Source organism: uncultured Bradyrhizobium sp. (assembly GCF_936928535.1).
Classification (GTDB): Bacteria; Pseudomonadota; Alphaproteobacteria; order Rhizobiales; family Xanthobacteraceae; genus Bradyrhizobium.
In genome coordinates this window covers 1-113,191 of record NZ_CAKZHY010000168.1, presented here as the reverse complement: position 1 = coordinate 113,191, position 113,191 = coordinate 1, and the positions used below count along the sequence as shown (strand labels likewise).

95 protein-coding genes are annotated in these 113,191 nt (G+C 58.6%); 37 read left to right on the top strand and 58 right to left on the bottom strand.

Features of this window, described 5'->3' with window-relative positions; genetic code table 11:
• Positions 1 to 49: 49 nt before the first annotated feature.
• Both Q0687_RS32285 and Q0687_RS32280 read right to left on the bottom strand, forming a co-directional pair.
• Positions 50 to 1,024, bottom strand: coding sequence for a CHAD domain-containing protein (locus Q0687_RS32285; RefSeq protein WP_298885856.1), 975 nt, complete (start codon positions 1,022 to 1,024; stop codon positions 50 to 52).
• Between the two features lie 25 nt (positions 1,025 to 1,049).
• Positions 1,050 to 2,573: a bifunctional aminoglycoside phosphotransferase/ATP-binding protein gene (locus Q0687_RS32280; protein ID WP_298885854.1), complete on the bottom strand. Its 1,524-nt coding sequence runs from the start codon at positions 2,571 to 2,573 to the stop codon at positions 1,050 to 1,052.
• Positions 2,574 to 2,769: 196 nt separating this feature from the next.
• Between Q0687_RS32280 and Q0687_RS32275 the strand changes: the two genes are divergently transcribed.
• Both Q0687_RS32275 and Q0687_RS32270 read left to right on the top strand, forming a co-directional pair.
• Entirely contained in the window at positions 2,770 to 3,609 is an 840-nt protein-coding gene (locus Q0687_RS32275) for a universal stress protein (RefSeq protein ID WP_298885851.1), read from the top strand.
• A 72-nt stretch (positions 3,610 to 3,681) separates the two neighbouring features.
• Positions 3,682 to 6,372: a bifunctional acetate--CoA ligase family protein/GNAT family N-acetyltransferase gene (locus Q0687_RS32270; RefSeq protein ID WP_298885849.1), complete on the top strand. Its 2,691-nt coding sequence runs from the start codon at positions 3,682 to 3,684 to the stop codon at positions 6,370 to 6,372.
• 9 nt (positions 6,373 to 6,381) lie between these two features.
• On the opposite strand, the gene Q0687_RS32265 is transcribed toward Q0687_RS32270, so the two are convergent.
• Both Q0687_RS32265 and Q0687_RS32260 read right to left on the bottom strand, forming a co-directional pair.
• Positions 6,382 to 6,870 (bottom strand): phage holin family protein, encoded by a 489-nt coding sequence (locus tag Q0687_RS32265; protein ID WP_298885847.1) that lies wholly within the window; start codon positions 6,868 to 6,870, stop codon positions 6,382 to 6,384.
• A complete protein-coding gene (locus tag Q0687_RS32260) occupies positions 6,871 to 7,146 on the bottom strand; it encodes a hypothetical protein (RefSeq protein ID WP_298885845.1) in 276 nt (91 codons plus the stop codon).
• Positions 7,147 to 7,321: 175 nt separating this feature from the next.
• Here Q0687_RS32260 and Q0687_RS32255 point away from each other — a divergent pair, with 175 nt between their 5' ends.
• Genes Q0687_RS32255 through Q0687_RS32245 form a run of 3 tightly spaced genes read left to right on the top strand, consistent with a single transcriptional unit; the run spans position 7,322 to position 10,338 of the window.
• The gene (locus Q0687_RS32255) at positions 7,322 to 8,458 is read left to right on the top strand and encodes an ABC transporter permease (protein ID WP_298885843.1); all 1,137 of its coding nucleotides are present in this window, start codon (positions 7,322 to 7,324) and stop codon (positions 8,456 to 8,458) included.
• 2 nt (positions 8,459 to 8,460) lie between these two features.
• Complete coding sequence (locus tag Q0687_RS32250; protein ID WP_298885841.1) at positions 8,461 to 9,231, top strand: ABC transporter ATP-binding protein; 771 nt, start codon at positions 8,461 to 8,463, stop codon at positions 9,229 to 9,231.
• 3 nt (positions 9,232 to 9,234) lie between these two features.
• Complete coding sequence (locus Q0687_RS32245) at positions 9,235 to 10,338, top strand: MlaD family protein (protein WP_298885839.1); 1,104 nt, start codon at positions 9,235 to 9,237, stop codon at positions 10,336 to 10,338.
• 12 nt (positions 10,339 to 10,350) lie between these two features.
• Here Q0687_RS32245 and Q0687_RS32240 read toward each other — a convergent pair whose 3' ends face one another.
• Positions 10,351 to 10,668 carry a c-type cytochrome gene (locus Q0687_RS32240; protein WP_298885837.1) on the bottom strand — a complete coding sequence of 106 codons (318 nt, stop codon included), beginning with the start codon at positions 10,666 to 10,668 and terminating at the stop codon, positions 10,351 to 10,353.
• Between the two features lie 156 nt (positions 10,669 to 10,824).
• Here Q0687_RS32240 and Q0687_RS32235 point away from each other — a divergent pair, with 156 nt between their 5' ends.
• Together Q0687_RS32235 and Q0687_RS32230 are read left to right on the top strand one after the other, a co-directional pair.
• Positions 10,825 to 11,538 (top strand): helix-turn-helix domain-containing protein, encoded by a 714-nt coding sequence (locus Q0687_RS32235; RefSeq protein ID WP_363324032.1) that lies wholly within the window; start codon positions 10,825 to 10,827, stop codon positions 11,536 to 11,538.
• A 484-nt stretch (positions 11,539 to 12,022) separates the two neighbouring features.
• Positions 12,023 to 12,751: a Crp/Fnr family transcriptional regulator gene (locus Q0687_RS32230; protein WP_128950661.1), complete on the top strand. Its 729-nt coding sequence runs from the start codon at positions 12,023 to 12,025 to the stop codon at positions 12,749 to 12,751.
• Between the two features lie 37 nt (positions 12,752 to 12,788).
• On the opposite strand, the gene Q0687_RS32225 is transcribed toward Q0687_RS32230, so the two are convergent.
• The 4 genes from Q0687_RS32225 to Q0687_RS32210 form a co-directional block, all read right to left on the bottom strand.
• Positions 12,789 to 14,078 carry a TRAP transporter large permease gene (locus tag Q0687_RS32225; RefSeq protein ID WP_298885835.1) on the bottom strand — a complete coding sequence of 430 codons (1,290 nt, stop codon included), beginning with the start codon at positions 14,076 to 14,078 and terminating at the stop codon, positions 12,789 to 12,791.
• Between the two features lie 16 nt (positions 14,079 to 14,094).
• A complete protein-coding gene (locus tag Q0687_RS32220; RefSeq protein WP_298885834.1) occupies positions 14,095 to 14,610 on the bottom strand; it encodes a TRAP transporter small permease in 516 nt (171 codons plus the stop codon).
• 88 nt (positions 14,611 to 14,698) lie between these two features.
• Positions 14,699 to 15,703 carry a TRAP transporter substrate-binding protein gene (locus Q0687_RS32215; RefSeq protein ID WP_298885832.1) on the bottom strand — a complete coding sequence of 335 codons (1,005 nt, stop codon included), beginning with the start codon at positions 15,701 to 15,703 and terminating at the stop codon, positions 14,699 to 14,701.
• A gap of 55 nt (positions 15,704 to 15,758) precedes the next feature.
• Positions 15,759 to 16,499: a GntR family transcriptional regulator gene (locus Q0687_RS32210; protein WP_298885830.1), complete on the bottom strand. Its 741-nt coding sequence runs from the start codon at positions 16,497 to 16,499 to the stop codon at positions 15,759 to 15,761.
• A 373-nt stretch (positions 16,500 to 16,872) separates the two neighbouring features.
• Here Q0687_RS32210 and Q0687_RS32205 point away from each other — a divergent pair, with 373 nt between their 5' ends.
• Complete coding sequence (locus tag Q0687_RS32205) at positions 16,873 to 17,679, top strand: SDR family oxidoreductase (RefSeq protein ID WP_298885828.1); 807 nt, start codon at positions 16,873 to 16,875, stop codon at positions 17,677 to 17,679.
• A gap of 6 nt (positions 17,680 to 17,685) precedes the next feature.
• Here the strand turns inward: Q0687_RS32205 and Q0687_RS32200 are convergent, their stop codons facing one another.
• From Q0687_RS32200 to Q0687_RS32185, 4 genes are read right to left on the bottom strand one after another with little or no spacing between them, the layout of a single operon-like run.
• Entirely contained in the window at positions 17,686 to 18,384 is a 699-nt protein-coding gene (locus Q0687_RS32200) for a substrate-binding domain-containing protein (protein WP_298885827.1), read from the bottom strand.
• Positions 18,381 to 20,510, bottom strand: a complete 2,130-nt coding sequence (locus Q0687_RS32195; protein ID WP_298885825.1) for a molybdopterin cofactor-binding domain-containing protein — start codon at positions 20,508 to 20,510, stop codon at positions 18,381 to 18,383. The genes Q0687_RS32200 and Q0687_RS32195 overlap by 4 nt, the downstream gene beginning before the upstream one ends.
• Positions 20,507 to 20,977 carry a (2Fe-2S)-binding protein gene (locus tag Q0687_RS32190; RefSeq protein ID WP_298885824.1) on the bottom strand — a complete coding sequence of 157 codons (471 nt, stop codon included), beginning with the start codon at positions 20,975 to 20,977 and terminating at the stop codon, positions 20,507 to 20,509. The genes Q0687_RS32195 and Q0687_RS32190 overlap by 4 nt, the downstream gene beginning before the upstream one ends.
• Before the next feature lie 13 nt (positions 20,978 to 20,990).
• Positions 20,991 to 21,965: a tripartite tricarboxylate transporter substrate binding protein gene (locus Q0687_RS32185; RefSeq protein ID WP_298885822.1), complete on the bottom strand. Its 975-nt coding sequence runs from the start codon at positions 21,963 to 21,965 to the stop codon at positions 20,991 to 20,993.
• Positions 21,966 to 22,197: 232 nt separating this feature from the next.
• Between Q0687_RS32185 and Q0687_RS32180 the strand changes: the two genes are divergently transcribed.
• From Q0687_RS32180 to Q0687_RS32165, 4 genes are all read left to right on the top strand, one after another.
• Positions 22,198 to 24,288, top strand: coding sequence for a molybdopterin oxidoreductase family protein (locus tag Q0687_RS32180; RefSeq protein ID WP_298885820.1), 2,091 nt, complete (start codon positions 22,198 to 22,200; stop codon positions 24,286 to 24,288).
• 118 nt (positions 24,289 to 24,406) lie between these two features.
• Positions 24,407 to 25,189, top strand: coding sequence for an enoyl-CoA hydratase/isomerase family protein (locus tag Q0687_RS32175; RefSeq protein ID WP_298885818.1), 783 nt, complete (start codon positions 24,407 to 24,409; stop codon positions 25,187 to 25,189).
• A gap of 860 nt (positions 25,190 to 26,049) precedes the next feature.
• Complete coding sequence (locus tag Q0687_RS32170) at positions 26,050 to 26,574, top strand: hypothetical protein (protein ID WP_298885816.1); 525 nt, start codon at positions 26,050 to 26,052, stop codon at positions 26,572 to 26,574.
• Positions 26,575 to 26,669: 95 nt separating this feature from the next.
• Positions 26,670 to 26,927, top strand: coding sequence for a hypothetical protein (locus Q0687_RS32165; RefSeq protein ID WP_298885813.1), 258 nt, complete (start codon positions 26,670 to 26,672; stop codon positions 26,925 to 26,927).
• A gap of 715 nt (positions 26,928 to 27,642) precedes the next feature.
• Here Q0687_RS32165 and Q0687_RS32160 read toward each other — a convergent pair.
• The 5 genes from Q0687_RS32160 to Q0687_RS32140 all read right to left on the bottom strand — a co-directional run bounded on the left by Q0687_RS32160 (position 27,643) and on the right by Q0687_RS32140 (position 35,455).
• Positions 27,643 to 29,319, bottom strand: coding sequence for an AAA family ATPase (locus tag Q0687_RS32160; protein ID WP_298885812.1), 1,677 nt, complete (start codon positions 29,317 to 29,319; stop codon positions 27,643 to 27,645).
• Positions 29,316 to 29,849 (bottom strand): hypothetical protein, encoded by a 534-nt coding sequence (locus Q0687_RS32155; protein ID WP_298885811.1) that lies wholly within the window; start codon positions 29,847 to 29,849, stop codon positions 29,316 to 29,318. Before Q0687_RS32155 ends, Q0687_RS32160 begins: the two co-directional genes overlap by 4 nt.
• A gap of 11 nt (positions 29,850 to 29,860) precedes the next feature.
• Positions 29,861 to 30,793: a hypothetical protein gene (locus Q0687_RS32150; protein WP_298885809.1), complete on the bottom strand. Its 933-nt coding sequence runs from the start codon at positions 30,791 to 30,793 to the stop codon at positions 29,861 to 29,863.
• Between the two features lie 234 nt (positions 30,794 to 31,027).
• Positions 31,028 to 31,288 carry a hypothetical protein gene (locus tag Q0687_RS32145; protein ID WP_298885807.1) on the bottom strand — a complete coding sequence of 87 codons (261 nt, stop codon included), beginning with the start codon at positions 31,286 to 31,288 and terminating at the stop codon, positions 31,028 to 31,030.
• Between the two features lie 1,590 nt (positions 31,289 to 32,878).
• Positions 32,879 to 35,455 (bottom strand): hypothetical protein, encoded by a 2,577-nt coding sequence (locus Q0687_RS32140; RefSeq protein ID WP_298885805.1) that lies wholly within the window; start codon positions 35,453 to 35,455, stop codon positions 32,879 to 32,881.
• A gap of 136 nt (positions 35,456 to 35,591) precedes the next feature.
• Between Q0687_RS32140 and Q0687_RS32135 the strand changes: the two genes are divergently transcribed.
• Both Q0687_RS32135 and Q0687_RS32130 read left to right on the top strand, forming a co-directional pair.
• On the top strand, positions 35,592 to 36,215 hold the full coding sequence (locus Q0687_RS32135; protein WP_298885803.1) for a hypothetical protein: 624 nt from the start codon (positions 35,592 to 35,594) through the stop codon (positions 36,213 to 36,215).
• Between the two features lie 781 nt (positions 36,216 to 36,996).
• The gene (locus Q0687_RS32130; protein WP_298885801.1) at positions 36,997 to 37,212 is read left to right on the top strand and encodes a hypothetical protein; all 216 of its coding nucleotides are present in this window, start codon (positions 36,997 to 36,999) and stop codon (positions 37,210 to 37,212) included.
• Between the two features lie 90 nt (positions 37,213 to 37,302).
• On the opposite strand, the gene Q0687_RS32125 is transcribed toward Q0687_RS32130, so the two are convergent.
• Together Q0687_RS32125 and Q0687_RS32120 are read right to left on the bottom strand one after the other, a co-directional pair.
• Positions 37,303 to 37,731: a heme-binding protein gene (locus Q0687_RS32125; RefSeq protein ID WP_298885799.1), complete on the bottom strand. Its 429-nt coding sequence runs from the start codon at positions 37,729 to 37,731 to the stop codon at positions 37,303 to 37,305.
• Positions 37,724 to 40,720 carry an FAD-binding and (Fe-S)-binding domain-containing protein gene (locus Q0687_RS32120; protein ID WP_298885798.1) on the bottom strand — a complete coding sequence of 999 codons (2,997 nt, stop codon included), beginning with the start codon at positions 40,718 to 40,720 and terminating at the stop codon, positions 37,724 to 37,726. Before Q0687_RS32120 ends, Q0687_RS32125 begins: the two co-directional genes overlap by 8 nt.
• A 211-nt stretch (positions 40,721 to 40,931) precedes the next feature.
• Here Q0687_RS32120 and Q0687_RS32115 point away from each other — a divergent pair, with 211 nt between their 5' ends.
• The 5 genes from Q0687_RS32115 (at position 40,932) to Q0687_RS32095 (ending at position 46,413) form a co-directional block, all read left to right on the top strand.
• Complete coding sequence (locus Q0687_RS32115) at positions 40,932 to 42,131, top strand: aminotransferase class V-fold PLP-dependent enzyme (RefSeq protein ID WP_298885796.1); 1,200 nt, start codon at positions 40,932 to 40,934, stop codon at positions 42,129 to 42,131.
• A gap of 86 nt (positions 42,132 to 42,217) precedes the next feature.
• A complete protein-coding gene (locus tag Q0687_RS32110; protein ID WP_298885794.1) occupies positions 42,218 to 43,012 on the top strand; it encodes an enoyl-CoA hydratase/isomerase family protein in 795 nt (264 codons plus the stop codon).
• Between the two features lie 233 nt (positions 43,013 to 43,245).
• Complete coding sequence (locus Q0687_RS32105) at positions 43,246 to 44,220, top strand: tripartite tricarboxylate transporter substrate-binding protein (RefSeq protein WP_298885792.1); 975 nt, start codon at positions 43,246 to 43,248, stop codon at positions 44,218 to 44,220.
• Between the two features lie 128 nt (positions 44,221 to 44,348).
• A complete protein-coding gene (locus tag Q0687_RS32100; protein ID WP_298885790.1) occupies positions 44,349 to 44,891 on the top strand; it encodes a tripartite tricarboxylate transporter TctB family protein in 543 nt (180 codons plus the stop codon).
• 13 nt (positions 44,892 to 44,904) lie between these two features.
• Positions 44,905 to 46,413, top strand: coding sequence for a tripartite tricarboxylate transporter permease (locus tag Q0687_RS32095; RefSeq protein ID WP_298885788.1), 1,509 nt, complete (start codon positions 44,905 to 44,907; stop codon positions 46,411 to 46,413).
• Between the two features lie 120 nt (positions 46,414 to 46,533).
• On the opposite strand, the gene Q0687_RS32090 is transcribed toward Q0687_RS32095, so the two are convergent.
• On the bottom strand, positions 46,534 to 47,727 hold the full coding sequence (locus Q0687_RS32090) for a CoA transferase (RefSeq protein ID WP_298885786.1): 1,194 nt from the start codon (positions 47,725 to 47,727) through the stop codon (positions 46,534 to 46,536).
• A 748-nt stretch (positions 47,728 to 48,475) separates the two neighbouring features.
• On the opposite strand from Q0687_RS32090, the gene Q0687_RS32085 reads away from it, so the two are divergent.
• A complete protein-coding gene (locus Q0687_RS32085; protein WP_298885783.1) occupies positions 48,476 to 48,676 on the top strand; it encodes a hypothetical protein in 201 nt (66 codons plus the stop codon).
• Between the two features lie 88 nt (positions 48,677 to 48,764).
• Here Q0687_RS32085 and Q0687_RS32080 read toward each other — a convergent pair whose 3' ends face one another.
• Both Q0687_RS32080 and Q0687_RS32075 read right to left on the bottom strand, forming a co-directional pair.
• A complete protein-coding gene (locus Q0687_RS32080) occupies positions 48,765 to 49,958 on the bottom strand; it encodes a class I SAM-dependent methyltransferase (protein ID WP_298885781.1) in 1,194 nt (397 codons plus the stop codon).
• Positions 49,959 to 50,153: 195 nt separating this feature from the next.
• Positions 50,154 to 50,999, bottom strand: coding sequence for an epimerase (locus Q0687_RS32075; RefSeq protein ID WP_298885779.1), 846 nt, complete (start codon positions 50,997 to 50,999; stop codon positions 50,154 to 50,156).
• Positions 51,000 to 51,202: 203 nt separating this feature from the next.
• On the opposite strand from Q0687_RS32075, the gene Q0687_RS32070 reads away from it, so the two are divergent.
• The 4 genes from Q0687_RS32070 (at position 51,203) to Q0687_RS32055 (ending at position 56,301) form a co-directional block, all read left to right on the top strand.
• Positions 51,203 to 51,514: a helix-turn-helix transcriptional regulator gene (locus tag Q0687_RS32070; protein ID WP_298885777.1), complete on the top strand. Its 312-nt coding sequence runs from the start codon at positions 51,203 to 51,205 to the stop codon at positions 51,512 to 51,514.
• A gap of 69 nt (positions 51,515 to 51,583) precedes the next feature.
• Positions 51,584 to 53,140, top strand: a complete 1,557-nt coding sequence (locus Q0687_RS32065) for a hypothetical protein (RefSeq protein ID WP_298885776.1) — start codon at positions 51,584 to 51,586, stop codon at positions 53,138 to 53,140.
• A gap of 141 nt (positions 53,141 to 53,281) precedes the next feature.
• Positions 53,282 to 55,003 (top strand): type I secretion system permease/ATPase, encoded by a 1,722-nt coding sequence (locus Q0687_RS32060; protein ID WP_298885774.1) that lies wholly within the window; start codon positions 53,282 to 53,284, stop codon positions 55,001 to 55,003.
• A gap of 5 nt (positions 55,004 to 55,008) precedes the next feature.
• The gene (locus Q0687_RS32055) at positions 55,009 to 56,301 is read left to right on the top strand and encodes an HlyD family type I secretion periplasmic adaptor subunit (RefSeq protein ID WP_298885772.1); all 1,293 of its coding nucleotides are present in this window, start codon (positions 55,009 to 55,011) and stop codon (positions 56,299 to 56,301) included.
• 466 nt (positions 56,302 to 56,767) lie between these two features.
• Here the strand turns inward: Q0687_RS32055 and Q0687_RS32050 are convergent, their stop codons facing one another.
• Both Q0687_RS32050 and Q0687_RS32045 read right to left on the bottom strand, forming a co-directional pair.
• A complete protein-coding gene (locus Q0687_RS32050; protein WP_298885770.1) occupies positions 56,768 to 57,391 on the bottom strand; it encodes a DUF4214 domain-containing protein in 624 nt (207 codons plus the stop codon).
• 281 nt (positions 57,392 to 57,672) lie between these two features.
• Positions 57,673 to 57,918: a hypothetical protein gene (locus Q0687_RS32045; protein ID WP_298885768.1), complete on the bottom strand. Its 246-nt coding sequence runs from the start codon at positions 57,916 to 57,918 to the stop codon at positions 57,673 to 57,675.
• Positions 57,919 to 59,096: 1,178 nt separating this feature from the next.
• On the opposite strand from Q0687_RS32045, the gene Q0687_RS32040 reads away from it, so the two are divergent.
• The gene (locus Q0687_RS32040; protein ID WP_298885766.1) at positions 59,097 to 59,831 is read left to right on the top strand and encodes an NUDIX domain-containing protein; all 735 of its coding nucleotides are present in this window, start codon (positions 59,097 to 59,099) and stop codon (positions 59,829 to 59,831) included.
• Between the two features lie 705 nt (positions 59,832 to 60,536).
• On the opposite strand, the gene Q0687_RS32035 is transcribed toward Q0687_RS32040, so the two are convergent.
• The 7 genes from Q0687_RS32035 to Q0687_RS32005 all read right to left on the bottom strand — a co-directional run bounded on the left by Q0687_RS32035 (position 60,537) and on the right by Q0687_RS32005 (position 67,088).
• Positions 60,537 to 61,064, bottom strand: coding sequence for an NUDIX domain-containing protein (locus Q0687_RS32035; protein WP_298885764.1), 528 nt, complete (start codon positions 61,062 to 61,064; stop codon positions 60,537 to 60,539).
• A 123-nt stretch (positions 61,065 to 61,187) separates the two neighbouring features.
• Positions 61,188 to 61,595, bottom strand: a complete 408-nt coding sequence (locus Q0687_RS32030) for a hypothetical protein (protein ID WP_298885762.1) — start codon at positions 61,593 to 61,595, stop codon at positions 61,188 to 61,190.
• 218 nt (positions 61,596 to 61,813) lie between these two features.
• A complete protein-coding gene (locus Q0687_RS32025) occupies positions 61,814 to 62,083 on the bottom strand; it encodes a hypothetical protein (protein ID WP_298885760.1) in 270 nt (89 codons plus the stop codon).
• Between the two features lie 364 nt (positions 62,084 to 62,447).
• Positions 62,448 to 62,723 (bottom strand): hypothetical protein, encoded by a 276-nt coding sequence (locus Q0687_RS32020; protein WP_298885758.1) that lies wholly within the window; start codon positions 62,721 to 62,723, stop codon positions 62,448 to 62,450.
• Between the two features lie 649 nt (positions 62,724 to 63,372).
• Positions 63,373 to 65,316, bottom strand: coding sequence for a DUF4214 domain-containing protein (locus Q0687_RS32015; protein ID WP_298885756.1), 1,944 nt, complete (start codon positions 65,314 to 65,316; stop codon positions 63,373 to 63,375).
• Positions 65,317 to 65,633: 317 nt separating this feature from the next.
• Positions 65,634 to 66,293: a hypothetical protein gene (locus tag Q0687_RS32010; protein WP_298885755.1), complete on the bottom strand. Its 660-nt coding sequence runs from the start codon at positions 66,291 to 66,293 to the stop codon at positions 65,634 to 65,636.
• Between the two features lie 54 nt (positions 66,294 to 66,347).
• On the bottom strand, positions 66,348 to 67,088 hold the full coding sequence (locus tag Q0687_RS32005) for a metallophosphoesterase family protein (protein ID WP_298885752.1): 741 nt from the start codon (positions 67,086 to 67,088) through the stop codon (positions 66,348 to 66,350).
• Between the two features lie 191 nt (positions 67,089 to 67,279).
• Here Q0687_RS32005 and Q0687_RS32000 point away from each other — a divergent pair, with 191 nt between their 5' ends.
• Positions 67,280 to 67,900, top strand: coding sequence for a transglutaminase-like cysteine peptidase (locus tag Q0687_RS32000; RefSeq protein ID WP_298885751.1), 621 nt, complete (start codon positions 67,280 to 67,282; stop codon positions 67,898 to 67,900).
• A gap of 30 nt (positions 67,901 to 67,930) precedes the next feature.
• On the opposite strand, the gene Q0687_RS31995 is transcribed toward Q0687_RS32000, so the two are convergent.
• From Q0687_RS31995 to Q0687_RS31985, 3 genes are all read right to left on the bottom strand, one after another.
• A complete protein-coding gene (locus Q0687_RS31995; protein WP_298885749.1) occupies positions 67,931 to 69,223 on the bottom strand; it encodes a hypothetical protein in 1,293 nt (430 codons plus the stop codon).
• A 99-nt stretch (positions 69,224 to 69,322) separates the two neighbouring features.
• Positions 69,323 to 69,598 (bottom strand): hypothetical protein, encoded by a 276-nt coding sequence (locus Q0687_RS31990; protein WP_298885747.1) that lies wholly within the window; start codon positions 69,596 to 69,598, stop codon positions 69,323 to 69,325.
• Between the two features lie 61 nt (positions 69,599 to 69,659).
• The gene (locus Q0687_RS31985) at positions 69,660 to 70,361 is read right to left on the bottom strand and encodes a hypothetical protein (protein ID WP_298885745.1); all 702 of its coding nucleotides are present in this window, start codon (positions 70,359 to 70,361) and stop codon (positions 69,660 to 69,662) included.
• A gap of 201 nt (positions 70,362 to 70,562) precedes the next feature.
• Here Q0687_RS31985 and Q0687_RS31980 point away from each other — a divergent pair, with 201 nt between their 5' ends.
• The 5 genes from Q0687_RS31980 (at position 70,563) to Q0687_RS31960 (ending at position 77,432) form a co-directional block, all read left to right on the top strand.
• Positions 70,563 to 71,774 carry a polysaccharide biosynthesis/export family protein gene (locus tag Q0687_RS31980; RefSeq protein ID WP_298885859.1) on the top strand — a complete coding sequence of 404 codons (1,212 nt, stop codon included), beginning with the start codon at positions 70,563 to 70,565 and terminating at the stop codon, positions 71,772 to 71,774.
• Between the two features lie 247 nt (positions 71,775 to 72,021).
• On the top strand, positions 72,022 to 73,452 hold the full coding sequence (locus tag Q0687_RS31975; protein WP_298885743.1) for an O-antigen ligase family protein: 1,431 nt from the start codon (positions 72,022 to 72,024) through the stop codon (positions 73,450 to 73,452).
• Between the two features lie 194 nt (positions 73,453 to 73,646).
• Positions 73,647 to 74,261, top strand: a complete 615-nt coding sequence (locus Q0687_RS31970) for a hypothetical protein (RefSeq protein ID WP_298885741.1) — start codon at positions 73,647 to 73,649, stop codon at positions 74,259 to 74,261.
• A gap of 88 nt (positions 74,262 to 74,349) precedes the next feature.
• Positions 74,350 to 76,665 carry an AAA family ATPase gene (locus tag Q0687_RS31965; protein ID WP_298885738.1) on the top strand — a complete coding sequence of 772 codons (2,316 nt, stop codon included), beginning with the start codon at positions 74,350 to 74,352 and terminating at the stop codon, positions 76,663 to 76,665.
• Positions 76,666 to 76,808: 143 nt separating this feature from the next.
• Positions 76,809 to 77,432 (top strand): hypothetical protein, encoded by a 624-nt coding sequence (locus tag Q0687_RS31960; protein WP_298885736.1) that lies wholly within the window; start codon positions 76,809 to 76,811, stop codon positions 77,430 to 77,432.
• Between the two features lie 27 nt (positions 77,433 to 77,459).
• Here Q0687_RS31960 and Q0687_RS31955 read toward each other — a convergent pair whose 3' ends face one another.
• The gene (locus Q0687_RS31955) at positions 77,460 to 79,574 is read right to left on the bottom strand and encodes a right-handed parallel beta-helix repeat-containing protein (protein WP_298885734.1); all 2,115 of its coding nucleotides are present in this window, start codon (positions 79,572 to 79,574) and stop codon (positions 77,460 to 77,462) included.
• A 131-nt stretch (positions 79,575 to 79,705) separates the two neighbouring features.
• Between Q0687_RS31955 and Q0687_RS31950 the strand changes: the two genes are divergently transcribed.
• Positions 79,706 to 81,184 (top strand): hypothetical protein, encoded by a 1,479-nt coding sequence (locus tag Q0687_RS31950; protein ID WP_298885732.1) that lies wholly within the window; start codon positions 79,706 to 79,708, stop codon positions 81,182 to 81,184.
• Here the strand turns inward: Q0687_RS31950 and Q0687_RS31945 are convergent.
• A complete protein-coding gene (locus Q0687_RS31945) occupies positions 81,181 to 82,023 on the bottom strand; it encodes a glycosyltransferase (protein ID WP_298885730.1) in 843 nt (280 codons plus the stop codon). The two genes, Q0687_RS31950 and Q0687_RS31945, sit on opposite strands and share 4 nt — an antisense overlap.
• Positions 82,024 to 82,129: 106 nt before the next feature.
• Here Q0687_RS31945 and Q0687_RS31940 point away from each other — a divergent pair, with 106 nt between their 5' ends.
• Entirely contained in the window at positions 82,130 to 82,942 is an 813-nt protein-coding gene (locus Q0687_RS31940) for a methyltransferase, TIGR04325 family (protein WP_298885728.1), read from the top strand.
• Between the two features lie 10 nt (positions 82,943 to 82,952).
• Here Q0687_RS31940 and Q0687_RS31935 read toward each other — a convergent pair whose 3' ends face one another.
• From Q0687_RS31935 to Q0687_RS31910, 7 genes are all read right to left on the bottom strand, one after another.
• On the bottom strand, positions 82,953 to 84,422 hold the full coding sequence (locus Q0687_RS31935) for a hypothetical protein (RefSeq protein WP_298885727.1): 1,470 nt from the start codon (positions 84,420 to 84,422) through the stop codon (positions 82,953 to 82,955).
• Positions 84,413 to 84,775 carry an acyltransferase gene (locus Q0687_RS31930; RefSeq protein WP_298885726.1) on the bottom strand — a complete coding sequence of 121 codons (363 nt, stop codon included), beginning with the start codon at positions 84,773 to 84,775 and terminating at the stop codon, positions 84,413 to 84,415. The genes Q0687_RS31935 and Q0687_RS31930 overlap by 10 nt, the downstream gene beginning before the upstream one ends.
• Before the next feature lie 294 nt (positions 84,776 to 85,069).
• Positions 85,070 to 85,954, bottom strand: coding sequence for a glucose-1-phosphate thymidylyltransferase RfbA (gene rfbA / locus Q0687_RS31925; protein ID WP_298885724.1), 885 nt, complete (start codon positions 85,952 to 85,954; stop codon positions 85,070 to 85,072).
• 62 nt (positions 85,955 to 86,016) lie between these two features.
• On the bottom strand, positions 86,017 to 86,427 hold the full coding sequence (locus Q0687_RS35935; RefSeq protein WP_363324029.1) for an FdtA/QdtA family cupin domain-containing protein: 411 nt from the start codon (positions 86,425 to 86,427) through the stop codon (positions 86,017 to 86,019).
• A gap of 22 nt (positions 86,428 to 86,449) precedes the next feature.
• Complete coding sequence (locus tag Q0687_RS31920) at positions 86,450 to 87,412, bottom strand: hypothetical protein (RefSeq protein ID WP_298885722.1); 963 nt, start codon at positions 87,410 to 87,412, stop codon at positions 86,450 to 86,452.
• A 99-nt stretch (positions 87,413 to 87,511) separates the two neighbouring features.
• A complete protein-coding gene (locus Q0687_RS31915; protein WP_298885720.1) occupies positions 87,512 to 88,648 on the bottom strand; it encodes a glycosyltransferase family 4 protein in 1,137 nt (378 codons plus the stop codon).
• Between the two features lie 41 nt (positions 88,649 to 88,689).
• A complete protein-coding gene (locus Q0687_RS31910; RefSeq protein WP_298885718.1) occupies positions 88,690 to 89,808 on the bottom strand; it encodes a DegT/DnrJ/EryC1/StrS family aminotransferase in 1,119 nt (372 codons plus the stop codon).
• A 408-nt stretch (positions 89,809 to 90,216) separates the two neighbouring features.
• On the opposite strand from Q0687_RS31910, the gene rfbB reads away from it, so the two are divergent.
• Positions 90,217 to 91,290: a dTDP-glucose 4,6-dehydratase gene (gene rfbB, locus Q0687_RS31905; protein WP_298885716.1), complete on the top strand. Its 1,074-nt coding sequence runs from the start codon at positions 90,217 to 90,219 to the stop codon at positions 91,288 to 91,290.
• A 76-nt stretch (positions 91,291 to 91,366) separates the two neighbouring features.
• Here rfbB and Q0687_RS31900 read toward each other — a convergent pair whose 3' ends face one another.
• The 4 genes from Q0687_RS31900 to Q0687_RS31885 all read right to left on the bottom strand — a co-directional run bounded on the left by Q0687_RS31900 (position 91,367) and on the right by Q0687_RS31885 (position 96,377).
• Positions 91,367 to 92,383 carry an NAD-dependent epimerase/dehydratase family protein gene (locus tag Q0687_RS31900; protein ID WP_298885714.1) on the bottom strand — a complete coding sequence of 339 codons (1,017 nt, stop codon included), beginning with the start codon at positions 92,381 to 92,383 and terminating at the stop codon, positions 91,367 to 91,369.
• Positions 92,380 to 93,597, bottom strand: a complete 1,218-nt coding sequence (locus Q0687_RS31895; protein ID WP_298885712.1) for a glycosyltransferase family 4 protein — start codon at positions 93,595 to 93,597, stop codon at positions 92,380 to 92,382. Before Q0687_RS31895 ends, Q0687_RS31900 begins: the two co-directional genes overlap by 4 nt.
• Positions 93,598 to 93,729: 132 nt before the next feature.
• The gene (locus tag Q0687_RS31890) at positions 93,730 to 94,704 is read right to left on the bottom strand and encodes an NAD(P)-dependent oxidoreductase (protein ID WP_298885710.1); all 975 of its coding nucleotides are present in this window, start codon (positions 94,702 to 94,704) and stop codon (positions 93,730 to 93,732) included.
• Between the two features lie 173 nt (positions 94,705 to 94,877).
• Positions 94,878 to 96,377 (bottom strand): undecaprenyl-phosphate glucose phosphotransferase, encoded by a 1,500-nt coding sequence (locus Q0687_RS31885; RefSeq protein WP_298885708.1) that lies wholly within the window; start codon positions 96,375 to 96,377, stop codon positions 94,878 to 94,880.
• 2,819 nt (positions 96,378 to 99,196) lie between these two features.
• On the opposite strand from Q0687_RS31885, the gene Q0687_RS31880 reads away from it, so the two are divergent.
• Entirely contained in the window at positions 99,197 to 100,177 is a 981-nt protein-coding gene (locus Q0687_RS31880; RefSeq protein ID WP_298885706.1) for a GDP-L-fucose synthase, read from the top strand.
• Between the two features lie 431 nt (positions 100,178 to 100,608).
• On the opposite strand, the gene Q0687_RS31875 is transcribed toward Q0687_RS31880, so the two are convergent.
• From Q0687_RS31875 to Q0687_RS31830, 10 genes are all read right to left on the bottom strand, one after another.
• On the bottom strand, positions 100,609 to 100,797 hold the full coding sequence (locus Q0687_RS31875; RefSeq protein WP_298885704.1) for a hypothetical protein: 189 nt from the start codon (positions 100,795 to 100,797) through the stop codon (positions 100,609 to 100,611).
• A gap of 222 nt (positions 100,798 to 101,019) precedes the next feature.
• Positions 101,020 to 101,388 carry a VanZ family protein gene (locus tag Q0687_RS31870; protein WP_298885702.1) on the bottom strand — a complete coding sequence of 123 codons (369 nt, stop codon included), beginning with the start codon at positions 101,386 to 101,388 and terminating at the stop codon, positions 101,020 to 101,022.
• Between the two features lie 214 nt (positions 101,389 to 101,602).
• Positions 101,603 to 101,866 (bottom strand): hypothetical protein, encoded by a 264-nt coding sequence (locus Q0687_RS31865; RefSeq protein ID WP_298885700.1) that lies wholly within the window; start codon positions 101,864 to 101,866, stop codon positions 101,603 to 101,605.
• Complete coding sequence (locus tag Q0687_RS31860) at positions 101,863 to 103,059, bottom strand: ERF family protein (protein WP_298885697.1); 1,197 nt, start codon at positions 103,057 to 103,059, stop codon at positions 101,863 to 101,865. Before Q0687_RS31860 ends, Q0687_RS31865 begins: the two co-directional genes overlap by 4 nt.
• Positions 103,043 to 103,879: a YqaJ viral recombinase family protein gene (locus Q0687_RS31855; RefSeq protein WP_298885858.1), complete on the bottom strand. Its 837-nt coding sequence runs from the start codon at positions 103,877 to 103,879 to the stop codon at positions 103,043 to 103,045. The genes Q0687_RS31860 and Q0687_RS31855 overlap by 17 nt, the downstream gene beginning before the upstream one ends.
• Before the next feature lie 217 nt (positions 103,880 to 104,096).
• Positions 104,097 to 104,684 (bottom strand): DUF5681 domain-containing protein, encoded by a 588-nt coding sequence (locus tag Q0687_RS31850; protein WP_298885695.1) that lies wholly within the window; start codon positions 104,682 to 104,684, stop codon positions 104,097 to 104,099.
• 14 nt (positions 104,685 to 104,698) lie between these two features.
• The gene (locus Q0687_RS31845) at positions 104,699 to 105,256 is read right to left on the bottom strand and encodes a DUF5681 domain-containing protein (protein ID WP_298885693.1); all 558 of its coding nucleotides are present in this window, start codon (positions 105,254 to 105,256) and stop codon (positions 104,699 to 104,701) included.
• A complete protein-coding gene (locus Q0687_RS31840) occupies positions 105,256 to 106,539 on the bottom strand; it encodes a DNA methyltransferase (RefSeq protein WP_298885691.1) in 1,284 nt (427 codons plus the stop codon). Before Q0687_RS31840 ends, Q0687_RS31845 begins: the two co-directional genes overlap by 1 nt.
• 264 nt (positions 106,540 to 106,803) lie before the next feature.
• On the bottom strand, positions 106,804 to 107,019 hold the full coding sequence (locus tag Q0687_RS31835; RefSeq protein WP_298885689.1) for a hypothetical protein: 216 nt from the start codon (positions 107,017 to 107,019) through the stop codon (positions 106,804 to 106,806).
• Positions 107,020 to 107,813: 794 nt separating this feature from the next.
• On the bottom strand, positions 107,814 to 108,416 hold the full coding sequence (locus tag Q0687_RS31830; RefSeq protein ID WP_298885687.1) for a PAS domain-containing protein: 603 nt from the start codon (positions 108,414 to 108,416) through the stop codon (positions 107,814 to 107,816).
• A 589-nt stretch (positions 108,417 to 109,005) separates the two neighbouring features.
• Here Q0687_RS31830 and Q0687_RS31825 point away from each other — a divergent pair.
• The gene (locus Q0687_RS31825) at positions 109,006 to 111,156 is read left to right on the top strand and encodes a methyl-accepting chemotaxis protein (RefSeq protein ID WP_298885685.1); all 2,151 of its coding nucleotides are present in this window, start codon (positions 109,006 to 109,008) and stop codon (positions 111,154 to 111,156) included.
• Positions 111,157 to 112,173: 1,017 nt separating this feature from the next.
• On the top strand, positions 112,174 to 113,191 hold a 1,018-nt coding region (locus Q0687_RS31820; RefSeq protein WP_298885683.1), incomplete at its 3' end, for a CHASE2 domain-containing protein.

The window sequence follows — 113,191 nt, the reverse complement described above, 5'->3', positions numbered from 1 at the left end:
CAAGCTCGCCGAGGCTGCCTGATATGATTCGAACTAAGGAAACGCCCGACTAGTCCTCCGGCTCCCGATCCGGCGCCAGATCGGAGGAGCGGAGGGGCTTGGCCTTGTTGAGCTTGCGATACGCGGTCGAAGCGACCTGTAGCAGTTTCTTCTCCCGCTTGCGGTCGAGAAAGCGAATGCCGGCTTCGGGAACCGCCTCGTTCAACGACACCGCGAGGGTCTGGCCGCGTGCATCGTCGTTCAGCTGTCCGAGGGACTTCTGCGCCTTGCGCAATTGCTTGAGGATCGACTTCTGCTTCGTCAGCGCCTTGTCGGCGAACAGATCTTCCAGCGACTCTATCGAGTAGGTCAGCCGCTTGTTGAGAATTCGCAGCTTGTGCCGCCTCTCGACGTCGAGCTTGCGCAGCTTTTTGGACTTCCTCAGCAGCGTCTTTTCCCATCCCGCCAGCTGTGCCGTAGCGTGCTCGGCGAGCGGACAGCGGCGTAACCTGATGGCTACTTTGCTACGGCGGGTCGACCAGGGGCCGCTCTCGATCCAGTTCGAGGTCTGTTCGACCAGCCGACGATATCGTGCCGATTGGAGCGCACGGGCCAGCAGGCGATGGCTTTCGGCGCGCTTCTCGTCCCAGTGCTGGAGTTCGGCGATGACAGCGAGCTCGCCGCCGGTTTCGGCCACGATGCGTTCAATGGCGACGTCGAGGTCGCGTACCATGCCAAGCTGGCTATTCAGCCACTTCAACTCGGCCCAGACTTTGGGGCGCAGCGCATCATCGACCATGGGCGAAAAGAAGCGAATCGCGGTCCGCAAATGGGTCAACGCGATTCGAATCTCGTGCAGCGCGTCGGGATCGCCGCGGCAGGTGCCGTCATGCCGGGCAAGGACGGCCGCGAGGTGACGGCGTGCGATGATTCGGAAGGCCGTGTCGCAGGCCATGCCGGGGCTCAGGCGGCCGGGCAGCGTGTTGCGGCTCGCTGCCGGTTTCGCACCGGCGATCGCCTTCGAACTCCTGGTGGGTCGCGCCATCCTAGCCCGCGCCAATTAGGTTGCCTTACCTGCTCTTAGTGATCGCGTCCTGGCAGCGCTGCAGCGTTTGCGCTTGTGTTCCGGATGCATCGATGGCCGCCCAACCAATTTGGCCAATATTATAGTGCTCCTGCAACGCGGCAACCTCTTGCGTGGCATCCGATGCATCGTCCCGGCGGTCGCCGATTCGGGCCTGCCGGGTCGCAAGATCCGCGACCAGGAAGAGGCCGGTGAGAGGCACGCGGCATTCGCGGGCGAGCTTGTCGCATGCGTCTCGTTCGAAATCGCGGGCGAACACTCCGTCAAGGATCACCGAATGCCCTTGAGCCAATACCTGGCGGGCACGCTCCGCCAAGGTCGCGTAGACCCGCTCGGCAAGCTCGGGCGTGTAGGCGGATGGCGGTAGCCGGTCAGTGTCTGCAACCCCGAAAAGTTGCTTGCGCATGACATCGCTGCGGAACACGACGGCGCCCGGCTGTGGCGCCACGGTCGGCGCAAGCGCGCGCGCCAGAACCGTCTTGCCGGTGCCCGACAGTCCGCCCACGGCGACCAGACGAGGAGCGGGTGGCTGGATCAGCGCCCAGGCCAGGTCAAAATAGCGGCCTGCTTGGTGAAGAATGTCGGCATCGTCGGGATGTGACGATTTCAGCCGCGCCAGCGCCACTTGCGCGCGAATTGCCGCGCGAATGGACATGAAAAGTGGCAGCGCGCCGAGCGCACCGAGGTTTTCGGGCGAAGTGGCGGCAAGATATCGGTTCAGGAGAACATTGGCCGCCAGTGGCTGACCGTGCTCCAACAGATCCATGAGCGTGAAGGCGAGGTCGTAGAACACGTCGACCGTCGCCATATTCGCGTCGAACTCGATGGCGTCGAACAGCACAGGCTGTTGTTCGATCAACACGATATTCGCAAGATGCAGGTCGCCGTGGCAACGGCGCACGAAACCCCTGCGGGCGCGTTCTTCGAGTAGCGGACGAATGCGCTGGAACGTCGCGTGCGAGGCTTGTGCAAGCTGCATGATTTCCGCAGCTGGGACATGATCGCCGCTGCGCAGGCCATTGCTGTTGCCGTCGATCAGGTCGGGGATCGAGGAAACCCATGCCTCGCCGTCCGCGGAAGTCGCTGCTGCATGCGACGCCGCGATCGCATCGGCCATGGACGACGCAACCTTCGCATCGAGGTGTCCGGCCTTCGCAAAATGGTCCAGCGTGCGGTTCTCGTCGAAACGCGACATGAGGACGGCATACTCGATCGGCTGGCCGCGGCCCTCGACCTGCACCGAACCGTCCGGCTCTTCCGTGATGGCCACGACGCGATGATAAATCTGTGGCGCATGCGGCCGGTTGATCCGGAGCTCCTCTTCGCAGGCCGCCTTGCGTTTTTCGAGTGTCGAGTAATCCAGGAACGGAAACTTGACCGCTCGCTTGATCTTCAGCGCGCGTGCCCCGTCGAGGAAGACCGAAGCAGCATGCGTGTCGATCCGCTTCACGCCGGCATGCGCGGCCAGTGCCGAGAAAATCCGTTGCTGGGTCGCAGAATTGTCTGTCATTCCTGCCGGCATCATGCGGATAGGCGCCCCGAGCGGTCCGGCCACAAACCAAGGTAACCCTTACTCTGGGGCCGCGACCAGTCCTTGACTTCCGTCAAGGCTGGGCGTCGGCTGGCGGAGCCCGAGTTTTCCCGGATTGAGGAGGATCAAGCGGCCAGAGCAAGGGCGGTCTATTTTGGCTGGCAAGGAGAATCCGATGCCCATCAAGGACGTCTTTCTGCCACTCTTTGGCGAGCCGCGTGCCCCCACATTGGCTGCCATCGAGAAGTGCGCCGCCGTTGCCGCCGATCTCGGCGCCAGGATGACCGGGCTCGCGCTCGAGGACGATGCGTTCGTGCGGCCCAAAGTGGTGCACCCCGATGATCCCGAGCCCGCCGAACTCGGCCATGTGCGCGAGGCGGCCGAGATGCAGCAGCTCTTGAATGCATTCACCGACGCGGCTTCGCGTGTCGGCATTCGCGCCCAAAGCCGATCGGGTAGGGTGCCGGCGGACCAGATCGCATCGACCCTGGCCGAGCATGCGCGGTTCAGCGATCTCGCTTTGATCCCCGTGAAGCCGCACGACAGTCGAACTGAAAACATCGTTGAAACGTTCCTGTTCCAATCTGGCCGACCGCTGCTGCTGTGTCCGGAGCAGCACGTGGCGACACTGCGGCCGGAATTCGAGAATGTCATGATTGCCTGGGATCATTCGGCGCGCGCCGCTCGCGCGGTCGGCGACGCATTGCCGATCCTTCAAGCCGCCGCGGTGGTACGCATCATCACCGTGGCAGATGATCAGGACGAGGCGATTACGCGATCCGGCGACAGTCTCGTACATCATCTCAGGGAACACGGGATCTATGCCTCCTTCGAAACGGTGAAGGCCAGCGGGAGCTCGATCGGCAAGGTGCTTGGGAGCTGGGCACAAGCTCACGCCGTCGACGCCATCGTGATGGGCGCCTATCACCATTCGCGCCTGAACGAGACGGTCTGGGGCGGCGTGACCAAGACCGTCATCGGCCAGCCACCATGCTGGGTGATGATGTCGTACTAGGTGCAATTCAACCCATATCCGGGTTAGCGTCATAGCTGTCGGACCCGTTGCCCGATCGGACGATTGTGAATCATGTCGACCTACCGCCTGAAAAACCTGTTGTCGCCCCGGTCGGTCGCGCTGGTCGGCGCAAGCCCCCGTCCGGTCTCCGTCGGGCGTGCGGTCCTGGAGAACATTCGCAAGGCGGAGTTCAAGGGGGCGTTCGGCTTGGTCAACCCGCGCCATGCGGAGATCGACGGCATGGCTGCAGTGAGCAGCCTGGCGCAACTGTCCTTCGTACCTGAGCTCATCGTCGTCACCGCGCCGGCAGGTGAGATCCCCGACATCATCGATCAAGCCGGCCGTCGTGGCTCGGCCGGCGCCCTGATCGTTTCAGCAGGGCTCGGCCACGGACCGGGATCGCTTGAGGAGGCCTCAACCGCCGCCGCCCGCAAATACGGCATGCGGCTGATCGGCCCCAACTGTCTCGGCATCATGATGCCTGGCACAAGCCTCAATGCGAGTTTCGCGGCGCACATGGCAGCTGCAGGCAGCCTCGCGCTGATCTCGCAATCGGGCGCGATCGCAGCCGGCATGGTGGACTGGGCCACGCAACGTGGCGTCGGCTTCTCGGGCGTCGTGACGATCGGCGATCAGATCGACGTCGACATCGCGGATCTGCTCGACTATTTCGCGATGGACCACAACACGCGGGCGATCCTGCTTTACATTGAGGCCATCAAGGACGCGCGGAAATTCATGTCGGCGGCGCGCGCCGCGGCGCGCGTGAAGCCGGTTGTCGTCGTGAAATCCGGCCGCATGGCGCAGGGAGCGAAGGCGGCTGCCACGCACACAGGTGCGCTCGCCGGCGCCGACGAAGTCTATGATGCGGCCTTCCGCCGCGCTGGCGTCGTTCGGGTATCCGATCTGCGCGAGCTGTTCGATTGTGCCGAAACCCTGGGCCGGGTCGGCTCGCCGGCGGGAAAGCGCCTTGCGATTCTGACCAATGGTGGTGGCATTGGTGTCCTCGCAGTCGATCGGCTTGCGGACCTCGGCGGAACTCCCGCGCCGATGACACCGCAGACGCGCCAGAGGCTCGACGCGGTGCTGCCGCGGTGCTGGTCAGGCGCCAATCCCGTCGACATCGTCGGGGACGCCGATGCGCCGCGTTACGCTGCAGCACTGGAGGTGCTGCTCGACGATCCCGGCAATGACGCGGTCCTGGTGCTCAACGTGCAGACCGCGATCGCATCGGCCGCCCAGATCGCGACGACCGTGACCGAGCTTGTTGGAAAATATCGCGAGAAGCACCGCAGTTGGGCCAAGCCCGTGCTTGCGGCCTGGGTCGGGGCTGATCAGGAGATCATCACGACGCTGTCCGCCGCCGGCATTCCGAACTATCCGACTGAAGACGATGCGGTGCGTGGCTTCATGCATATGGTCCGACATCGCGAGGTGGTCGATGAGCTGAGCCAGGTTCCGCCGGCGATGCCCGACACTTTCGTACCCGACGTCGCGGCTGCGAAGCAGATTGTCATGACGGCCATCTCCGACGGCCGCAAATGGCTGGAGCCTGTCGAGATCAAGCATCTGCTTGGCTGCTATGACATCGCCATGGTGCCGACCTATGCGGCAGAAAATGTCGAGCAGGCGGTCGGCTACGCGGATGAGATATTCGCGCGAGGCGCCACCGTCGTGCTCAAGATCATGTCGCGCGACATCCTGCACAAGTCCGACGTCGGCGGTGTCGTGCTCAACCTGACGACGCCAGCCGCGGTGCGCGCGGCCGCCGCCGATATCCTCGCGCGGGCGAAGACATTGCGACCAGAGGCCCGCATTGATGGCATCATTGTGCAGGCAATGGTCGTCAAGGCCAAGGCGCGCGAGTTGATCCTGGGTCTCGCCGATGATCCAACTTTCGGCACCGTCGTCGTGTTCGGCCGCGGTGGGACGGCGGTGGAGATCATCAATGACAAGGCTTTGGCGCTGCCGCCGCTTGATTTGCAGCTTGCCCGTGATCTGATTGAGCGCACGCGCGTGTCGCGATTGCTGCGCGCCTACCGGGACGTGCCGGCCGTCAAGCAGGACGCCGTCGCTCTGGTCCTGGTCAAGCTGGCGCAGATGGTGGCAGACGTTCCCGAAATCCGTGAGCTCGATATCAACCCGCTGCTTGCCGACGAAACCGGCGTGACGGCCGTCGACGCTCGCGTGGCCGTGGGGCCGCCGCAGCGGAAATTCGCGGGCTCCGCGCCTGCAAATTTTGCCGTCCGTGCCTATCCGTCGCAATGGGAGCGCCGCCTTACGCTTAGGGATGACTGGCACATCTCGGTGCGTCCGCTGCGCCCCGAGGACGAGCCGACCATCCACGAATTCCTGCGTCACGTCACGCCTCACGATCTTCGCCTGCGATTCTTCGCGCCGATGAAGGAGTTTACCCACGAGTTCATCGCGCGCCTGACCCAGCTCGACTATGCGCGGGCCATGGCGTTTATCGCGTTCGACGACAGCAACGAGATGGTTGGAGTGGTGCGATTGCACTCGGACTCGATCTACGAGACAGGCGAATACGCGATCCTGCTGCGGTCCGACCTCAAGGGCAGGGGGCTCGGCTGGGCTTTGATGCAGCTGATCATCGACTATGCCAAATCGGAAGGCCTCAAGACCATCTCGGGCGACGTGCTCAAGGAGAACACCGTCATGCTCGAAATGTGCCGACAACTCGGCTTCGAGATCAAGCCGGACCCTGCCGAGCCGGACATCTGCGACGTCCGGCTGAAGCTCTGAGGCGCGTAGCTACGGACGCGCCTCGGGCGTTACGTCCGCCGCGCTTTCTCTGGGGGTCTTCCGCATGTTCTTTACGATGATCGCGATGAGCGGCACCAGAACCGGCACGATCGTGCTGAGCGGATGATTGACCGCGCCCGTCAATTGGGTCTGAAACGCTCGGGCTTCGACTTGAAGCCCCTCGATTGAACTGCCGTGGATTTCATTGGCGAGCTCGATGTCGCGGCCCGACGGCGGGCGCCCGGCGACGATGAACAGCACCGCAGCGATGGCAAAGTTGATTGCTCCGAGGACGGCCGCTGCGGCGATCGCACTCCAGATCTGGACAAGGGCGAAGTAGGCCGACAGCTCCAGCATCAGCAGACCGAATGCGGCGATCAGTGCTGCGAAGGCCCGCAGTCCAAGTCCGACCAGCAGGTGGCGCAGCCGGATATCTGCGATGATCCTGTCGGTGCGCCACAGGACGCGCAGATGCTTGACCACATTCTCGGTATTCACCTAATGCCTCCTCAGCATGAAGCCAACGACCACACCGAGCGCAAAGGCGGAAGCGAGCGAGGCTACAGGGCGCTCCGTGATGAGGCCATGGAGTTGCTCTTGTTCCTCGCCGACGGTTTCGCCGAGTTCGGCCAGCGCCACCTTGATCTGATCGGCGAGCATCTCGGCACGGTCCTTCGAACTCTCGAACATCTCCTCGCCGGCCGTGCTCAGCAGTCGGGCGACGTCCACCTTCAACGTTCGCAGTTCTTCGCTCATCCTGTCGCTGTCGAACATGGATTTGATGTCTCCATTGAATGAAACAGCGTAAGTCGCGCCGGTATGTCGGCGCTTGATTTGCGTCAAGCGGCGCGTGTGGTCGCGATCTTGAGACAGGTCAAATCCTCCGCCACATGTCGGCCTAGAAATAACAGCTGAATTGGGGACCAAATCGTCCCGATGAGGTGGAAGCGTGAATCCAGAACCGCTATTGCTAGCGACGCCGTCTGGCGGTGTGCTGAAATTGCGCCCGGAAGGGCCCTGGACCGCGGCGAATGTGACGACTCTCGAGACATTGTCCCGCTCGGTCGGCGCAGACGTCGATCGATCCAAAGCCGTGACGCTGGACATGTCGGGCATCAGCGCGCTCGACACGCTCGGCGCCTGGATCCTGGAGAAGCTGTCGCGCAAGGCTGCATCATCCGGCAGACCAGCCGAGATCGTGGGCGTGGCCGATCATTTCAGCGGCTTGCTGGAGGAAGTGCGGCAGGTCAACCGTCAGGCGCCGCCGCCAGCGGCCGCCCTCAACCCGGTCCTTCTCAGGCTGAACGACCTCGGCAAGGCCACGATCGGTGCCCGTGAGGATATCACGATCTTTCTACAGATGCTGGGCGCGCTGTTCATGGCGGTGGCCGGCGTCTTGCGGCGGCCCCGCACGCTGCGGTTGACGTCCCTGGTCTACCAGCTCAACCGGATCGGGTTGCAGGCGATTCCTATCGTCGTACTGATCACCTTCCTGATCGGCGCCATTATCGCCCAACAGGGATTCTTTCATTTCCGCAGGTTCGGCGCGGAGTCCTACACAGTCGACATGGTCGGCATCCTCGTCTTGCGCGAACTCGGCGTGCTGATCGTCGCCATCATGGTCGCGGGGCGTTCGGGAAGCGCTTATACCGCCGAGCTTGGCTCGATGAAGATGCGTGAAGAGATCGACGCGCTGTCGACGATGGGGCTCGATCCCGTCGACGTCCTGATCTTGCCGCGGGTGGCTGCCCTCGTCATCGCGCTGCCCATTCTCGCCTTCATCGGATCGATGGCCGCGCTCTATGGCGGCGGTCTGGTGGCACAATTCTACGGCGGCATGGGTCCTGCGATCTACATCGCGCGGCTGCATGAGGCCATTTCCGTCACCCATTTCGAGGTCGGGATCCTGAAGGCGCCGTTCATGGCTCTGGTCATCGGGATCGTTGCCTGTAGCGAGGGATTGCGCGTCAAGGGTAGCGCGGAATCCCTTGGTCGGCAGACGACCACATCGGTGGTCAAGTCGATCTTCCTGGTCATCGTGCTCGACGGCCTGTTCGCGATCTTCTTCGCGTCGATCGGAATGTGACGATGCCCGAGCCACAAGCAGAGTTCGCGATCCGGGTGCGTGACCTTGTCGTCGGTTTCGGCCGTCAGACGGTACTCGACCATCTATCACTCGATGTCCGCCGCGGCGAGATTCTTGGCCTGGTGGGCGCATCTGGAGGCGGCAAGTCGGTGCTGATGCGTACTATCATCGGTCTTATCCCGCGTCGTAGCGGCACCATCGAAGTCATGGGACAGGTGATTGGCGGCGCGCATGATCGCAGTCGCGCAGCGACATGGGGCATCCTGTTCCAGCAGGGTGCGCTGTTCTCTTCGCTGACCGTCAGGCAGAACGTCCAATTTCCGCTTCGCGAAAATCTCGTGTTGTCGCAGGAGTTGATGGACGAGATCGCGATCGCCAAGCTCGAGATGGTTGGACTGCGCGCGCAGGACGGCGACAAGTATCCGTCCGAGCTGTCGGGCGGAATGACCAAGCGCGTGGCGCTGGCGCGCGCGCTCGCGCTCGATCCACCAATCCTCTTCCTCGACGAGCCGACGTCTGGCCTCGACCCGATCGCCGCCGGCGATTTCGATGCGTTGATCCGGACGTTGCAAAAGACCCTGGGGCTCACCGTCTTCATGGTGACCCACGATCTTGCAAGCCTCACCACGGTCTGCGACCGCGTCGCCGCGCTTGCCGACGGCAAGATCGTGACGATCGGCCCGATGCGCGACCTGCTGCAGTCCGAGCATCCCTGGGTGCGGGCCTATTTCCACGGCAAGCGCTCGCAGATGCTGCAATTACAGATGAGATGAGACATGGAAACCCGCGCTCCCTACGTGCTGATCGGCACCTTCGTGCTGGCCGCGATCCTTGCGGTATTCGGCTTCGTCTATTGGCTGAACAACAGCGGTGGCATCGGACCGCGCACGAATTACCATGTGCAGTTCCAGGGGCCGGTGCCAGGTCTTCTGGTCGGCGCCGGCGTGCTGTTCAACGGCATCCGCGTCGGTGAAGTGACGCAGCTCGGCCTTGCGCCCGACAACCCGCGCTTCGTGAGCGCGACGATCTCGGTCGCTTCGGCAACGCCGGTGCGCAGCGACACCAAGGTCGGGCTTGATTTTCAGGGACTGACGGGTGTGCCGGTGGTGACCCTCGAGGGCGGAATGATCGTCGCGAAGTCGGGTGAATCCCTGACCTTGATCGCCGAGGCGGGCGCAGGTCAGAGCATGACCCAGGCGGCGCGCGACGCGCTGCGACGCGTCGATTCCGTGCTTGAGGACAATTCCGGCCCCCTCAAGGACACCATCGCCAATTTCAAGACGTTCTCAGATGGCCTTGCGCGCAACACGGACAAGATTGACGGCATCCTGGCGGGCCTCGAAAAAATGACTGGTGGCGGCGCGCCTGCACAGAAGATCACCTATGATCTCCGCACGCCGCAAGATCTCGGACGGGTCGGCAAGACACTCACGGCATCGCTGGCCATTCCCGAGCCGACCGCCGTCGCGATGCTCCAGACGCAGCGTATGCTGTTCTCGCCGGTTGGCGATATCAAGGGCTTTGCCGATTTCCTGTGGGCGGACAGCATTCCAAAGCTCGTGCAGGCGCGGCTGATCGATAGTTTCGAGAATTACGATATCGCGCACGCTCCGTTGCGCGCGACAGATTTGGGGCAGGCGGAATATCAGCTTCTGATCGACATCAGGCATTTCCGCATTGCCACGGAGGGCGAGCCGCGGGTCGAGATCGGACTGTCGGCACGGATCGTCGACAAGAATGGCAAGGTGATCGCATCACGCATGGTCGAGAGCACCGAGAAGCTCGATAAGATCGAGCCGGCTGCCGCGGTTGCGGCGTTCGACGCAGCTTTTGCGCGCATCGCCAGGGAGCTGATCGGCTGGACGGTGCAGGCGGTGTGATTGCTCCTGAAGCTACTCGAGCGTCTTGAGATAGGACAGAAGGTCATGGATCTGGTCGGGCTCGAGCTCGAAAGCGGGCATGTCGGCGTGGCCGGTATAGATACCTTCGGCGAGGGCCTCCTCGAGCGAATCGATCGCGTAGCGCTGGTGCAAGGTCCTGAACGGCGGAGCGATCTTGAGCGGGCTTTCGGAACGACGGTCGATCGCATGGCAGCGCGCGCAATTGGCGCGCGCATAGGCCCTGCCGCGTTGCTCGGCTGTCGGTGCGGCGAGCGCGGGAGTGACCAGGAGCAGCCCGATCAGGCCGCGGCGCAGCGCGGTGTGCAGCATGAAAATTGGTCCCGTTAAACTCTCGGCGCAGAATAGGGCGGGGATGGGCGTCAAATTTGATCTGGGTCAATCGGCTTTGGCGGGTTGCAGTAAAATGCACCTAACGTGTGGTGAACCTCTGTCAGGTTCTGAATTCGGTGACGCTTGGAGCAGTGGATGAAGGCTTCCGTGACGATGATTGAACCAAACGGTCATCTTTGCAGCGACTGCGCGGTCCGCGGTATCGCGGTTTGTGCGTCGCTGGACCCGTCCGAGCTCAGGGAGTTCGAGCATCTCGGGCGCCGCGTTCATTTCGGAGCGGGAGAAACGGTGTTTTCCGAAGAGGATATCACGACCTCGTTCTACAATCTCCTTGAAGGCGTGATGCGGCTCTACAAGCTGCTGCCTGACGGTCGCCGGCAGATCGTGGGCTTTGCCCTGCCCGGTGATTTTCTGGGGATGAATACGTCCGGCCGCCACAATTTTTCGGCCGATGCGATTGGTGCCGTGACCGTGTGCCAATTCGCCAAGGCACCGTTCGGCCGCTTCATGGAGGACCGTCCGCATCTGCTGAAGCGGATCAACGAGCTGGCAATTCGGGAGCTGAGCCAGGCACGCGACCACATGGTTCTGCTCGGCCGTCGCTCGGCGGATGAAAAAGTCGCGACCTTTCTGCTCGCCTGGCGGGAGCGACTGTTCGCGCTCAAGGGCTCGTCGAATACGGTCCCCTTGCCGATGAGCCGGCAGGACATTGCGGATTATCTTGGCCTGACGATCGAAACCGTCAGCCGCACCTTCACCAAGCTGGAACGGCACGGTGCGATCGAGATCATCCATGGCGGAATCAGCTTGCGCGACCCCGCCCGCGTCGAGGCCTTGGCCGCGGCCTGAAGCCCGGCCTTGCCGGGCCTTCGCTGATTTTGATCCGGATCAATGACGGTAGTCGCGCCGCGCCAATAATGCCCTCACAATAAAGTCCGGGAGGGTATGATGCCGACTGACGCGCTGTTGGTGACCGTGGCCGTAGTGGCCGTCTTCGTCGCATTTGGCTTGGCGTTGGCTTGGGCAGACCGACAGACCAGTGCTCGCGGGCTCGGTTCGGATACGAAGCGCTAAAGTTCCCGGGATCATCCTGACGCGCTTTCCACGGCGGCCGTGGACCAATTCCGCCGTGCCCATGCGCAAGCGCGATCTGCTTTCTCTGCAACTCTGCATGGTCTGAATGACGCAAACGCATCCTGCGGGTGCGTATTGGTGGCGTCATCGCGGCATTTTAACGGCAGTTGCCTCAAACTGTCCCGTGCTTTCCGGTTGAAAAGACGGGCAACACTGACTACGCAGGAACTCCAGCGCTCGCAGTCTCAGGAGTCCCGGCGTGCCTCAGGACAAGACCGGCGACCCCCGGCAGTCGTCGGGTAACAAACTGTTGGTCCTGCGCAAGCATCCGATCTTCGCAGATCTGGAGCCGGACGCGCTCGATCAACTCTGCCGCTACGCCAAGCACACCACGGTCAAGCGCGGAGCGACGATCGCCGCCAAGGGCGACCCCGGAAACAATCTGTTCGCGGTGATCACGGGAACGGTGAAAATTTCCTCCTCGTCCCCCGATGGCCGGAACGCCATTCTCAATCTGATCGGTCCCGGGGAGATTTTCGGTGAGATCGCGGTACTCGATGGTGCGCCACGGTCGGCCGATGCGACTGCCAATACCAATTGCGAGCTCTATATCATCGACCGCCGCGACTTCCTCCCGTTCGTGAAGAGTCAACCGGCGCTGGCGATGAAGTTCATCGAATTGCTCTGCGCGCGGCTGCGCTGGACCAGTCAACAGGTCGAGCAGGTGATCTTGCAGAATCTGCCGGGCCGGCTCGCGAGCGCATTGCTTGGCCTCACCGAGGAGCGCAAGTTCGATTCCGGCAGCGGCACCCTTGCGATCACCCAGCAAGAGATCAGCGAAATGGTGGGGATGACGCGCGAGAGCATCAACAAGCAATTGCGGGCGTGGGCCGGTCGCAACTGGGTGCGCCTCGAGCACGGTGCCATCGTCGTGCTCGACACCGATGCGCTGCGCGAGCTTGCCGAGAGCGGCCTCGACGGCGAGTGATTTTCCCGTCCGTCGAGTGACGCGAGGCGCGAGCAGCTCAGTGCAGGATGTGACGCGGCAACCAGAGTGAGATCTCAGGCAGGTAGGTGACGAGCATCAGCACGAACAGCATGACGCCGTAGAACGGCCAGATCTTGCGCATGACCTCTTCGAGCGAGACCTTGCCGACGGCGCAGCCGACGAACAGGATCGCGCCGACCGGCGGATGGCACAGGCCGATGCCGAGATTGAGCAGCATGATCATGCCGAAGTGCACGGGATCGACGCCGAAGTTTTGCATCACCGGCAGCAGGATCGGCGTGGCGATGAGGATCGACGGCGCCATGTCGAGCAGCGTGCCCAGCAGCAGCAAGAGGACGTTGAGCAGCAACAGGATGACGTATTTGTTGCTGGAGATCGACAGGAAGAACGCTGTCATCTTCGCCGGCATCTGCGTCAGCGCCATGATGTAGCCGACGGCGGAAGCGCAGGCGATCAGCGTCATCACCATCGCAACGGTGCGCAAGGTCCGGTGTAGCAACACCGGCAGGTCGCGCCATTTGTAGTCGCGGTAGACGAACATGGTGACGAAGAACGCCCAGATGCAGGCGACCGCGCCGGCTTCGATCGCGGTGAAGATGCCGCCCAGAATGCCACCGAGGATGATGACGAGCGTGATCAGGCCCCAGGCCGCATCGATCGTGATCTTGACGGCATCCTTGGCTGGCACGACACGGCCCTGCGGGTGGCCTTCACGATAGGCAATCACCAGGCACAGCATGATCAGTGAGAAGCCGATCAGGAGGCCGGGAAAAACGCCCGCCATGAACAGTGCGCTGATCGAGATCGTGCCGCCGGTAGCAAGCGAATAGAGCACGGCATTGTGGCTCGGCGGCACCAGCAGCGCTTGCACCGAGGAGGAGATCGTGAGGTTGGTGGCGAAGACGCGCGGGTAGCCGTTCTTCTCCATCTGCGGGATCATCACCGAACCAATCGCCGACGTATCGGCCACGGCCGAGCCGGAGATGCCGCTGAGGAAGGTGGTCGCCAGCACGTTGACGATGGACAGGCCGCCGCGCAGGCGCGTCAGGCCGACCAGCACGTCGGCAAAGGCAACCAGCCGCCGCGCCATGCCGCCTTCGGCCATGATGGCGCCGGCGAGCACGAAGAACGGGATCGTCAGCATTGCAACCTTGCTGACGCCGTCCGAAATCTTCAGCATCAGGGCTTCCAGGGGAATGCCGACCGACAGCGCGCCGGCGATTGCCGCCATCGCCAGCGAATAGGCGATCGGCATGCCGATCAGGAAGCACACGATCATCGTGCCGAGGAGGATAAAGATGTCCATGGTGATATCTCCCGGCTCACTCGAAGGGGGCGGTTTCGGAGTGTTTGCCGATCGGGTCGGGCGGCAGGCCGAGGAAAATCCGCTCGATCACGAACAGGAGCAGACAGCCGCCGCCGATTGGAATCGGCAGATAGGTGACGCCGACCGACAGCGAGGGGAAGTCGGCGATGCTGTTGTGCCAGGTGACCTCGACCAGGCTCTCCCCCCAGATCACCATGAACAGTGCGATCAGCGCCATCAGCAGTTGGACCAGAATGTCCGTCGCCCGTTGCAGCAGCGGAGGCAGCTTCTTGGCGAAGTAGTTGACGCTCATGTGCAGGTTGAGCCGGTAGCCCGCAGCGGCGCCGATGAAGGTCAGCACGATCGTCAGCAGCACCGCCATTGGCTCCGGCCATGACGCCGCGCTGTTGAGCACGTAACGCGTGAACACCGCCCACGGGATCACCGCGGAGATCAGCACCAGTGCGATGCAGCCGACGACCACGCACAGCAGGTAGAGAAAGTCCATCGCTCGGCGAAACAGTGCGGCCATCCTCGTTTCCTGCTCTATCGGTGGTTCGGATTGCGAAGGCCAAAGCGCGATGAGTGATCGCCGCGCTTTGGCTCTTGTTTGAGAAGGCTCAGAGCGCCTGGATGCGCTGGATCATGGCCTGGTATTTCGGACCATACTTGTCCCAGACCGGCTTGACCGCATCCTGGAATGGCTTCTTGTCGGCGATCTCCACGATCTCGCAGCCGGCGGCCTTGGCCTTCTCCATCGCGGTCGTCTCATATTTCTTCCAGAGCTCGCGTTCCTCGAGCTGGGCCTCGCGCGCGAACTTCTTGATCAGCGCCTGGTCGTCGGCCGACAGCGCGGTCCAGGACCGCTTGGAGAAGCAGAGGATCTCGGGAATGATCAGGTGCTCGGTCAGCGAGTAGTATTTCGCCGCGGTGTAATGGTTGCTGAACACGTAGCTGGGCGGGTTGTTCTCGGCGCCGTCGATCACGCCGGTCTGGAGCGATGAGAACACCTGGTCGTAGCCCATCGCGATGCCGTTGCCGCCAAGGGCGTTGACCATGTCGATGAAGATCGGGTTGCCGATCACGCGAAGCTTCAGACCGTGAATGTCGGCGATCGATTTGATCGGATGTTTGGTGTTATAGAAGCTGCGGGCTCCGGAATCCATCCAGCACAGACCGACCAGATTGGCGTTCGGGCTCGTCGTGATCTTGTCGAGCAGCTCCTGGCCGACGTCGCCGTCCATCATCTTCCAGGATTGGGCCACGTTCTTGAACAAGAACGGCATGTTGACGACGTTGATGTCGTCGACGATCGGGCCAACCGCGCCGGCACTGACGCGCAGCATCTGGATCGCGCCGATCTGTGTTTGCTCGATCGTCTCCTTCTCGGCGCCGAGTTGCGCGGAGGGATAGGTCTGGATCGAGAGCCGCCCTTTCGTCGCTTCGGCGAGCTTCTTGCCCATGCTCTCGACGGCGGCAACGGTCGGATAGCCGACCGGCTGCACGTCGGCGGCCTTGAACACGGCCTTGGTCTGGGCGCGGCTAGACGAGATTGGAGCAAGCGTGGCAGCTCCAAGTCCGGCTCCGAGTCCTGCACTCAATTTGATGAAATCACGGCGTCTCATGGTAGTCCTCCCTCATTACTTCTTTGGTGTGTGTCGTCGTCGACCGGAGATACGGTCATTCCGTGCTGGCGAAAAACTCCGGATTGGTATGTTGCGTCTCCGAGATGTCGCGGAGCAGCCGGTCGAGATGCCGCTCCATCGCAATCCCCGCACGTTGCGGATCGCGCGCCTCGATCGCCGCGAGGATCGGCTCATGCTCGGCAATCACCTGCGTCATGCGGCCGGTGACGGGCAGCGTCAGTTGACGATAGCGATCGACATGCACCTTCACATGCAGGATCAGCGTCCAGATTCCGGGATGTCTGGCGACATCGGCGATGGTGGCGTGGAATAGCTCGTCGGCCCGGTGAAATGCGGCACGGTCTCCGGCCTCATCCGCCTCGCGCTGACGTTCCACGATCGAGCGCAATTGCAGAACCTGGCTCGTCGTCGCACGTTCGGCCGCGAGCCGTGCCGTCGTCTCTTCCAGAGCCTTGCGGATGATGATGGCTTCAGGCAGCGCGGCGAGCGGGATGCGCGATACGAAGATGCCTGACTGCGGGAAAACGTCGAGCAGGCCCTCGTCGGAGAGCTTGAGGATCGCTTCGCGCACCGGCGTGCGGCTGACGCCATAGTTGATCGCGATCTCGGACTCCGAAATCGCTTCGCCCGGCCGGCGTCGCATCGTGACCAATTCGCTGCGCAGCTCGTTGTAGATGCGCGACGAAGCCGTCGCCCGCTGCGGTGGCCTACCGCGGCGAGGACCAGTGATGGCTGAAGCCGGGGCCTCAGCTTTCTTCGTCGGGCGAGCGGGCATGCGTGCTCTGTAAATTGATATATTAGTATACGAGGTGATCTGCACGAAGATCAACTAGGAGATTAGGAGGGGGCATCGCTGCTGCGTTGCAGCATGATGCGGCTTCCTCAAGCCGAAAACCGAGCGCGAGAATTGTCTGGCGACCATGACGGATCTGTCCGCGCTCAAGCGCCCCTCCTTGAATCCATTTCCCTGTTGGCCTTCCTAAGGGCGGGCGGAGCGCGGAGTCCAAGTTGAAGCGAGCATCGATCGATGCCGTTTTTGGATTGATGGGGCGGCTGCCGGGTGTACCAACGTTGTACGCGGACCTCTCGTATCCCGGCCGTTTGGTGCGCAACGAGCAGCTTGGCTGCAACAAGAAAAGGATGTGACCGTGACCGACTATCGCAAGCTCTTCGATCTCACCGGCAAGACCGCCGTGGTGCTCGGCGCCGCATCTGGCATCGGCAAATCGTCCGCCGAAGCGCTGGCGGGGCTCGGTGCCCGCGTCGTCTGCGCCGACCGCGCGCTTGACGCGGCCGAGGCGACGGCTGCTGGCATCCGCGAGAAGGGTGGCTGGGCCGAGGCGGCAAGTTGCGATGCTTCGAGCGCTACGGACGTCAATGCGCTCGCCAAGATCGTGACGCAGAAATTTTTCCGGCTCGACATCGCTGTGACGACGCCCGGGCTCAACATCCGCAAGACCATCCTCGACTACACCGAGGAGGATCTCGATCGCGTCCTGAACCTCAACGTCAAGGGTACGGTCTGGTTCTTCCAGGCGTTCGGCCGGATCATGGTCGAACAGAAGGGCGGCAGCATCATCGCTTGCTCTTCGGTGCGCGCCGTAACCATCGAGCCGGGTCTCGGAATCTACGGCTCGACCAAGGCAGCGATCGGTTTGCTCGTGAAGGGTTTTGCCTCCGAGGTCGGCCATGCCGGCGTGCGCGTCAACGCGATCGCGCCGAGCATCGTGGAGACCGCGCTGACCAGCCCGTTCAAGCAGCGGCCCGACATCTACAATCTCTATGCCGGCCACACCGTGTTCAACCGCTGGAGCAGCGCCGACGAGGTCGCCACGGCCGTTGCCTATCTTGCTTCGGATGCCGCAAGCTATGTCAGCGGCAGCACGCTGTTCGTCGACGGCGGCTGGACCGGGGTCGATGGCCCCCCGACCGGTCTGACCCAGCTGCACAAGTAAGCCCATCTAGTTTGCAAAGCCCATGCGTTGGCGCAGCTCTCTATGATCTGCGCCAGTCAGCAGCGCGATCAGCGCTGCCGCTTCCTTCGGATGGATTGCCTGCACGGCGATGCCGGCTGTGTACATCGTCACCAGCTCGCATCCCGGCGGCAGAGATCCAGACAGCGCGATGCCGTCGGTCGCGATGATTTCGGTCGCCTGGGTGCATCCGATCGGCCGCGTTGCGGTGGACGATGCGAGTTCGCGCATCGCCGTGGCACCGTTCGGATAGATTTTCAGGCGCGAAGTGACCTCGTAGGCGATGCCGAGCTGATCCAGCACTTTTGCGACGTGTTGGCCTGCGGTGGAGGCCTTGGTATCAGGAACGTAGATGGCGTCTGCGGACCGCAGGACGTCGCGCAGATCGGCTTCCGTCTTCGCGATCACCTTGGGGTCGCGACTGCGGACCGCCAACGCGGTCTCGACCCGGCCGACATCGGTGATCGAGGAGGGGACGACAAGCGTCTCCGCCGCAAGCTTCGCAAGCAGCGCGTGCGTCAGGATCACGAGATCCGTCGGTGTACTTGCACGAAGCTTGTCCGCCATCACGCCGACCGCGCCGAATTCGCCGTCGATGCCAAAGCCGGTCTGCGCCTTGAAGGCCTCGGCAAGGCCGCGCACAAGGCCTTGCGCCGCACCGCCGCTCAAGATGTTCACTGACGTCACGATGCAAGCTCCATGGCTGCGATGATCCTGTCGCGCGTGATCGGCAGGTCGCGGATGCGGACGCCGAGGCAGTCGAAGACCGCATTCGCGATCGCCGCCGTCACCGGGCCGTGCGCGGCCTCGCCGGCGCCGACCGGCTCGATGTCCGGCCGTTGGATGATCTCGACATCAACCGCCGGGACCTCGCTGAAGGTCAGGATCGGATAGTCCGTCCAGGAGGTCGATGTGATATGCGCGCGGTCGAAGCGGACGCGCTCCTTCAATACCCAGCTCGTGGCCTGGATCGCGCCGCCCTCGATCTGGTTGATGACGCCGTCGGGATTGATGGCCTCGCCGACGTCGACCGCCAGTGTCAGCCGTTTCACGCGGATGTCGTCGGCGCCTTCGATCTCGGCGATGGCAGCGCAATAGGCGCCCATGTTCTTGTAGCGGGCAAAGCCGACGCCGTAGCCAGTACCGGTCTGTCTCGCGGGCTTCCACCCGGCACGTCGCGCGACGGCGCGGATCACGTCCTTGGCTCGCTCGTCGCGGAGGTGCCGCAGGCGAAATGCGATGGGATCCTCGCCGCGTAAGGCCGCGACCTCGTCGAGCTGGGACTCGATCGCGAACACGTTGCCTTGCGCGCCGAGGGTCCGCAACGACGAGGTGCGCACCGGCATGGTCAGCAGACGATGGCTCGTGATGGTCCAGGCCGGGAGATCGTAGAGTGGAACGGCGTTGCGATCGGCTCCGCCGCCATTGGCGGGGGGCGGATTGGTCGAGATCATGCGCGGATAGGGATTTGTGATCTCGCTCGCCGCCAAAAGTGCGGGCTGGGCCGCACGCCCCGGCCGTGCGGTATGACCATTGCTCCAGATCGCGTGGCGCCAGCCGACGATCTCGTTGTCGGCATCGAGGTCGGCCTCGATCTCGATGGCCATCGCGGCACCGAACGGTGCGTGGGCCATCTCGTCGTGGCGCGACCACTGCACCCGAACCGGACGGCCGCCGGCGGCCTTGGCGAGCAGCACGGTATCGAGCGCGACATCATCGGCCGCATTGTGCCCATAGCAGCCCGCGCTCTCCATGTGCTCGACCACGATTCTGTCGGGCGGCAGCTTGAGCACGATCGCAAGATCGGCGCGGAGCAGATAGACGCCCTGGCTGTGCGTCCAGACACGGACCCGGTCGCCATCCCATTGCGCTATCGCACAGGATGGTGCGATCGAGGCATGGGCGATGTAGGGGCGGGTGTATTGCCGGCGGAGCGTGCGCGTGGCGTTGGCCGCTGCCGCGGTCCTGGTGTCGATGATCGTCGTCTCGACCGGCTGGCTTCGCAGGAAGTCAGTCAGATCGTTCTCATCGGGCAGCGTCTCACCGGCCGACCATGTCGCGCCCTTGCGCAGGGCCTTCAGTGCCGCTTCGGCCGCGGCCTCGCTGTCGGCGACGACGCCGGCAAAGCCGCCGTCGCGGACGATCGCGAGGAGCCCAGAGACCGCGCGCGCGGCTGCTTCGTCGAGTGTGGTTAGCCTGGCCCGCGAGATGTCCGGTCGCAGCACACGCCCGTGCACGAGACCTGGCAGCGCAAGATCCTGGATGAAGCGCGGTCGTGCGAACACCTTGTCGGGGACATCGACGCGTTGCACCGAATGGCCGGCCACGCTACGTGCGGCGGCCGACTTCGCCACCGTGCCCGCCGTGGCATCATGGTCGAGCGAGACGGCGTCCGACAACTCCCAATAGCTGGTTCTGACATTGCCAGGCCCTGAGATCGTTCCGTCCTCGACGCCGAGCAGCGCCGCATCGACGCCGAGACGCTCCGATGCTGCCGCGAGAAAGCGCTGGCGCACCTCGGCACAGGCGTGGCGCAGCGCGCGACCGGATTGCTGGATCGACAAGCTGCCGGAGGTGACACCCTCGTTCGGGCTCGTGGCCGTCGAGGCGCGGATCATCTCGATCCTGGTGATCTCGACATCGAGCTCGTCCGCCGCGATCTGCGCCAGCGCGGTGACGATGCCTTGGCCGATCTCGACCTTGCCGGGTAAGATAGCCACCCGGCCTTCGCCGATGAACCGCACCCACGACGATAGCTTTAGGTTGGCTACCAGGCTGACCGGCAGTTTCGGCGCGGGGGGTGGCGCACTCATGACGTGGCCATCTCCGATGCCGCACGCAGCACGGCGCGAACCATGCGATTGTGCGATCCGCAGCGGCAAAGATTGCGATCGAGCGCCGTCTTCACCTCCGCCTCCGTCGGCGACGGGTTGCGCGCGAGCAGCGCCGCCGCGCTAATCAGGATGCCTGAGACACAATAGCCGCATTGCATTGCCTGTTCGGTGATGAATGCGCGCTGCAGCGGGTGCGGTTGCTCGGCCGTGCCAAGGCCTTCCAGTGTGACGATGGCCTTGTCTGCGACCGACCACATCGGCATGTCACACGAGGCCATCGCGCGGTCGCCGACCATCACGTGACAGGCTCCGCACTCGCCGGCACCGCAACCGAAATGCGGACTGGTGATCCCAAATTGGCCGCGCAGCACGTTCAGCAGCGTCTGGTCGGGATCAACATCCACGGAAACCGCTGCGCCGTTGAGCTTGAACTGAATTGTCGACATGACCGGCGTAGCCTCAGGATTTGTCGAACTTCTTGACGACATCGGCCCATTTCACAATGTCGCCGCGCAGGAATTTGTCGAACTCCTCCGGTGTCATCGACATGGGCACGGCACCCTGCTCGGTCCAAAGCTTGACGATGTCGGGCCGCCTCACCATCGCGTTCACGGCTGAGTTGAGCTTGTCGATCACGGGCTTTGGCGTGCCCGACGGGGCCATCAGGCCGAGCCAGATCGTCGCCTCATAGCCGGGAACGCCGGCCTCACCCGCGGTCGGCACATTGGGCAGCACCGCAGAGCGCTGCTTGCCGGTGGTCGCGAGTGCGCGGACCTGGTTTTCGCCGATGTTCGGTGCCATTGCCGGCACGGCGTCGATCATCATCTGCACCTGGCCGCCGATCACCCCGCTGCGCGCCTCGCCACTGTTGCGGTAGGGGACGTGGACGACATCGATGCCGGCCATGGCTTTGAACAGCTCGCCGGCCATGTGATAGGGGGTACCCTGGCCCGATGAGGCGTAGTTCAACTTGCCGGGCTGCGCCTTGGCAAGCGCAATGAACTCGGCCAGCGTCTTCGCCGGGACTTGCGGGTTCACCACGATGACGAGATCGGAATAGTTCACCGGCGCGATCGGCGCGAGGTCGCGCATCAGATCGTATTTGCGCTGCTCGGCGGTCAGCAGCGATTCATTCGCGGTCTGGGTGTTGGACATCATCAGCAGGGTGTAGCCGTCGGCCGGCGACTTCGCCGCCTCGACGGTGCCGATGACGCCGCCAGCGCCGGTGCGGTTCTCGACCACGAAAGGCTGGCCAAAGCGCTCCTGGAGCGCCTGGCCGATCAGCCGGGCTGCGACGTCGGCGGGGCCGCCGGCGCCGAATGGCACGACGATGCGGACCGCGTGCGCGGGATAATCCTGCGCCGGGGACGGGCTTGCAGAGAATGCGGCGAACAGGCCGGCGGCCAGCGCCAGCGAAATTTGTCGGGCCGTCACACCCACCTCCCTGAACTCGTTTACTGGCCGGCACTGTAGAGGGAGTGAACGCGGACTGTCGACGCCTCACAAAGTCGATTCGATCGGGAATATCGACCCTTTTTCGGTGTGGCCGCGAGGCATTTCGCGGTCGCGGGAGGAACATGTCCGGCGCATGGTTTGAGCATTTTGCATGGGCACTGCCGGATAAATGCCCTCGGCTCACAACTATTTTGATGTTACGAAATTGCCCATGAACCAGCACGCCAAGATCGAGATCCGCCACTCCACCTGTCCGCATGATTGCCCGTCGGCCTGCGCGCTCGATGTCGAGGTGGTCGAAGGCCGCAGCATCGGCCGCGTTCGTGGTTCGAAAAAGCAGACCTACACGGCCGGCGTGGTGTGCGCCAAGGTCGCTCGCTACGCCGAACGCATCCATCATCCGGAGCGCGCGATGTTTCCGATGCGCCGGATCGGGCCCAAGGGCTCCGGCCAGTTCACGCGGATCTCCTGGGACGAGGCGCTCGACGAGATCGCCGATCGCTTCAACCAGGCTGAGCGCGAGTTCGGCGCGGAGTCGATCTGGCCGTATTACTACGCCGGCACGATGGGCCTGGTGATGCGCGACGGTCTCAACCGTCTCACGCATGTAAAAAAATACTCGCGCTTCTACCAGACCATCTGCGCCAATGTCGGGCGCATCGGCTTTGCGATCGGCACCGGAAAGATCGCCGGCGTCGATCCGCGCGAGATGGCGCTGTCCGACCTCGTCGTGATCTGGGGCACTAACCCCGTCAATACCCAGGTCAATGTGATGACCCATGCCGCGCGGGCGCGGAAGGAGCGCGGTGCGAAGATCGCAGCCGTCGACATCTACGACAACGAGACGATGAAGCAGGCCGACATCAAGATCCTGCTGCGGCCCGGCACCGACGGCGCATTCGCCTGTGGCGTGATGCATGTATTGTTCCGCGACGGCTATGCCGACCGCGCCTATATGGACAAGTACACCGACTGCCCCAATGAGCTCGAGGCGCATCTCAAGACACGCACGCCGGAATGGGCGTCGGCAATTTGCGGCGTGCCGGTGGCCGAGATCGAGGCCTTTGCCAAGGCGGTCGGCGAGACCAAGCGGACCTTTTTCCGGCTCGGTTACGGTTTTACGCGTTCGCGCAACGGCGCAGCGCAGATGCATGCCGCAAACTGCATTCCCGCGGTGACCGGCGCCTGGCAGTACGAGGGCGGCGGCGCCTTCTTCAACAATTACGCGCTGTGGCATTTCAACGAATCCGTCATCGAAGGCCACGACGCGCTCGACAAGACGGTCCGCGCGCTCGACCAGTCGCAGATCGGCCGCATCCTCACCGGCGACGCTGAGGCTCTGCTCGGCAAGGGCCCGGTCAAAGCGATGCTGATCCAGAACACCAATCCGATGACGGTGGCGCCTGAGCAGGCGCTGGTTCGGCAAGGCTTCGCGCGCGAGGATCTGTTCGTCGCGGTGCATGAGCAGTTCATGACCGAGACCGCGCTGATGGCCGACATCGTGCTGCCGGCGACCATGTTCATGGAGCACGACGACCTCTATTACGGCGGCGGTCATCAGCACATCTCGGTCGGCCCCAAGCTGATCGACCCGCCCGGCGAATGCCGCTCCAACCATCAGCTGTTGCAGGCGCTGGCGCCGCGGCTTGGCGCGAAGCATCCGGGCTTCGAGATGACCCCGCGCGAATTGATCGATACGACCTTGAAGCTGAGCGACCATGGCGACATTGCCGGCCTCGAGGCCGACATCTGGCGCGATCTGCAGCCGGACTTCCGCACCTCGCATTATCTCGATGGCTTCGCGCATCCCGACAAGAAGTTTCACTTCAAAGCCGACTGGGCTCATCCGCCGTTCGGCCAGACCATGGGCGATTTCGACAAGATGCCTGGTTTGCCGGACCACTGGGCGGTGATCGAGCACACCGATCAGGCCCATCCGTTCCGGCTTGCGACCAGCCCGTCGCGCAGCTTCCTCAACACCACCTTCAACGAGACCCCGTCCTCGCAGGCGCGCGAGGGCAAAGCGAGCGTGATGATCCATCCGCTGGATGCCGCTGCACTCGACATTGCCGATGGCGACGCGGTGACACTCGGCAATCTCAGGGGCGAGACCACGCTGATCGCTGTGCTGTTCGAGGGCGTGCGGCGCGGCGTGCTGATCGCGGAGTCGGTACATCCGAACAAGAACCATATCGGCGGCCGCGGCATCAACATGCTGACCGGCGCCGATACGATTGCGCCGATCGGCGGCGCTGCGTTCCACGACAACAAGGTCTGGATCCGGAAGGCGACCGGGGCCTGAGCCACCCGCGCCAATTTGTGTCGAGGCGCTAAAGCGGCGCCCTCCCGGCAGATTGCCCTTGCACCTCACGCCGAAGCTGCCGCAAATGGCGGCAAACCGGCAGCAAGGATTTTGCGTCATGATCGACACCACAGGCGTCATCGCCGAGAAGCGCGGGCAGGCGTTCTGGATCACCATCAACCGGCCGGAGAAGCGCAACGCGCTGAACGGCGACGTGATCGCCGGCATCACCAAGGGTTATCGCGACGCGCATGACGACAAGGAGGTCCGCGTCATCGTGCTGACCGGCGCGGGCGACAAGGCGTTCTGCGCCGGCGCCGATTTGCAGAATTCGGGCGCAGCGTTCGCGATGGATCATTCCAGGCCGAATGTCGACTATGCCGATCTCTTGCGCCTGTCGCAGAACGCGACCAAGCCGGCGATTGCGCGCCTCAGTGGCGTCTGCATGGCCGGAGGCATGGGGCTGTTGTGCATGACCGACATGGCGATTGCGGCCGACCATGTCATCTTTGGCCTTCCGGAGGTGAAGGTCGGCGTGTTTCCGATGCAGGTGTTGAGCCTGCTGCAGGAGATCGCGCCGCGGCGCCTCGTTAACGAATGGGCGCTCACCGGCGAGCCGTTCGATGCGAAGGCGGCCAAGGATGCGGGCCTTTTGAATTACGTTGTGCCAACGGCCGAGCTCGACGCCAAGGTCGACTGGCTGATCGGCCGCATCGTCGACAAATCGCCGACCGCCATCCGCCGCGGCAAATACGCGATGCGCGCGATCGCGTCGATGTCGTTCGACGAGAGCATCGCCTATACGGAAAGCCAGATCGCACTGCTGGCGATGACCGAGGATGCCAGGGAGGGCCTCAAGGCGTTCGGCGAGAAGCGGAAGCCGGTCTGGACAGGACGGTAAGCCCAATGTTGAGATAATATAGAATGGCCGCGGTCAAACGGCTTAGAACGTTTTTAGCGATCATGTTCGAGGAAGCTGTTCTAGTCCGTTGCAAGCGGCGCCTTTGGAAGCCGCAATTAACCGCTTCCAGGTCCGGTTGGCATAGGAAGGCAATTGGTGGTTCGAGCGACTACGGCCGGCGGTGTGCTTCCGTCCGTCAGGTCGCTGTCGGCGCCTCGGTGAAGCCGCCTTGGGAAATGATCAGGAAGGAAACTCGTTCCCAGGCCGATTGTCCACTACATCGGACATAGCTGCGCCAGCGTAAGCTGTTCAATATGAACGACACGCGCAGCAACGAGATTGTTGCAGGGTTCAGCCTGCACCTCGGGCTCGCTTTTGCAGGCTATGAACGGAAACGGGCGTATGCGACCGGAATGATCTCTTTTTCACAGACTTTCTCCCGGTCTTAATTCCAATCGCGAGAGAAACTTCCGAGGTAAATGATGTGCTTTTGTAGAAAGTTAGCGCACCTCGGTGTCATGCCCTTATTCTCCATGGACTGCGCCGTCCGGACGTCGATAGGAAAGCAATGTTGCTGACCTTGAAGAGGGGCACAGAATCGTCAGGGCGAAGAGATGAGAATGTCCTCGGCTCGCTGTCGGCGCCGGGACTGTCACTCACACGAGCACACATCGCCGTCTGACCTAAGCACCCAGCGGGCGACATCTAAAATATTGGTGTGGAAAAGTCCGCTAGTGGGAAGCTAACTCAGTTAGCTTCCCTATCCCGTTTGAGCATTGACATGTCGGCAAATAGCATCAAGGGCCAGCTGCGCATCTGCGAGCTGCATGGACCCTAAACCAGACAGCAGGAAAGATCAAATGCGGACGAAAATGCTAGTTCATGCCGATATCAAGGAGTTCCTCGGAGACCTGTCCGATGCCATCGAAGCGGATCAGACGTATGTCGATTCGCTGCCGCGGAACCGCTTTCACAGCCAGTACGACGACGGCTTGTGGCGCGATTGGCGTCGCGATTTTCGCGAGTTCCTCGGCAAGTTGAGCGCGACCGTGGATACCATGAGTGCCGCCAGCCTCCAGCGCCTGAACGAAGTCGCCTCGAGCTTCGAGCCGACGGTCGTTGGGCAGATCATGCTGGAAACGCTCGCGGAGATTGTGGGAGGCTGCTCGGCGGCAGGTTGCGAAACGGCGGAGCACTTCTTCGACTGGGTGACCGGCGAGGTCGTACGACAGGGACGCGGGAAGCGGAGCAACGGCAGCTTGCGGATGGCAATGTCGCAGTGGTTCCCGGCGAATGACCCTTTGACCATCGCGTTGGATCCCGAATGCGGATACCCGGTGCGTGGTTCGCGTGCCCGTACTCCTCGTGTTCGCCCGGCCACCTAGAGCGCTGTCCTGCGAAGCGCGTCCCACTCTACGGCGCTCGGCGCCGCTCCATCGAGATCGATGCGATGGGGCGGACAAGCCGAAAGCCGAACTCGATGACAGGCAAGATGCGCCGCGAGCTGGAGAATCAGGCGCGGAAGGCAGAGGGATTCGGGCAATACCTTGTCGAGTTGCCTGAGGCAAAGAAGGCCGTCTACGAGGTGGCGCAGGCGTTCGTCGCCGACAGGATAGCAGCAAGAATGTGCACTCGACAGTCGTCGGTGGTGTCGAGCGCGCCACTGCTCGAACTCCCGGCTCATTATCCTTGGGACGGACGCCTCGTCCATCATCGAACTAATCAAGCGGGGGATTAAGGGCAGCGATCTGCGCGCGGCGCCGACGGTGCGAGACGATCTATTGGCAGGTGATATCTCGCAACGACGCACACGGATGCGCCTCGCCGCAGCATGTTGAGCGATGTGGCCGGGCGCACCACCATATCGACGCTCTCTCTGAAAAATATGCTTCCAAACATAGTCGAGCTCGGCGTCCGTGGCGTCGGCGTCGATGTACCATGACCTAGGGGGCCGGTCGGCGGTATCATTCCGGCCATACCCGCGGTGGTTGATCAGGTCCCTGAGTGCCAACGGGACGTGGATGGCCCGGATGCGATGCTGAGGACGGCGAGCGCTATCGAGCAGAATATCGAGGCGGGATGATTCAAGGTCTGGAAGACTGCGTGCCAGGATCTCCATCACGGCGTGGTAGTCGTCGAGCAAGCGATAAGCGTTATGGAAGAAACCAAAATGCGAGCAGTTATGCCCCGCTAAGGGAGTGGGCCATCCAGTCAATGCTCGTTGCCAGCGAGCCCACTGACAATTTGCGAAGAGTGGCCACTGCCGCTCCGCGACCCCGCGGTCGAACGCTGCCTTGTGGGCGATCGCGATATGAGCCATGACACAACTGTCCGAGCGCTACGGTGTCACGGGCTCGAATCTCGGACGCAATCTTGACCGGAGAACAACTCTTTTGTCGCTTCCGCGGCAAAACAAATGGGATGTTTGATGATTTGTTCATGGGGGCTCTCAATTAGTTTCGGGTCGCGCGGGCGTCGCGATCGCGCAGGATGACCTCGACCAGCCGGCGCAAGGTCCGGACGGAGCCGCCCGGCCACACCGAGGCAACGGCAGCATGCTCAACGCCATCGAGCATGGGAATCCACTCGGCGTCGAGACCGCGCTCGCGGGCGAGATCGGCGACAATGGCCGGCAACAAGGCCTGCAAATGATCGCGCGAGGGCCGTTCCATGTGGATGATCCGGAAGCGGTCAAGCAAAGGGCTGGGCAGACCGGCCACGCTGTTGGCGGTGGCCAAGTAGCTGACGTGCGCGCAGTCGACATTAGTCTGAAGAAGAGGGTCCGGGTAGCGTTGGCTGGACTCAGATTCTACAAGCCCCAGCAAGCAGTCCCAGAGCCGCCCTCCTCCGTTGGAGGGGACACTCGTGCCTGAACCTGGGCCGCCCGCCTTATCCAACTCATCCAAAAGAATCATCGGATTGGCATGGCCAGCTCGTATGATGGCGAGGAAGGGATGACACGGCTCAGCAGAGTTCCAGCGACGGTCGGTGCCGCCGAAAACAGTACTGTCAGTTCGTGCACAATCGGTGCGCCAGCAGAATATTTTGAGAAGCTCGGCAATGCGGCGGGCGATGAGGGTCTTGCCCGCGCCGGGTTCGGCGACGATCAGGGTTGGAACGACCCGGATGGTTGGCCTGCCGATGAGATCGCCAAGCACGGTGTCGATGACGTTTTGCGCGTAGGGAAATTCGAACAGGAGCGCCTTGCGAACTTCCTCGAGCGGCGGAGGCTCGATCAACGGCAGGGCCTTGTTGATCACGCCATCGTACTGCGCCAGCAGTTCCCTGAGTCGCAAGGCCTTCATCTGCCTTTCGGACAGGCGCGCGACCACGCATTGGTTCGGTCCCGCCGTCGGCGACTGAGGGGGCCGCGCCGAAGTGTGGTCATCGGCGTCTTCGGCCTTTTCGCTTTGGCTCGCGCCTCTCGCCTCGATCTTCGTCCAGATGTTCGCCTCGGCGGCCTCGACGCGACGGGTCGCGGCCTGATCGCCAAGTGAGCTGGCATGGTTCGCGGCCGTCTGGTCACGGTGCCGGTAACGAGGCAGACGATGCTTCAGTGCGGGAAGCATCGCCCAACCGATGCAGAAACTTTCGATCTCGGCGCCAAGCGATGGATCGATGTCAGTCGGCAGGCGCGCTAGCGCATTCATGAGAGATTGTGTGACGCGGCGATAGTCTTCTGAACCCGCCAGATCATTCTGAATCGGGAGGCTGACCAGGCGGACACAGTCTGCGATATGGCGGAGCTCCGGCACATCGTCGGCGACGGCAAGCCGATCGAGCTCTTTGGCCAGGGCCAGCGCCGTGGCCGGATTGTCTGTGGTCGCGAACGCCGCCGTCAGCGCCAAGCCGGGCGACAACGTTTCGATGTCCGCGATGAGGCGATCGTGGATATATCCTCTCTCTCGATCGACAAGGAGCGCGATCCGCAGGATCCTGGGCAGGTGCTTGAGTTTCTCCTCGAGATCGGTGGCGTCGGCGGCCGCGCCGGTCAGGACAGTGTCCTCATCGACGACGGGCAGGTCGAAGACGTCGTCTGTGTGATCGCCGGCCGAGGCCGCGGCGTTGGGTACCGTTTTGAAGGACGGCGTGGCTTTGACGGTCTTGGTTGATTTGGGCGTTTTGCTCATCTGCCGGACCCCTTCCGGCGGGTCTCTTCGAAAGCAGCCATCAGAACGGCTTCCGCGTCGCCGAACTTGTCGGGCTCGGCTGAACACCGCCGGCCATATGCGAGCCAGGAGGCAGCGAGTTCGACCTCACGTTCGTGACCGAGACATGTGAGGCCGATGACTTGAGCCATCACCAGCGCGGCCGACGCGTTGTCGTCCAGCACGGCGCACACGAGCGCCGTCATCGTGATGTCGACGGGCAACGTGATTTCTTCGACCGGTATAAGATGCACGGCGGCATCGATGGCGGCCGTCGCATCACCACGCAACGCGGCCGCGAGATCGGCGCCGCCGCGGAGGACGTCGATTCCGCCGATGACGTTGAGCAACTGCAGGCATTCGGGCTCGCCAAACGCGTCGGGGGGCAGCTGCCGCCACCACGTCAGCGGCGAGCAAGTCTCGGCCTTAAAGGGCCAGCGGTCCCGCCGCTTGGACTTGGTTGGTTTCCCGCTCGTGGCGGGCAGACGCGAAGAGGATTGGTGTACTTTCATGAACGGCGCCCCTAAACCAGGTGCAGGAACGGATGCGGATGGCGGGTTGGAACCCACTTGCCGCCGTCGCGCGAACCGGTAACGAGCTGCGTCGCGGAGGAGAGGGAGGCGAACCGTACGGACACGCACAGACGCTCGCGGTCCACGAGGCCCCGGATTGCCACCAAGGCGCCGGAAGCCCTCAGCTCGTTACGCCGGGCTTCGACCCAGTCCCGAGCGCTCGGGTTCGACGTGGCCCGGACGTCCGAGCCCGGCATGACGACGAAGCCGCGCTCGTGCGAGAAGCCCCGCGCCCAGAGTTCGCCATAGGCGAGATCGACCTCGCCGCCCGTCGGCGGCGTGGCGACGACGCCGATCTCCATCGGTCCGGCTTCTTCGGCGCCGGCGGACTCGACCTCAGACCTCGGCCGGCGCTGGCTCGCGCAATTCGAGTGAAACGCCCTGCATCCGGCATCGAAGAGCAGCGGCATGGTCTGTTGGACGAGCGCCTCGAGGGTCGCGCGCTTCGATGCGGTTAAGGGCGGAAGCTTCGGTGGAACACCCTTGATAATCTCAACAAGGCCGGCTTCCTCGGCCAGCTCGTTGAAGCGAAATTGGAAAAACTCGGCCGTCGCGGGCTCCGACCACAGTTCGCTCGTCTTGCTCTTGCCGGTGATGACAAAAGCCTCGCGCACCCACGCCTTATTATTGTCGCGAGCATGCTCGTTCAGCCTGCGCTTGAAGTCGTTGGTCTCGCCGAAATAGCCGAATGCGTGATTTGCCAGGACGTAGCCGGCGGGCGCCGAGGGCGTGGGCAGTTCCTTCAACATCGCCCAGGGAACATAGGTCACGGAGACGTCGGTGATCTCATCGTGGATCTCGCGGAAGCTCTCGATGCCGCCCACCGGGCGGTACACGGTAGTCGCTCGGGCCAAGGGCCTCGGGTCATTGGGAAGCATGGTCATTGGATGGTCTCTCTTCTGTCGGGTGAGAGATCGCGAAGCCAACATCGCCGGATCTGGTTGGACTGCGCCGCTGACGCTTGCCGGTGCAGGCGGCGCGCTCTGTCGCTAAGGCGTCGGTAGCTCGCGGCGCGACCAAGCATGCGGTTGCATGCGGTGCCGTCACAAGCATCGACGCCTTAGGCGATCCGGCCGGTTGCGCGGTGTGCGCCGCCGGCGTCGGCTTCAGGATCCGGTCTAGTCGATGGAGAGGGTGGCGGTGTCGCTCGGGCGGGCCTTCCGCATAGGGACATGCTCCGGCAGCCGGCGGCCGAGATCGTCAGTCTTGCCGATGTAGGCGCTGACGTCGGCGTTCGCGTCCGTCAAGGCATAGGCCTTGATGGTCAGCAACGTGCCCATGAGGCAAACCGCGGAAAAGTTCTGGGTCCCGACGGTGTTCAGGGCGCTGGGGGCGTGGGGCGGGGGCGCCGAATCGGCGCTATACTGCGTCTTAGCCATAGTCGACTCCGTTAAGTCGGTTGTGGTTAGGCCGTCGTTTGGTGCTCGAACACCGGCGGCGGCCGCCTCGCACGGTATGCGAAGGCGACTAATGATATGGCAGCTGCAACCTCGGAACGCCAGCTGCTCTGAAGGGGTATGGTTAAACGATCTTAAGAGCCAGGGCTGTCCGTCGTGCTACCCCGATAGAGGTACTCCCTTTGTGTCGCCGATCTGCCTGCCTCGACCGGAGGGGGACGGAAGCTTCGTCAAAGCAGCGGAGAACAGGGCAGAGCCTATTTCCGAAATGAGCCTCCGCGGAAGAGTGATTTTTTCCGATTGTAGACGAACGATAACTTAGATTTCGAGCAACCCGTGTAGCACGACGTCTTCGTATCGCCTGCGTCGGCATCGAGGGGTCGACGTTCAAGGCGGTCATACGCGTGACAAGAACGCCACCAAGGGCAAGGTCGAGCGTCGTCGCCAGCAACTGGAGGAGAGCGTATCGCTCAATCTGGCACAGCTCGGTTGGCCGGCAGAGTGGGAAGGATAAGGTTTGTATTGACGCCCAAATCCGGGGGATCGGCGCCCATTAGTTGAAGACGGATTGACAATCGCATCCGTCGAACCCCCGCTTTCAAGCGCTGAAAGCTCGATGTTTTCCGCTCTCCTACCGAGGCGCTGGTCTTGACGGCCAATCGTGAACGGCCAGCGATGGATCCATCACGATCATAGATCGGCTGCGATACCGACGCCGTCTCTGGGGCATTGCAATCCCTGCAGGTCGTAGCCTTTTTACTTTTTTAGCGGCGCACCTAATCATTCTACGCGCAGTCGCACACACGCACGCCAGACGAATCATGGTCAGCAACTCAATGGAACGCTGGCCCTGGACGACGTCTCAAGGTGCGCCAGACAATGCGAAGGCTTAGGGGGGCCCTTTGATGTCCCTTCCGGCAACAGCAATGCCGCCCAAGGCCACCGACGTGGACGAGCGTCCTGTTTCGGACCGAGGCCTCACCTCCCGGTCCACAGCTGGAAACTTGCGCCAGCGACTATGCATCGAGGCCAAGTGTGCGTTGTTGACGCTGGCGCCAGGTGGGATCGCATTTATGATCGCGTCAGCTGGGTTCTCCCCGTCGCTGACGTCGCCTGACAAATAGAAGAATGTCTCGAACGATCGGTGGTTTCGAGCGGAGAACCGGGCGCCGCCAAGGCCCTCGAAACGTGAAGAATTGGCCGGACCGCCTGCATGCGGCGGAATGCTGACCTGCAGCGCGCGGAGTGCGAGCAAGTCGGAAATTCCCCTCAGCCGCAGCCTGTCGCTGTCGATCGGCTGCTGGATAGTCGGCCTGCCAGCGTGCCGCGCAACTATATCAGGACGTTAAAAGCCAGGTTCATTCGTGAGGCGGACGCATTCGCGTTTAAAAATCCAACCAAGATTTATGATATCGAGAGCAGGCGCTCGCCGTTCATTTCCCAGCCAGCAGCGTTGGCGGACATCCTGATCGCTGTCGCAAGTGCAAGAGGCGACGAAGCGCTTACTCGGTGGGCGAGGTGACCCTGGCTGCGCGACGCGCAGCCCATGACACGTCCGCCTCCGAGCGAGGGCTATGGTTCGGTTCGCTCATCGACTGCGGCGCGAGGTCTATAGCCATCCGGCCCGAGTGGTGGCAACAGTCCCCAGCCGGTTGCCCGGACGGTCATGAGGTTGAGATCAAGTTCGAATTTGTACAGATCCCACGGAGACCAATGCTTGGACTCAAGCTCGGCCAACTCAAGAGGAAAGTCGGCGTCGTCGAAGTCAGGAACGACATCTTGTTCTGCTAGGGCCAAGATCACCATCTTCGTGAGTTCGCTGCTGCAAAGCCCGAACGAATGCTGGACGTTTTCATGGCAATTGGTGTTTCGCGGCGAGACATGTCCGTGAAGAAGCCGGTAAGCCAATCGTGTTTGAGGGCTTTTCATAATTCGGTGACGAACGTTCTCGTTAAATCCAACGGGAGGCGGCGGGGCTGGCTCCGGCTCGGCTGTTTTGTACTCCGGGAAGGGATCAAAATCGTCGAGCATGCTGTTGATCGCCGCGTCGTTGGCCAGCCGCAAGCTTCGATATGACGGCGGAGCGGCCGGAAGTGAACGGCGGGCTGCGTCAATCAATTCGGTGTGGGTTCGAGCGATCGACGGATCGACGTAAATCCGGACATGTCCGCTGCGGTTGGCAGCCAGCAATAACCCGGCCCAAACGCGACCGGGATCGGCCAGTTCGATAACGAAGTCCGAATCCCGCGGTGCATCCCATGCAGCTCTGATTGAGATTGCGGCGGCCGGCCGGATCGCCGGATCGCTCCCGAAGTCAAGCCGGGCGACGTCTCCATAACGGAGAACATCGATCCAGTTGGCGGCCGGGTCGATGGCAACAATTTGCGCGAGCTGGTGCGCGTCCATGGTGTCCGGAAGACCCGTTGTTCCCGTGGTGACCATCCATTCACCGAGTGAGAGCTCGACCTTGCCTCGCGGCCCGGTGAGGGTCTCCGCCTTCTCGATAAGTCCCGCCCGAACACGATTGATCCGAATCGCGTTGCCGACGTCTTCGATCCGCGACGCGTCGACCACAGCAAAAGAAGGCGGCCTTTGGAAGTTGAAATCGGAATGGAGGCCGAATTGCAGAAGCTCGAGGTCGACCATTGCTTCGATAGCATGACGCACCAACCCGGAACGAAGCAGTCTTTCGATCACCTCTGGCCCCTCATGAGTCCGAGGGCGGATGGCTTGAGGATCTTGCCGATCTGCGATGTGAGCGGCAAGAAATGAGCGGACGATGCCGCTCTCGCGGCTTTGGTCGTGGCCGAAGAGCAATTTTGATCCGGTGCGGTCCGCGGCAAGAATCAGGCGAGCCAGACTTCGGTCGTCGATCAGCTCGGCATGCGGAACGATGATGTCCCGTTTACCCCGTAAATTGACGTGCCTCCAGCGACCACGCGCCCGCTTGGAGGGCTTCCCCATGATCATGTCGACCGTGCCGACAACCGGATGTCGATTCGCGAGCGCGTTGGCGAGAGGTGCGCAATCCGAGAGCATCCGGCCCAAGATCAGTGGCGCCTCGTGCTGGCGATCGCCAGTCGCATGGACAGACTTTAGCTGCTGGACGACTGCATCGTGGTCGGCGCCGCTGACGGCGATCATCTTGCGGTCGTCGCGTTCGATCAGCTGGCGCGCTTTATCGATGATGCGCGCCACGCGCTGCGTCGTGACGTAGCGAGGCATTCCGGACCCGGTCCTATCGGACAGCGAAACGATGTTTTGATCGGCCAGAATGCGATCGACCTGGGCGCGCCGATCCTCCTCGTTATCGATAAATCGTGCGCACAGCCGATGCAGCTCTGCAACGCGGATCGCGGAACGTCCCCGGGCAATCTTCTCGATCGATTGCGTGGGACTTGTCTTGATCATGCGGACGTTGATGTAGCGCTGTGCCACACGTTGATCCCTGATCCATTCCGCAGTGATCTTATCGGGGATACCAGCGTCGAAATGGTACTCGGAGACTGGTGCAGGCGGGTCGACAACCAGATCGATCCCACGTTCGGCGAAGAAGCTCTGTTGGACCTCCCAGCTGATGTCGGGCCAGCCCGTGCCTTCCACAGGGTCCGCTTTGGCGCGCTTGGCTCGAAATCGTGCAAGGAAATCGGGAATCTTCAGGCCTAGCGAACCATCCGGAGCCATCGGGCGAAGGGCGATGTCCGCGTGAGCATGGCGGTTGATGAAGGCGCTGTGGATCGCGATGTGGATCGGGACGCGGTGCGATTTGCACGGATAAAGCGCGATCCTCCGGGCAATCGTGAGGGCTTCTTGTCCCGATACCTCGAACGAGGGAGGGAGTGCGATAACGGTCGACATGACGACTTGGGGCAGACGCTCGCGCTGCGAAAGCGGCGTCCGCACCTTCTGAATTTCCTTCACGTCGAGAGCATATGCAAGTGCCGCAGGGTCGAGGTACATTGCAGGTGTATCGGGAGGGAGAAGCACCTCCACGTGAGCTAGATCATCCCGCAAAGCCGAGTAGTCGAACGCCGCGATCTCCGGCCGAGGATCCATCATGATGGTTCGGCCAGTATAGGCGAATTGTTGCGTCACGCCGCCGGTATCGGTCAGCCAAATTGCTTTCGCTCGTGCGTACGGAATTGCCAAGTCGCTGTCCCTTCTCCCAACTTAATATATTGAGCGTGTCGACAAGTCGGAAGCCCCGGAGACCGAACAGAATCTGGGTCTTGGTGTTTCCCCAGCATCCATGGTCTCGTAGCAGGATGGATGGAGGACAATTTCCATGAAGAAGGCTGCTACGCTCATCCGTGAAATCGAGTTTAACAACAGCAAGTTGGCGCAACTGCAGAGGGACCATGCCCGCATCGGGCAGGAGCTTTCGGATTTGGCCGCCTCGAACAAGGCCAAGATCACCGAGTTGGTCGGCACCATGGCGGAGAGGCTGGATCTTAGCCAAGTGCCGATCCACCTGCTCGTTTCGAGGGTGTCAAAGCTGGGCGACGGGTTGTTCCAGGCAGATCCGGTCAGCGAAGACGGTACTACGGTTTTCGTGAAGTTCGGGCGCAACGCCTCGTCGGTGAACCGCCAGGTGCTCGTGTCGGCGGGGCTTCACTGGCACGGTCGGGATGGCGGATGGGGCGGCCGGGTAACCGTGACGCAGCTTGCCTCCCTGCGCAAGACGTTCGGAGACCGCGTGCGCGCGTCGAAGGGTGAGGATGCGGACCGGGACCTTGAGGAGCGACCGAGCGCAGCTCCAGACGTGGTTTCCGCCGACGTGGCGGCCGTTGTGCCTGTGGCCGAGGACGGCGAAGGGCAGGCAGGGCGAGCTACTCGCGAAAACCAGCTTGCTTCGGGGTTAGTGCGGCCCTTCGCGGGCTTTCCGCCGCGCCGTCCTCCCGGGATCTAGGCGTTGTAGGATCGTAAGGAAACGGCTGATACCCAACATCATGGAGATGTCGAGGTTGGGATCTCCGCCAGAGCATTGCGTACCACTCTCACTTAGGCTGCCGTCCGCCGAGCTTGCGGGATGCTGCACCGAGGTGCTACGCACGGCATCGGTGTTGCCTTGATTTCGTTAGGTTTTTCTGGTCCGTCATGGGACCGAAATCTGGCTGAGTAGATCGCCTGTCCAGCCTGAAATCCTCGCGAAACCGGCCTGGCCGGGGCGCTAATGCACAGGGCCGTCGTTCGTGACTAGGATCGCAAGCGCATGGCTCTCTGAGACCATCGAGGCGGTTTAGGAGCACCTCGCCATGCTCCGCGTCAACGAACTCCTCCCTACGAAGCACTGCATCCTGAGGGGCATGATCGCGGCTGTTGTCGGTTGGCCGACCGCTAAGAATCTTGCCGTGGGCCAAGACCTATCTTTGCGAGAGCTGGCCAACCCGACCGGCGTTACGGCGGAGCGAGGATCCAAAACCACGGGCTGGTGGATCGCATGCTGCTCGAAAAGGGCGATCCACCGAAGCCGCCTTCATCTGTTGTAGATCCGTCGGTGGATCGCCCCGCCGATCCGCCGAAGGTCGACGCGCGGATGATCCGCAATTCATTCCGATAGCCGACTTCACGCAGTTGGCGGGTCGCGTCGCTCAGCAGAATGGCGCGGACAAGCACCGGGATGCAAAACGCAGCGGCAAGCGAAAAGCATCGCAAACCTGTTCGTCAGGTTCATGGTGCAGGACCAGCGCATGATCGATCTCAGCCTGCTGCAGAAGCACGTCAGCAAGTTCATCGATTTTCTGCGTTTCGACATCTACGAGCAGTACGACAAAATCGGCGCGGGACGAGGAACTGACGATCGAGCAGTTGCGCGAGAAGGGGCGACCGTGCAGGTATCATGCCGCCGGCAGTTAGGAATTCTCGGTCAGAGCATTGCTTCCTGGCTATGTCCTTCTCCTTTATGAATTGATCTACCGAGTGGAACTCGCGGCCGATGTCCGACATTCTTCATCGCGTCGTCGAGCGCTTGAGCCGAGATTAACGAGGCGGCCCAGCTACCCCGCGTTGGCCTTCAGGCCCACCGCCTGAATTCCTGCGATGGCACAGGCCTCGTCATTATCCGACGTATCGCCAGAAACACCGACGGCCCCGAGCAGGACCGTGCCGTCCATGATCAGTACGCCTCCGGCCACGGGCACCAGCGCGCCCTTGGCAATCGTGTTTATGGCGTCGATGAAATAGGGCTGCTCCTGCGCGCGCTGGAACAGGGCGCGCGAGCCGAGGCCCATGGCGAGCGCGCCATAGGCCTTGCCGTGGGCGATCTCGGCACGCATCAGGCTGGTGCCGTCCTGCGCGGCGGCGATCTTCAGCACGCCACGCGCATCGAGGACGGTGACGACGAGCGGTTTGAGCTTGAGCTCGCTCGCCTTGGCGAACGCGGCGTCGAGGATCTTGCGGGCGGTGTCGAGCTTGAGGTCAGCCATTGCTGGGTTCCTTTGCAGCTGGAGAGGTGGAATTAGCGTCGGCGCGATCGAGACTCATTGCCAGCACGCGGGCGACGTGAAGCGCCTCGCGGCCAGCGCCGTCGTGGATCTGGTGGCGGCAGGAGGTGCCATCGGCGACGATGAGCGTGGACGGGTCAGCCTTGCGCACCGCCGGCAGCAGCGACAGCTCGGCCATCTCGATCGAGGCATCGTAGGTGTCCGCGCCATAACCAAAAGCACCCGCCATGCCGCAGCAGCTCGACTCGATGGTCTTGACCTCAAGGCCCGGCACGAGGCGCAGCACCTGCTCGACCGACCTGAAGGCGCCGAAGGATTTTTGGTGGCAATGGCCGTGCACGACAGCTTTCTCTGCGATGCTTCCGAGCGGCAGTTGCAGCCGGCCGGCTTCGGCCTCGCGCACCAGGAATTCCTCGAAGGTCAGCGCATGCGCGCCGACGGCCTTGGTATCGTTGTCCTTGCGCAGCGAAGCCAGTTCGTCGCGCAGCGTCAGCAGGCAGCTCGGCTCGAGGCCGACGATCGGCACCCCGCGCGTGGCAAAGGGTGCAAAGGCAGCCACGAGACGGTCAAGCTCGGACTTGGCTTCATCCACGAGACCGGCGGAGAGGAAGGTACGGCCGCAACAGAGCGGGCGACTTCCGCTCGCAGGTCTCGGCAAATGCACACGATAACCGCCGGCCGTCAGCACGCGCAGCGCAGCGTCGAGATTCTCGCGCTCGTAGATGCTATTGAAGGTGTCAGCGAACAGCACGACCTCGCGACCGGTCTCTGGTCCGACCATTTCCGCCGGCGGCACGAACACATCGCTGCGGAACGCGGGCAGGGCGCGGCGCGCGCTGATGCCGGCGAAGCGCTCGAACAGTTTTCGCAAGAGTGGGCTGCGGTTACGCATGTTCGTTAGCGGCGCGAAGCGCGCGGCGAGGGCGGCATAACGCGGCAGATAGCCGACCAGGCGATTGTGCAAGCTCACACCGTGGGAGGCGGCGCGTGCGGCCAATACCTCGATCTTCATCTTGGCCATGTCGACGCCGGTTGGGCATTCGTGGCGGCAGGCCTTGCAAGAGACGCAAAGCTTCAGCGTTTCCATCATCTCGTCTGAGGACAGCGCATCAGGGCCGAGCTGGCCTGAGATCGCGAGCCTCAACGTGTTGGCACGCCCACGCGTGACGTCCTTCTCGTTGCGCGTGGCGCGATAGGACGGGCACATCACGCCGCCCTCGAGCTTGCGGCAGGCGCCGTTGTTGTTGCACATCTCGATGGCGCCCTGGAAACCGCCGCCGGCACCGGGATAGGCGGACCAGTCCAGTTTTGTCTTGATCTTGCCAACGCGATAGTCCGGCTTGAAGCGGAACAGCGAGCGGTCGTCCATGCTGGGCGCGTCGACGATCTTGCCAGGATTGAGCACGCCGTCGGGGTCGAAGCGCCGCTTCACCTCGCGGAAGTCGGCGACCAGGCGCTCGCCGAACATGCTCTCGTGGAATTCGGAGCGCACCAGGCCGTCGCCATGCTCGCCGGAGTGCGAGCCCTTGTATTCGCGCACCAGCGCAAAGGCCTCCTCTGCGATGGCGCGCATCGCCTTGACGTCTTTTTCCAGCTTCAGGTTCAGTACGGGGCGCACATGCAGGCAGCCTTCGGAGGCGTGGGCATACATCGTGCCGCTGGTACCGTGCTTGGCAAAGACTTCGTTTAGCCGCGCCGTGTAGTCGGCGAGGTGTGGCAGCGGCACGGCGCAGTCCTCGACGAAGGAGACCGGCTTGCCCTCCTGCTTCATCGACATCATGACGTTGAGGCCGGCGGCGCGGAAATCGGCGATGCCGCTCTGCAGCGCGGGCTCGGTGATCTCGACGACGCCGCCCCATTTGCGCGGCTCGTTGTTCCAGCCGAAGCCGAGATCGCCCATCAGCGCGCTGAGCTGCTTGAGGCGCACAAGGTTGTCGGCCTGGTCCTCCTCGGCGAATTCGACCACCAGGACGGCGTCCGGATCGCCCTTGATGGCGGCCGAGATGATCGGCTTGAACATTGCGATATCGCGGCCGAGTGCCAGCATGGTGCGGTCGACCAGCTCGACCGCGATCGGCTTCAGCTTCACCAGATGCTGGGCGGCATCCATCGCCTCGTAGAAGCTGCCGAAATGGCAGACGCCAAGCGCCTTGTTGCGGATGACGGGCCACAGCTTCAACTCGACCTTGGTGGTGAAGGCGAGGGTGCCTTCCGAGCCGACCAACAGGTGCGCCATGTTGTTGCGCGCGTTGCGCGGCACCAGCGCATCGAGATTATAGCCGCCGACCCGGCGCTGGACCTTTGGAAAACGCGCGGCGATCTCGTCGGCCTCGCGCACGCCGAGATCGAGCATGTCGCGGAAGAGGGCGCGGGCGCTTCCGGGAGCCTCGACGTCGGAGAGATCGCGCGACACTTCGCCAAAGCGGCTCAATGTGCCGTCGGCGAGCGAGGCCTCCATCGACAGCGTGTTGTCGCGCATGGTGCCGTAGCGCAAGGAGCGTCCGCCGCAGGAGTTGTTGCCGGCCATGCCGCCGATGGTGGCGCGCGAGGCCGTGGAGACGTCGACCGGAAACCACAGGCCGTGCTTTTTGAGCTGCCGGTTGAGGTCGTCGAGCACGATGCCGGGCTCGACGACGCAGGTCCGCCCTCCGACGTCCAGCGACAGGATCTTGTTGAGGTGTTTTGAGAGATCGACCACCAGCCCGTCATTGACGGTCTGGCCGCATTGCGAGGTGCCGCCGCCGCGCGGGGTGACTTTGATCCCCTCGTCGCGGGCGATCCCCAGCGCCCGCAGGGCCTCGTCCATGGTCCTGGGGACGACCACGCCCGAGGGCATGATCTGGTAGAACGAGGCGTCGGTGGCGTAGCGGCCGCGGCTGAAGCGATCGAACAGGATGTCGCCGGTGATGTCGCGGGCAAGACGAGCCGCGAGACGGTCCGTTTGGACCGATTCCGGTGATTTTCCAGCCATTTCCGCCGCCATGACCCATTCTCGCCTGTTCGCGGGCACCGTCTTGCCTCCCGTCTCGGCCGTTGGCAAGCGAGCCCTGCTTCTTGTGCATTGACGGACCCCGTTGGGCGAGGGACAAGCCCGGCGAATAGTGATATGCGAGCGGCTCGCTGGAGCCCTCAATGCGGGCCACGTTCGAGCAAGACAGCCTCAAAGACCGGGAAGGACGCCTATGACCGTGCATACTGGAAGGCATTTCTTACAGATTCCAGGACCGACCAACGTGCCCGACCGCGTGCTGCGGGCGATGGACATGCCGACCCTGGACCATCGTGGTCCGGAGTTCGCCGAGCTCGGTTTTGCGGTGCTGGCCTCGATGCAGCGGGTGTTCCGCACCAAGCAGCCCGTGATCATCTTCCCCTCATCGGGCACCGGCGCCTGGGAAGCGGCGATGGTCAACGTGTTCGCCCCCGGCGACAAGGTTCTGATGTGCGAGACCGGCCAGTTCGCCGTGCTGTGGCGCGGCATCGCCGACAAGTTCAAGCTCGACGTCGACTTCATCCCGAGCGACTGGCGTCATGGTGCCGATCTCGCCGAGATCGAGAAGCGCCTTGCCGCCGACAAGCAGCATGCCATCAAGGCGGTCTGTGTTGTCCATAACGAGACCTCGACCGGCTGCGTCACGCCGCCTTTGGAGGTGCGCAAGCTGCTTGATCGCGTCAAGCATCCGGCGCTGCTCATGGTCGACACCATCTCCGGCCTCGGCTCGATGGAATATGAGCACGACGCCTGGGGCATCGACGTCTCGGTCGCCGGCTCGCAGAAGGGCCTGATGCTGCCGCCCGGCCTCGGCTTCAACGCCGTCTCGGAGAAGGCGCTCGCGGTTGCCAAGGCCAATCCCGGCATGCGCTCCTATTGGGATTGGCAGGAGGTGATCAGCTTCAACAAGCTCGGCACCTTCCCCTATACGCCGGCGACCAATTTGCTCTACGGCCTGCGCGAAGCGGTGAAGATGATCGAGGAAGAAGGCCTCGAGAACGTCTGGTCGCGCCACAAGCGCCACAGCGCCGCGACGCGCGCGGCGGCGAAGGACTGGGGCCTGGAGACGCAGTGCATCGATCCCTCCGCGCATTCGCCGGCGCTGACCGGCGTGCGCGTGCCCGACGGCTTCGATGCCGACGCCTTCCGCAAGGTGGTGCTGGAAAACTTCGACATGTCGCTCGGCACCGGCCTGAACAAGGTCAAGGGCAAGGTGTTCCGCATCGGCCATATCGGCCATTTCAACGACCTGATGCTGATGGGCACGCTGGCCGGCGTCGAGATGGGCCTCGATCTTGCAAAGATTCCGCACCGGAGCGGTGGCGTGCTGGCGGCCATGGACGTCCTGAAAGGACGTGATGCGGTGCCGATGGCCAAGGCCCAGGTAGCGTAAATGCCGAGGTGGCTTAAGGCCCAAGGTGCCTGATCCATCTAGCTTGAAGAAGAAGTGAGCTAGCTTGAAGAAGAAGTGAGCGCGCGATGAACGCACCAGCGACGAACGAAGACCTTCTCTACTCCGTCACGGACGGCATCGCGCGGATCACCTTCAACCGCCCCCAGGCGCGCAACGCCATGACCTTCGCGATGTATGACCGCATGGCCGAGATCTGCCTGGAGATCAACGCCGATCGTTCGATCAAGGCGCTGATCCTCACCGGCACTGGAGACAAGGCGTTTGCGTCAGGCACCGACATTTCCCAGTTCCGTGCCTTCAAAACGGCACAGGATGCGCTCGACTACGAGGCGCGGATCGACCGCGTGCTCGGCACGCTCGAACAGTGCCGCGTACCCGTGATCGCGGCCATTGCTGGCGCTTGCACCGGCGGCGGCGCCGGTATCGCCGCCTGCTGCGATCTTCGCATTGGAACCGAAACGACACGCATGGGCTTTCCGATCGCGCGCACGCTCGGCAACTGCCTGTCGATGTCGAACATCAGCCGCGTTGTCTCGCTGGTCGGTCCGGCCCGCACCAAGGACCTGATCTTTCGGGCGCGCCTCGTCGACGCACAGGAAGCGCTGTCGCTCGGCCTGCTCACCGAAATCGTGCCTGATGTCGAGACACTGCAGCGCCGCGCCGATGAGACCGCAAGGCTGGTCGCAAGCCATGCGCCGCTGACGCTGGAGACGACCAAGGAAGCCGTGCGTCGCATCCGTCCCACGCTGTCGCGCGAACAGGGCGAGGACCTGATCCTCAAGGCCTATTTGAGCGAGGATTTCCGCGAGGGCATGGATGCCTTTCTCAACAAGCGCACGCCGAGCTGGAAGGGTAAGTAGCGGTCGCCTCGCACGTCGAATTGCCCGCGGGCTCGGCAACGGGCCCGCGCTTTTCGTTCGGATCGGCCCCGCTGCGATCGACCTCATCCCAAAGTCATAGGCAGTGCGGTGCCCGGCCGCTTGAACTCGGCGGCGTTCGCCAGCACAATGCAGGTTGCCTTTCGCCATCGCGAATTGCAAATCCGAACAAGAACTTAGACTAGAATTTGGAGTAGACGCGCGTGGGACATGGAATGAGGGCCGCGGCCGTGCTGCTGGCTTCGCTTTGGGTGGCGCCGGCATTCGCAGGCTGGGAACCGACCAAACCGGTTGAGATCGTGGTAGCGGCGGGCGCGGGCGGCGCCTCCGATCAGATGGCGCGGATGATGCAGGCCGCGATCCAGAAGAACAATCTGATGAAGCAGCCCATGGTAGTCTCACTCAAGGGAGGTGCGTCCGGCGCCGAAGCGCTGATGTACATGAAGTCCAGCGAGGGCGACCCGAACAAGGTGCTGATCGCTTATTCCTTGATCTACATGCTGCCGCTCTCGGCCAAGATCCCGTTCAACTGGCGCGAGCTGACCCCGGTCTCGGTGATCGCCCTCGACCAGTTCGTGCTGTGGGACAACAGCGCCGGCCCCAAGACGGTGAAGGAATTCGTCGCAGCTGCAAAGGCGGCCAGCTCGCCGTTCAAGATGGGCGGCACCGGTTCCAAGCGTGAGGATCACGTGCTCACCGTCTTTCTGGAGCAGAAGACCGGCGCGAAATTTTCCTATCTTCCCTACAAGTCCGGCGGTGAGGCCGCGACCCAGCTCGTCGGCAACCACACCGAATCCAACGTCAACAATCCATCCGAAAACCTTGAGGTCTGGCGTGCTGGCCAAGTGCGTCCGCTCTGCGTGTTCGACAAGGAGCGCATCTCCTACGCAGCCAAGGTGACGGACACGCAGTCCTGGGCTGATATTCCGACCTGCAAAGAGGAGGGCATCGACGTGCAGTACCTGATGCTTCGTGCGATGTTCCTGCCCGGGAAGGTCACGCCGGAGCAGCAGGCATTCTATGTCGAGCTGTTCCACAAGGTGACCCAGACGGCGGAATACAAGGACTACATGGAGAAACAGGCCTTGAAGCCGATCTTCCTGACCGGCAAGGACATGGTGCAGTTCCTTGAGGAAGACGATGCCCAGAACAAGGCGCTGATGACGGAAGCCGGATTCGTCGCGAAATAGATTATTCCGGGTGAGAAGGACACTCATGAGTCCAGTTCTCACCGTGCCCGCGTAAACTCTCCCTCACCCCAACCCTCTCCCCGCAAGCGGGGAGCGGGCGAATTGGCCGCATCATTCCTGGCATAGGCATGTCTCAAACCGATCTTGAAATCGTCGTCGACGATCCGACCGCGCCCGAAGACGACTCGCCCTCCGTCGTCTCCTCCGGCTCCGTCGAGAGTGTCGTCTGCCTGCTGCTGCTCGCGCTCGCCGCAATGCTTGGCTACGACAATTGGCGCACTGGCGCGTCCTGGGACGCGACCGGGCCTGAGCCCGGCTATTTCCCATTTTATCTCTCCGTCATTTTGGGTGGTGGCAGTCTCTACGGCCTGATCGCCGCGCTCCTCTCGCGCCGCAAATCCGCCGAAACTTTCGTCACGCGCGCGCAGGCGTATCGCGTGCTGGCGGTGTTCGTGCCGACGCTGCTGTTCTGCTTGGTGACGCAATTTCTCGGCCTCTATGTCGGAAGCTTCCTGCTGATCGCGGGCTTCATGCGGGCGATCGGCAAGATCGCACTGTGGAAGTCGTTGCTCACGGCCCTTGTGTTCACGGCGATCATGTTCGCCACCTTCGACGTCGCCTTCGACGTCATCATGCCGAAGGGCCCGCTCGAAGCGGCCTTCGGCTACTAGGCGGACGCAAGCCATGGAAGCTCTCGGCCTCTTGCTTCACGGCTTCGCCGTCCTGCTGACGTGGAAGATCCTCGTGCTGATGATGGCCGGGCTCGTGCTCGGTATCTTCGTCGGCGTGCTCCCCGGGCTTGGCGGCCCGAACGGCGTCGCCATCCTGTTGCCGCTCACCTTCACGATGGATCCGACCTCGGCGATCGTGATGCTGTCCTGCATCTATTGGGGCGCGCTTTTTGGGGGCGCGATCACCTCGATCTTGTTCAACATCCCAGGCGAAGCCTGGTCGGTCGCCACCACCTTCGACGGCTACCCGATGGCGCAGCAGGGCAGGGCGGCCGAGGCGCTGACCGCGGCGTTCACCTCGTCCTTCATCGGTTCGCTGGTCGCGGTGCTGCTTATCACTTTTCTTGCGCCCATGATCTCGTCGTTTGCGCTGAAGTTCGGCCCGCCCGAGTTCTTCGCCGTGTATCTCTTGACGTTCTGCTCCTTCGTCGGATTGGGGCGCGAATCCAGGCACAAGATCGTCATCTCGATGTCGCTCGGCCTGCTGCTCGCCGGCGTCGGCATGGACACGGTGTCGGGCCAGTTGCGCATGACCTTCGGCTCGGCCGAGCTCTTGCGCGGCATCAATTTCCTCGTCGCCGTCATCGGCCTGTTCGGCATCAGCGAGATCCTGCTGACGATGGAGGAACGGCTGGCGCTGCGCGGCCACGCGGCCAGTATTTCGCTGCGCGTGGTGCTTGGTGTGTGGAAGGACCTGCCGAAATACTGGGTGACACTGCTCCGCTCGTCTTTCATCGGCTGCTGGCTCGGAATCACGCCCGGCGGCGCGATCGCAGCGTCCTTCATGGGCTACAATCTTGCCAAGCGTTTTGCCAAGGATCCCGAAACCTTTGGCAAGGGCCGGATCGAAGGTGTGTTCGCACCGGAGACGGCGGCGCATGCCTCCGGCACCTCGGCATTGCTGCCGATGCTGGCGCTCGGCATTCCCGGCTCCGGTACGGCCGCGATCCTGCTCGGCGGGTTGATGGTGTGGGGGCTCAACCCGGGTCCGCTGCTGTTCGTCGAGCACAAGGATTTCGTTTGGGGTCTGATCGCTTCGATGTATCTCGGCAATGTCGTCGGCCTTGTACTGGTGCTGACGACGGTGCCGATCTTCGCCTCGATCCTGCGCGTGCCGTTCGCTGCGGTGGCGCCGATGATCGTGGTGTCCTGCGCGATCGGCGCCTATGCGATCCAGAATGCGATGTTCGACATCTGGCTCATGCTCGGCTTCGGCGTCGTCGGTTACGTCTTCAAGAAGGTTGGCATTCCCCTGGCGCCGTTTACGCTGGCGCTCGTGCTTGGCAACCGCGCCGAGGATGCCTTCCGCCTCTCTATGATTGGCTCGGGCGGCGACCTCAAGGTGTTCTGGTCGAACGGCCTGGTCGGCTCGATCACGACGCTGGCGGTTCTGCTGCTGTTCTGGCCTGCCATCGATGGCCTGCTCGCGCGCATCGTATGGACGAGGCGGGCATCGCGCTGACGCGCGTAGGTGTCCGGTTCCGCTCCGGGTTGTCGCCACGGATCTTCGACACAAATAATGGAGGACCGGCGCTCGCGCCGGGCCCCCTTGCTTTTGCGGAACCGGCGGGGGCCTTGATCCTCAAACCACCTTGGCGGCCCTCAGTGCCGCGATCTCCTCAGTGTCGAAGCCGAATTCCGTGAGCACCTCGTCGGTCTGCTCGCCGAACTCCGGCGGCCGCGCCACCATTCTGCTTGGCGTGCGCGACAGCGTAACGGGCTGGCCGATGAGACGGATATGACGCCCCTCATCGTTGGGCACGTCCTGCGCGATGCCGAGATGCCTGACCTGCGCGTCCTCGAACATCTGGTCGATGGCGTAGATCGGCCCGCAGGGTACACCTGCCTCGTTGAGTTCTCTGACCCACGTGTCGGTCGATTTCGTCACCGTGCGCTTCTCGATCTCCGCGTTGAGCGCGTCACGATTCCTGGAACGCGCCGGGGCGGTAGCGTAGTCGGGGTTGGCGACCAGCTCCGGTGCGCCGACGGCCTGCGCGCAGCGCTCCCAGATCCGGCCTCCCGTCGTCGCAATGTTGATGTAGCCGTCCGAGGTCTTGAACACCCCGGTGGGGATGCTGGTCGGGTGATTGTTGCCGGCCTGCCTGGCCACCTCCTTCTCCATCAGCCAGCGCGCGGCCTGGAAGTCGAGCATGAAGATCTGGGCCTGAAGCAGCGAGGTCTGCACCCACTGGCCCTTGCCCGAGACTTCACGCTCGAGCAGCGCGGTGAGGATACCCATGGCGCAGAACAGGCCCGCGGTGAGGTCGGCAACGGGGATGCCGACCCGCATCGGGCCTTGACCCGGCGCGCCGGTGATCGACATCAGCCCGCCCATGCCTTGCGCGATCTGGTCGAAGCCCGGCCGCTTGTGGTAGGGGCCGTCCTGGCCGAAGCCGGAGATGCTTCCGTAGACGATGCGTGGGTTGATGCTGGCGAGGCTCTCATAGTCGATGCCGAGCTTCTTCTTCACGTCGGGTCGGAAATTTTCGACCACTACGTCTGCCTTGGCGGCAAGGCGCTTGAACACGGCAAGCCCACGCTCGTCCTTCAGGTTCAGCGTCATGGCGCGCTTGTTGCGGTGCAGATTCTGGAAGTCGGCGCCCTGCCGCGGGCCGCCCGGCTGCTCGCCGCCCGCATCTTCCGTGAGCGCGTCTATCTTGATCACGGTCGCGCCCCAATCGGCAAGCTGGCGCACGCAGGTCGGGCCGGAGCGCACGCGGGTCAGATCGAGCACGGTGAAGCGCGAGAGGGCTTCGGAAGCGTGAGGAAAGGGCATCGTGGCTGGCTCCGGAGACAGATTGCGCGCCCACAATAGTGCCGAAAGATAATGCGGCAAGCATTGGCTACGTAGCCAGCCATGCGCCGAGGCTGAGATTCTCGTGGGATGAGGCTGTGTTCGTGTCTCTCATTGCGGCCCTGGCTCTGGATTTCGTCACATCGTCCGATTAGTCTTATGCGCGTGTGAGAAGGAACGGCATGACGTCTCTCAGAGGATGCAATCCCGAGTTCTGGGCCGAACTCGGCTGTCGCGGCAGGTCAAGTTTGTCTTCGCGGTGCTCGCGCTTCTGGCTGCGGTCACAGTCCGCGCGCCCGGTCGCTCCGCCAAGGCCTGTCCACCTACCAGCAGCAGGATTACGTGACGGCGTCGCGCATATTCATCCCGCTCGCCGAGCGCGGCAACGCCGCCGCGCAGACCTATCTTGCTTCCTGTTCGAGACCGGCCGCGGAGCGCCGCAGAACTACACGAAAGCTGCGACGTGGTACTTCCGGGCGGCGGAGCAGGGCGACAGCCGCGGCCGAAATTCGCTGGGCCTGCTGTATGACCGCGGCATCCCCGCCGCGTCTTGCTCAATCTTAGTGACTTCAATCTCAATTTATCTGCGCGACCGCAAGCCATCGTCGAGGTATTCGTATTCGATCCCACATCATGATGGATCCTATCAAAGGACAGATTGTGGCCAGTTAGTTCCGGCATGAATGGAGCAATCAAATCGAAGTTGAATCCAGCTTGGAAGGACCATCTCGTGAGCCAGATGAATAAGCCACTTCTTGATCGTTACGAGGCAGCGCTGGAGCGATTCCTTGAGAATCGATCTGCGGAAAACCGTCTTGTGTTGGATGAAGTAGATGCCGAGCTTAGGCAGCATGGTATTGATACGTCGCCGGACTTCCCCGAGCGTATGAGGAAAGCTTTCAATCGATGGAACTACGGCATCAAAAAGTAGGTTAGATGTCCAGAGCTGCTTCGTTGCAGCGGGCTCGATCCGCTGTTATTTCGCGAAAAAAGCACTCAAAGCCGATTCTAAAAATATTTCAGCCGGGAGGTTGAGAAGAAGCAAACTCTCGAATAGGGCGCGCTGTGAACACCCAGCTTTGCGCGCTCGCAGGGTTCGAATTTTCCTCAACTGCGAAACCATGCCGCGTAAGAAGTTCTAGGAAATACGATTTCTTGAAAACCAGCTCCATCCATCCGTGATGGCGAATTGACCAAATGCCCTGGCCGGTCGGATTGAGGCCCCAAGCATAGGGGAGTGCTTCGTTGATGGTTTCTCCAGCGAAGATTATCGCTCCGCCCTCGGTCAGTTTCTTCCGCAGCGCGATCAAGAGCCTCTGATGATCGATGCAGTGATGAAAACATTCGTAAAAGACAATGGCGTCGAAACGCTCATCGAGAGCCTCGATGTCGAGGAATTCTTGATGCAGGCAGCGGACGCTTAATCCCTCGCGTTTAAACCGCTGCGAAACGATTTCAAGATGCTTCTTCTCGATGTCAAGGACCGTGACATCATAGCCGGACAGGCCCATTTGGAGCGCGGTGTTTCCGAACCCGACTCCCATTTCGAGAATCCTTGCCGGCGGTGACTTAGGGATGCACCCAAGAATTGTGCCGGCCGCCACAACATGAGCGCCTATGACCCTTTGATCTCTAGTGTTGTACGGATGAGGTCGCGCGAGAAGGCTTTCGATGTCGAAATCGTGATGCTCGTTTGCGACTTCGTACCGCTTCTGAGCGAGGATCTCATATTGTGCGAGCCAGAAATCCCGATAGGCGAATGAAAACGGGTCCGAAGGTGGCGAAGGGAAATGGTAGCGAAAGCTTTCGAGAAAGGTGACCAGATCGGAATATAGTTCGCGCTGCTGTGCGAGCAGAGCCAACCTGATCATCTCTTCGGCATCCGCCTTGCTTGCAAGTTCGATCTCGAATCCCCGGATGGACTTGGCATTTCCGCTGACGATCTGAGCGTATCGTCTCGCGATCAACTCTGTTGCTGGCACGCGGTCAAACAAACCGAGCCCAAGCGACCTTCGACTCCCGACGAATCTGAACAGGCGTCGAATGCCCTCGGGGAGAAAGGGCCAAATCCTCCGAGCTTTCACTGAAAGCCAGTTGGGCAGTCGCTGTAACTTGATCAGGACCACTCTAACAGGTCGCTTTATTGGAGTTGGAACGGGGGCCCACATTGCTTTAAGCAGTTTTGAGGACGCCTCAATCATCGACAGTTCCAAGCCATCCTCCGCGATCTTGGCGACAACACAAACTTGATGGATCGGCTGCGGCCCAGGGGCCCCACGAACCGGGTTGACGTGACGCTCACCAGCCCCCTGCTGCTGCTCACGAGCGCCGAGATTCTACCAGCATCGATGATTTGCTCTGTGAAGGTCGTAGCCCGGGAGTTTTCGCTTATCAAGCTCCCTCGTGTTTTATACCTCGAAGCGAGGTTGATAAGGACCTGGACTCCACCCGAAGTCGCGCTTCGCACGCGAGCCATCGAACACCATGTGTTTTGACATGCGGGATCCCATCCTTGCGTTCGTGTTCGGAAAGAACCTGGCTAGACCTTGATAGCATGCTGTCCACACGAAGGGCGGAACGGGGATGATCAGACGCCGTCGTCCCAATCCGTCGAACACCCTGCCGATCATTTCATGGTAGCTGACAACTTCCGCGCCTGGCACTGCATAGGCGCGGTTCACCGTTTGCGAGCAGGATGCAGCCGAGATTGCCCCGAGCGCTAGATCTTTCGCGCTCACGGGCTGGCGAAGGCCGCCTCCCCAGCCTGACAGGGGAAAAAAGCCAAATCGCTGGATGAATTTGGCTACGCGCGTCAGATTTGCATCTCGCTCTTCGGCATAGATCAAAGTCGGTCTCAGCCCCGTCCACCCGATGCAAAGGTCTTCACAAGCCGTTTGCAGGCGATACTCCCCATCGGCCAGCATGCGGATATTCGCTCGCTCCTGCAGGTCCTCCGAGTTCAATTTGGTCAGGATGCTTGTCGAGGTAAAAAAGACGACACGTCGGGTTCGACGCAGGTCGAGGTGAGGTAGTGCATTGGCGAGAAGAAGTGGATGCACAGTAGAGTACGCGATCTCGAATGGCGGCAAGGAAAGGTTTTCCGGTTCATTCAGGTCGCCCTGAACCCAGGTGACTCCCTCCACCGTCGATCGAGAACGCCTCGAGAGTGCATAAGGACGCTCGCCTGACTCGATGAGCCTTTGCAAGATCAGCGAACCTACTATTCCCGTCGCGCCAAAAACCATGCTCTGCATGTAAGAACCTCTTTAAGGGACCTGCGACCTGTCATACCCAGTCTTAGGCCGGGCGGGCTGCGTCAGCCCACCTGCTGGCGTGGTATGTTCCGGCAATGGCCCCCATGGACAAGGGGTATTAAATATACTATACAAACCGTTAATTATTGGCAGGGTCGTCAGTTTTTGGCAGATTGTGGAGGGCGCCACTTGGCGGGTAACAAATGTATTCAAGTCAGCAAAAATTATCGTCTCCGGAAGTGGCGGAACTCCGCCGAGAGGCTGGATTATATTTGAAGGATCTGCGCGAGAAGCGCGGCCTGTCTCAGCGGCAAATGGCCGAGAAGGTGGGCGGGAACTATTATACCTTCATTTCTCAATTGGAATCAGGGCGTGGCCGTATTCCACCGGATCGCTATCTGATCTGGGCGGACGTGCTTGGCGTTGAGCCCGAAGTATTCGTAAAAAATCTGCTCCGGTATTATGATCCGGTGACTTATTCGATCTTGTTCGGACAGAACGCGAGCGCTAGGTAGCGCGACTAAGAAATAGAAAAAGGGTCGCGATTAAGACGGCCCGGCGTCATGTCGTTTTGATAGCCTTTGTTGAGCAGCGCCTTTTTTGCTGAGTTCCGGTTGGAACTAGTTCGATCACTTGATTGCTGTAATTCATCGCCGGGTATCGTTATGTTGCATGGGCACCAGGTCCTTTCATTTTTTCGTCCCCCCAAAAACGAAGGGGATTGGAGTCAACAGGAGCTGGGTGAGTTTTATCGCGTTGAAGCGGCCCTGGTGAGCTCGGGGATCTCGGTCTGTACAGATCGCGGCCTGTCCGACGAAGGCGACCCCTGGTTCGTCTTCTGCCGTCAGGACAATGATGAGGTTATTGTTCATTTCGCTCGTATCGATGGCGAATATGTCATCGTTTCGAATTTGACAGAGGGCGTAGCACGCGGGCGGGATTTCAACGTGCTCACGCGCGAGCTTCTGAACAATCATCCCTACATCCTCCCGAAAGCCAATCAGCGCCGCCAGACTGTCTATCTTCATCCGGCTGCCATGCTCGCCGCGCTCGTCGTAACAGGATATGTCAAGAGCGCAGAAATGAGTCTGGGGCCAGATGAGAATGGCCGCGCCAGTGAGAAGCTGTTTGGCTCGTTTTTCAGCGGTCACAGTCTGACCACGCTGTCTGCGCTCGTCGTGGCTACCGTATGGGACACATTGGCCTCCGATCCGGTCCACAAGCTGTCAGAACTTGTTTGGTTCGACTCGGCGAATGCGTCTGATGATCATGCCGCGCTCGCTGTGGCCGACGCTGGAACGACGCATTCCTCTGTCGATGTCAGCATGCTGGTGGGCTTCGATGGTTTTGAAAGAGCGGGTTCGCACAACGTCTTCTCAGCGGACGAGGCGGCAAAGGTTTCTAACGGCCAGGCCGACCAGACCGAGAAGCTCGCGACACAGGGTGATCACATCGCTGTGAGCCGGGCGGCAGACCAGGATGCGGTTAGTACGGCCGATCTGCCGCGAACGGACAAAGCTGGCCATGCGTTCGATGGACGCGCCGATGCGGATCACAATGATCAAGTTGTAAACGTCGCGCAGCTGCAAGACTTGTCGATGTCGTTCAAGCTGGTGGCTGACCTTCCAAATTCATCGAACAATCTGCATGGGTCGTCGACTTTGGCCACGTCGACGGTTCAATTTGGCTTTTCATCTGATGCGGCCAATGCTGTAAGCAGCGTCTACGAGGGATTGCACTGGGATCTCCAATCGTTGCATCCCGTCGTGCTCGCGGCTGCCAACCTTTCTGATGCCGTTCAGGCGACCTTCACCCAGCTTATTTCGGCAAGCTCGGCTTCCATCCCAAATTCGGCAAGCACGGCTACCGCTTCAATCGCTTCTCAAGCCAGCCTGGCTCCCACCGATTTGATGGCTCCGGCACAATCCTTTGATCACTCGGCGATAATCGCGATTCAGGACTTCATTAGCCATACCCCGACCTGGAAAATCGAGACCTTTGGGTCCGACATTCTTATCGTGGACACCAACCTGGCCCATTACACCGCGAGCCAGTGGGGCTTGGAGAGCTGGCGTATGAATGACGGCTCTACCGTCAGCATTCTCGGACAGGGAGTGCATCCGTCCGTTGCGATGGCATGACCGGTCAGCCATTGCTTAAGGATCTTCTGATACAAGGCTTTGCGGCGGTCGGTATCCTAATATCATTGTCCTGCAACCGTTTGTTTGCTTGGCTGCCACCGGGCGTTGCTCGTAACTGTTTACGTTAAGGAAGCTTAAGTTATGTCAAAGCATCCAACCTTTTTGACCGACGCTTTCCGTGCCATTCGCCCGGGTTTCGCAACGGCGATCGTCTTCAGCTTCTTCATTAATTTGTTGGCCTTTGTCGGTCCGCTCTACATGCTTCAGGTTTACGACCGTGTGTTGGGCAGTCGTAACATCGGTACTCTGGTCGCATTAACTATCATCGCTTCCTTCTTGCTGATCGTCTACTCCTTGCTGGAAAAGATCCGTTCTTCGATCCTGGTACGGTTGGGGCTTTTGTTTGCCGACAAGGCCAAATCTCCTTTGTTCGACACCGTCCTGCGCGGCACCCTTGTTCAGCCTGGAGGCGGTCACGTCCAGGTCCTGAGAGACCTGGATACGATTCGCGAGTTTCTCACGGGGACTGGTCTCATCGCCTTTTGCGATGCGCCGTGGGTGCCTGTATTCGTCGCCGGCTGCTTTATCATGCATCCCTGGTTCGGCTATGTGGCCGGCACCGGCGCTATCCTCATTTTTGCGCTGGCGCTGGCCAATGAGTTGCTGACCCGTAACGAACTCAAAGAGGCGTCAAAGAACTCGGTTGCGGCAAACTCGTATGCGTCAGCCACGTTCCGCAATGCTGACGTACTCTATGCAATGGGAATGCTGCGTGGCCTTCGCGATCGCTGGTCCGACAAACACGAGCAGGGTCTGCAACTGCAAGCCAAGGCCAGTGACAGAGCCGGATTCCTGGTAGCGCTCAGCAAATTCGTCCGCGCCTTCTTGCAGGTGGCGATCCTCGGCGTCGGTGCTTATCTGGCGGTCAACCAAGAGACGTCCGCCGGCGCAATGGTTGCTGCTTCCATCATCATGGGAAGAGCGCTATCTCCCGTCGAAATCGCTGTGTCGCAGTGGAAGGGATTTTTGGCAGCCCGGTCAGCATATGATCGAATCCGAAATCTCGTTGGCCTTCTGCCGGAGGAGCCCGAGAAGGTTGCGCTTAAGCCGCCGCAGGGCGCAATCTCGGTGGAGAATATTCTCGTCGTACCGCCCGGAGGTAAGGAGCCGGTCATCCGAGAAGTCTCGTTCGCATTGCAGCCCGGTGAGGTACTCGGCGTTATCGGTCCCAGTGCGGCGGGCAAGTCGAGCCTGGCCCGCTCGCTGGTCGGAGTCTGGAGAGCGGCAGTTGGCAAGATCCGGATTGATGGCTCGGAGCTTAGCCATTGGAACCGCGAACAGCTTGGTCCATATTTGGGATATCTTCCTCAAGACGTGGAATTGCTCGCAGGGACCGTGGCCGAAAATATTGCCAGGTTCGGGGAAGCGGAAGAGGATAAGCTGTTTGCAGCCGCCGAGATGGCGGGTGTTCATAAGTTGATCCAGAACCTGCCTGATGGGTACAACACGCAAGTCGGCGAGGGCGGTTTTGCTCTCTCCGGCGGCCAACGGCAGCGGGTTGGTCTTGCGCGGGCATTGTACGGCAAGCCGTCGCTCGTGGTTTTGGACGAGCCCAACGCGAGCTTGGATTCCGAAGGTGAGCTCGCGCTCATGGAGGCTCTCCAATCGCTCAAGCGAGCCGGCTGTACTGTTGTTGTAATCTCCCACAAGACCTCCATGCTCGCCGCCGTCGACAAATTGCTGGTCCTGGCCTCGGGGCGTGTGACGATGTTTGGCTCGCGTGATGAAGTCCTGGCCAAGCTGATGAATTCGACGGGTTCGCGAATTACGGCCATGCCGAGTGCAGCCGTGAGACAGGGCTGAGTGAGATGCAAAAAACTTCAATTCCGAGCTGGAAGGTACCTGCGATTGCAGGGTACGTCGTCATCGTGAGCACTTTTGTCGTGCTGGGCGGATGGTCGGCTGTCGCGCGATTGGACAGTGCGATCACTGCTTCGGGCGTGGTCTCAGTTGAATCAAATCGTAAGACCGTCCAGCACCTTGAGGGTGGCATCGTTCGAGAGATACATGTTCGCGAGGGCCAACATGTCGACGCTGGCGATACACTTTTCCGGCTCGATCTGACCGCTCCACAGGCCGGATACGAACTGCAGAGGAATCAACTCGACGCTGTGGTTGCTCAGGAGGCGCGGTTGGTCGCGGAGCGCGACGGTGCGGAGCAGATCTCATTTCCGAGCGAACTTACGGATCGGAAAAACAAAGATAATGTAGCTTCGGCGATTTCCGATCAAGTTGCTCAATTCCAGGAGCGGAAAGCTTCGCTAAAGAACCAAACGAAGATTTTGGAAGCAAAGATCGATCAATACAATTCCGAAATCGAAGGTTTGAAGCAGGAGCGTGCTGGCACTGCCAATCAACTTAAGTACGTCAATGAAGAGCTGGTAGATGTCCATTATCTGTTCGAACGGCAGCTCACGCAGAAAAGCCGCCTCATGGCGCTGGAGCGAGAAAAAAGCCGCCTGGAGGGATTGATTGGTCGTTCAATCGCGGACGAGGCCAAGGCGCAGAACGGCATTGGCGAAGCGCAGCTGCAGATCGGACAGATCCGGCAGAAATTCCAGGAAGATGTCGCTTCCGCCATGCAGGAGACGCGACAAAAAATCAACGACCTGCGGGAAAAGACTAGGGTCGCCAAGGACGTGCTTTCTCGAGTTGACATTGTCGCTCCCAGCACGGGCGTGGTGCAGAACTTGCACATTTTTACGGTCGGCGGGGTTGTCAAACCGGGCGAAGCAATGCTGGACATCGTACCGGAGGAGGATCGCCTGATTGTGCAGGCGCATGTTCAGCCGCAGGACACCGAAAACCTGCAGGCCGGGATGCCCGCAGAAGTCAGGTTCTCTGCATTCCATACTCGCATCCTGCCGATCATCATGGGTCGCGTGGCCACGATTTCCCGCGATCGATTGGTCGACGAGCAAACCAGGCAGCCCTACTTTCTTGCGCAAGTGGTGGCCGATGGCATTCCATCTGCGGTCAAAGATCGACTGACAGCTGGTATGCCGGCCGATGTGATCTTCCCAACGGGAGAGCGAACGGTCTTGGACTATCTCGTGCGGCCGTTGAAGGACCGCTTGCGGGGTGTGATGCGCGAGAAGTGATCCGAGCAGGCCTGTCTTGTGCGACAGGCCTTAGCTTTAGTCGAGAAATGTTCCCTTGAGTACGCGGTAGACAGTCAAGCGGATCAGGACAATCTCGAGGGCCGTGAACAGCACCGGAACCCAACCGAAGGCGAGTGAAGCCCATACGATCCCTGGGCTCAGCGCCCCGGCTAGAAGAAACCGATCGATCAGGCGTCCGTAGCGTTCTGGACCTGGCCACCACCAGTGAAGACGCCTTACGCGGATGTGAAAAGGCAGTGGTCCTTGTGGGCTTGTGCCAGGACCGTAACGAACGTCAACATCATCGATCAAAGGGCTTTTCTGATCAGGCATATCGTCGGCCCGGGATCGCCTGCGCAAAACAACTTCTGCAGGTAGATCCTACGCCGGACGTGCGCAAATGTCATGCACAAGCTCGCCCGCGGGCTTGTGGCGAAGTCTGTGACAGAACGCCAGATCCAACAAGCTAGATGAGATGAATTGCGGGTGACGAGCCCACGACGTCGATGTGTTGATCGGGGTGCGCTGCTCCGGCCGCAACGAGAAAGCTGTCATAAATCGTTGGCGCAGGCGGTGGCGCGTTGGGAGTTATGTCGAACCGATAGGTATCGGCTTTGTACTCGGTGGATTCCGTAAAGCCCAAGACCACATGTGCCACATCCAAATTGAGGTGTTGCCATGAAGCGATCTCAGCGCTGCTGCCCTCGCGGTTTAGCAGGGTTTCGTAGAGGTTTTGGATGAAGCCTGCGCTGGGCGGAATGTGCAGCTGCGCCGCGACGCCGAAATGAGCAAACCCTTCCTGGGATTGAGCGAAGGCTTCGGCCATATCAACGAGGCTGATGTGCCCGTCCCTTAAAAGATTGACGTTGACCCAAAATCCCGATTGAGGCGGGCTATCGAAGTTGCCGTTCGGATCGGCAACGTCGGGCAATCGGTCGAACATCCCCATGTAGAGCCGGACCAGGGGTTCGACATAGCTTGGGCCATCCGGGCTGTTGATCACGTCAGCGATACTGTTCCAGGAAGCAAGCTCATCCGGAGTTCCGTGACGGCCAAGGATCTCCAATGCGAGCGTATCGGGAACAGTCACAGCACTCTCCGACCATCAACTGCTTCAAATCTAAGCCCAGTCGTTCAAGATCCGTCAACGAAGCGGTAATATTAAGATTAACTTAACCAAAGGGTGCCTCAAGCAGACGTTCATGAACGCCGATTCAGCCGAGATCGTGCCCTTGGATGAGAGTGAGGCCCGGAATGCGGAGCGCGATTGTCCGAATGCCTGCAGCTTGCAACAACTTTTGTTCGATAAGGCAGAGCCTCAGAGCTCCGTGCTCGCCTTGCAAGGCGTAGGGGTTTTGTGTCTTCCGGACCTTATTCGATCGCACTAAGTTTATTCTGCAGGGTCGCAATCGTCGCAATGAGATTGTCTCGACGTTCCCGCAAATTTCGGACCGACAATGGTTGTGCGGCGGACGTCCGTCTGGATGCATGCTCGAAGGCCTCAAGCGCGTTGAGGTTCTCTTCCAATGCAAACATGTCGTGCTTCAGATCTTCAATCACCAAACGCAGACGGAATTCATATGTGTGCGACCGCGCGATATCTTCGAAGTGTGTCATCGTCGTAAGCCCCATAAACGATCAAAAGAAATGAACACCTGCATCCTTGTTCACGATGACAAGTTCGGCAACGGCAGGAGACAATTAAGCTAAGTGATCAATGTTAATGCCCGAAAGCTCGACTGCGGTTGCTGGATCGGGCGGTGTTGATCTTAGCCAGGGCGCTTGAAGTTCGGTGATGCGGCAAACCTTCGGGCAACGCCAGCTGATCTGGCAGCTGTTGCCTGCTGAGGCTGCCAGTTGTTCCACTCAGGAAGACGATCGTGAAGGCGTTAGTAGTCGAGCTACTTGGCATGAAGAAATCCGATTGACTGTCGCAGCAACCATCAGATTTCTCTTCGTTGGCCAAGCCTGGCATCCGGTGCGATGCGGCAACCCTGCCTGGAGTTATCGCCGCGCCGGATTATCACGACGGCTTGCGCGCTTGGGGCGCTCGATGACCCTGCGAGGAACGTCGCAGTAGATCATAGAGGCTATCACCATTGCGACCATGCCGCTGAAGGACTGCCCGGAATATGCCCCGCGCTTTAACCCTTCGCGATAAGCTTAATGTCCTGGTCCGGTTGCAGGGCGGTGCTGCTCACACCATGATCTGCTGACTACTCCGGCGGAGAGGGACCTTCACGCCTTCACTCGCTGGTCTTGTTAGTTTGGCATCATCTATCGCTTTGCATGCAGGAAGCAGTAAAATGGACGGCGATATTTTCAACAGTCAAGGAAAGCACGTAGCTGTTGTAAGAGGCTCGCTAATCTTGGATGGCAAGGGGCTTGCGCTCTATACGCTGAGAGGCGATCGGATCTACAAGATGACTGGCGAACTGGTAGGTCATCTGCCAAGCACAACCGTTCATCCGAGACGGCTCTCAAGGGCTGCAGACAGGTTATTTGCACCGTTTGAGCGTTAAATTGCGGGCGCCTATTGATCGTCCGGGGGTAGCATCTCGCTGATGCCGTCTGCCGGCTTGTTGCCGTCGGTCTTAAGGCAATTGACTAGTTCCAAAAAAAGAGCGAGCGGGCTTCAGGCTCGACGAAACTTCTTTCATAATTGCCCTGACGGCGTAGCGCCATCGAACAGATGTCTCAACGCATTTCACGTCCAACCCCGCCGCCCGGGCCAATGCGTTGAGAGCCGGCAAGACTTAAGAGAAAATCGTTGTGCCCGCGGGCTCGCGTCCGTAATGGCATTCAATCAATTCGGCATCGAAATCGGCGATGACTTCTTCAACGGCGGTGATGACTTGCTGGAGAGCGGCGATTTGCATGAGTTCCTGGTCACTGATTACACCTGGTCGATTTTGCAGCGCGACCACCAGATCGCGGCGTCTTTCTTTCAACTGGACAAGCGGCAAGCCGTGATCTTGCAAATATCTCATATTGCGCCTCCTAATTCTGCCAATTCTACCCCAATCGGACTGAAACCAAGTTATGGATTTCGTAAAAAGTTGAGCGGTGATACCGATACGGCAGCTCACATTCATCATGGAAGACATGTTATGACAAAAGTCCGCGAATTCTCAGCAGCCGTGGTTTTCGATACCTTGGGTCGGGTTTTGCTGCAGCAACGTGGGCACGTCCCTGACATATTGTGTCCCGGCATGGTCGGTCTATTTGGTGGACACCGGGAAGGGGAGGAGACATTTCTTGATTGCGTGGTTCGCGAAATTCAAGAGGAACTGAGCTGGAGGATTCCCGCTGAAAGGTTTGTCCGAATTGCTCAGCTTGATGGAGCCGACGCGGAGGTCCCGGGCGGGCTGGTGCGGGCGGACCTTTTTGTGGTGCGCGATGTCCCCACAGAAAAGCTATTTGTGACGGAAGGCGAGTTGAAAATCGTCAACGTCGAAAACGTTCGGAGCATCATGGAGCAATTGACTCCCTCGGCATTGACCGCACTTAGAGCGCTGTCGCTTGTTTGAGGTTGTCGGCGGTCATGCCACCGAAGGGACGAGTCAACTCGTACTATTTGAGATGCTATTTCGTTTCTCAGGACTTTGAAGCGGCTCGCTTGAAACTAGTCCGTGTGGAGCGGTCTAACTTAAGCGACTTTCCGAAGTACAGTTTGCGGCTCGATTAGAGGCTCTGATTTCCTCCCTCCACAAGAGGGTACGATATCGTCAAGCTCGAGGAGCCGGTTCATAAGCTGAGCCAAACGTTGCGGCAAGGCCGTGTCGACGGGTCGGAGAATGCAGGCCAATCGGGTGCCAATCTCGTCACAGATCGCGCGATAGTGTTCTGGATCCAACGAGGCCTCACTTGATGGCTGTTTCATCGCAGGATCTCGCTCTGAACGTCGGCAGCGACCACTTGTGACGGCACACCGAATTGCATGTCCGGGTATGTGAAGCCCGCGCAGGCACTGGCGATGAAAACAATGATTCGGACTGTCGCAAACATCACGGTCTCCGCTCTTGTTCAATGAAAAGCTACACGGAAATCATTGCGGGCAAGCTAGGAAAGCCGGTTTGCAGCAGCTTTACGGAATTGGTGAGTCCCTCGTTACCTGCCGTGCTCCTAGGCCCCAGAGAACCGTGCTCTCCGAATGGGGGCGGTGTGTTTTGTGCCGTTTCCTATGACCCTGCACGTCCATTTCGGGCCGGTATTCACAAGAGGCGCGAACAGAGCTACTCGCTGGTAAATGAGCGCGATCGGCCGATAGCTTGATCCAGATAAGCTGCAGCATAAGGATGTACTTTGAGCTGCGAGCGTTCATAGGGGGGAATCCATCGCATTTCCTTGTGCTGGGAATCGCGACTGAAGTGTGCTCGGTTGGGAAGTTCAATTTGATAGGCCAGACAAATATAGTGTGTTCCGAACCCGTCTTTTCCTAGAGCGTTTGTATCGTAGAAATGCTCAAAGACGCCGAGGGCGATGGCTTGAGACATGTCGGCCTCAATCGCGGTTTCGCTCCACAAGATCCGCCGAAAGGCAACCTCGAGCCGCTCGCCCTTGCGCACTCGGCCGCCCGGCACAAAATAGTATTCGCTCGCAGGCTCGTTTCTGCGCAGTCCAAGCAGCACTGATCCAGCTGGATCTGTTATGACGAGGTCAATCGCACAGAGTGGTGCCCATCGAACAACGTGTTCGAACGCGTCGCTATCCAGGATTGAGGGCTCACCCGGGTGCGAATGACGGTCTAGGGAATTAGTCATTGTGCCGACAATCTGGTGAACTCGGCTTGACGCCAAATGGATCCTTTAGGATGAGATAGCCGCGTTCAATAACGCGAGCTATTTGGTATCCGCTGTGCGCTCGCCCGCGGCCCAGTTCCAGGGTCAAAGCTGGTCGGGCGCCGCGGCAGTTGCGGCAAGGGACGTCGGATTGATCGTGATATCGACAATCGATTTTCCGGTTTCATGTCGGTTTTTGCCGACCACGACCAGGGTAAATTCGTCTGGATCGTGACTAGCCGGGTCAGCGAAGTAGCGGAAGCCTGATCCGACGATCACGAGCTTTCCTTTCTTCGGAGGTTTTAGCACCAATACGCCGTAGATCTGCATGTAGGACCAGCGCAATCCCTGGATGCATTCGGGGCTCGTCGTTGTCATGGTCCAGCTGACGATGTCGTCAGCCAGTGCAAACGGCTGTTTCTCACGTAGGCAGCTTGGGCTAGCGTGCGCAGATGCGCATAGGGCGGCAATAAAACTACCTACCAACAATATTTTGCGGGAAATCTGTGACATTGGTCCTCGTCGTGGTTTCGCCCGACAAGACTGATGCCTTGAGATAAATCTATCGTAAGCGCCCTGGAATTGTGCCGAATTCGGTGAACGAGATCTCCGGGCCCGGCAGATATTTGCGAAAGGTCGTTAAAGGACTTGAAAAGCTTGTTTGTTGTCCAATGAGATATGGCCCGCACGCGTCAGACCATCTACTCGCGCAAGCTAAAGCGGGCTCGCCCTTACTTCGTATTTTGAGCCGGTGGCGGCGTGTCCGGATCCCCGTTGTTGTCGACGCATTTCTTGAAGAAATCCCTTTGCGCCTTGCCATCACCCTTTGCACTACCGGCCGCGGGATTAGCCGCTTGACGCGGTGGAAACTGCTTTCCGAGGAGGAGGTTACATTTCTTCGCGACCTCAACTGAAATAGCCAATGCCTGGCCGGGCTGCAGAAGAGCCGCAGATATCAGCATGGCCGGAGCGAGCCGAGACAGTGTTGGGCGTGCGACCATCTTCAACCTCGTCGTTGCTGGCTGCAAAAGGCACTCTGTGTGCTCTATGGGTCATTGAACCATAAGGTCTTTCAGGGGCGTTGATCAAGCCTCAGTCCATCCCGGTGGGGCACCGGGACATACAGCGTTTGCAGCGGGCTTGGGATGATTTCTGGTGTGGGGAAAGTTAAGTGCTGGCCGCCAACTGGAGGTGGCGGTGATTGACTTGGTCAGTTTGCCAGAGCTCTCAGACAGTTACGCGGCTCTCCCTTGCGCTTTGCCTGCCGCAGCAACAGGTTCGATATCCGCTCAGCCACGGCAAAGTCTGGATGGAGCGAGGACAGGCCCGTGTTGAGCATTTTGTCTCAACTCGCAGTCAGCTTGTTCAAACGGAGGCGACCAGCAAGGCTTGATTAAGGAGAGGCAAGCAGAATAGTGCCGTTAGCTGTATTATTTTTGTTCGATGGAAATTTGAGAAATGAACAAGGGCGTTTACGACCAACTGGTCGAACTTGAGCGGCAGATCCGGGATCGTCGGCAAAATATCGAGAATCAGCAAATTCTCATCGAGGTTCTTGAGCGCGACGGTCACGACGTACGAGAACAAGAAACGGCTCTTGAGCTTGAGCGGAATGGATTGGCTGCGCAGATCACGCAGCATCGAGATCTGAGGGATCGCCTCTCTTCCGCGAATAGTGGGACTGATTAACACTGATATGTAGCCTTACCGGCGGAGCTGGATTGCAGCAACGCCACTTGCGCGATTAGTGTTAGTATCGCTTGGAGCTGGCGGCTGTTTTTGCAATGCAGGCGCCAGATGTATACGTCGAGCCGCGGGGTAGGTCCGATCGGTGACTGACCCGGCGGCGCTCAATTCGGGACTGGCACAATGACGCGCTGGGCTATGATCGAGGAGCGGCGATCGGTGAGGCGGCGCGCGCTCTACACGGAGGGGGCATTTCGCTTCGGCGACAAGAGCTTGACGTTCAACTGCATTGTGCGAAACCTCAGCCACTGCGGTGTCGGGCTCGTGATGCATGATATCAACGTCATTTTGACCGTCTTCGTACTCCGGCTGGATACGTCCGGACACATGCGCCGGTGTGAACTCAGATGGCGCGCGGGAAGCCTCGTTGGAGCCGAGTTTCTGGATGACGAAGAATTAGACTGTACGCCGCCATGGTTTGAGAGCGGCCTTCATTAAACCCCTACTGGCTTGCTCCGGTCCGAATGAGCATCGATCCCAGGTGCAGGCTCGCGTCCTAATAGTGGCCGCTCTTCGTGTCGCTCTGCTTCCCTTGGCGCCCCGTTCACGTCAAGTAATGGGGATCGAGGGCTATGCCCGTGACCACCTTCGGATCAACGATTGAATGGTTCTCGGGGCTCTCCGAAAACCCGATCAGGATATCTGCGCGGCTGCCTTGACCGGAGTCAAGCACGTGCAACCAACCGGCGAACCCGGTGGAATCCGGCGTGCGATTCAAGATGTTTGCGTAGAGGTCCGTGAGGAACTGGGAGTTCGAAATGGACGCCCCGTAGGTATTCTGAAACTCGGGGCTGGCAACAAATGCGGCGCTCATCTGCCCTTCGGTGAGTCCGGCGTCCAGCAGATGAACGTTTTCGCTCAAACCAGCGCGATCCGGAGTCCGATCAAATGCGGCCTGGTAAAGGCGATAGGCGAAGCCTGCCGTTCCGCTGGTGTCGAAGGCAACTACTGTATCTGTGAACGCTACGCGGTCCGCATCGGTTATGCCATTGAACCCGTTGGTGGTCGTAATGAGCAGTCCGGACGCCGTGACCTGAATGGTCGCATCAGAATAGGTGTCGTTGACAACCGCGGTGGTGATGCCGTCCACGACGGTCATGTCGGTGATCTGGGTCGCCGGAGCCGCCGCTTGGTACTGGAAGTCGCTGGCGCTCAGACTCGACAGATTGATGTTATGGAAAATGACTTCCTCGTTGGTGCCGAAATTCAAAACGGCGTCGGAGCCGACCTGAGAAGCATGAGCGAGGACGTCAGAATAGTGGCTCACGCCGCTAATGCCGCTCAAAAGAACCGTGTCCCCTTGAGCGCCGCTGAAATCCTCGATCGTCGAAATACCGTCGCGTGCCGCAAAGACGAAGGTGTCCGCGCCTGTACCGCCGATGAGGGTGTCGTGGCCACCGCCGCCTTCCAGCGTGTCCTTGCCGGAACCCGCGGTCAGGACGTTGTCGGCAGCATTACCAATGATCGTGTCATTACCGCTGCCGCCGATTGCGTTGGCGATATAGGAGGCGGCATTGTTCTCGTAGAGGTACGCATTGTAGACATTCCCATGCGCGTAGTTGCCGTTTCCAAGATAAGCCAGCTGCGCGGTCGACAAGATCGAGTAGGCCCCCGGATTGAGGTTGATCGTCATGTCGGTGGAGTAATTTGAGAAATCGTAGGTCACGTGGCCGCCGCCATCCCAGACGGTCATGAAAACTCGGTCCGCGCCGGGCATTGCCTGTGCGACCCCGTTGATGAATTCCTGTCCGGTGGTTGGGCTCCAGCTGTAGACGTTGTTGTGGCCCTGGGACGTATAGTCGGCACCATACATGGTCTGTAGAGCCAGGATGTCGTCCATCATGAAGCTGGTCGGATACCCGTACTGCTCGTTCGAGTAGCCTGTAAGGGGTCCATTCTGATAGCTCCTGTAGCTCATGACGGTATATTCGAGATTGTCATGGGCCGAGGGAACGGTCTCGTTGGCGACGCCGCCTGTTTCGAAGCTATGCTTGAGGCCAAGCGCGTGCCCGATCTCGTGAATATGGGTGAGCGTCGAATAATCGCCGATTCTTGGAGTGGTGTAGTTGTAGGAGGTGCCGAACCAAATATCGCCGCCTTCCGCCGAGCCGTCGGGGTAATATGTGTAAGCTGTCGGGTTTGCGCTTGCGGAATGGGCAAGTTCAATATCGGCCGATCCGGTGCCCGAGTAGACGATGTTCAGATCAGTGAACGTCGAGACCTGCCCCATGATCCATTTGACAACGGTCTGCTCGGTGGCAGACAGCGGCGAAAAGCCGTAGGTATTCTCGCCCATCCCATAGTTCGCGCCATAGACACTGGCTGAACTCGGGAAGCTGTACGTGATCGTGCCGCCTGTCCACATGTAGCCGGACAGAAGTCCATCGACATCCGGATTTCCCGTTGCAGCAAGAACATTCCCCGCTGCAATCCCAGACGCCGCGGCTATCCCAGAGCCGTCGGTCGCGCCTGACGCATGCAGATTCATTCCCAGCGCTTGGCAAAGAGCACACATTTGACATCCCCCGTGAGGGTGGGGCGATCTGTGCCGCCACCTCAGCCCTCGAGGAGAACGCTAGCGAACTCGTTCTGAGATTCAGTGGAACTTGCTGCGCGTGTTTTAGCGAAGCGTGAAATAAGCTATTAACTATGGTCTCGCGCCTGACGACGGTTTACGTCGAGCCCGCAATCGCGCTCAGGTCCGATCGTAGTTCTTTGGGAATTTTGTCGCGCAAAGCCCGCCGTTTGAACGCCCCTTGGCGAACTCGGCGTTAGTGCGCCGACTGGCGGACGACGCACGCCAGCTTATTTTTTCTTCATTATATCGAGAAAACTTGGGTCGATTGTTTTAACGCTCGCTTCCAGGAATGCCGCTCCAACGGGTGATGCTTTTGCGTAAGCGTCAGCAAGAACCGCGCGTTGGTTCTGGAGCCGGGTCAGAAGTGCGCGAACGTCGCCCTGTGCAAGTTCCTTCAGGTCCACATCAGTCAAGACGTTGGTTGTGGTCGCGCTTGCTAAGCGAAGCGGAATCAAATCAGCGCCATTTTGTCCGGTCAGGTAGGACATTTTGAGCGTGTCGACGGGGCGGGCAACTACGCCTCGTTGCCCGAGGAGAGCGAGCGCTAGCCACATCCGGGAGTCGTGCGGAGACATGGCAAGCGCACTTCCAAGCAGATCAAAAGGCACTTCTGACGCGTTTTCTTGGCGCGCTGACTTCGTAGCATTCAGCGCCTGCCCGGTTAGCCTCAATGCGTAGTCTGCCCTTAAGTCTGATCGAAAGGGCGCGATTAACGCTGAGCGAGATGCACGTGAGAGTTGGTCGGCCGATGGTGGAGTGCCGAGTTCAGTGGCCAAAGGCAGCGGCAGGGGACGTAGAAACTCAGCCGCAAGATTGCAGACGGAAATGCCGCCGACTACGATGAAGACGACGAGAACGAAAAGACGGAATTGCCAAAGCGATTTCATTGATCTTGCTTAAAATGACCTGACCAGCGCAAAACCATCCTGACCGGTATCGAGCTATACCGCAATAAGGCTGCTGCCCTGGATGCTGAGCAAGGTCAAATTGCCGGTGGCATAGGCGCCGGTGTCGATATTGATCCGGTTTGATCGGATATCGGGTTCTCGAACCGGGGTATGGCCGTGGACGATATACTTTCCGAAGTTTTCTTCGCTCTCCAGGAACTCGTTGCGGATCCATAACAGATCGGATTCTTGTTGCTCCCGAAGCGGTATTCCCGGGCGCACGCCTGCATGAACAAAGAAGAAATCGCCACAGGTAAAGGAGAGCCTCAGGCTATTCAGAAACGCAAGATGCCTTTTTGGAACGACACCTTTGAGCTCCTCGATCTGATCGTTTTGTTCGGCTGTGGTTGAATTGAGTGATGGGCGGATACCATAGGACATCATGGTCTCAAGTCCGCCGATTCTTCGCCACGAATCGAAATTGCTCGCCTCTCGAAGAACCTGAAGAAAAAGAGTTTCATGGTTTCCCTTCAGAAAGACGGTCTCTCGCCTTTGGCTCCGCTCGATGAGCAAATCGAGCGTTTCGTTGGAGTAGGGCCCCCGATCGACATAGTCGCCAAGGAAGACTTCAATCGGACGAGCCGCTGGACGGCGAGCCTGGTCTACGTCGATGACCCTGAACATGTCCGCCAAGAGGTCGGCGCGGCCATGGATGTCGCTGAACGCATAGATTCGAATGCCCTCTGGAAGCCGGGGCAATTCTGTAGACTTCCGTGATCGCAGCAACCCGAACATCTCAACAGCGCTACCAATCCGCTCCTTATATCCCCTTGCAGAGCGGTCGTATTAGACCCGCGGCTCGTCGGGATGGTTAACATATTCTTGGAGCGGTAACTCACATCTAAGTCAAAAGCGCTGGAGCAGGCGAGCATGATCTAAAAACTTCTGGCTTAGGGTCCTCCAAAATTGCAGGGGGAGCCTATCACATGAAGTCCGCTACCAGGTGGATTGCCGCACTCGGTGTCGCGGCTGCGGTCGCAGGGGGATGCCAGCCTGCGAATGCAGGCTTTGTCGGCTTGCCAAGCATGCTAGGAACGGCCCTCAAGCGCATCGCCTTCGGAAACTACACGCTGCCGCCGATGGCTTTTACCCAGTTTTGCCTGCGTTATTCCGATCAATGCAAGCCCGAACGCGTGATATTTCGCGGCGGACCTGTTCGTTTGACGGAGCAGCGCTGGGACGACCTGAGAGACGTTAATAAAACCGTCAACGCGGCAATTTCGCCTGAAGCCAACACGGAAGGTCTTGCCGGAGAGAAATGGCTGATCAAGCCGGCCAGCGGCGATTGCAACGATTATGCGGTCACCAAGAGGTCCGAACTGCTAAAACGGGGATGGCCGGCCAGAACACTTCTTCTGAGCGAAGTCGTTACCACGTGGGGGGAGCATCACCTGGTCCTTGTCGTGCGGACCTCTGTTGGCGATCTCGTGCTTGATAATCTCACCCCGCAGATTCGTCCCTGGTCACGCGCGCCCTATCGCTGGGTCCGAATGCAGACTGCAAAGAACCCGAACTATTGGGCATCGCTCGACAGTCGCAAAGCCTAAGGCGTCTTGTTTGTTTGATTTCGTTTTTCCTTAGAGGCCATCGCGGCGGCTGATGCTTTGAGCTAGTCCAAGGGCTACGATTGCGTCGACCATGATCGCGATGCATGAGTTGAGCAGGCTTGCGTCACAGAAGGCCTGAGCAACGACGATGAATGTGCAGGAGGCTGCAAGGGCGGGGTAGAACGAATCGCGCCCGCGTCGCAGCGAGCCACGATAAAGCAAAACGAACAGCAGACCTGCTGCGGCGACGCTGAAAAATACCGCGGGCCATCCGAGTTCGATTGCCAGTGTCGATACGGTGGTTATCGGGCGTATCTCGGCGCCAGCGAGATCCTGGTAGATCGAGGCCATCGCGGCAAAGGTACCGGCTCCCGTGCCCTGCCAACCCGCGTCGGTCATCATGCGCTGTACGGTTGAAAGAGATTCAGCAGAGAACGTGTTGGCAAATTGCAGGAACGGTGAGACCGCACGCGCAGGGTCGTAACGCCAGGCGATGATCATGGCTGCGGCCAGAACCAAGGTTGCACCAAGCGTAGCTGTAGCCCATGCGCCGAGGCCCAGGCGCCGCACGGTCTGCACGGAAGCGAACAGGGCGATGCCGAAAATCGTCACAAGGGCATTATTCAGCGATCCTGCCAGGGCAAGACCAATCGTACCGCAGGCAAGCCCCGCCATGGCTGCAACGGAGCCAAAGACGACTTCACGGGCAACGGTTTTGCCTTGAGGAGTGCGGCTCTCGTGACGCTCGAGGGCGCGAACGCCACATGCCAGCGAAGCCAGGATGGCCAACGCGCTGACGGCGCCCTGGATTCGATCTGCATCGCGTGCCGAGCCTGCCGCAAACAGCCCCAATTCGGCGAAGACCAGGAGAATTGCGGTCACCGCGGTTGCACCGGCCAATACGAACAGGACCAGTTCTGCCCGGCGGCGATCGGCGGTCACGAAAATGCCGACCAGTATCAGCGCCAGGTTCGCCAGATACCCGATCAGGGAGACGATTGTAACGCCGAGGTCGACGCTGATATGGCCGAGGGCTTGACGTCCTAAGGCTTCGTTGGCGTAGGACCAGATCGAGTGAGCGCCGATGGGGGTGGGCAGGATCTGAAGCGCCATCCAGACGGCGGGGATGGCCGCAATCAGCTTAAGGCCCCTGGTGACCTGGCTTGCAAACTTGACGTCGGCTGTCCGTGCGGACAGGCCAATCGAGGCAAGCGCTGCGACAGTGAATACCGCAATCAGAGACTGTGCGGCGGCTCCATCCTGAATAGCTGTCCCTGAGGCAAAGACAATGCAGATGAGCAGAAGACTAAAAGCGATCGACAAACGGGCGGCTCAATCTCGAGAATATTGATCGCGACGATATAGCATAAGCGCCGCGTTGCAATCTCGCGCCGGTTAGAAAGTATGAACCCTGAAGCCGGTTTATCTCGGCAAGGCAGCCGGCTGTTTGCGCAGCGAACGCAGGCGTGCGGCGACCATGACGAAGCGGGTTGCCACGCCGCCTAAATATCCAAGCTGGAGTGCGACGATCGAGGCGATGGCGACGGTCAAGGATCGCGACAAGCTGCTTCCGCCCAGCATCAGGCCGGACGTCACCGCCACAAGGGCAAGGAGCGAGACGGGAAACAGAATAAACACCTTGAATCGGGTCCCCAAAACCGCCCCGCCCAATGCACTGAAAATAATGATCATGGCCATGGGGGCAGAATTCCCCGGGGCCGTCTAAATTTCCGTTAAATCGACACCTCAAATGCCGCGATTATGGTCGCGATGCCGGGCAATTGGCGGCGAGCTTCGCCAGGGCGGGACCTAGACCACCTAAAGGGATGACCCCCTGAATTGAACCATCGGGATCATCGACCTTTACGGCAAGTTCGTCCTGGATGGCGAGTGTGGATGCTTCGAGCGGCAAGATCAGGGATGTCCCGGCTGAGCTGATCTCGGCGTGAAGGACAGGGTGGGCCGTCCCGAGGGTGATGGTGACGTCCCGCTTCCGGCGAGGGGGCAGGGGGCGGACCACGGCCAGCAGCACCTCAAAGCCCGGCTTATCCTGGCACCGCACCAACAGGCCCGCCAGGTCCGGATCTGACCTGGTCGTGTCGGCCGTGCGCATGATGGCCAGCGCATCCGGTCCGCCCTTCGGGTTGGCGGTTTTGACCAAAGGCCAATTGTCTGCGGAAGCGGCGCCTTGCGCGGCGTCCGGGCTCGGCGCGGAAGATGAGCCAGGAGAGGCAGATGAGCTAAGAGAGTCGGGTCCCGGCGAGGTCGCTCCGGGAGCCGAGGCGGGAGGGTTCAGTAGGGCTTTGAAGCAATCGAGCCGGGCGCGGTCATCGGCGATCGCTTTGCAGCCATCGAAATCCCGGGCCGATTCTGCGCCTAAAGCGGATGAGGCGCCGAGCAAAAAGATGCTGGCGAACAGCCAAATGCCCAGGCGTTTGGTGTGGTCCGATTGGCGAGACATTGGATAAGATAGCTTCCAAGATAGGGTTAAGTATTCCTTACAATAGCCTGATCATACGTGCATATTTTGATTTACATCACCTTAAAGTGATCTGTGGCATTTTTGGCGCATCGACCCGCAATCGGCGAGTTAGGCCCGCACCGGCCTTGTTCCATAGGTGGTGTTGACCTAACCATTTCGTTGGATAGGCGGGACGAATTCATGCTTCACGATCGAATTGCCAGATACATCGGTTTTTTGGCGCTCGCTCTTGCGCTCGGCGGATGTTCATGGGTTCCGACGACAGGGCCGTATGCCCATCAGATCCGCGCCAACGCTGACGCCACGGGAGCCGAGGGTACCCATCTTCCTTACGCACTGGTCAAGCTCAGCCCCGAGATCGTCTCGATGGTGGGCCGCTTTGAGCCGCGGGGGCTTGCCGGCACCTTCCCGGACAAGTACGTCCCGCCGACCAAGATCAAGTTTGGTGTCGGCGATGTCGTCAGCGTCACGATCTTCGAAGCGGCGGCAGGCGGGCTGTTCATCCCGACCGAAGCCGGCGTCCGCCCGGGCAATTTCGTCACGATCCCCGACCAGACGGTCGATAACGATGGCAATATCAGCGTGCCCTATGCCGGTCTGGTGAAGGCGGCCGGCAAATACAACGGCGAGATCCAGCAGGATATCGTCAATCGCATCAAGAACCGCGCCATCGAGCCGCAGGTGGTGGTGTCGCTGTCGCAGCAGCGCACCTCTCTGATTAGCGTGTTTGGCGAGGTGAATACGCCGACCCGCTATCCGGCTGCAGCCTATGGCGCCCAGGACCGCGTTACCGATGCGATCACGCGCGCTGGCGGCATCCGGGGGCAGGGCTACGAGACCTGGGTCATGCTGCAGCGCGGCAATCGCCGGGCAACGGTACCGTTCGCTAATCTCGTCTATGAACCCTCCAACAACGTCTTCGTCCAGCCGGGCGACCGGATCTATGTCTACCGGGAGCAGCAGAAATTCCTAGCTTTCGGCGCGACCGGTACGCAGGGCGAGTTCAACTTCGATGCCTGGCGGATCAACCTTGCCGAAGCGGTCGGCAAGGCAGGTGGCTTGGTGGACAACCAGGCGGATCCGGGCTCGGTCTTCCTGTACCGCGCCGAGCCGCGGGAGCTCGCGCAGCAGCTGGGCGTGGATGTTTCTAAGTTTGCAGGTGAGCTGATCCCGGTGATCTTCTCTACCAGCTTCCGGGATCCGAGCGGCTATTTCCTCGCCACCAACGTGCAGATGCGCAACGGAGATATCCTGTTCGTGGCCAACGCCGAATCGGTTGACGTCACGAAGTTCTTGACCTCGGTTAACGCCATCATGGCCACCGCCAACAATGGCCTGGTGCTCGGCAGCAATGGCATCGCCTTGTTCAATGCTGCAAGGGCACTTCCCTGATCTGACGACAGGGAAGAAGAGGACGCCTGTCGCGGAGGCTCTCCTGGAGCCTCCGATCTCGTAGACGAACCGGCAACCTTGAGCCGGGCCCCAAGTCGCCTTCCTCGATTGCATTGGCTGCTTTCGGGCTATGTTCGCGGTCAAACATAGTTTTGAGAAGTCAGCGGCGTTGTCCCTTCGGCAAATCCTTCGGTCGAACAAAAAGAGCCGTCCGAGATGGGGCGGTATTTCGGCGCTGGTGCTTTATGTGGCGCTTGCAGGTCCGCCGTTCCTGTTCGGCTCGCGCGATGCCATGACGGTTGCGGCCTGGTGCGCGCTTCTCGGCGCGGGGCTGATGTTTGCGCCGACCCACCGCCTCAGGAAGGGCCATCTCCTGCTTCTGGCTGGGCTCGGGTTCGTGCTCCTCTGTTTTGGCTTCGTTTTGCACGAGCAGCTCGCAGACCACCCCTGGGTAGCGCCGTTCAATCCAATCTGGGCCAAGGCATCGGAGGCGCTGGGCAAACAGCTTACGCCCTCGGTCTCGATCGTCCGCGGCGAGCCGTTCTTTGCGCTCGGCCATCCCTTGGCCAATGTGCTGGCACTCGTCCTCGGCCTCATCGTCGGTGTCGATCCGGAGCGGGCCAGGCGCGGCGTGCGGGTGATGGCCTGGGCCGGGGTCGGCTACGCAATCTATGGCATCTTCGCGCTGGCGTTCGATCCGACCGAAGTCCTCTGGCGGGAGAAGACCGCCTATCTCGGCAATCTCACGGCGACCTTCATCAACCGCAACACAGCCGCCTGCTATTTCGGCTCGTGCGCGGCGGTCTGGCTGGTGCTTCTCATGAGCGCGGTCCGGCGTAACCTGCCGCCCGGACCACTGGAATGGCGCAAAATCCCCCATCACCTCCTCCGGCGGACCCACAAGGACGTGCTGATCCGCTTCGTGATGCTGTTTGTGTGCCTGTCGGCGATGTTCATGACCAGCTCGCGCGGCGGGGTGCTGGTCTCGCTCGGGGTGATGGTGATCGCCTTCATGATCTTCTTTGCCCCCGACATGCCGCGTGGCCTTGGCTTTGTCGGCGCGATCGCGGGGAGCGCTGCCACCGCTTTGCTGCTTCTGCAGGTGCTCGGCGGCAATGTCGGCAGCCGCATCGATCTGCAGGGGCTCAGCGATGCTGGGCGCCTCTCGGTCTACCGCTCCACGATCAGGATCATCGCCGACAACCCGTGGTTCGGCACCGGGCTTGGGACCTTCGCCTATGCTTTCCCGGCCTATCGCAGCAGCGACATTTCGATGCAGGGACGCTGGGACATCGCCCATAATACCTACCTCGAATTTGCCTCCGAGCTTGGCATTCCGCTCGCCATCATCGCGGGGGTGGCTTGGATCGTCGCGCTCGCGGCGCTTGTGCGCGGCGTCCGGGTGCGTCGGCGGCACATGATGGTACCGCTGGCAGCGCTTGCGGTTTGCCTGATCGGGCTTCTGCATTCCGCGATCGATTTCTCGCTTCAGATTGCCGGCTATTCAATCGTGCTTTTCGCCCTGCTCGGCCTCGGCCTTGGTCAGGCGATCTATTTGCGGCAAGCGCAGCGGGAGCAGGAGCCAACACGCAGACGACACGCTAAGGGGCCGCTTGGGGGCGCCGAATCCGGTAAATCTGTCAAGCTGTTACCGTTAATTCCTCAAAATGATGGTTAACGGCCAGCTAACACGGCAGGCGGGCGGCCGAAACAGCTAAATCCACAAGCAAAACAGCGCCCTAAAGCAAACAGCCTGCCGGATCATTCGTCTTTTGTATTCCCGCTGGCTCAGCTATAGTGGTTTCAGTTTTTTTTAAGATGATGGCGATCTTGGCTTTTTCGATCAGGACTTGCCGGGAAGGAGTTTGCGAGATGACCAAGCGGCTGGGGCTCAAATTTCTTGTTGGCGCGGCACTTCTCGTTTCGGTGCAGGTGGCAAACGCACAAATCGCCGGACAGAATCCGCCGCTCGCGCCCACCGCAATCACCGCCTTCAAGGCCGATCCGAGCCAGCTGCTCAGCCAAATCCCGAACGGCGGTCCGGCCCTGCGCAAACAAATCGCCGACCTCATCGCCTCCGACAAGGACACCCTGGCAGCAATCATTGCGCTCGCCAAAACCGCCAACGAAGACCAGCGCACGGCCATCGCCCAGGGTCTTGCCGACGGCGCCAAGGCCTACGCCTCGGGCAACGACCCTGCCTTCGGTGGCGACATCCAACGGACCGTCGTCCAAGCCGGCCTTCCCGAATTGGCCAGGGCTTACGCCGAGGCCGCAGGCGACACCAGCACTGCGGCAGCAGGGGGGGGTGGGGGTGGAGGAGGTGCCGGCGGCGGCGGCGGTCCTACTACGGCGGGGTCTACGACCGGCGGATCGAATTCGGGCAACGCGATCAACGGTAGCAACTTCGCCGCCAATCAATCATCCGGCTTGACGACCGGAGGATCGCTGAGCGGGGCGAACGCTTCGCAGGTAAGCCCTTTTTAGAAAGCTGTAGAGATATTTATTCCGACGCGTCCCTTGGAGCGCCCTCTTGGTGCGTAGCTAATGGAGCGTTGAATAGTTAGGGACTTAAATGGACGCGCCTTTAAAGTTCAGCAGCCAGGGCGCTAGTCAATTGCGCCCCGGAGCATCGCTTGAAGAACCGTTCGCGGTTTCTGAAATCATCGAGCAGCTGACTGGATTTGTTCGCCGACAATTCCCGATATTTGTCTTTGTAATCGGCTGCTCCGTTGCGCTTGGTCTAATCTATCTCGTTACGACGCCTGCCAAGTACACCTCACACGCGATGCTACTGATTGACTCGAGCAAGCTGCGCATACTGCAGCAGCAGCAAACGCCAATCGGGGATGTTCCGATCGACACAGCGCAAGTCGAAACACAAGTTGAAATTTTGAAATCCGAAAATATTGGTCTGTCTGTTATTAAGGAACTGAAGCTTACCGACGACACTGAGTTCGCGAATTCGAGCGGAGGCATCCTCGGATTCTTGCGGCACATGCTTGACGGGGAACAGTCGGAAACCGCTTTGTCTCGTGCAGCTTTGGCTGCCTTTATCGCGAAGCGAACCGTCACTCGCGTCGGTCGAACTTATGTTTTGGACATTGGGTTCACGTCGCTAGATCGGGCGCGTTCCGCTGCCATAGCCAATGCTATCGCGGATGCCTACATCGTCGATCAACTCGAAGCTAAATATCAAGCTACAAAGCGGGCCAGCAGTTGGCTGCAAGACAGAATCAAGGAGCTTCGACAGCAAGCTTCTGAGGCCGACCGAGCCGTGCTCGATTACAAAGAAAAAAACAAGATCGTTGCCGTTGGAGGAAACTCTTCGGGCGGACCACGATTGCTCGGTGAGCAGCAGCTTGAGGACCTCAATACGCAACTGGGCACGGCTCGTGCAGCTGCAGAAGAGACCAAGGCACGACTAGAGCGAATCAATGAAGTAATGCGGAGAGATGTCCCCGATGCGGCGGTTGCTGATTCTCTTCATAGCGATGTGATTAATCGCTTGAGGAATAACTATTTGGACATAGCTGCCAAAGAGGCCATTTGGTCCGCGCGGTACGGGTCGGGCCACTTGGCCGCGCTTAATCTCCGCACTCAAATGGCGGAATTGCGACGAGCGATTTTCGATGAATTGGGCCGCATTGCTCAGAGCTATAAGAGTGATTACGAAATTGCCAAAACGCGAGTTGACGGCTTGGAACGGGAGCTACAAAGGCTCGTTGCGAGTTCGCAGGTCACCAATCGCGATCGACTAGGGCTATCTGATCTGGAAAGTAGCGCTAAAGTTTATCATTCCATCTACGATAACTTTCTCCAGCGGTATATGGAGGCCATCCAACAGCAATCCTTTCCAATCACCGAAGCTCGCGTGATCAGCTCAGCGCGGTTGCCGGATACAAAGAGTGGACCCTTACCAGTTCAAGTACTCGGCCTAGCAGCCCTAATGGGCGTTATATTTAGTTTTAGCGCTGCAGTACTGCGCGAGGCGGCAGATCGAGTGTTTCGTACGACGCGGCAGGTGGAAAACGCGTTGCAAACACATTGTTTGGCTGTGTTGCCGCGATTGAATTCATCGAAGGCGGTGGGGGACCAGGCCCCCTCTGGCGAGGTGCGGCGGGAAGGATGGAAGCCAAGCAAACCATTGCCTGTAAGTGCCGGAGAAAGAGCAATTGACCGCTCAAACGGCTTATTGCGCCAAGTCGTTACCGATCCGCTTTCGTCGTTTGCCGAAGCGTTTCGCTCGATCAAGATCGCTGCGGACATTGGCGGTGATCCTCAAGGCAGGGTGATCGGAATAACTTCCACGCTTCCTGGTGAGGGAAAATCTACTGTTGCGGCCAATTTGGCAGAGCTTATTGCTCACGCCGGAAATCGAGTCATCCTCTTGGACGGGGATCTTAGAAACCCGAGTCTGACGCGTTCCCTTGCATCACGTGCAGGACCAGGGCTTCTAGAGGTTATCACCAAATCGGTAGACCTAAAGGAAGCGACTTATTCAGATCCGGGCACCGGACTGACGTTTTTGCCCACGATTGTGCCGTCTGATACTGTTCATACAAACGAAATTTTAGCCTCAGCATCTATGCGCGCCGTCGTCGATAGCCTGCGCAATCTGTACGACTATGTGGTCATCGACTTGCCCCCCATGGCCCCCATTGTTGATGTTCGAGCCACCACACGTTTGGTTGACTCCTACATCTATGTGATTGAATGGGGCAAAACCAGAGTCGACTTGGCGCAGCATCAGTTACAAGTTGCGCCCGAGATTCATGATCGTTTGTTAGGCGCTGTTTTGAACAAAGCTGAGGTGGGCGTGTTAGAGCGCTATGAGGGCCACTATCGAAAATCCTATCACTACGGCCAATATGGATATAAAAGCGACTAACATCAACTGCGTTGGCGCAAAACGTGTTTAGGATTGTGCGAAGCTTTACCGCTGCACTAGGGGTTATTTCCGCATTATGGGCCGTTTCCTCCTTTCAAGTTTATTCTCGTGAAGATTTGTTAGGGCGTTCCGCGCGAGCTGTGTTGAACGGAGAAAATTTCAACGCGAAGCAGTTGGCGCGACTAGCGGATCGATTGACTACCGTTACATCGGCTGATCAGAACAGACCGCTTACATTTCGCGATATTGCCGTTGTTCGCCTTCGCCTTCTGGAGCAGGGGCGTGCTTTCGAGTATGGCTTGCCAATTGCTTCGGACTTACCGAAGTTCGACGATGCTCTTGTGGCCGCACTAAACGCGGCGCCGTCGGACTCCTTTTTGTGGCTAATGGGTCATCAAATTGAGAATGGTGTTTCTCAACCAAAGGGAGAATTTCGTCGTCTGCTCATGTCCTATGTGACTGGACCAAATGAGGCTTGGATAGGTGTTCGCCGTTGTCCTATAGCTCTAGCTCTATTTCCCTCTTTACCCGACGAACTTAAAGTTCGAGTTGTTCAAGAGTTCGTGGGGTTGGTTCGTTCGGGTCTTTTTGCCGATGCGATCAAGCTGCTGGCTGCACTCGGCCTTCCGCTGCGAAGCAAACTCACAGCTGAATTAGTTCACCTAGACGAGCCCACTCGCAACTCATTTGCGCGAGCCGTGGAAGAGCAGGGATTGGAGGGGGTAACGGTGCCAAGCGTGCCGAGTCGAAGAAACCGTCCATTTTAGGCACCGAGCCTGGGTTCGCTTCTGTCTTCAATCCGACTTTTCTAGGAACTCGGTTATACGAGAAGAAAAGCTCAAAGCTTTTCGTGCATCTTTCACCTCGTTCTTGATTCGAACCTTATTCATGGTCAGCGTGGCTCTATCCATTATACCGGTGCTATCCACAATCTCTTGAGCTCGGATATTTGCACCGAGTTTCGAATTTTCTATTGCTTCGTTTTCAGTGACTTCAGCGTATCGATCTGCGTTCCTGTCATATTGAATCTGTATAGTTGTCGCAAAAAGGTTGTTTGCGATCCAATTGTATTTCGGTGTCATTGGATCATCCGAAAGAATACTGCTCAAATGCGGATACTTGCGTTGCCACAGATATGACCGATAAGAGGATTTGAGCAACCGCTGCATCAGCGTGCCACCTTGCAATGTCTCAGCCGCAAAGTCGCTTCCAGAGAGATTTTGAATGCGTACAGCAGCTAGACGGTTGTGAACAAATAGATTGCCGTCCACTTGCACGTCTCGTCCACCGTTGACAAAAATGCCCTGATCAAGGTCGACGAAAACGTTTTTTTTGATGGTGGTTCCGCTGAAGCAGTCGTCAAGATAAATTGCGTGAACATCGGAGGGCCTATCCTTACTAAACGCGCGGATATCGCGAAAAAGATTTCCAAGAATATGGGTGCCTCGGGAGCTCCAATCGCGGCCTCCATAGATTGCGCCCGAATCGAGTGAATCCGTCACCACGTGACTAAACTCATTCCCAACGATTCTATGTTCATTGCCGGAGAAGATTATCGCGCTATGAGGTCCTTGGGTAAGGAGTGAACGCTCAACAATCTGGCCCACACCGTCCATGAGAACCGCGGGACGATAAGTCCTCGTGTCCTCTCCGTAGCTTGCTATAATAGATCGGGAGATTCGATGGCCGCTCGCAATCAGCTGATCCTTGTTGCCCCCCGATAACTCGGCCCCAGTTTCTCCAGTATGAGCAATAATAGATTGTTCGAAGGTAATCGCACGACCGCCTCGTACCACGAGGCCGCGACTTCCGGTTAAGCCAACAAAGCAATCGTCGAAAACAATGTCATGGCTATCGTTGATGACAACCGCGTCTCCTAGCGATTTCTCGAAGGCGATGCGCTCGAAAATGATGTCGTGGGCGCCATTGGCGTTGACCAGTGTCGACAACAGAGGTATTTCAACGCTCTCCGGGCGGTTTATTCCCTGCCAAGCAAGGTAGGCAGCAAGTCTATTTTCTAGGTCAATGTAAAACGTGCCTGGCTGATCGAGTTCGGCGAGCGCATTATAAACGAAGTAGCGCGCGCTCGTGCTCATTGGATATGGTCCATGAAGCGGGCCGAGGTTTAGGCTCTTCGTCGGTTCATCAGAAGCGACTGCTTGCGCGGTTTCCCAGTGCCAGTCGTAGCCCCAGAAACCGCCCGCCCACAAGTGTTTCTCTCCCAACCAGTTCTCAATTTTGCCGGCCGGGGGAGCAAACACTGGGCCTCCGTTGCCATTTCCGCGATCGTAGACGCGTTTGGGAATTGCAAAGCCTGTCTTCGGCCACCGAGCGGGTCGAAGTCGCATATCACCCTGATATATTTGAAGGCCTGAGGCGCTTGGGGAAAAAGTGGATCCTCGAGGATGTTCAGCTTGAGCAATGGACAGAAGATCTTCACTCAACGGCAGCACAAAGGCTGAGGATGAGGCTACTGGCGGCATCATTCCAGGCGGGCCAATTGTCTCATCTCGATAGCGGCGAGCCTCGAATTCTTTAGCTCCAGTGATGACTGCCGTTGTGCCGCGCTGGGCCTCAATTCGAAGAGGAAGCCCTGGCCATCCAGAGGTATCCGAAGTTAACATCAGCGAATTGGTTAATCGGTGTACGCCCGGAGCCAGCTGGAGCGTGACTGATCCGATCCAACCAGTCTTTCTTCGCGCTCTAACAGCTGCTATGCCCTCCTCCAATGTCGCCACCGTCCGTGACATCTCCGACGGCGACGTTTCGCCGTGGCTCTCCCGCTTTGCTTCATCTACCACAATCAGGTATGATGAGTGGCTCTCAGAACTTTGAGGAATGAAGATCGTCGCGACTGCAACAACCGCGAATAGGCTCTTCGGATTGTTGCCCTGGATACAGCGCGCCACGTTTCCTCTCACTTTTTTATCTACGTCGGTCTATAATAAAATTTAGAACAGGAGGGGCTCGCACCCCAATGCACATGCTCACTACGTCTCGGCGTGAGGTGCTAGATGCTGAGATCTAAGCGGGATTAACCATGAGCGAGAGTGCTTGCTACATCCTGATGCTTGTGATGGCCGGACTCATCATTTTCGGTTTCAGGTCGACCATTCGTGATACTCGGGGGTCTAGGGCGTTATTTTCCATAAATGGCGTCATGGTGACTATGTTTCTCTTGTACGTTTGGGTTTCTGCTGCACTGTCAGTGCTGTTCGATAATTTCGAATTCACCTGGGCTCCTCATTATTCTGGAGCAGAGAATGCCCTACCTATTCTGCTGATTTGCCTTTTTGCGCTCGCATCGTATATGGCTGGCTACTCCTTCTTCGGCAGAATAGCGCTTTCTAGATTGCGTAGTCTAAAGCAATTTGAGGAGTCCCTTTGGGGGCCACCCGAGCCTAAAATGCTCGTCCGGGTCGCAGCTCTTTCGATGATTGTCATCGGAATCTTGCTGAAACTCTATGCGATTCTGCAGACTGGAGGACTGGACGAATCGGTAATCCGACTATCTGGCGGTCTGCGAGAGAACCTCAATATCGGTCAGGAAGACGTTACGTTGACGTGGGTAAGAAATTTCTCGGGGATCGCGGAAGTGGCAGCCAGTTGGATGCTCGTCATCGCTATCCGAAGGCGCCGTGGCCTTGTGCTATGGGGTGCCCTTTTCATAGTAACCGTGGCGCTTGTATATCTCGGCAACTTCGGCAAGCGGACATACCTCCTTGAGCCCCTGTTCGCGGTTGTTTTGGCCTTTCACTTTTATGTTAGAAGATTGCAATTGTCATCGATGCCTTATGTTCTTGTTGGGGTAATTGTCTTCGGAATGGGCTCGCAACTTCTTCGAGCGGTGCTGCCTGCGTACATGAACAACATAGACATATCGTATATCGACGCGAGTTGGTCTCATGGATCATGGCTTGGTTTCTATTTTTACTCTCTGGAATTTGCGTTCTTCGAAGCAATGACCGTTACCATTTACGAAAGCGATCAGATAATTGAGATGTTCGGGTCAACCGCAAATGCATTCTACATTACAAATATAGAGCCTATGCTCTATTTGATTCCTCGTTATTTTTGGCCGGACAAGCCCACCGCGTTCATTGACATGGGGCACGCGACAACTACGCTAATGTTTGGGGGGTCTCCGTCAACCGTCGAGTGGGGAACCGCTGCCTCCTATATTGGCAACTCTTGGGCGCTCGGAGGGCCAATCGGTACTGCGCTTTACAGTTTTATGCTGGCGTTTATCGCTGCCTATAGCGATGTTTTCATGATGAGGGCGACCGGTGAAAACAAGGATGCAAAGATCCTCGTTTACTCGGTTTTGCTCTTTGCAGCCTTTATCCTTTGGCGACAGGGAGGCTTAGGCTGGTCGTTTATGAGTCTAGTCCCAAACCAGATTGGTTACATCTTGGGCTTTGGTTCTCTGCTCTACCTAACAATCGGGCGCTCCCGACGCTCTCGAGAACCCGCGGCGCGTCGTCGTGCTCACTGGGACACCGTTTCGCGCGGGCCTTAACCCACTAACAATTTGAGCAGACGTTTAAAGTGGAAAGTCAAAAAGAAAAGCGGAAGTAGCACGGTCGGGCGGTGCTTCCGAACGAAGTATAGAAAATCGTGCGACCGAAATCTCGGATGGTTAAGCATCGCAAGCCTTTTCAGGAAGCTCGCTGCTCTGAAGCCCGAGTCAAACTGAATGTTCTTTTCGCAACTACCCACGGGCAAGCGCGCCAACATGATATCTAGCCCGCCTGCCTTCGCAGTGATGCCCAAATCAATATCGCCCAGCGTGTGTAGGAAACCCGGATCTAGACCATTTACACGCTCGAAGAACGGCCCCGGAACCAATACAAAATTGCCGTTGAATACGTCGATCGATGTCAAGGTCCCATTTGGAATTACTTCTGTGAACGCGCGTGGCCTTATCTTTGAGGCGCTTCGATAACCTGTGTAGGTTATCTCGCGTCCATCGCCTGAGGTCGTCGATGCAGCCAAGATCGTAGGCTTCCGAAGATTGCAATGACGAAAGTCTTCAAAGGCGCCCATGACGCCGAGTTCAGTCACCAGGAGGTCATCATTGAAAAGCAGGTAAGCATCAAATGACCCAAATGACCGTGCTGTAGTAAATGCAAGGCACATTCCACGATTCCAAAACAGCGAGCCATTTCCTTCGATGACGTGAACGTCGGGGTGAGCGCTCCGAACGGCCTCCCCCGTTCGATCAGGAGACAAATCGTCAACCAAGAAAATAGTATAAGCCAGTTCAGGGATTAACCTTAGGGCAGAACGTAACGCTGATAGGCCCCGAAGCGTGGTAGCTTTGCGATTGAAACAGGTGATAAGGACGGCTAAGCGCACAAGATCTCCGATTGGATTGCGGTAAGTTGTCCAGTAGCTTACATGCCTTAATTGGCCGATAATGAGTTAGTCTTTTATTAGAGCTGGGAAGCAAGTTGCAAAATCTATGAACGAATTTTTCAAAAGTTGGCTGCCACCTGTACTCCTAAACGCAGTCCGCCGTCGCTTTCTATTTCGTCGGTTCGATACCATGGAGCAAGCTGCTGCAGCTAACAAAGACGGCGGCTATGAAGCTGTCGACCTCGTCAAGGTCGTTGTAGCAAAGAATCTCGCGCTTCGTTCCAATTTGCACTCTATCGAATTTGCCGACCGAGGAGCCCTGCGCACTGTCGTGGGTGTTGGGCTGTGCAACCCGGGATCATTATTGAGAGTTCTAGATTTTGGCGGCGGTGCTGGCTTTCACTATACAGTCGCCAGGGCTTACTTCGATAAAGATACCAACTTCCAATGGAACGTAGTCGAGACGCCGGCACTGGTGCGCGAGGCTGATAAAATGTGCAACTCAGAGCTGCGGTTCTTCGGTGATATAGAGAGTGCTAAGGCGGATCTCGGCTCCGTAGACCTCGTTTTTACCAGCGGTGCTCTGCAATTTTGCGAACAGCCATTGTCGGCGCTCGAGACCCTACTTTCTATCCGAGCCAAGCATTTGTTTATCGCAAGAACTCCGCTTCTGGACGAAGATCGAGACTTAGTTTTTATGCAGAAGTCGTTCTTGTCAGACAACGGGCCTGGTCCCTTGCCGCAAGGTTTTAAAAACAGACCTGTATTCTACCCAAACGTGTACGTAAGCAGGTCGAAGGTGGAGAAATTGATATCTGCCGCCTACGACATCAAGATGAAGTTTCAGGACGACGTCAGCTCAGAAATTCTGGGAAGCAAGAATGCTAGGCTTTATGGATATTTTTGCTCATTGAAGTGAATGAGACACGTTATCTCACCATGAGCCAGCTTTGCCGTATTCCATGTGCAAATTTCAGTACGACACCGCCAGCTACCGTTGTGCCAACGATTGAAAGTACGGCAGCATGCTTGGGCTGACCATAAATGATCATCTGCCAAAAGATTAGGTACAGTGCGGCGGACGAGGCGAAACATATGGCAGCACTCTTGGATGTATTCTCGATTAAGAAAGATAATATTTTGACGTGTTCGTGGGATAACCAAAAATAGAGAGATACGGCCCCACCGTAGGCAAAAGCGAGTCCGTAGGAGGCCACTATCATTGGGGCGCCTAGAGCGGCTCCGCCTGCAAAGCCTCCAATTAGGTTGATCAACAGCATCTCGAATTGCAGGCGGAGCAAGGGGCGGATGTTTGGGGTGGACAGCTTGAGATAGTATCCAACAGCTCCAATTGAATTGATCCCGTTTGCCACCACAAGAATGAAGAAAAATCCAAAGAAGTTGAGATCTGCGAATCCGAATCCTATTTCCGAAATAATGGGAGCGGCCGCCAGTTGGCAGGCCGCGGCGATAAGCGAGAATTGGTAGATTGCGGCGTTGGACTGTCTATAGAGATGAGCAGCGTTATTGGAAAGATTTCCGCTCGCGCGGGATCCGACAATGAATAGGGGCTGGATTGCGGCCTGAATGAGCGCTCGCATGTTCGTGGTAACTCGAAGCGCAAGGTCAAAAGAAGCCAACGTATCAAGCGAAGCAAAAATGGACAGGAAGAGCTTCGTAGCCGGTTCGAATGTTAGGCGAATGACGCCAACTATCGTCAAGTCTACACTTCCGCGCCAAAGCTCTTGTGCGATCGACGTCGTACTGGGGGAGCTCTGGTGTGAATGTTTCAGCCGAAATAACAGGTAGCAAAGACAAAGAACGATCTGAACGGCTCCAAGGACTAGTCCTGTTAATGCAAGCCCCGCCGGGCCGTGAATGGATATTAAGGGATACGCAGTTATTCCCATAACAATGCTTGCGATAATGCTAACAATGTTTCGAGGAACGAGCCGTCCCAATCCCTCGAGAATTCCGAGCAAAACACCGCTTATACTCGTCAAGACACCGCTCGCATATGCGGCGATCAGCAGGTCCCAGCTGTCCTTGGTAGAAATAGAAGCGCTAAATTTAGCATCGATGTAGGACTGAATAGGGAATATAAGTAGAGCGCCAATGACAACTACAGGCAGATTGCCGACGAGAAAACCGGCGGCAAAAGTCCTCAACAACGATGGCGTGCGATCCTCCGATCGGCGGATAGCTACAAGGCGAGTGATATTCGTCGCAAGCCCCGAGTCAGGCAGACGAACAATTATCATCGCGCCTTGAATTAAAGCCCAACATCCGACGACTTCGCGACCTGTGAACTCAATCCCGAATCGAAATACAAGAAAAGCAACCAGCGCACTGATGATGGCGGCCAGAATACTAGTAAGCGAAGCCCATTTCACCGACATGAACAGGTGTCGCTTGGAAGAGTTCGCGATGCGCCCAGCGTTCTTACAAAGCGTGCGGGCACGCCTGCCACAAGTGTGCGCGGAGCTACATCGCGTGTGACCACCGCACCGGCGGCAATCACCGAGCCATCACCGATTGTCACCCCGGGCAGAATGACTGCATTCGAACCAACCCAAACGTTTGAGCCGATCAATACGGGTTGACGAATGATTGTGTCTCGATACAGCCTATTTTCGCTAAGTCCATTTACATCATGCGTCACAGATGTGATGACCACGTGAGCTGCGATCAATGTATCTGTGCCGATCTCAACTCCGCCGCCTCCCCAGATGTGAACAAATTCGTTCAGCATGGATCGGGATCCTAAGCTTATTTTACCTGCTTCGTGAAGGACCACAAATCGCCCAATGCGAGCGTGGCTGCCAAAGTAGCCTAACCGAGTTCGCCAATAGAGAGAGCGAAACGAAGATTTAAAAGCCACTAGTAAGAACAGTACGGGCCACACACATCGGCGGATGATCGGCGCGCCTCTTGGCCAAATTGATGCGGTTCCAGTGCGACTGCGCCGGTGCTTCGCGGATTGTTTTTGTCGTTCAGTCATGGATCACTGCGAACAATGCTTCGCTCCGACGAGTTGCGAACGGTGTCACGCCATGTCGCTCTCAGCTTGCCGGACCAGATAGGCCCCATAGTCCGTCTTCTCGAACTGTTTTGCCAAAAAGAGAAGTTGTCCACGATCAATAAAGCCGTTTCTGAAGGCAATTTCCTCGGGACAAGCGATCTTTAAGCCCTGGCGCGACTCGATTGCATGAACAAATTGCGATGAAGCAAGCAGTGCCTCATGAGTTCCGGCGTCGAGCCAAGCGTAACCGCGCCCCAAGCGAACAACGTTTAACATTTTTCTATTAAGGTATTGTTCGTTGACGGCAGTGATCTCAAGCTCGCCACGGGCAGAGGGTGAAATCCTTTTAGCGAGCGTGACGGCCTGAGCGTCGAAAAAATATAGACCGGTTATTGCCCAATTCGAGACGAAGTCCTTCGGCTTTTCAACAACCCTTACGGGAACGCCATTTGCGTCGAACTGCACCACCCCATATCGCTCGGGGTCCTTAACCCAGTAGGCCAAGACAGTGGCGCCCGTCGATAGCTGGTTCGTCTTCACGAGCAGCTCGCGGATGCCATCACCATAAAAGATGTTATCGCCGAGAATCAATGCTGATGGCGCTCCATCGAGAAACGGTTCGGCAATGATCAGCGCCTCAGCAATGCCAGCTGGACGGCGCTGAACGGCGTAACTGAGCTGCATGCCCCACTGTTCTCCATTGCCCAGAAGTCTTCGAAAAAGCGGCGCGTCTTCCTTCGTGGTGATGATCAATATCTGCGTGATCTCTGCAAGCATCAAGGTGCATAAAGGATAGTACACCATTGGCTTGTCAAAAACCGGAAGCAGCTGCTTCGAGATAGTCAGGGTGAGTGGATACAAGCGCGTACCAGCCCCACCTGCCAGGATGATGCCCTTTCGCTTGGCCATTTATTGTTCCCACTAATATAAGTTTGTGCCAGGTATTCCTCAGTGTCGCTGCTGAGCTCGATTTACGGTCGCCTTGCTGCTCGTACTGCGTCTATGAATGCTCCGCGATCACGGATGTAGTCAGATTCGTCATATCGATCTGAACCAAACACAACGCAGACGGAAGAGCTGGTGAATTGACGCAGCTCGAGCCAGTGGAGCGGAGGAACTAACAGTGCCAAGTTGGGTCGATCTAACACGATACTCTTCGGAGCGACGCCATCCTCTACATCTACGATACAGCTGCCTTGCATCATGATCAGCATCTGAAACAGAGCTTTGTGAGCGTGCCCGCCTCTCATGGCGGACTGCTCCACATCGTAGAGCCAAAAGATGCGGTGCACACTAAAAGGAATATGCGTCTGTACCTCTGCGAAACTCAAGGAGCCGCGATGATCGCGGACTTCTGGGAGGGTGACTAGACTGACTTCCATCAGAGCTCCATAAGATCAGCTGCTACTGGTTGGCCTTCAGGAAGGGCAGTTTCGGTTCGATCAACCAATGCCCCTTACCAAGAGCGATACATTGCTCCACGAGCTGCTTCAACCTGACCGCAGTAAGCTTCAGGGAAGAGCGCCGGCTTCCCAACCCTCTAAGGTGGGGGCTGTTTGTCGGAATCTTAGAAGCGACAAGGTGGTTGAACTCTCTCAGGGTCTTTGCGTATGGACGGTAGATCTCCTCCCGAATGAATTTGGTGTACGAGGATCCATACGGGACATGCTTGGCGAGAAAAAGAGCGTCAAAGTGTATTTTCAAGGCGTGGAAGTGAAAGAAGATCAATGGCGCTCCGCGCACGTAGACCTTTCCATCCTTTTTGCTGAGTTCGTCCTGCCGAATATTCCAAGGTGCCAAATTGGCCCCTGGATGGCGTATAATTGTCAGCCTATTAGTAAGCTGAGAAAAGCTGTCTAAATATTTCTGGTCAGCATATCTATCTGATTCCACCATGTCGAAGCACCATTCTATACAGCGTGCTTGCCACCATCTCGAAACCGCCCTGCCTATGGTGTCATTTCTGAAGGAAACCCAGCCGACGTTGAAGAGACCAAAACGCTGGAGTGAAGGCTTGAGGAAATTGTGAGGTATGATGGCCACTGAATTGTCGCCCATTTCTTGAAGGAGTACCCTTGGATCATCAAAGAAAAATAGATCTCCGTCGACGTAAGTCACCACATCTCCATCGTCCGCCTGAGCTAATGTAAATTCCATCAATGACGGGGTGCAGGTGAAGTAGTACTCAACTTGAGAACGGTTCGCTCTTGCAGCGGAGAGGCCGGGCGTTGCCTTCTCAAGTATTTCCAAATTTATTAGCCGAACATTAGGTTTTCGGAGCTCTTGGAGCGCTTGGTGGCAAATTGAGCTTAAGCAAAGTATCCAGACTGTAGAGTCAGAGTCGAAACTTCGCATCGAATCGATCATTGCCAATCCGCGCGCAAGGTAGTTGTGATCAAACATACAACAGTAGTGGTGCTTCATTGGTAGCTCGAAATGATGCGTTCCGTGCGCATTTTTGCGGGGTCAGGTTAGTTGGGCATCCAGAAAACTATCGACACATCGAAAGCCATCGATCATCCGATCCAGTGTCAGTTCGCGATCTACGTACTCGCGTAACGATTTATGAAGACGCACCTGGGGATCTGAGCCATTAGCAAATATGGCTCGGAGAACCTCGGTCAAGCGTTCACTCGACCAACCATCCACAAGCCAACCCGTCACCCCCTCCTTTACGTAGCTAATTTCTGGATGGTGAAATGGGCCATTTGGCCCAGCGTTAAATGCGAGTACAGGTACATCATACGCGAGAGCGTGGTTAACGCTAAGTCCCGCCGCTCCGCCGATGATCGAAAGCTGCGCCCTGCGAAAATATGACGCGAGCACCTTTTCATCAAAGACCGATCCGGTAAGCACGACATTCTTACCCAAATATCTCCCGGCCGCAGCTTCAACGTGTTTTCGATCAGGGCCATCCCCGATTATTACGAGAGTCGCGTCTGGAAAAGTTTCGATGAGAGGGAGAAACCCGCGTACTACCAGTGGCAACGCCTTGTCTGGCGTAATCCTGCCAACTGACAAAATGGTGGGGCTACCGAGATGGGTTTCGAGCGGTATTGATGGCGTGCGCCTAATCTCCTCGACGTCAATCGTATTGGTGGCAACAAACCCTGGTGAATTCGCGCCGAGGCCCATCGATGTGCGGCACTCACTGGTATAGTAGATATTCCCATCAACTCCACTAAACAGCAGCTTTCGGAGGCCCTTTGAGGCCAGGCCGTGCAGAGATCCGATATTGAGCTCTGTGTTGAGTCCGTGTGACCAGAAGAGGACTTTAGGAGATCGCCGTAACAAGCGGCGGGCCGCCAGTTGCCAGCTTGAGCTCATTTGAAGAGAGAATTCCGAAATGATGGCTTCCGGTCGCAACTCAGAGAGAATTCGTCCGATAGGGACGAGAGCGCAATAAGGGGAGGCTGCATCGAGAAATTTGAAGGGGAAGAAGCGCGCGAAAGGCGCGGTTCTGTCGCGCAGTACGTGCAATCCGGTCCCTCTTGGCGGCTCGTCCGCGCAGGCCACGATCCAGCCGAATTCTTGATGAAGACGTTCGAAAAGTCTGACGCGGTAATGAGGGATGACACGCTGAAGAATGACTACGTTGCGCATTTTGCCCCGAGAGACTGTCTGTCGATATTGCGATTTGGCCTTCAAAAGACGGAACGCACGGCCTTAATTACTCTTGCAACCTGACCATCTGTCAGAAATGGGTGGAGTGGAAGTGACAGTATCCGTTGCGCTGCAACTTCAGTTCGCTCAAGGCCGCATGGGTCGATCGGAATTCGGCCCTGGTAGGCCGGCTGCAGATGAATGGGGGCCGGATAGTGGATACCCCAGCCGATGTTGTCGTCGGAAAGAGCTTGGCTGATTTTAGCGCGGTGCTCGGTGTTGATGACGTACAAGTGGTAGGCATGGGTTACTGGGTGACGGAGGGGCGGCGCAACAATTTCCGAAGGCAGCTCAGTATTGTAAGTTTCGGCGATCTCTCTCCTTCGGACGATCTCATTTGCCAGCTTCTTTAAGCGAATTCGCAGGAATGCTGCTTGAACCTCGTCAAGACGTGAGTTGGTGCCTCGGATATTGGAAATGCGTGTTTCGTCCCATCCGTACTGTCGCAGGGCTAAAGCCTTTTGCGCGGCTGGCGACTGATCGAAAGTAATAGCGCCACCATCGCCAAATGCGGCAAGGTTCTTTGTAGGGTAGAAACTGAACGCGCCCGCCGCGCCAAACGTCCCGACCGCTCGCCCGTTGTAAGTTGCACCATGGGCCTGCGCGCAATCTTCTACGAGCAAGAGCTTGTGCTCTTTACATATCAGCAGGAGTTCTTCGAGGGCGCAGGGCATCCCATATAGATGTACTGCTACGACAGCTTTGATCGAGTACGCTTTTGAGTAGTGTCGAATCGCAAGCTCGAGCCTCACTGGATCGATGGTATAAGTGTCTGCCTCGATGTCGACCAAAATAGGAACTGCGCCGCTCGCTTCTATGCCGCTTACAGTCGCTACTGCTGTGTGTGAAGCCGTGATAACAGCATCTCCAGCGCCAACATTCAGCGATGATAATGCAAGTGTGATCGCATCTGTTCCGCTTGCAACGCCGACACAGAAAGTCGAGCCGACAAAGGCGGCGAACTCCTGTTCGAATTTAGTCAGTTCGGGACCAATGAGATACCGTCCGCTCGCAAGTACCTTCTCGAGCGACTGATCGATCTCCGCCTTGTACTGCAGGTAGGCTGCCCCTGGAGCGCTTAATTCTATTCTTTCGCGCATATGCTTCGATCCGGTATTCTATCGTGCTGGAAAATTAAGCTGCCTGACATGTATCACAAAATTAGTTTCATAAGCTCTCACCGATGCCATTTCGAATTCTAGATCCCGCATCGAGTTATCCGGCTGTGGGTGGTGCGCGCTTTTAAGAGCCGCAAACATGCTTTACGCGATGAGGACCCTGTGGTTTCATTCATTGTATTATCAGATAGCGGCGGTCTCGCTCAACTAGATACTCGGTTAAGGTTAGCTTGGGCCGGAAGGGATGAGGAGGCGTCCTTAGTAGAGAAGACAGCACCGCTGCCTTCGCTTTTGGTTGTAAATGGAAGCCCAATTCGAACGCGACAATAACTAGTCGATCGCGATTGCTAAGAATGTTCTGTTTCGACTTGTGGACCGTGGAGACAAAGGATGGGCCTGAAGGAGTCAACTATATTTGTAACGGGCGGAGCCGGCTTCATAGGCTCCGCCGTGATTCGGCATGTCTTGACAGAAACGGAAGCGCAAATCGTAAACATTGACAACCTTACGTACGCCGCCAATCTGGATGCATTGTCTGCTGTAGCCTCTAATCAGCGGTATGCTTTTAGGAAGCTATCGATCTGCGATGGAACTGCACTGCGCGAACTCTTCCTTAAGTTTCGTCCCACCGCGGTAATGAATTTGGCCGCCGAAAGTCACGTTGATCGCTCCATTGATGCGCCTGCGGAATTCATTCAGACCAATATCGTTGGGACGTTCGTCTTACTGCAGGAGTGCCTGAGATATTGGCGCGGCCTGTCCACGGCAGAGCAGGCGCGCTTTCGGCTTCTACACGTCTCAACAGATGAGGTTTTCGGCTCTCTGGATTCGGAAGGGTGTTTCAATGAGCAGACACGGTACGCACCGAACTCTCCCTACGCGGCTAGTAAGGCCTCGTCTGATCACCTTGTTCGGGCGTGGTGGCACACTTACGGCCTACCGACTATCGTGACGAATTGCTCCAACAACTACGGACCTTATCATTTTCCAGAAAAGCTCATACCGCACATGATAATCAAGGGGATGTCAAACGAGCCGCTCCCCGTTTATGGAGACGGAAACAATGTACGCGACTGGCTGTATGTGGAAGATCACGCGCGCGCATTGACGCTTGTATTGGAGAAAGGCGTAGTAGGTGAAACCTATGCGATTGGTGGGCGCAGTGAGCGCACCAACTTGAGCGTAGTAGAAAGCATTTGCGATCATCTCGACGACATATCGCCGGCTTCACATGGTTCGCGGCGAGATCTGATAACGTTTGTTCAAGACAGACCCGGTCACGACAGACGCTACGCCATCGACTGCTCAAAGATAGAGCGTGAACTTGGCTGGCGCGCAAAAATGGATTTTAGCGAGGGCTTAGCTAAGACTGTGATGTGGTACTATGAGAATCGCAAATGGTGGCAGGACATCCTCAATCGCGGCTATCGCAATACTAGGCTTGGGCTCGGGGAGGCTAAGTAGCGGCTAGTAGGTTCGATGGAGAAGTCCTGCTGCACAATTTTGTCGAGCAGCCCCATATTGGGAAGGTTTGATCACATCAAGAAACTTCCTCGTGGCCTGGCACTTGTATATGCCCGCGGTCTTTCCTGACTTGCATTTCGACCCATTCATAGGTTTTTTCGAGACCCGAACGCAACGATGCAGAAGGTTTCCAGCCAAGTTTTTGGTAAATAAGCCTGTTGTCCGAGTTTCTGCCACGGACTCCGAGCGGTCCAGGAATGTGCTTCTTTGTGAGCTTCTTGCCAGCGATCTCTGAAACCAAGTCCACCAACTGGTTGATTGTGACCATTTCCTCAGAGCCAATATTAACGGGCCCTGAGAAATCTGAGCGCGTTAGCCGCGTCGTGCCTTCCAGGCATTCGTCGACGTAGAGGAAGGATCGCGTCTGTGAACCATCACCCCAAATCTCGATCTCGCCTCCGTTACTCGCTTTGGCAACCTTTCTGCAAACTGCAGCAGGTGCCTTCTCCTTGCCGCCGTCCCAGGTGCCTTCTGGTCCGAATATGTTATGGTAGCGGGCGACCCTGTTCCGCATCTGATAATTGCGATTATAAGCAGCGTACAGTCGCTCCGAGAACAGCTTTTCCCATCCGTATTCGCTATCGGGAGCAGCCGGATACGCGGACTCTTCAGAACAATTAGGATTATCTGGATCTGTTTGATTGTGTTCAGGGTAGATGCAGGCAGATGACGAATAAAAAAGTCCTCGGATCTTACGCTTTTGGCAAACCTCCAGCATGTTCAGATTAATGGTCGCGGAGTTGTGCATTACGTCCGCGTCATGTTCACCAGTGAATATATAGCCCGCGCCACCCATGTCGGCCGCCAGCTGATACACCTCATCGAAACGACGATCCACGACCTCGCGACAAAACTCTTGCGCGCGAAGGTCGCCGAGGACAAAGTCGTCTGCCTGACTTTCCGAAAAAGGCGGAAGCTTCAGGTCGACCCCGCGCACCCAGAAGCCTTCTCGCTTAAGGCGCTTAACGAGATGACCTCCGATGAAGCCGCCTGCGCCACAGACGAGTGCAGAGCGCGAATTTCGGGTTGTCATTGCTTCTCCTTTCGAATCTTCTCAACGTTGGTTGCATACCTAAAAACATATTCAAAGCGGTTTGCTACTTGCTTTATATCGTAGTTAGCTTTGGCAAACTCGCTTGCTTTTCGCCCAGCTGAAGTCCTAAGCTCGTCGTTCTCCAAGAAGCTCACTGCTGCTTTCAAGAAAGCTACCGTGTCCGCTGGATGCACAACCAGTCCTGCACCACTCTCATGAACAGTTTTCGCAGCCAGATTTTCAAAAGGCGCGGCTAACAACACGGGGCGGCCGGCGCAAAAGTAAGCATTGACTTTAGATGGCACCGAAAACGCTCCGGCGTCCGGCTCAATTGTGGCGAGAGCAACGTCGGACGTGCCAAGGACGAGTGCTAGATCGGAAAAAGCTTGAAGCGGTAGTAGGACAAGATTATCGATCCCCTGCTGGCGCTTAGCATTTTCGAGAAACGTCGTCCCTACACCTTGGCTGACAACCACAACATTGGCTCTGCCAACGACTTCTTTTGCCAGCTCCACCAAGAGCTCTGGATTGTGTTTGAAACCCAGCGTGCCAGTGTATAGAAAATTAAACGAGTGCTCTAGATGATGTTTTTGGGCCCAAGCATTGTTCTTTGGCTGCGGAGTGATATCACGTGCTGCTCCCCAATTCTCGATAGTGAAAACTTTTGTATCCGTGCCTGACCAGCGTTTCGCCAAATCAGCGAAAGCGTTCGTAATCACGACAATTGCATCAGAGTTGCGGAACTGATTGCGCTCTAAGAACCTGTAATAGCCCCCAACTAAGTAGCCTAGAATACCTATTTTCTTTTGGAGGAGACGCGTCACCGCGATGCTATAAAAGTCCTGCACCCAGAAGACGAACAGGGCGCCGGTCCGCTTGCACGCGGCAATGATCGAGGATTGAGCCTCTGTCGGGGTGTTGCCTGATATCACCAGCTCGGGTCTGCTCGAAAGAATGTGTTCGGCAATGCGTTTTCCATAGGCCACATCGTCAAAACGACGACGTACGAGCGATGTTTTTTCATAAGCGCGCGCGAGTGTGACGCCGATGAAGTTTAGGCATATCGGGTCCTCGCTTGAACGCTCCAAGCGTCCTTTCGGACCTTGATCTCCCCGAAAATACAGATGCGTGGTTTCGTGTCCCCTAGCTGCAAGCTCGCGGCTAAGATCGGCTTGAAATGGATGACCAGCATAGTCGTGCACGAAGATCTTCAAATCGATTCCAATTTTCGTTATCTAAAGTAGGTGTTGATCTTCCGAAATCCACTCAGAGAGTACTTACGTTTCCGTAAAAATGTTCTAGGCCACGCGCGGATCGGGACTATCTAGTGGCGGTAGGCGCCGATGTCATTCGAATTTTCCAGTTGAAGAGTGGGCTCTCCAGTCATTAAGAGCGGATTTCAAATCAAACTGCGGAACAAAGTGCGTCTGCTCGAGCCACTTCGGAGAAATGTTTGTCGATTTGTAAAGTTTTTCTATCCGGGCTTGGTTAATTGAAGTCTTGATGCCTAGTCTGTTCAAATGTTCAAAAAGTGAGCCGATGAACAGCATAATGCGTAGGGGAAATACAAGACTCGGCTTTGCAGCGTCGGTAAGCTCGCAGAAAGCAGCGCATATTTTTTCGGTCGTGAATGAGTCTTGGTATGCAAAGTTGTAAATCGTGATGCGATCCGTTTTTTCGGCGGCGAACATTAGGGATTTCACCAAATCTTTGACGTAACCGCACGCTTTGATGGTATCTTTGCGGCCTGGGTATATGAACAAGTGGCGAGCGAGTAGGGCCGCCAATCGAGTAAAGTTTCCTCTCTCACCGTAGCCGAAGATCACTGCAGGACGAACTATAATCAACCTCCGATTGGAAGGCTGCTCTGTCTGCCATGTTTGATGTATTTGCTCAGCTAATACTTTTGAGCGGCCGTAATGACTCTCGGGGAGCAGAGGTGCTTCCTCGCTCTTCTTTGCTTCGCTGGGACCATAAACCGAAATCGAGCTTGTAAAGAATAGTGTTCGCGCGTTCGCTCTGCGAGCGTAGTCGGTGACGCATATCGCGCCAGATACATTTGTCCAGTAATACTCCCAATCCTGATGCCCCGGAGTCACGTGAACGGCTGCCAGGTTGTATATCTCCGAAACGTCAGGAGCGAGGTCAGTCGGAATGCATTTGGTAACGTCACAGTAGACATAATCGACGCCGGCTGTGCGAAAGCGGGGAGATGATGCTATGTCAGCGCTTACCACACGACTGTACTTACCGCTGGTGGCAAGTTCTCTCGCAAGATGACATCCGATAAAACCGTGTCCGCCGAAAATGACCGCTATCATGGCTTTCAATCACGATAACTCGAGCTTGATATTTGAAAATCTTGCTTATTCGGTTTAAGGACCGAGACGCATTCCACCACTGTCTAAAATGGCACTTTCAAGATGCTCCTTTTACCACATTGATTGTGCTTTCTGTTATCGACGCAATATCAACGTTAACATCTTGGGGTTGGTTAGTAGGCATCAGGTTGCCGAAGGAGTACGATGAGTGTTCTGATCACTATTTTTAGGTCCAACCACAAGCTCCAATGGTTGATGTACCAAAGGTCGTGCTCAACTCGCCGCGTCATTTGTTCAATGTGGTAAGTTTCGCCCCGGTATCCATTTACTTGCGCCCAGCCAGTCAAGCCGGGTTTGACGTGGTGACGAAAAGCATAGTTTGCGATCAGCTGTTCGTATTCAGAGTTATGCGAAATGGCATGGGGGCGGGGTCCCACGAGGGACATATCGCCGCGGATTACGTTAAATAGCTGCGGCAGCTCATCGATGCTGGACTTCCTGAGTAGCCGGCCAACGCGCGTCACTCGTGGATCGTTTCTGGTGGCTTGCTTGATTTGCGGACCGTTCTCCAAGACATGCATTGTTCTTAGCTTGAAGATCTCAAATGTATCGCCATTGAATCCGTCCCGCTTCTGACGGAACAGAATAGGCCCTCGTGAATCTAGTATGATGAAGAAGGATGCCGCCAACAGGAGGGGTAACACCAGCACAACGCCCGTCGAGGCGAAGACTAAATCGAAGCAACGCTTCGCAATGAGCTCGGCGCGAGTCAGCGGAGCGCGCTGCAGCAATGCGGTCCAAGTATCTCCCACGTGAATTGCCGGATAGCTCAGAAAGCGCGCGGCGCGTCCATCTGGGAGGAGGTGGACCGAAATTGGAAGCACGCAAAGCGTGCTTAGGATGCCATCAATTATGCGATCGTTTCGCCAATCAACAAGAAGATAGACGTCTTGGATGTGTTCGCTTCGCGCTAGTTGGATCAAATCTTGAAGCTTAAAGGTCAGCGATGCGGCTATACCGGGCGAAGTAATCTCCCCCTTAGAGATGTCGTAAGTCTTGATCGGTGCATATCCATATGAGAGGAGCTCGCGCAGGGCACGAGACAAGTTTGCCTCTCCTTCTTCGGCGATCACAATGATTCTCTTTTGCGCGAACAGGCCCGTTGTGAGCGATCGCGAAATGAAGTGAGCGACTATGTACCTCCAGCCCAAAAGGGTGATTATGCCTCCCGTGAAGAAGATGATCGTGGCCCCACGGGAAAAGTCACTGCTGATCTTCATCGTGAACGCGACTACGGCGAGCAAGCCGAATAGGCCCGACCACGTCAGCATGATCTCCCGCGCCTGCTGAGGGCGCCGCATCAAATTCTTCAAGCGGTAATTCCGTCGCGCGGTCATGATTGCCACGAAATTAACCGCGATGATGAGGCCCAGGCCGCCGTAGGGGAGGGCGTGCTCTGCAGAGCCGCCCGTTAGCCAATAATAGGTTGAGCTCGAGATAAGACCCGCGGCCACGATCAGCAGCACGTCTATGGCGGCAACTGTTGCCTCTGCTACCTGGGGCCGGAGGAATCCTCCCTTTTTCCTCAGTGGAACTGGCGAACTCCGTTCCGAGGGATCTGCCGAAAGTGGGTCGCCGATAGAGACCCGTGAAAAGCCAGGAACTTTGCTCATTAACACTTTCCCGGCCAAGGTCGGGCTAAGAACTGTCTAAAAATAACCTAAGTTATGGTAACCCGGTTTTAACCGGTGCCTCAAGCGTTTAGCTGCTCTTTTGGTTAAAAGTGATAGGTATTTTGATACCAAGTCTATGGAGGTGGACTTTTCCAAGGAATTCTGTGAAATGCCGCTTGGATGGTAATGCTTAGGGGAGCGGCGATGACGCGTCAGTTCGGTATGGGGTGTGCGGTAGCGTTCGCAATTATCACAGCGAGCTCGGGTGCGGCATTAGCCTTGGGACCTGTTGCAACGCCGCAGATTGAAGAACCCGGTAACGTACTTCAGGCCTCGTTCTTCGGTCGTCCCTATCCGTATGGCTACACGGGATGGGGTCCGTGCATCCGGTACGTCGAGGTTCAGACACCTCGTGGGATCCGCATCCGTCGCGTACGGGTTTGCCGATAGACGATTGCGCTCGGGAGTGAGAAGCGCCCCGATTAGACCGCGAGGTTCGGCGCGGCGCCTGCTTACTATCAGAGGTCAACTTAAGCGCTTTACATGTTATAATGCGCTACGCGCGCTTCCGTGGGTAGTATGTCACCTATCAGGGAGAGGTGGCGATGCGAGAACGGCAATTGACGTTTGAAGAGCGCGCTCGGTGGGGACAATGCCCCGTCTGCAAGGCGCCGGACGGCTCAGCGTGCGACAGCACGATTGGCATCCCTCGAATCTTTGATTTTGAGCTGGCGCGGGAGCTCCACATGGGGCACGCCTGCGGTGCGCACCGTCGGTTGTGCGCGAGATCGGCGTCAACTGAGCCGCTGCCGGCGCTTCTACCTGAGCGCGATGCACGCTGCGATTGCAGTCGTTTTCTATCGCTACAGCGGGAACCAAATGCGACTTCGCGAATTCACTTTGAAATGCCGCGAATCACTGTTGAGATTGTCTCATAAAGTAAAGATCCGCGGCACGTCGGAGGAAAGCTTGGGCGCGCTCATTTGGGGACTGCTTGGAGTTTGGGGCGGTATCAACTTCTTGATCGGTTGGCGCTTGATTACGCGGAAAGAGCCTGCCGCCGCCGAGGAGCCCGCTTCCTTGTACCTGGTCCGATAACTATCGTCACAGCTCGGAACGTGACCCGGCCGATCGCGGATCGAGGTTTTACTGATGCGCGTGCTGCTGCTACTCATTTTTTTCGTTACGATCGGTGTTCTGTCCGTCCAGGGCGAAGCGCATGCGCAAGCCGGCACGGGAGGGACCAATGATGGGCCTGCGGCTTCGGGGATGGTTTATCCGATGCGTCCGAGGGTAGGACCAGCTGTAAGCCAGCCTGTGCCGAATGCCTATCAGTGGTATCCGCCTCAGCAACCCCAGATAAGGTTGCGGCGCGTTCGCCCCGTGTCTCCGAATCCGGTCCGAACAAAGTAAGTCTCCGATTTCGACTGCTGAGCGCGTCGTCCCGCGCAACATTGGACCCTTACCGTCGCCCGTTGATGAACGCGGGATTTACGCACCCTTCGATTGCTCTTCGCCCAACGGAATTCTCAGGCCGGCCGGCCGCGGAAATTCGCTTCGAAGCTAGGACATCGAATAGATCTTGACCCGGACCCCGGGCGGCTGTCGCGGGCCATGGCTTCTATTCACCAAGCATTCGTGAGGCGCGTAGCGACAAGGAAGGCTTGGTGCGGCGTGTCGATGACGCTCAAGCACGTTGCTACGGTCACGAGCAGTGAAGCTTCAGGTCTTTTGCGGACTCGCGTCCGAATTCTTGCTCGGAGGGGATGGCGCCGGCACCTCTCCATTCTTCGACATGCAATCCTTGAAATAGTTCTGCCGATCCGGGCTCATGGAGACGGCGCCCGGGCGCTTAAACGGGTAGACCGTGTAGGCGTAGTGAAGGCAGCGTTTCGCGACCTCGGCCGTCGGAGCGGCTGATACGGTGCTGGTGGAAGATGCCATGAGCGTGGCAGTAGCAATCAGTAGGGCTCTAAAGCAAAACGGGTTTCGGGAATTCATTGATTCTTCCTAAGCCAATTTGGCGAAGGCTACCGACGTGAAGGATCAGTGTCCATCACGGGAGCTCCTCCTGTTTGTTATAGGCTGCGACAAAACTTGGCAGGTGCGAGGGTTTGCAAAACGTACTATGCTTGTCCGAGGCGAGCCGTTCGATATTCGTCTGCGAAGCGGCAATTCTTCGTCACGCCTGTTTGGAGATACTTATGAAGAACTCAGCCCTTGTTGGCACAGCCGTCCTCACCGCGGCCTTGTGGAGCGCTCCTTTCACAATCCAGCGCACTTCAGTTAGCCTTTCCGTAGGTGTTGAAACTGCAGCCGCTGCCGAGCTAGCGATCCCGGAACACAGGAGCGTCTCGCGTCACGTTCGTTACGGTGGCTATTACCGGGAGCGGTCTTACGACCTGCTCTGTGGTGGGCCGTACGTTGGCGGAGGCTGGAATGGCGGAACGTATTGGGGCGGCCCATGGATGGACTTGAGGTGCTACGGCGCTCCTGTCGAGCCGGTCGTAGAAGTCGAGCCAGTTGTGCGCGTCAAAGGCTGACCAGCACTTCACAAGCATTTCATGAAAGGGCGGGCCTTTGGCCCGCCTTTTTTCCTTCGCTAATCCAGCAACCAAGCCTGTTCCCGCGGCTTGCGCGAACCGCCTTCGATTGATCGAACTTTCCGCAGCAACCAATAATTGGAGTGCAAACCGGGACTGTCGCTGGAGTTTACCACTTCGCAGGAAGAGCTGGAAAGCTCTTATCCCCTCCGGGTATTCATGATATTTTAGATTTAGCTTTTTGCTGGATCGACTTTTTCGCGTTCGGAGTTTTTGATGACTTTCAATTATAAGCTTTCTGGGAAGAGAGTTTTCGTTGCCGGTCACAATGGAATGGTTGGATCGGCGATCGTGCGCAGGTTGGCTGATGAGCAGTGCACCGTACTGACAGCCGATCGCCGCCATCTTGATCTCGCTGACGCGGATCAGACCAGGCGCTGGTTCGAAAAGAACAGGCCAGAGGTCGTGGTGCACGCGGCCGGAAAGGTCGGCGGTATCTCTGCCAACAATAGCCTGCCGGTAGAATTCCTGTGCGATAATCTTCGGCTTGAACTTAGCGTCATGTCGGCCAGCCATGACATCGGCGTCGAGCGCCTGCTGTTCCTCGGCTCATCATGCATTTATCCGAAATTCGCCAACCAGCCGATCCGGGAGGAGGAACTTCTGGCAGGGCCGCTCGAACCTACCAATGAGTGGTATGCGGTGGCCAAAATTGCAGGCTTGAAGATGTGCCAAGCCTATCGACGGCAGTATGGGGACGATTTCATCTCGGCTATGCCCACCAATCTTTTCGGCCCGGGGGACAACTACCACCCCGAGCACAGCCACGTGCCGGCTGCTCTTCTGCGCCGCTTTCACGAAGCGAAACTTTCAAACGCACCTTCGGTCACGATTTGGGGGTCTGGTAAGCCCCTGCGCGAATTCCTGTACGTCGATGACCTTGCTGACGCGTGTGTCTTCCTTTTGCAGAATTACTCCGATCACATTCCGATCAATATCGGTGCAGGTACAGACCTTTCGATCAGAGACTTCGCCGAAGCTGTCGCTGAAACGGTGGGCTTTAGCGGAGAGTTTATTTTCGACACAAGCAAGCCGGATGGGACTCCTCGAAAATTGCTCGATAGCTCACGGCTTAATGCGCTCGGGTGGCAGTCACGAACCTCATTGCGAGATGGTCTGGCCGCCACTTATCGCGACTTCCTGCAGGGCGGAGGACGCCATACCCAACCGGCGGAGAAGAGGGCCATCGCTGGGTAACGGGCCGTACGTTGGCAGAGGCAGGAAAGGTGGAACGTACTGGGGCGGCCCATGGATGGACTTAAGGGGCTGCGGCGCATTGTCGAGCCAGTCGTAGAAGTAGAGCCACTCGTTCGCGTCAAAGGCTAATCAAACCCGGCTCCAAAAAAGCGCAAGGGGCGGAGCCCGTCGGTCTGCTCCTTTCGGTTTTCCTGTGATCTAAAACAGCTGCTGGATCTCCAAACAAGCTCTAAGGGATCTTGCGCTTCAGCGCATCAATTCCCGCTTCGGTGATGCGCAACCTGCCGTCCAGCCGCTCGATCCAACCTTTCTCCAGCAATCGAGACACCGTTCTCGGGCCGACGCTTCCAGGGATCGGCTGCGCGGTAAGCACAGCCTGGAGTCCAAGCCGCTCCGCATAATTTGGAACGTGAGAGGGGCGGGCAGGCATGTCACTCCCGGGCCGGGGAATGATCTTCGGGCTTGATCGAGAGACGCGCCTCAGTTGTGACTCCCGATTGTCGAAGTTGACGATCGTAGCGCTGAGCCAGGTCGAGCAGCCTTCGCTTAGTGAACGGATCAGCACGTTGAGCGAGGTCGCGAACGGCGGCGAGCCGATCTTTCAAGAATCCTTCGTCCATTGGAAACACCGAACAACAACTACTATCAATGGCGAAAGACTAACTCGCCCGCGGGGAAACTGGAAGCCTCGCGGCCGAACTACCGCCGGTTCAAAAACGCCCAAATAGCGTGCACCCACGGCTTGCCTGAGCGGCGGGGTTGGATAACTTCAAACCAATCGGCCGATCGAGCCGGGCTTCTGGCCGCAAGGCGCCGACCGAAGCGTCAATGCGGTCGCCAAACTAACGTGAACCAGGAACTCTTGCCTTCGCCACCTGAGCAATGCCTGGCGCGAACCAATTCAGCGCCATTCCGAGGGCCCCTCCTGCCATCTTGTAAAAGGCATCAATCAGCCTGGCGTGCCTGTCAGGCGTAAGCAGCTGCAAGGCCTCCAATGCAATTGCGCTTCCGATGACTAGCAAAACCACAAGGACGATGCGGTTGGGATAGGCCCGTGCAAATACTAGGCCCAGCGCAAAGAAAGCCACGAAATGCTCAAGATGAGGGGCCGCGATGACCGGACGATCGTAGATCGGCCCAAGCGTGAAAAACGCCACGAGCGCCAGCAACAACCAGCCGGAGATGAAATAGAGCTTAGCCATACCGTTCATTAGCGAGAGCTCGATCCCCGCGCAATGGGTTCGGCAGTCGGCATTTCGCCTGTTCAGCTGCCGCGATCGTCGCCTCCCTCCGCGAGCGCCACTCTGCCAAGCGAACCCGCGCACCTGTTGATGTATCAATTTATTTAGTCCAAGAAGCCGCCCGATGAAACCAACCATCGGACGGCTAGTCCCCTTGCGAGTTCCGGTCGCGTCGGGGCTTGCGTCAGCACATCGGGCCATCTCTCCGATCCGGCGGCAGTATCTCCACTTGTTTTCGTCTTTGGTGATGGTCGTACCAGTGAGCCGCAATCAGCATGACCGCGATGGTGAGCAGGCCGCCAACAAATCCGATGTGATGGGCGTAGAAACGGACGCCAAGCATCGCGATTGCATCAACCACAACGCAGGCCGTGAGCAACGTGATGCCGTATATCACGTTGCCGTTTTGACCTCTCGTCGCTTGCCCCGATCTCGAACGCTTGCTCATTGCGGTTGCGCGTCGGTTGTCCCGAATGCTGCCGGGTACACTTGATCCCGCGCAGCAAACCCGGCGCTCGCGTGTGCGGGACTTGTCGCCCATAGTTCCCTTGCGACCGGCAGCGGCGAAATCTGCACGTTGGCCCACCAGGCTCTTTCGTTGCCATGCCGGTGCAGCGCCTGATGATGGGACCGGCAAAGCGGGACCGTGAATTCGTCACTGACTTTGCGGCCCAGGGCTCTGGCTTGCGCAAATTTGAGGTGATGAGGGTCCGAAGGGGTTCGCTTGCAGACGAGGCAAGGCTGCTCCCGCACGAAGGCGAGATGCGCCTTGCTCCTCTTGCGTGGCGGCTCCTTAGGACAAGCAAGGCTGCTTGCCGTTCTATCGGGAGGCAGCGGCTGGGCTTCTTCTACGCTCGCGATCGGTCCCTCGCGTTGGGCCGCGTCGGCAGGGAGCATATGGATGTCCAGAGACCTTTGGACATCCGGCTTATCGAGGGTGGCGGGCGCAGCCGGCGCCAGCATGCTTTCATAGGCCGCTTCGACCGATCGAGCGTCCGGCTCGCGAAGAGTGTTCTTGAGAGGCAGGCTCGCCTTGGCCCAGGCGATGAGATCCTCGCCGCCTGCAAGAGAGGCAAGCTGTCCCAGGAGCCGATCCCGGAGGTCTGCCGAGTCCTGAGGCGCGAGAACGGGGGACCGGTTCAGGATGCCCTTGGACGGCTTTGCTTTGGGCCGTGGAGCAGGCTGGGGAGCGACGCCCGCAGGAGGCCCGGCGATGACGTCGGGAGCGTCCAAATCGTCCTCGCCTGCGATACCCACCAGGGCGAACAGGGCGTAGCGGCGAGCGTAGGAAAGTGCCGCTCCCATCCGGTGTGGGGCCTCGACGTCCTTGCCCGCGCAGACCGGCAAATCAGAGGAAATCCATTCCCCGGAGGAATGGGCGAGCAGGGTGGTTAGATGGATATGGCCGGTGGCCTGCTCGATCCGGGTGGTCTGGATGGTCGCAATCTCCTGCCGGCTGAGGGTCTTGCGGACGATGTCCAACCCCGACGCCAAGGAGGCGTAACGGAAGGTCCGATCGTCCTCCCGTGGAAAGGGCGAGCGGATGACTGCGGTCAGGCTTTTTTCGGGGTTGGTCAGCTCAGCCTGGGCTTTGGCCAGGGCAGAGGCAATCGCCCCGATGCGCTCACTGGACTGGTGCATTGACCGCCTCCACCGGCAGAGCGTCAAAGCTGATGGCGCCTGCCTTGGATCGCTTGGCCTTGATGCCGTGGCCGGTTGCTTCCTTGGCATCATCCGGGACCAGCTTCTTCAGTTCGGCCTTCGCCAGCTCGTGCTCGCCGTGCGCCTCCTTGGTGCGAAGGTAGCTCGCGGCAAATTCCGCCCACAGATTGGATGGCGCCATGTCTACGACCTTGGTCGCTTCAAGTCTTGGTCGCGGCGTTTCGATGTTGAACAGGACGGGGCGTTCGCCGCTTTGAACACAGCGCCAGAACTTCTTCTCGGCCGTGAGCAGCAAATGCTGATAGAGCGGGTCGGCATGAACCTTGATCTCGACCCATTTGCCGCCGCCCGTGATGATCGAGAGGACCGACGAACGGGCGGCGACAACCCACATGTTGTGCTGCAGCTGCGCCATGTGCTTCTCCGCCGCAGCCTCTTCAGTGAACGCCCAGGGCAGCATGAACTTGGCTTCGAACACCGCGCCGGTCTGCTCGACGATTCCGTCGAGTGTTGCAGCCATCCACTTATGGGCCGGGTGACGAACCCGCTTCTGGATGTCCTTGACCGTTTGCCCCGTTGAGCGCTGGTACCAGGCGCGATTGAGAACTTCTGTTATGGTGCCGAGCTGGACGATCAAATTGTCTGAGAGGTCTTCCGGCTCGACTTCCCCACGTTTTTCTTTCCACAGGCGGACGAGCTTGTCTTCATCCTCGCCCATGATGATGCGGGCGTCCGAGCCGCCAATAAAATGTCGGCGATTATTGGCCTTGAAGCTGATAAGTCGCGCGGTGAACGGCAGCTGGGGCGCGTTGTCGATTTGAACGGTACTCAACGGAATCTCCTGCTTTGGACTTGAGCGGCTAGTTGCCGCACTGCCCTAAGCCCCGCTGCCGCGAGGTGAGATACCGATGCCGTCTGCGCCGGGCAGAATCAGTAACGCTCCGATCGCGAAAGAATGCCAGTCCTTTCCTGAGCAAGATCGTTGCTCTTTGCGCAGCTTCCTGAGCACAAAGTGCTCAGGGACGCTCACTCCACCATTCCGGCCACTTCACCTTCTTTGGCAGGCGCGCGGTGGCGATAACGAGACGCTGCTGCTCAACTGTGAGCGGCTGTGGCAGACGCGACAACGCTGCTTCGACGATCCATGGCTCCAGCTCCATGCGGGCAGACTCGCTGTAGGGATCAATCTTGGTAGCCATCCCCAGCCGCTCTATCGCGTGGCTGACGCTGCCGGGGGCAACAGCCAAAAGAGTGATTTGAAGAGGCGCATCAAATTTGCGTTTCGTTTTTGCCTGTTGAATAAGGTCGAGCGCGGTCCGCGCGGCGAGGCCTCCGCCTTCTAACCCGCGTTTTAGCAGCTGCAGGAGAAAGGCTTGGGCAGCTGTCACTTGCCGTTCGCGTCCGCCTTCGCGAATCGTCACCTTCCGCTCAAGTACCGCGGCATAGGGTGCGAGCGATGCTCGTTGTTTGCGGGGCCGTCCCGCTGGATTGCCGCTTTGACCCTTGACGAAGCGCGTGCTCTTCGGAGGCTTGCGATAGCCAACCTCGCTGCCGCAATCCACATCGTGATCCCATCGTTGCTCGTCCGGTAGCTTATCCGGCATGATCAGCTCCTGTCTCAGTCAGGCCAAATGAGGCTGTCTGGATCGCGCGTGCAGCGTTGGACTTCCTCATAGTCCCTTCGCTCGAGAGGTTCGCGTCTGCGGCGGAGCGCTAACTGTGTCGCCCATGGCTCGAGCAGGAGCTGTGCGCGAGGCCAAATCACATCCGGATCCGCTCGCTCCGGATTGTGGTCGGCAATCCCTAGGAGCAAGAGCGCTTCATCAGCGTTGTCTGGGTCCGGCGAGCTAAGATATGGCAAGGATTTGCGCGGCGGCCTCGGCGCGTTCTGCGCTTGCCACTCTTCATAGGCCATGATCCACTTGAGCACCTCCTTGACGGCCATGCGTTTGCCTGCGAGCGCATCCTTGAAGGTTCGCTCTTGCAGCGCCTCCTCCGCCGATACCTCACGGGTTTTGTTGCCCATCGTCACCGTGAGCGTCTTCTCCAACAGCACCTCGAACGCGGAGCTCATTCTCTTGCCCGACCCACGCGGCCGCCCCTTGGGATTGCCGCTGCGGCCTTTGGGAAACCAGCCAGCGTTCTGCGTTTTATTGGAGCCAGCCTGGTCGTCCATTACGCTGCACCTTCCTGCTCACGGCGAGGTTCAAGGCCTGTTAGGGCCGACCACCTTTCAAGCGCGATGTCCACATAGGCCGGATCGATCTCGAGCCCGCGGAAGCGGCGCCCGGTGCGCTCGGCGGCCAGAAGGCTCGTTCCGGATCCCAGGAAGATGTCCAGCACCAGATTGCCGTGCCGCGTGACGTCCTTGATAGCATCCGCAACGAGGCCGGTAGGCTTTACCGTCGGATGAAGGCTGAGATCCTCCTGCCGGTTTCGATGCATCGAGTTGACCGACGCATAGTCCCAGACATTGGTGCGGTTGCGGCCGTGCCTGCCAAGTTCGATCATGTTGAGGTGCGCCGCGGTGCCCACGCGATAGACGAACACCAGCTCATGCTTGGAGCGGTAGAGCGATCCCATCCCTGCGTTTGACTTGTTCCAAATGCAGAGGTTGAGGAGCTCGCCATAGACGGATGATCCGACCGCCGAGACACTGTCCATGTGCCGCCAGTCCATGCAGACAAAATGGACCGCCCCCTCACGCGAGATTGCCGCCGCGGCACCCAATGTCTCAGAGAGGAAGGCGCGGAACTGTGGTTCACTCATCTCGCCCGAGGCCATGGCGAATTCGCCATGACGGCCGGCCGGATTGGCATTACCCTTGATGCGGACATTGTAGGGCGGATCGAGGAAGGCGACATCGACGCGGTTCTCGCCGCCGAGGACCCGCTGCAGGAATTGTCGCTCTCGCGCATCACCGCAGCCGATGCGGTGCTCGCCGAGAATCCAGATGTCACCTGGCCTTGTGCGAGGCGTTGCCGGAAGCGGCGGAAGAACGTCTTCGTCCGGCGCGGCCGATTTGGCGAGGATGAAGTCGATCTCGCCTGTTGAAAAGCCCGTCAGAGTGACATCAATGTCGAGATCGATCGCGGCGAGCTCTCCGAGTTCTTGTTGCAGGATCTCAAGATCCCATCCCGCATTGAGCGCGATCTTGTTATCGGCGATCCGCAAGGCCCGCTTCTGCGGCTCCGAAAGGCCGGTGAGTGTAATCGTCGGCACCTGCGCAAGGCCCATGGTCTTTGCGGCTTGAAGCCGGCCGTGCCCCGCAATGATACGGGCTTCAGGGTCAATGAGAATGGGATTGGTGAATCCGAATTCCGCGATGGAGGCCTTAAGCTGCTCGATCTGGCGCTTCGGATGGCTCCGCGCATTGCGCGGATCGGGAATGAGATCGCCGAGGGGGCGATAGATGATGGAGTGCTGCGAGAGCGCAGCTGCAGAGAATGCTTTGTTCATACGCACCCAAATAATGGGAAGTCGGGTGAATTAGCATCAGCCCGGCGTGCTCTACGCGAAGCTTATTCACCGATTTCACCGATCGCGATGAAGAAACGTATCGGCGAGCTGTGGACGACGAAGTCCGGACAGCCAGAGTGCTGTCTGCTTGGCGATCTGGATCCGTGGGGATGTGATCCGGCGCAATGGTGCGGTTGATTACTTACCCAGCCGTAATGATGACTCGTGCACGATGGCCCCATCCGTGCCCGCCGTCATGACCAACTAAGGATGCTCGCGGCGAGGTGTGCGTCGGGCAAGCTCACGAAGTCGAACCAGCAGCTCTGCTTTCAAATCCGGCAAGTGTCGGGGATCGATCTCTCCCGAAAACACTTTGGCCAGCTCGCGACACACAGCACCGATAGCCAGATCTTCCTGATTAATCTCCATGCTGTTTGAACGCCCAGGCTGAAGACTTGTTCTAAAACCCTTCTGCATCATGTCGGGGCTGCCCTCGAGCGCCAGCGCGGTCTGCCATCACGGCTTCTGCGTCCAGGTTCACTCGGGATGGCACGAGCGTTTCGCTCGCGATCTGGATCCCTGTTTCACGCCTGCAGTTTCCTGTTAAACGCCTGTTTTGGCAAGAACAGGGAATTGCGGCGCCGATCATCTATGGCGATGAGAGGTCAACGCAATTTCAGGCTACTCGCAGGCTACGCTCGATGCGAGGCCTGTTTCCGGCACAGTACATTCCCGAAATTCCCTGTTCTGCTCGCTCCCCGCGACCACGGAATTAGGTTTGCTTCGATCTTCCAGAAGGCGGGAACAAAGGTGCCATTCTTTAACTTGTAGCTGCAGGTAAACCATTTTGAATGCGGTTACGCAGGCCGCGCGCTTCGCGAACGCTGCTCAACCTGGAAAGGGTGCCAAGCCTGGCGCAGGAGAAGTCGGGCTCTCTTGTCTAAAGTGATCAACAACACGCAGGAGGAAAACAGCTATGAATGGGATTATCTATATAATCGGATTGATCGTTGTGATCGGCGCCGTTCTTTCTTTCTTCGGGCTTCGATAGGCGAGGTGATTGGCGATATTTTGATGGCAGTCTCCATTCAGACTGCAGGCGCATTTTGGATCGCACGATCAGGGGTACGGCCGGATCAATGTCCGCTTCTTCCTCCGATAGCGGCGCAAGTGCGGACAGAGCTTGACGTCAGGGTTGACGGTAAGCTGCCAAAACGGTCCCAAAATCTGACGTCTCGTCTGTCCCGATCCACGGACCTCAATCCGCCTGGGGTTCACCCGAATTCAAGATCGTCGGCCCAACCTGCAGAGAGGACAGGACCGCCGACGAGGCCACGGTCGATGACGGCGCGTACCGCCGGCTCTGCTACCAGATCGGTGCGGGTCATCAGATTTCGAAGATCAAATCGGCCATCGGGGCTGATGGTCTTAAGCGAGGCGAGCAGCTCAGTGACCTCGCCGTCGGCTCCAAAAGGCAGGAGCAGCCGCTCATACGCCACCTTGCGGCCATCTGAGTCTTCTAGGTGAGAAACGGTGTACACCGGGCATCGCCGTGCAACACATAAATGATAAACGGGCATCACCGAGGCTGCCAATCGCGGTCCGACATATTCGTCCAGTCGGCGCCCTTTTCCCGTTTGGCCATAAGCGGTAGCCATTCGCGTGCCCTCGCTTTCGATCGTGAGAACGGGAGGCCACGCCGTAGCATCGACGGAGTAATAAACCAGATCGTCGGCTTCTTCTTTCAGGCGGCCGGGCTCATACTCGGAAAGATTTGGCAGCCTTTTCGCCCGCGCGTAAAGCCGGCACCATGTAATTAGGAGGTCGCGCTGGCGGATCGCGGTCACGACGGCTGGCGTCTGGCTCTGGAAATCCATGGGCTGCGGACCTGGAAGCTACCGCCTACGCTAATTCGCATCTGACTAATGGGGCCTTAACGCACGATGGCACGCCCAACACCATCGACCAAAGCAACCAATGTCAGGCGGGTCAGCGGATTGTCCGCATTAGTGAATCACGACGGTTTGGATTGGTTTTATCAAGTCGGTCTACCCCCAAGACCCGACATATTCTCGGCGGTGGGAAGCGGCGGCGTGGGCCATGAGCTGAGTTAAGAGAAAGTGCAGTTTCTGGGGCGCAAAGCGGACCTCGCGCTTGTGGGAATTGTCAGATGCGCCGAGTCTCATTTCCCCGATTGTCTTAGCTCGGTGGCATCGATGTCGGATTGCCTTTCTAGAATAAAGTTGAGCGTCTTCGCGACAGACGTTGCTCTATGAGCAGATAGAGCCGAGCACCGACACAACGCGAGTGAGCAGACAGTCCGCAGCGTCGGCTCCTGCCGACAACGGTAATCCCTTCTTGCCGATTTATTGAGCGTTTTGCTTAATCTTTACGCAACCTTCAGGCATTTGGAAGAAAACTCATGTTCATGAGACTTCACCCTCGCAACGCTGCAGAGGTACTATCATGCGCAAGAACCTTCCGGTCACGGCGACTGAATATCCCATTACGGACGAGACGCTGATCGTCTCGAGGACTGATCTCAAGGGAAAGCTCACCTACTTCAATGATCAGTTCGAGAGGGCCGCCGGGTTTTCGGCCGACGAGTTGATGGGCCAGCCGCACAACATTGTTCGGCATCCCGATATGCCAGAGGCGGCTTTCGAAAATCTTTGGCAGACGCTCAAAGGCGGGAAGCCGTGGTCGGGTGCGGTCAAGAACAGGCGCAAGAATGGTGATTTCTACTGGGTGCTGGCGAACGCGTCGCCAATCCGCGAAAACGGCGAGGTCACAGGCTACACCTCAGTTCGGACAAAACTTCCTCAGGACCAGCGTACAGAGGCCGAGAACGTCTACGCCCTCATGCGGGCCAACAAGGGACAGGAGTATCAGATAAGCGCTGGCATCATTCGCCGTCGATCAATCCTGGACAAGCTATCGTTTTTCACCGGCACGTTGAGGGCGCGCCTAACGACCTTGGTCGCGATCCTTAGCTTTTTCATGCTTGTTGCGGGGGTTGCCGGACTTCTGTCCACCAATGCCAGCAACAGGCGAATGCAATCGATCTATGAGGACCGGACGATCCCGCTGGCCCAACTGTTCGAGATCAACGACCGCATGCTGCAAAACACGGCGGTGCAGCTCGCAGCTGCGGCTGATGGGCGCGCCGGCAGATCAGTTGGCGACGTCGCTGCTGTAGTCAACGGAAATATCGAGAAGATCTCAGGAGTTTGGGCCGACTACTTGGCCACTTATCTGACGCCTGAAGAGAAGATCGTGGCCGAGAAGTTCACCGTGAAGCGACGAGCCTACGCGGAGAATGCGGTCAAGCCTTCGCTCGCCCTGCTTGGAGAACACAGATTTGACGAGGCATCCTCTCTGTTGGCCGGTAAAGCGCGTCAGCTTTTCGACGAAGCGAAGCATGAGCTGGATGCGCTCGTTGCAATACAGGTGAAGGAGGCGAAAGCAGAGTACGAGGCGGCGCAACATCAGTTCTATATAACGATTGCTATCGTCGGCCTTATGGTCCTTGCCGGCCTTGCTTTCGGCGGATTCATAGGTGTGCAGACCATCCGCTCCGTGCTGCGTCCATTGAAAGTGCTTAACGAGGCAATGCTCAACGTTACGCTCGGCAAGCTGGACAACGCCATCCCCGTCGAGAAAGATGATGAGCTTGGCGAAGCTCTTCGCAATATGCGCAGTGTGCAGGCGATCGTCAGATTCAATGCCGAGGAGGTAAAGGCGGTTCAACGCGCCGCTGAGGCAAGGCGCAAGGCTGACATGGACAAGCTGGCAAACGAGTTCGAGGGTACGGTTGGAAGCATCATCCAGACAGTATCTTCTGCCTCAGGCGAGCTTGAGTCCTCTGCAACCAGTTTGTCGTCGACCGCCACAAGATCGCAGGAACTGGCGACGCGAGTCGCCGCTGCGTCGGAAGAGGCCTCGACAAACGTTCAGTCAGTCGCCTCGGCTACGGAAGAGCTTACCTCGTCGGTCAATGAGATCAGCCGACAGGTTCAGGAGTCGGCCCGCATCGCCAATGGAGCAGTGGAACAGGCAAGATCGACCAACGCGCGGGTCGCTGAACTTTCTAAGGCGGCGGCCCGGATCGGCGACGTCGTCGAATTGATCAATACCATTGCAGGACAAACTAATTTGCTCGCTCTCAACGCGACCATCGAGGCGGCCCGTGCCGGCGATGCTGGTCGGGGGTTCGCCGTGGTAGCTTCCGAGGTAAAAGCCCTTGCCGAGCAAACCTCGAAAGCAACCGGAGAAATCGGGCAACAGATTTCCGGTATTCAGGCCGCGACGGAGGATTCGGTTGTCGCGATCAAGGACATCAGCACAACGATCGAGCGCCTCTCGGAGATCTCCTCCACCATTGCGGCTGCGGTTGAAGAGCAAGGTGCTGCGACGCAAGAAATCTCGCGCAATATACAGGAAGCCTCGCGCGGTACGTCAGACGTAAGTACGAACATCGTCGATGTCGAGAACGGCGCCAGCCAAACAGGAGCAGCATCGGGCAGTGTCCTGTCCGCCGCGCAGTCGCTCACGCAGGAGAGTCGCCGTCTTCAGCAGGAGGTCGACCAGTTCCTGAGAACGGTACGGATTGCGTAAGGCGGGATCGGCCCAAGTCGTGAGCACGCCGCCAACAAACCAACAAATCCGATGTGGTGGGCATATCTCCAATACTTACAGCCCGCGCATGCATTCTATGACGGGCGCGTAATGTCCAATTTCATTCTGCAGGCGCTGGGGAATAGAGATGTCACGCTCTTATGACACGGGCGGGCAGTCGGCAGAACGGTACGATCAGGGAGGCGCTTAGGCTACCTGCCTCGTCCTTCCACAGTTGCCGACAGGTTTCACATAGCGCTTGAAAGGTGATCGGCCCAAACCATGATTACCCCAGCCACCATGACTGCCCCAGCCACCATGATTGCCCCATCAGTTGCGGGGTGCTTATGCTCTCCATAAACCCAGCCTAGCAACGGGCGTTTGCTCAAACTAGCGATGGTCAAGGTTGCTCGCGGCGAGGTGAGCGTCGGACAAGCTCACGAAGTTGAACCAGCAGCTCTGCTTTCAAATCCGGCAAATGTTGGGAACTGATCTCTCCCGAAAACACCTTGGCCAGCTCGCGACACACAGCACCGATTGGCAGATTTTCCTGATTGATCTCTATGCTCCTTGAACGCCCAGACTGAAGACTTGTTCTATCCCTTCTGCATCTCTCCGGCGGCCCTCGACTACAAGCCACGGTTGCCATCGCGGTCTCTGCGTCCAGGTTCGTTCGAGATGGCACGGGCTTTCGGTCGACCTGCATTCCTGTTTACGCCTGCACCTGCCTGTTCAGCGCCTGTTTTGGCAAGAACAGGAATTTAGGGCGCCGATCATCTATGGCAACGAGAGGTCAATGCAATTTCAAGCACCTCAGTGGCTCTGTTCGGTTTGAGGCCTGTTTCAGACGGAGTACATTCCGCAAATTCCCTGTTCTGTTGGTTGGCGCCATCCTTATGGTGGGTGTTTTGGGCCAAAAAAGCCCGTATCGTCTCTCAGCGGGGGCTTGGCAATTTGCAGGCCTTCGCTCCATGATCGGCCCATTGGACGCAACGCACGGCGGGAAGCTCGACTGACATGAGACGTCTCAAAATCTGGCGCCGGTGGTTTGCGCAGAGATTCGGCTTTGCGCGACTTTTATGCCTTGGGCTGCTGGTCGTCTTCGCGGCCCTGCGGGTCTGGGATCCGCCGCCGGTGCAGGAGCTGCGGCTGCGCACCTTCGACATCTTCCAGCTGATCGATCCCCGTCACAAGGCGGAGCGGCCGGTCACAATCGTCGACATCGACGACAAAAGCCTCGTCAAGTTCGGCCAATGGCCGTGGCCGCGCACGCGGATCGCGGACATGATCATCAACCTCACCAACAACGGTGCGGTCGCGATCGGCTTCGACGTCGTGTTCTCGGAGTCCGACCGCCTCAATCCGGATCTGGTCGCCGGCCAGATGCGCTATCTCGACGACGCCACCCGCGCCAGGCTGCGCGAATTGCCGAGCAACGACCAGATCCTCTCCGACGCGATCAGACGCTCGCGCGTGGTGCTCGGCGAGACCGGCCTGCCGGCGGTCGAGTCCGAGCTTGACAAGACACTGCCCTTCACCGGCGTCGCGACGGTGGGCGAGGAGAACGCCGAAAAATTCCTGTTCGAATTCCCAGGCCTGCTGCGCAACGTGCCCGTCATCGAGAAGGTCGCCGCCGGCCGCGGCCTGTTCTCGATCAAGACCGAGCGCGACGGCCTGATTCGCCGCGTGCCGATGATCATGCGCACCCAGGGCAACATGATCATGCCCTCGCTGAGTCTGGAGATCCTGCGGGTCATCACGGGAACGCCGACGCTGCTGGTTCGGACCGACAAGACCGGCATCCGCGCCATCCGTCTCAAGGGCGTCGAGATCCCGACCGACAAGAACGGCCAGCTCTGGGTGCACTATGCGCGCCAGGATCCCTCGATCTACGTCTCGGCCGCCGACGTGCTCGACAACACCGTGCCGCCAGGCAAGATCAATGGCAAACTGGTGTTGATCGGCACGTCCGCGGCCGGTCTGAACGACCTCAAGACCACGCCGGTGTCCTCGACCATGCCCGGCGTCGAGATCC

Excerpts from the sequence above, each read along its gene's own strand:
- Q0687_RS32155 (WP_298885811.1), bottom strand. The coding sequence starts at position 29,849 with ATGAAAGTACACCAATCCTCTTCGCGTCTGCCCGCCACGAGCGGGAAA.
- Q0687_RS31930 (WP_298885726.1), bottom strand. The coding sequence starts at position 84,775 with ATGCTGAACGAATTTGTTCACATCTGGGGAGGCGGCGGAGTTGAGATC.
- Q0687_RS32220 (WP_298885834.1), bottom strand. The coding sequence starts at position 14,610 with ATGGCCGCACTGTTTCGCCGAGCGATGGACTTTCTCTACCTGCTGTGC.
- Q0687_RS31875 (WP_298885704.1), bottom strand. The coding sequence starts at position 100,797 with ATGGACGAAGGATTCTTGAAAGATCGGCTCGCCGCCGTTCGCGACCTC.
- Q0687_RS31830 (WP_298885687.1), bottom strand. The coding sequence starts at position 108,416 with ATGGATTTCCAGAGCCAGACGCCAGCCGTCGTGACCGCGATCCGCCAG.
- Q0687_RS32245 (WP_298885839.1), top strand. The coding sequence starts at position 9,235 with ATGGAAACCCGCGCTCCCTACGTGCTGATCGGCACCTTCGTGCTGGCC.
- Q0687_RS32170 (WP_298885816.1), top strand. The coding sequence starts at position 26,050 with ATGCGGACGAAAATGCTAGTTCATGCCGATATCAAGGAGTTCCTCGGA.
- Q0687_RS32280 (WP_298885854.1), bottom strand. The coding sequence starts at position 2,573 with ATGACAGACAATTCTGCGACCCAGCAACGGATTTTCTCGGCACTGGCC.
- Q0687_RS31935 (WP_298885727.1), bottom strand. The coding sequence starts at position 84,422 with ATGTCGGTGAAATGGGCTTCGCTTACTAGTATTCTGGCCGCCATCATC.
- Q0687_RS32190 (WP_298885824.1), bottom strand. The coding sequence starts at position 20,977 with ATGTCGACAATTCAGTTCAAGCTCAACGGCGCAGCGGTTTCCGTGGAT.
- Q0687_RS32225 (WP_298885835.1), bottom strand. The coding sequence starts at position 14,078 with ATGGACATCTTTATCCTCCTCGGCACGATGATCGTGTGCTTCCTGATC.
- Q0687_RS32100 (WP_298885790.1), top strand. The coding sequence starts at position 44,349 with ATGTCTCAAACCGATCTTGAAATCGTCGTCGACGATCCGACCGCGCCC.
- Q0687_RS32135 (WP_298885803.1), top strand. The coding sequence starts at position 35,592 with ATGAAGAAGGCTGCTACGCTCATCCGTGAAATCGAGTTTAACAACAGC.
- Q0687_RS32125 (WP_298885799.1), bottom strand. The coding sequence starts at position 37,731 with ATGGCTGACCTCAAGCTCGACACCGCCCGCAAGATCCTCGACGCCGCG.
- Q0687_RS31840 (WP_298885691.1), bottom strand. The coding sequence starts at position 106,539 with ATGAACAAAGCATTCTCTGCAGCTGCGCTCTCGCAGCACTCCATCATC.
- Q0687_RS32105 (WP_298885792.1), top strand. The coding sequence starts at position 43,246 with ATGAGGGCCGCGGCCGTGCTGCTGGCTTCGCTTTGGGTGGCGCCGGCA.
- Q0687_RS32070 (WP_298885777.1), top strand. The coding sequence starts at position 51,203 with ATGTATTCAAGTCAGCAAAAATTATCGTCTCCGGAAGTGGCGGAACTC.
- Q0687_RS32235 (WP_363324032.1), top strand. The coding sequence starts at position 10,825 with ATGAAGGCTTCCGTGACGATGATTGAACCAAACGGTCATCTTTGCAGC.
- Q0687_RS31860 (WP_298885697.1), bottom strand. The coding sequence starts at position 103,059 with ATGCACCAGTCCAGTGAGCGCATCGGGGCGATTGCCTCTGCCCTGGCC.
- Q0687_RS31845 (WP_298885693.1), bottom strand. The coding sequence starts at position 105,256 with ATGGACGACCAGGCTGGCTCCAATAAAACGCAGAACGCTGGCTGGTTT.
- Q0687_RS32130 (WP_298885801.1), top strand. The coding sequence starts at position 36,997 with ATGATCGATCTCAGCCTGCTGCAGAAGCACGTCAGCAAGTTCATCGAT.
- Q0687_RS32110 (WP_298885794.1), top strand. The coding sequence starts at position 42,218 with ATGAACGCACCAGCGACGAACGAAGACCTTCTCTACTCCGTCACGGAC.
- Q0687_RS32115 (WP_298885796.1), top strand. The coding sequence starts at position 40,932 with ATGACCGTGCATACTGGAAGGCATTTCTTACAGATTCCAGGACCGACC.
- Q0687_RS32175 (WP_298885818.1), top strand. The coding sequence starts at position 24,407 with ATGATCGACACCACAGGCGTCATCGCCGAGAAGCGCGGGCAGGCGTTC.
- Q0687_RS32210 (WP_298885830.1), bottom strand. The coding sequence starts at position 16,499 with ATGCCCGCTCGCCCGACGAAGAAAGCTGAGGCCCCGGCTTCAGCCATC.
- Q0687_RS31825 (WP_298885685.1), top strand. The coding sequence starts at position 109,006 with ATGCGCAAGAACCTTCCGGTCACGGCGACTGAATATCCCATTACGGAC.
- Q0687_RS32060 (WP_298885774.1), top strand. The coding sequence starts at position 53,282 with ATGTCAAAGCATCCAACCTTTTTGACCGACGCTTTCCGTGCCATTCGC.
- Q0687_RS32165 (WP_298885813.1), top strand. The coding sequence starts at position 26,670 with ATGACAGGCAAGATGCGCCGCGAGCTGGAGAATCAGGCGCGGAAGGCA.
- Q0687_RS32215 (WP_298885832.1), bottom strand. The coding sequence starts at position 15,703 with ATGAGACGCCGTGATTTCATCAAATTGAGTGCAGGACTCGGAGCCGGA.
- Q0687_RS31915 (WP_298885720.1), bottom strand. The coding sequence starts at position 88,648 with ATGCGCAACGTAGTCATTCTTCAGCGTGTCATCCCTCATTACCGCGTC.
- Q0687_RS32000 (WP_298885751.1), top strand. The coding sequence starts at position 67,280 with ATGAAGTCCGCTACCAGGTGGATTGCCGCACTCGGTGTCGCGGCTGCG.
- Q0687_RS32040 (WP_298885766.1), top strand. The coding sequence starts at position 59,097 with ATGGCATTCAATCAATTCGGCATCGAAATCGGCGATGACTTCTTCAAC.
- Q0687_RS32005 (WP_298885752.1), bottom strand. The coding sequence starts at position 67,088 with ATGTTCGGGTTGCTGCGATCACGGAAGTCTACAGAATTGCCCCGGCTT.
- Q0687_RS32270 (WP_298885849.1), top strand. The coding sequence starts at position 3,682 with ATGTCGACCTACCGCCTGAAAAACCTGTTGTCGCCCCGGTCGGTCGCG.
- Q0687_RS31835 (WP_298885689.1), bottom strand. The coding sequence starts at position 107,019 with ATGATGCAGAAGGGTTTTAGAACAAGTCTTCAGCCTGGGCGTTCAAAC.
- Q0687_RS31985 (WP_298885745.1), bottom strand. The coding sequence starts at position 70,361 with ATGTCTCGCCAATCGGACCACACCAAACGCCTGGGCATTTGGCTGTTC.
- Q0687_RS31965 (WP_298885738.1), top strand. The coding sequence starts at position 74,350 with ATGGACGCGCCTTTAAAGTTCAGCAGCCAGGGCGCTAGTCAATTGCGC.
- Q0687_RS31910 (WP_298885718.1), bottom strand. The coding sequence starts at position 89,808 with ATGCGCGAAAGAATAGAATTAAGCGCTCCAGGGGCAGCCTACCTGCAG.
- Q0687_RS31900 (WP_298885714.1), bottom strand. The coding sequence starts at position 92,383 with ATGACAACCCGAAATTCGCGCTCTGCACTCGTCTGTGGCGCAGGCGGC.
- Q0687_RS35935 (WP_363324029.1), bottom strand. The coding sequence starts at position 86,427 with ATGGAAGTCAGTCTAGTCACCCTCCCAGAAGTCCGCGATCATCGCGGC.
- Q0687_RS32250 (WP_298885841.1), top strand. The coding sequence starts at position 8,461 with ATGCCCGAGCCACAAGCAGAGTTCGCGATCCGGGTGCGTGACCTTGTC.
- Q0687_RS31880 (WP_298885706.1), top strand. The coding sequence starts at position 99,197 with ATGACTTTCAATTATAAGCTTTCTGGGAAGAGAGTTTTCGTTGCCGGT.
- Q0687_RS32010 (WP_298885755.1), bottom strand. The coding sequence starts at position 66,293 with ATGAAATCGCTTTGGCAATTCCGTCTTTTCGTTCTCGTCGTCTTCATC.
- Q0687_RS31920 (WP_298885722.1), bottom strand. The coding sequence starts at position 87,412 with ATGATCGATTCGATGCGAAGTTTCGACTCTGACTCTACAGTCTGGATA.
- Q0687_RS31980 (WP_298885859.1), top strand. The coding sequence starts at position 70,563 with ATGCTTCACGATCGAATTGCCAGATACATCGGTTTTTTGGCGCTCGCT.
- Q0687_RS31885 (WP_298885708.1), bottom strand. The coding sequence starts at position 96,377 with ATGAGCAAAGTTCCTGGCTTTTCACGGGTCTCTATCGGCGACCCACTT.
- Q0687_RS32195 (WP_298885825.1), bottom strand. The coding sequence starts at position 20,510 with ATGAGTGCGCCACCCCCCGCGCCGAAACTGCCGGTCAGCCTGGTAGCC.
- Q0687_RS31865 (WP_298885700.1), bottom strand. The coding sequence starts at position 101,866 with ATGAGCAAGCGTTCGAGATCGGGGCAAGCGACGAGAGGTCAAAACGGC.
- Q0687_RS32035 (WP_298885764.1), bottom strand. The coding sequence starts at position 61,064 with ATGACTAATTCCCTAGACCGTCATTCGCACCCGGGTGAGCCCTCAATC.
- Q0687_RS32160 (WP_298885812.1), bottom strand. The coding sequence starts at position 29,319 with ATGAGCAAAACGCCCAAATCAACCAAGACCGTCAAAGCCACGCCGTCC.
- Q0687_RS31950 (WP_298885732.1), top strand. The coding sequence starts at position 79,706 with ATGAGCGAGAGTGCTTGCTACATCCTGATGCTTGTGATGGCCGGACTC.
- Q0687_RS32260 (WP_298885845.1), bottom strand. The coding sequence starts at position 7,146 with ATGTTCGACAGCGACAGGATGAGCGAAGAACTGCGAACGTTGAAGGTG.
- Q0687_RS31870 (WP_298885702.1), bottom strand. The coding sequence starts at position 101,388 with ATGAACGGTATGGCTAAGCTCTATTTCATCTCCGGCTGGTTGTTGCTG.
- Q0687_RS32285 (WP_298885856.1), bottom strand. The coding sequence starts at position 1,024 with ATGGCGCGACCCACCAGGAGTTCGAAGGCGATCGCCGGTGCGAAACCG.
- Q0687_RS32045 (WP_298885768.1), bottom strand. The coding sequence starts at position 57,918 with ATGACACACTTCGAAGATATCGCGCGGTCGCACACATATGAATTCCGT.
- Q0687_RS32240 (WP_298885837.1), bottom strand. The coding sequence starts at position 10,668 with ATGCTGCACACCGCGCTGCGCCGCGGCCTGATCGGGCTGCTCCTGGTC.
- Q0687_RS32180 (WP_298885820.1), top strand. The coding sequence starts at position 22,198 with ATGAACCAGCACGCCAAGATCGAGATCCGCCACTCCACCTGTCCGCAT.
- Q0687_RS32075 (WP_298885779.1), bottom strand. The coding sequence starts at position 50,999 with ATGCAGAGCATGGTTTTTGGCGCGACGGGAATAGTAGGTTCGCTGATC.
- Q0687_RS32150 (WP_298885809.1), bottom strand. The coding sequence starts at position 30,793 with ATGACCATGCTTCCCAATGACCCGAGGCCCTTGGCCCGAGCGACTACC.
- Q0687_RS32145 (WP_298885807.1), bottom strand. The coding sequence starts at position 31,288 with ATGGCTAAGACGCAGTATAGCGCCGATTCGGCGCCCCCGCCCCACGCC.
- rfbB (WP_298885716.1), top strand. The coding sequence starts at position 90,217 with ATGGGCCTGAAGGAGTCAACTATATTTGTAACGGGCGGAGCCGGCTTC.
- rfbA (WP_298885724.1), bottom strand. The coding sequence starts at position 85,954 with ATGGCCAAGCGAAAGGGCATCATCCTGGCAGGTGGGGCTGGTACGCGC.
- Q0687_RS32055 (WP_298885772.1), top strand. The coding sequence starts at position 55,009 with ATGCAAAAAACTTCAATTCCGAGCTGGAAGGTACCTGCGATTGCAGGG.
- Q0687_RS32020 (WP_298885758.1), bottom strand. The coding sequence starts at position 62,723 with ATGCTGCGTGATCTGCGCAGCCAATCCATTCCGCTCAAGCTCAAGAGC.
- Q0687_RS32275 (WP_298885851.1), top strand. The coding sequence starts at position 2,770 with ATGCCCATCAAGGACGTCTTTCTGCCACTCTTTGGCGAGCCGCGTGCC.
- Q0687_RS32120 (WP_298885798.1), bottom strand. The coding sequence starts at position 40,720 with ATGGCTGGAAAATCACCGGAATCGGTCCAAACGGACCGTCTCGCGGCT.
- Q0687_RS31940 (WP_298885728.1), top strand. The coding sequence starts at position 82,130 with ATGAACGAATTTTTCAAAAGTTGGCTGCCACCTGTACTCCTAAACGCA.
- Q0687_RS31850 (WP_298885695.1), bottom strand. The coding sequence starts at position 104,684 with ATGCCGGATAAGCTACCGGACGAGCAACGATGGGATCACGATGTGGAT.
- Q0687_RS32030 (WP_298885762.1), bottom strand. The coding sequence starts at position 61,595 with ATGTCACAGATTTCCCGCAAAATATTGTTGGTAGGTAGTTTTATTGCC.
- Q0687_RS32025 (WP_298885760.1), bottom strand. The coding sequence starts at position 62,083 with ATGGTCGCACGCCCAACACTGTCTCGGCTCGCTCCGGCCATGCTGATA.
- Q0687_RS31990 (WP_298885747.1), bottom strand. The coding sequence starts at position 69,598 with ATGGCCATGATCATTATTTTCAGTGCATTGGGCGGGGCGGTTTTGGGG.
- Q0687_RS31890 (WP_298885710.1), bottom strand. The coding sequence starts at position 94,704 with ATGATAGCGGTCATTTTCGGCGGACACGGTTTTATCGGATGTCATCTT.
- Q0687_RS32095 (WP_298885788.1), top strand. The coding sequence starts at position 44,905 with ATGGAAGCTCTCGGCCTCTTGCTTCACGGCTTCGCCGTCCTGCTGACG.
- Q0687_RS32090 (WP_298885786.1), bottom strand. The coding sequence starts at position 47,727 with ATGCCCTTTCCTCACGCTTCCGAAGCCCTCTCGCGCTTCACCGTGCTC.
- Q0687_RS31970 (WP_298885741.1), top strand. The coding sequence starts at position 73,647 with ATGACCAAGCGGCTGGGGCTCAAATTTCTTGTTGGCGCGGCACTTCTC.
- Q0687_RS32015 (WP_298885756.1), bottom strand. The coding sequence starts at position 65,316 with ATGAATCTGCATGCGTCAGGCGCGACCGACGGCTCTGGGATAGCCGCG.